Raw genomic sequence first — 115,343 nt, 5'->3', positions numbered from 1 at the left:
CGACGAGCTGCGCCAGGCCTCCGCGGGCCTGGGCGCGCGCAAGTGGCGGACCACGCTGACGGTGGTGCTGCCGACCGCGTCCTCGGGGATCACCTCGGGCGCGCTGCTCGCGGTGGCGCGCGCGGCCGGCGAGACCGCGCCGATCATCGTCACGGTGGGCCTCACCTACGTGTTCAAGCCCGACCTGTTCTACGGCGAGAACACGACGCTGGCCGCGCAGATCTACCGCAACGCCACCCAGCCGTTCGAGGCCTCGCAGGAGCGGGCCTGGGGCGCGGCGCTCACCTTGATCGCACTGGTCTTCCTGTTCACGATCCTGTCGCGGATCATCTCGTCGCGCTTCGCGATCGACAAGCGCTGACGCGCCACGCACTGGTCTCATGCGAAAGGGCCCCGCCGAGAGGCGGGGCCCTTCCTCGTTCGCGTCCTAGCCGAAGCGGCCGGTGACGTAGTTCTCCGTGCGCTCGTCGGAGGGGGTCGTGAAGATCCGCTGGGTGTCGTCGAACTCGACGAGCACGCCGGTGCGGGTGTCGCTGACCTCGTTCACCTCGGTGGAGAAGAACGCGGTCTTGTCGGACACCCGCGCGGCCTGCTGCATGTTGTGCGTGACGATCACGATCGTGAACTGCTTGGCGAGGTCGACCATGAGCTCCTCGATGCGGGCCGTGGCGATCGGGTCGAGCGCCGAGCACGGCTCGTCCATGAGCACGACCTCAGGCGAGAGCGCGATGGTCCTGGCGATGCACAGGCGCTGCTGCTGGCCGCCGGACAGGGCCAGGGCGCTCTGCTTGAGCTTGTCCTTGACCTCGTCCCAGAGGGCGGCCTTCTTGAGCGAGTCCTCGACGATGCCGTCGCGCTCGGAGCGGGCGACGCCGTGGATCTTGGGGCCGTACGCGACGTTGTCGTAGATGGACTTGGGGAAGGGGTTGGCCTTCTGGAAGACCATGCCGACGCGGCGGCGGACCTCGACCGGGTCGACGCCCTGCGCGTAGATGTTCTTGCCGCGGTAGGAGACGACGCCGTCGACGCGCGCGCCGGGGACGAGGTCGTTCATGCGGTTGAGCGAGCGCAGCAGCGTGGACTTGCCGCAGCCCGAGGGCCCGATGAGCGCGGTGATCTCGTTCCGGGCGACGGTGAAGCTCACGTCCTTGACCGCGCGGAAGTCGCCGTAGTAGACGTTGACGTCCCTGATGTCGAAGACGGCGGCGCCGTAGCCGCCGGGGGCCCTCCGGGACGCGGACCGGGGTGCCGTGCCGTTCCGTCTGGTGTCGGCCGGGCCTGGCACGATGCGGCCGATCGAGGGCGGTGCCGGGTCGCTCATGTTCTCTCCTTCTGCCGGGGGTGGGCATAGCAGCGCAGCGGGACTGCCGCGAATATAAGCCCGCCGGATGGCATCGGGTGCGAACTCGGGTGAACGCGCCGTGAATGCGAAGGCCCGGCTCAGTCTCGTCCAGGTGTGCCGAACTTGACGGAAACTGGACGGCGGGGCCCGCGGGCGGCGATACTGGCGCCATGAGAATTCTGGTGCGGCTCCTCTTGACGGCGCTGGCGCTGTGGATCGCCGCCGCCCTCGTCGGGGGCATCTGGCTGTACGGCGACTCCACGTTCGCGAAGTTCCTGTCCCTCGTCGTGGTCGCGGTGATCTTCACCGTGGTCAACACCTTCGTCAAACCGATCGTGATGATGGTCGGCTGCGCGTTGTACGTGCTCACCCTCGGCCTGTTCGGCCTGGTGGTGAACGCGCTCATGTTCTGGTTGACCGGCTGGCTCTCGGAGCAGCTCTCGCTGGGCTTCCACGTGGACGGCTTCTGGTCGGCCTTCTGGGGCGCGATCATCGTCTGGCTGGCGATGTGGATCATGGACCTGCTCTCGCCGACGAAGAAGGTCGACGACTAGCGACGGCAGGGCTGAAGGCGACGCGAAGGGGGCGGCTCGAAGGAGCCGCCCCCTTGTTCGCTCGCCCCGTTCAGAACGGGCGACCGGTGGCCGGGCCGGTCGAGATGTCGCTGACGTTGTCGTCGCGTTGGGACGCCTTGTTCGTTGCTGCGGCGTTGAACGGCATCGGGCCCTGCGGTCCCGGTGCCTTGCCGAGGCGTCGGCGCATGATGTTGAGGTTGTGCAGCCCGGCCAGCGCGTAGGTGCGGATGCGCGCGAACTGCTTGGTCTTCTTGGCGGTCTTGAGTTTCTCGACCGCGTTGTAGTGGAGCTTGCGGGCGCGGTCGAGTGCCGCGGCCGCTTCGGTGTCGCCGACGGAGACCGGTGCGATGTGGAGCTGGTTGCCGAGCAGTTCGGTCCAGGCCTCGGCATCGGTCTTGGCCCGGGCTTTTCGGCGGCGCCTGGTCTCTACCGCGGCTCGGAGACCGAGGACCGCGGCGAAGATGAGGACGATCGCGACGATTGCCACGAACGCGATGGCAGAGGTTTCAATGGCGTCTTTCATCGTCACCCCCCGTGACCAGTGTTGTTGTTGCTTGTACGAATATTATTCCATTCCGGCGCGGCAATTGTGAAAGTCCCCCGGGTCCGGGCGAATCCTAGAACTTTCCGAGAAATGCCGCGCAATGACCGCCGACGTGCGGGGCGGTTGTGAACCAGGGGTACCCAATGGGGCGCGAATCGATTCGGGCCGAGGCGATATGGGCCGCGGCGGCGCCTCCTTGAGGCGGGCGTTGCGGGGCAACATCTTCGCAACGAATCGGTGATCCGACGGTCTCGGCCCGCGACCTCGCGGGTGTTCCAGCGCACTCGAATCACATGCGAAGATGCGCATGTCGGCATCGGAATGGGGCGAAGATCGCCAGGCTCCGGCACGCGCGGGCGTCAACGCGGCGCGCTCGACACACCCGATGGGGTGAACGAGGTTCACGATCTTCGTCTGTGGACTTTGGCTTCGGGGAGCGAGGCGGCGACTGCGCGCCTCGCGCCCGAACGCGGGGCCGATGCGGCAGCGGCGCCCGACGACGCCCGGCGGACGCTGGTCGAACGCTTCGGCGGCGCGCACGCGACCGTCCAAATCGAGCCCGGGAGTCGGGGCCGTGCCTTCGGCGCGCCCGCTCGGCGGCGCCCGTCAGGGCGTTGTCCGGAACCTGATAGTGACGGATAGTCGACGTTCGCCTTGCCTTGCGCTCGTTAAGGTAAACACCGTCCTGGGGACTCGAATGCTCCTTGGAAGGAGGAGATCCATGTTGACCCACACATGGAGGAAGAGCAGCAGGTCAGGCCCCAATGGGGCCTGCGTTGAGGCCAGGCTCGCCGAGGCGGCCGTGGAGATCAGGGACACCAAGCTGACGGTGAGCCCTGTCCTGCGCGCCAGCCGAGCCGATTGGCGCTCGCTGCTGCGGACATCCGGCAGGTAAGAGGACGGGGTGAGGGGGCCGCCATGGGGAGGAACTCATGGCGGCCCCCTCGCGTCCGGAGCGGGGTCCGCGCGCTCGCGGGCGAAGGCCCGCGGCGCCGGCGGGCCCTCAGAGCGACTTGAGGTGCTGGGCCTGCTGCTCGATGAACTCGAGGCTGCGGCCGGGGTCGAGCGCGGCCGAGCGGAGGTAGCCGAAGATCTCGTGGAAGGGCTGCACGTCGTCGCCCTCCTCGTAGACGTCGCCGTTGTGGCCCTCGATGTAGACCACGTCGGGGTGGCGGTAGCCGGGGTCGACCTCGCCTTCGAGCGGGCCGAAGCCGAGGATGGTGAACGAGGAGAGCATCCCGGGGTAGGCGCCGCCCTCGAAGGGCAGGACCTGGAGGTGCACGTTCGGCAGCGAGCCGAGTTCGAGCAGGTTCTGGAGCTGGTCGATCATGACCTTCGGGCCGCCGAGGACGCGGCGGACGGCGGCCTCGTCGATGACGTTCCAGATCTTCAGGTCGCCGCGCAGGCGCTGCTGGCGCTCCATGCGCAGTTCGATCCGCTCCTCCATGAACCGCTGCGACTGCTCGGGGACCATGCTGAAGGTCGCCTTGGCGTATTCGCGGGTCTGCAAGAGGCCGTTGATGATCAGCCCGTCGTACAGGTTCAGGCTGGAGGCGTCCTGCTCCAGCCCGATGTAGGTGGCGTACGGCGGTGAGATGGTGTCGGAGTAGCGGGCCCACCAGCCGCGCTTGCGGCCGTCCCGGGCCAGGCGCACGAGCTCTTCGACGAGATCGGGGTCGTCGACGCCGTAGACCTCGACGAGGGCCTGGACGTCGCGGGGCTTGATGCCGACGCGGCCGAGCTCCATGCGGTAGATCGTGGAGCTGGTGACCTCCAGGGCGTCCGCGGCCTCTTCGGCGGACCTGCCGGAGAGGTCCCGCAGTTCGCGGAGGATCTTCCCCGCGCGGCGGCGACGGACGGTGGGGCTGCCGCTCGAAGGCATCGCCTTGCCTCCCAACTTCCTCGGCAGATCGCTGTCAGTGTTGTCGTTCGATGTTCCCATTTGACACCCTGATCTCTCCGGAATCGGTGAGGACGCTCCGCCAGGGGAGGACTTCCGGCCGCTCACCCGGTCGCGTCGACGGCGCTCACCTATCGGTTCGCGAGCGTCACCTGGGGCTGGAATCGCCACCCGATCCGGTTATACCTCTTGCATCCAAAATCTGCATGTGCAATTCTACTCTACGGAGGGGCTACCCGCCTCCTTCGACTGTACCGATTCGACACCGCGACTCGGCATCGACCAAGTCCAACCCGGACCGGAGCGCCCGTTTTCCTTGGGCGCCAAAAGGTTCGGTCCGACTCGAAGACCCGAAAGGCAGCCCGCGTTGCGCAGTCCGTACACACTCGACAATCCTCCGCCCGAAGTGCCGCCCAGCGACGTGCTGGTGCCGAGCCTCTGGCGCGTCCAGGTGCGCTGGTGGAATCGGCACACCCCCGCGCTCGACCAGCGGGGCGTCAAGCACCCGGTGTGCGGGCACTGCGGCCAGTCCTGGCCCTGCCACTCGTGGGCCTGCTGGGACGGCCAGCTCGGCCAGGCGGTCGGACCGCGCGCGCACGAGGCCGCGCCCGTCGAGGCCCCCGAGCCCGAGGCGGCGGCCGACCTGCCGACGCCCTCGCGCGCCCTGGCACTGAGCGGGGTGCTCGCCGCCAACGCCGCGAAGGCCTAGCGGCGCCGCGCCGTGTCACGCTTCACCCTTCGGGCCCAAGTTCGCCCGATCCAGCGCGTAGCCTCAGCCGCCGCCGGTCGTTAGACCTTGGAGATGATCCGACTCTAGGCGAATTTACGGCTTGCAAGCTTCGCCGCGAAGGGGAAAGCCGCGCGATGCTGAGCACTCGCAATCTCAAGGCAGGCGACGTCCTGGACGGGCGGTACCGGCTCGAACGCCGTATCGGCGGCGGCGGCATGGGCGACGTCTGGGAAGCGACCGACACGGTCCTGTGGAGGACGGTCGCCGTCAAGGTCCTCCTCGCCGACCTCGTCGACGACCGCGGGTTCCGCGAGCGGTTCCGCCGCGAGGCCCGCGCCATCGCCGCCATGCAGGGGCCCGGCGTCGTCGAGGTGTACGACTACGGCGAGACCGAGGACGAGGACGCCCAACTCGCGTACCTGATCATGGAGTACGTCGACGGCAAGCCGCTCTCGCGCCTTCTGGGCCTGTGGGGCAAGCTCGGGGCCGCCGACGCCATGCGCGTGGTCGGCGGCGTCGCCGAGGCGCTCCAGGTCGCCCACGGCGCCGGGATCGTCCACCGCGACATCAAGCCGGGGAACATCCTCGTGCGAGGCGACGGCTCGGTCGTCCTGGTCGACTTCGGGATCGCCCACGCCAGCCACAACCTCACGCTGACGACCACCGGGGTGGTCCTCGGCACCGTCACCTACATGTCCCCCGAGCAGGCCGCCGGCGAGAACCTCACGGCGGCCTCCGACCTGTACTCGCTGGGCGTGGTCGCCCACCAGTGCCTGGCGGGCTCGCCGCCGTTCCGCGCCGACACCCCGCTCGGGGTGCTCTCGGCCCACCTGCGCAACGCGCCGCCGCCGCTGCCGGCCGCCGTCCCGTTCGAGGTCGCCGAGATCGTGCGGCGCTCGCTCCAGAAGTCCCCCGCCGACCGGTGGCCCGACGCCGCCGCGCTCGCGGCCGCGTGCCGCGAGACGCGCGAGACGCTGCTGGCCCGCACGAAGGTCGCGGCGGCCCCGGGCGCGGCGACCCGCGTGTCACCGGCGCAGACCCCGCAGGGGGCCGCGTCGACGCTGTTCTCACCGGCACCGGTCTCGCCGGTGCCGCTCTCGCCGGTGCCCTCCGACCCGGATCGGGCCGATGCGGCCCCGGGCCCGCGCACCGGCGCGCACCGGCGCCAGCCCTCCAGGGCCGTCGCCCGCGTCGGACCGGTCACCGGCGGGCACACGCTGCCGCCGCTGACCGGCGCGCACGCGGCCCCGCCGCCACCGCCGGCCGCGGCCCCGGAAGCGGTCGAGGAGCGGCCGCGGCGGCGCGGCCTGTGGCTCGCGCTGGCCGGGACCCTCGCGGCGGTGGCCGTGGTCGGCGCGATCGCCATGTCGCTGCCGTGGCACGACCAGAACGCGACCGGGACGCTGCCGGAGACCGAGACCGGCGCCGACGGCGCCCAGCTCCAGGGCCAGGAGGGCGACGACAACGGCTACTGGGTCGAGGACGAGTCCGGCGGCGCGGCCTCGCCCGGCCCCAGCGCCGCGGCCTCGGCCGACGAGGCGACCTCGCCCGTCGCGGGGCAGTCGCAGTCGCCGGACGCCTCGCAGAGCCCGAGCGACTCGGGCACGCCCACCGAGAGCGCCACGCCCTCGCAGGCCGAGCAGTCGACGGTGCCGAACGTGGTGTTCCACACCGAGTCCGACGCCCGCTCGCGCATCGAGGAGTCCGGGCTGAACCCCGTGGTCGAGTACGAGGGCGAGGGCGAGCGCCGTTGCAGGGTCGTGCGCCAGCACCCCGCGGCCGGCAGCGAGGTCGACTCCGGGACCACCGTCCAGGTCATCGTCCGCCGCGCGGCCGACGCCGAGGCGTGCAGGGCCGAGTCGGACGAGACCACCGGCCCGAGCGAGGGCCCGTGAACGGGCACTGAAACGCGACGAAGCGCCCGGCGGCCATCGGCCGCCGGGCGCTCGTATTCTCGTTCCTCAGGGCCTAGCCTGCGGCCTCCCTGGCCTGTTCGAGCTGGTCCAAGGCCAGGAGCAGCGCGTCGAGCGCGGCGCCGCGCTCGGCGTTCGTGCCCGAGGCCTCGGCCTCCAGGTAGTCCGCTCGCGCCTGCTCGACCGCTTCGTACGCGGCCTCGAGCTCCGGCGGATCGGTCGGCGCGGGGGCCTCGGTCGTCGGCGCCTCGGTGGGCTCGTCGGTCGGCGTCTCGGTCGAGTCGTCCGGGGCCTCCTCCTCGCCTTCGCCCTCTTCGAGCTCGGCCTCCGGGGTCGCGCCGGCGAGGTACTTCTCCACCACCATGTCCACGGCCGCGTCGAAGGTCGGCGCGAAGCCGACGTAACCGCCGTAGCTGATCGCCACGTTGGTCAACCGCGGCAGCTCCTCGCCCTGGCCGCCGGCCTGGCGGCGCAGGTACATCGGCTCCAGGTAGAGGATGCCGTTGCCGACCGGCAGCGCGAGCAGGTTGCCCCACTCGACGGTGGTCCCGGCCTGCTGGGCGTCGCGCAGCGTCGTCACCACTTCCGGTGTGGAGGTGATGATCTGGTGGATCTGGCGCACCGACTGGTCGTCGCCGCCGACGACGTCGTAGACCTTGAGCTGCGGGTCGCCGTTCTCGTCGTAGTAGCCCGACATGAGGCTCGCGAGCGCGTTCTCCCGGTTCCTCGGGGTGAACGTCCCGGTGAGCTGGAAGTAGGCATCGTCGCCCTGGTCGGGGTAGCTGGCGTACACGTAGTACGGCGGCTGGCTCACGCTCTGCGGCTGCGAGGGGTCCTCGGGGATCGCCCAGGCCTCGCCGCCTTCGATGAACGTCCGCGACTCGCTGACGTGGTAGCGCTGGAGCAGGCTCCGCTGCACCTTGAACAGGTCCTGCGGGTAGCGGAAGTGCGAGACGAGCTCGTCGTACTCCTCGCCGGCGAGGTCGGCCTTGGGGACCACGAGGTCCCCGCCGTAGATCGCGTTCCAGGCCTTGAGGATCGGGTCCTGCTCGTCCCACTCGTAGAGGACCACCGAACCGTCGTAGGCGTTGACGACGGCCTTGACCGAGGAGCGGATGTAGTTGATCTCCTCGGCGGCCTGGTTCGCGACGCCCTGGCCGGAGTAGGTGTCGTTCGTCGCGTTGGCGATGTTGATCCGGTCGGAGTACGGGAAGGCGTTGGTCGTGGTGTAGCCGTCCACGATCCACACGATCTTGCCGTCGACCACGGCCGGGTACGGGTCGGCCTCCACGGTCAGGAACGGGGCGACGGCCTGTACGCGGTCGCGGATGTTCCGGTTGTAGAGCAGCTGCGACTCGGAGTTGATCTGGTCGGACAGCAGGAACCGCGGCTCCTGGAACTCCCAGGCGTACAGCAGCCGGTTCCCGATGGAGCCGATGTCGACGCCGCCGCCGCCCTCATAGGTGGTGTAGCGGTCGTCGCCGATCTCCTCGGCGTCCTCCTCCTCGGAGTCGTCGTCGCTCACGGCCACGTCGATCGGCCGGTCGTACTCGCGGGGCGTCTCGTCGTCGGGGATGCCGACGATCGCGTACTCGTTGTTGAGCAGCCCGTAGTAGACCTGGGGCTGGTCGACGTCGATGATGTTGTTGCCGATCCGGCAGTTGCCCGGGTCGTCGGAGAGCACCCCGGAGGTGAAGCAGGGGGCGCCGTTGTCGCTCTCGGTGGTCGAGGCGGACACGAAGCCCCAGCCGTGCGTGTACACGGTGTGCGTGACCGTCCAGTCCTGCTGCTCGGCGGTGAGCTGCGAGGGGTTGAGCTCGCGCAGGCCCACCACGAAGTCCTCGGTGACCTCGTTGCCGTTGGCGTCGGTGTAGGTGTAGCGGTCGATGTCGAGCTTCTCGTTGAAGTCGTAGAAGCTTCGCGGCTGCTGCGCCTGGGTGAACGCGTCGGAGACCACGAACGGGTCGATGAGGCGGACGTTCTCGATCGTCGCGTTGCCCTCGCCGGCCGCGCGGTCCTCGTCGGTGACCTTGATCTGCTCGGCGTCGGGCCGGGAGTCGACCGCGTAGGTCGAGATCTCCAGGTCCTCCATGCCGTAGGCGTAGCGGGTGCCGTCGATCGTGTGCTGCGCGTACGGGCCCTCGCGCTGGGGGCGGTTGGGCTCGACCTGGAAGTTGCGCACGACCGCCGGGTAGATGCCGCCGGCGGCGATCGCGGTGACCACGACGAGGCCGAGGGCCGCGGCGGGCAGCGCGAGGGAGCGGGTGAAGCCCCACGAGAACACCAGGATGACGACCGCGGCGATGACCGAGACCCAGATGAGCGCGTTCTTGGCGTTCATCAGGGCGGTCATCTCGGTGTAGCCGCCGCCGACGATGCCGGTGACCTGGTTCTCCTGGGTCGTGAAGTTGAAGCGGTCGAAGTAGTACGCGACGGCCTTGAGCCCGAGGAAGAGGGCCACGAGCACCGAGAGGTGGATGCGCGCGACGTTCGTCATGCGGTCGCCCGAGCCGGAGAAGCGCAGCGCGCCGTACAGGTAGTAGGCGCTCAGCGAGGCGAGGATGCCGACCACGACCGCGGCGAAGCCGAAGCCGATGAGGAACTCCCAGAACGGGAGGCGGAAGACGTAGAACCCGGCGTCCATGCCGAGGACCGGGTCCTCCCAGCCGAAGCTGCCGCCTTCGCGGAACAGCAGCCAGGTCTCCCAGCGGCCCTGGGCGGACATCCCGGCGAAGACGCCGACGACGGCCGCGACGCCGCCGATCCACCAGCCGGCCTTGGGCGAGATGAGTTCGCGGTAGCGCTCCAGGCCCTCCTGCTCGCTCGTCGCGGGCCAGGTGTCGGGGCGGAAACGGTAGGCGAGGAACAGGTTCAGGCCCGTCCAGGCGGCCATCGCGAGCGCGAAGACCCCGAACAGGCCGAGTCGGGTCCACATCATGGTCGCGAACACGGTCGTGAAGTCGACCGAGTCGTACCAGAGGTAGTCGGTGCGCAGGCTCACGAGCCAGCCGAGGACCGACAAGAGGACTATGGCGCCCACGAGGAGGATCAGGACATAGCGCCCTCGTCTGCTCATCCGTGGGGGGGTGGGCGTCCGGTTCGCCACTGAAGCAACTCCTTAGGGTTTCGTGGCGCAGGCGGCCACGGCCTTTCACGTGTGCGGCTCGCAAGCGTCGCCGAGGCGGCGTGCGAGCCGTGCATCGGCGGGGTCAGCAAGTCGTGACCGCTTCGCCGGCCGCCAGGGACTCAAGCGCCGAGACCGCGTCTGCGAGCGTCTCGACTCTGACAATAGTCATGTCGTCCGGCGCTACGGTGACGGCGTCCGAACAGTTCGCAGCCGGGGAGAGGAAGACCTCGGCCCCCGCTTCGGCCGATCCGGTGATCTTCTGCTGGATCCCGCCGATGCCGCCGACGTTCCCTTCAGGATCGATCTCGCCGGTGCCGGCGATGATCCTGCCGTCGGTCAGATCGCCCTCGGTGACCCGGTCGACGATGCCGAGCGCGAAGATCAGGCCCGCCGAGGGGCCGCCGATGTCGAGGGCCTCGGTGTCGATCTCGATGCCGTACGGGTCCTCGTGGGTGGAGGAGAGTTCGGCCTCGCCGAGGACGACGCCGGGCACTTCGACGCTCTCTCCGGCGCGGGTGACGGTCACCGTGGTTTCGCTGTCGGCGTAATCGGCGAGGTCTGCCAAAGCGGTGACGGCGTTCCCTTCGACGGCGGTGACGACGTCGCCGGCGGCCAGGCCGCCGGAGTCGGCCACGACCTCGACGATCGCGGGCTCGCCGAGGTAGGCCAGCGCGGCCTGCTCGGCGTTGGACTGGGACTCGACCCAGTCGGCCTCCTGCTCCTGGGCGATGTCCTCCTCGGATTCGCCGGGCGGGTAGACCAGGTCGCGCGGGATGATCGCGTACTCATTGGACAGCCAGTAGCGCATGGCCTGGGCGAGGGTGACCGACTGTTTGACGCGGACGGTGGTCAGGCGCAGCTGGCCTTCGGAGGGGTATTCGGTGTCGGCGGTGATGATCGGGTGCTCGACGCCGTCGATCTGCTCGGAGCCGAGGACGTCCTCGGTCGGTCCGGGGCTGAAGACCACGTAGGCGACGTCCATCGACAGCGACTGCCAGGTCAGCAGCGCCACCAGGACGGCGCCCAGCAGGACGGTGATTCCTCGTCGTCGCACCATTCACGATCCTTGCGAGCCGTGGTCGGCATCGTTGCCGATGCCTCCCAGCGAATGTTCGGGGGTCTCGGCGCGGCCCGCGAACGGGGGTCGCGGGCCGGGCGGGACCTGCCGGTCGCGGGCCGGCGGCCTCGGGGAGGCCCGCGGGCCGCGGACTGGCATGGCCGGAAGCCTACATGTCGTAGCCCACAGCGGTTTTCGGCCCGCAGCGAACGGGAGTACTCCAGTTCGGCGGGCCGTGGCCCGCGGCCCCCTCCCTGACGTACGGTTGGCGCATGGGCTCCGATACACCTTTCGGCTTCGGCAACTTGGGCGGCGACCTGCCCGACCCGAACGATCCGCGGGTGCAGCAGATGATGCAGCAGCTGCAGCAGATGATGGCGCAGTCGCTGTCGTCCGGTCCGGTCAACTGGCAGTTGGCCAAGCAGCTCGCCGAGTCCGAGCTGGAGGCCGAGAACACCGTCGGCCCGGCCGACCAGGCGCAGATCGCCGAGGCGCTGCGCCTGGCGGACCTGTGGCTGGATTCGGCCGTGAACTGGCCCTCGGGCGTGACGGCCACCGACGCGTGGACGCGCAAGCAGTGGATCGCGCGCACCGAGAACTCCTGGAAGCAGCTCGCGGAGCCGCTCGCGGCCCAGATGAGCGAGGCGATGCAGACGCTCGTCCCCGAGGAGATGGCCGGGATGCTCGGCCCGATGGCCGACCTCATGAAGGGCGTGGGCTCGGCGCTGTTCGGCGCGCAGATGGGCCAGGCCCTGGCGAAGCTCGCCGGGGAGGTCCTGTGCTCGACCGAGGTCGGACTGCCCTTGGGCAAGACCGGCGTCGCCGCGCTGCTGCCGGGCAACATCACCGCTTACGCCGAGGGCCTGGAGCTGCCGGTGGAGGAGGTGCGGCTGTTCGTGGCGCTGCGCGAGGCGGCGGCGCACCGGCTGTTCACGCACGCGCCGTGGCTGCACGCGCACCTGCTGGGGGCGCTGGAGGCGTACGCGCGGGAGATCCGCATCGACGAGTCCGCGATCGAGGAGGCGATGTCGGACATCGATCCGACCGATCCCGAGGTGGCCGCGACGCTCGACTTGAGCGAGGTGTTCAAGCCCGAGGACACCGAGCAGCAGAAGGCGGCGCTGGCGCGGCTGGCGACGACGCTGGCGCTCATCGCCGGCTGGATCAACGTGGTCGTGGCCGAGGCGGTCGGCGAGCGGCTGCCGACGATGGACCGGCTCATGGAGTCGGCGCGGCGGCGGCGCGCGACCGGCGGTCCGGCCGAGCAGACGTTCGAGGCCCTGGTGGGCCTGCAACTGGACCAGGCGAAGGTGCGGTCGGCGACGCTGCTGTGGCATTCGCTGGCCGAGGCGCGGGGCATCGAGGGCCGCGAGGCGGTGTGGGCGCACCCGGACCTGATGCCGAGCGCGGCCGATCTGGAGCACCCCGAGAGCTTCGCCACGGTCTCCGAGGCGCTCGAGGACCTCGACCTGTCGATGTTCGACCAGCTCGCGGTCAACGACCCGAAGGACGAGGACGAGGGCGAGGAGCCCGACGAGAAGTAGGCCGGCCCCGGCGGCGTCTCAGCGCCGTTCGGAGGCTTCGGCGTCGGCGATCCCTTCGAGGTAGCCGCGGGCCCGTTCGGCCTTGGAGTAGCGCCCGACCATCTCCCAGAACGGCCGCGAGTGGTCGTGGTGGACCAGGTGCGCCAGTTCGTGGAGCAGGACGTAGTCGATGACCCATGAGGGCATCATCATGATCCTGCGGGAGATGCGGATCGTCCCGTCCGAGGGGGTGCACGAGCCCCAGCGGCGATGCTGGTTGTCGACCCATCGGACGCTTTTGGGGGCGGCGCATTCGGGTCGTTCGGGGTAGTAGCGGGTGGCGAGCCTGACGGCTCGGTCGCGGAGGGCGGCGTCGGAGGCGCGGCCGTCTCTGGCCTCGCGCTGACGCAGCCTCGCGAGCATGTGGTCGATCCATTCGCGCTCCTCGGTCTCCGAGAAGGCGTCGGGGATCATCACGACCACGCGGCCTCGTTCTTCGTAGGCCGCCACGGTAGCCCGGCGTCTGGGGGAGCGCCGCACTTCTACGGGGGGATGCACTTTGCGCGCCATGAAGGCACACTAATCCGCAGGGGTGACAATCGCATAACGCCGATGTCGCGATTGCGGCGGGAGTGGTCTTATGCCAAGAAAATCCCCTCGCCGATCTCCCGGAATATGGGATCAGGCGAGGGGTGGGTCCGCTCGGCGACGCGCACGGGCCCGGGCCGGCCGAGCGGCCGGGATCACGAGGCCTTGCCGAGAATCCGGTTCATCTTGGTGCCGCAGGTCGGGCACGTCCCCTTCGCCATGCGACGGCCCGAGTCCGACACGACGACGTGGCCTTCGAAGTCGCGCTTCTCGCGGCATTTGACGCAGTAGCCGTTGTATGTCTCCGTAGCTTGAGCCACTGGATTCCCCCCGTTGTGTCCGGCGTTGCCGAATGGTCACGCTGTGCGACCGTCCGGCCTCAGGATGCCACAGATTTCACGCGTGTAAGTCCCGGCGCGCCACATCGCCCGACGGGTGCGAGGGGTCGCCACCCAGGCGGGTGACAGGCGTGGGGCCGGGCGGGCCCGGGGTCGGTCACAGCGGGGCGGGGCCGGGTGCGGCTCGGGAGTGCTCGGGCTCCGCGGACCGGCTCCGCCGTGAGAGCATGGTGAACGTGAGCGACAGGCATGGGCCGGCCGATTCGGGCGACGATCTTCCGCGCCGGGCGTTCTCCCGGGGCATGAAACTCGCTTCGCTCCCTCTGGGGCTGGCGGGGCGGGCGACCGTGGGCCTGGGCAAGCGGGTGACCGGGCTGGCCGACGAGATCCTCAGCGAGCAGGCGCAGCGGCGCACCGCCGAGCACGTCTTCAGCGTGCTCGGGCAGCTCAAGGGCGGGGCGATGAAGCTCGGGCAGTCCCTGTCGATCTTCGAGGCCGCGCTGCCCGAGCATCTGGCGGCACCGTACCGCCAGGCTTTGACGAAGCTTCAGAACGCCGCTCCCCCGCTGCCGGTGAGCAGCGTGCACGGGGTGCTGGAGCGGCAGATGGGCGCGGACTGGCGCGAGCGGTTCGTCGAGTTCGACGACGCGCCTTCGGCGGCGGCGAGCATCGGCCAGGTGCACCGGGCCGTGTGGGGCGACGGGCGGCAGGTGGCCGTCAAGATCCAGTATCCGGGCGCGGGCGACGCGCTCCGCTCGGACCTGCGCCACCTCTCGCGGATCGCCCCAATGTTCAAGGTGCTGCAACCGAACTTCGACGTCAAGCGGATCACGGTCGAGCTGCGTGAGCGGCTGCTGGAGGAGCTCGACTACGAGTTGGAGGCCGCGACGCAGCGGCAGTTCGCGGCGGCCTTCAGCGGGGACCCGCTGATCGTGGTGCCCGAGGTGGTGCACGCCAGCGGCGAGGTGCTCGTGACCGAGTGGGTGCCGGGGAGGCCGCTGTCGGCGGTGATCGCCGAGGGCACGCAGGAGGAGCGCGACGCGGCCGGGCTGCGGTTGACGACGCTGCACTTCTCGGCGCCGGCGCGCGCGGGGCTGCTGCACGCCGACCCGCATCCGGGGAACTTCGCGATCGGCGAGGACGGTCGGCTGGTCGTCTACGACTTCGGGGCGACCGCGCGGCTGCCCGACGGGATGCCGGTGCAGGTGGGGCGCTTGACGCGGCTGACGCTCGACGGCAGGGCCGACGACGTGGTCGCGGGGCTGCGCGGGGAGGGCTTCGTGCCGCCGAACTTGAAGATCGACGCCGGGGCGATGGAGGAGCTGCTGCGGCCGATGCTGGAGCCGATCGCCGGCGAGGAGTTCCAGTTCTCGCGGGAGTGGCTGCGCAAGGAGAGCACGCGGCTGACCGGCCAGGGCTCGGAGGCGGCGAAGCTGAACAAGCAGTTGAGCTTCCCGCCGGAGTACCTGCTCATCCACCGCGTGACGATGGGCTCGATCGGGGTGCTGTGCCAATTGGGCGCGAGCGCGAGATGGAGGGACATCCTCCAAGAATGGCTCCCCGGCTTCGCCGACCCCGACGCCGCAGATCCCGGCCGCGAGGCCTGACCGCCTTAGCGGCGAAGGCGCCGTCGCGAGCGCCGAACCCTGTCGGACCCCCGAGGCACCCTTGTTCCGGGGGACCCAACGGATGCCCGATTTGCGAAGACTCGCCATGACACGCCGAACCGCTCCCCCGGCCCGCAACCCCATGTCGGACCCGCGCGGCACCCTTGATTCCGGGGATCCCGCGAATGTCCGTTTCGCGAAGACCCGCCGTGACACGCCCGACGGCCCTCCGCGCTCGCCGACCCATGTCGGTCCGCTGCCGCATCGTTGATTCGGGGGACCCTGCGAGCGCCCGATTTGCGAAGACGCTCCCGGACTCGCCGGGACACTCCCGGGCACAACAAAAGGGGCCCTTCCCCTCTCAGGGAAGAACCCCTTCAGCCAACGCGGTTAGTGCGTCGTCAAAGTCGGCCCCGTCGGCGGTGGCTGCCCGTGTGGCGGGTCGGCCGGGCGTAACCGGCGTCCTTCCACAGGCTCCGCATCCGCAGACGCCCGATGCGTCCGTACACCGTGTTCGTGGTCGGCATCGGCCGCGCCGCTTCGATCTCCTCGTCGAGGAGGAATTCGAGTTCCTTCACGCCGACATCGCGCTTGAGATGCCTGCTCAGATGGTCGACCGTCATGACACCGCCACCCCCGCGAGCGCGAGTTCCCGCGTCCGCTCGGCGAGCTCGGCCTCGGCGGCCTGCTCGATGAGCGCGGCGTCCTTCCGGGGCCGGCCGCGAGGCCGCTTGCGGGCCACGACGTTCCCCTTCTCGAAGATCTCGCCGCCCCACACGCCCCAGGGCTCGTGGCGCTCCAGCGCGCCGGTCAGGCACTCCAGTCGCACCGGGCAGTCGCCGCACAGGGACTTGGCGAACTCCAGTTCGGTGGGCTGCTCCGAGAACCACAGGTCCGCGTCGTACTCGCGGCAGGCCAGGTCGCCGCCGGTCGCACGCGCCTGGTCGCGCAGTTCAGGGCCGATAAGGGTGTCGGTCATGCGCTCGGTCTCCTCTCTCATCTCGTCGGTCTTGTCGACGTTCGGTCGCATCAGTGCTGTCTGAGGACTCAATTGCTTCGCAATCTGTCTCGTCTGTCGTCTACTGGTGGGCCGCGACCTGGCGTTTCAGCCAAACAAAAAGGCCGCGATCCCTGGTGCGGGATTCGCGGCCTCGAGAGGTCCGAAGAGGGCTCCTGTAAGCCCTTTCGATGATCTCGAGGCGGTTTCCCGCGGGTGACGCCGTGGCGCTTCTCGGAGCCGTTGACCGGCTGCCAACCGAGGCCTGCGAAAGCACGGCCACGACCGAGAAGGACTCCGACGCCCATATCGGTGTTGTCAATCGTGTTGACGGTGCTCGGAGCCGTGGTCAGGACGGCAACGGGCAGAGTGGTGCCACGGAGCGAAGCGGAGACGGGCGCGATGTGCCGATAGACGGCGGTCGCCGACTCAGGCGTCGTCGTGAACTGGGTTTCGCTGAGCAACTTCATCATCTGTCCCCTCCCTTCGGGTTCCGTGGTCAACATTGGTCTTCATCTCCTCATCGCCAGGTCGTGAGGCGCGCAGTCGTGAGACGCACACCGCTTCCCGGCAGCAGCTACGCTACGCCCGTCACACGCGCGAGCGCAACGTCTTTTTTGGCGAGTTCTCCAGAAAGTTTTTGCCGGTCCCTCGCACCGTCAGGAGTCCTCCGTGCACATCACGATCGCCGCTTCCACTTCCCCGCCGTTGACCAGGTGCAACACGGCCGGACCGTACTTGTCGAGTTTGGATTTCCCGATGCCGTGGAGCGAGGCGAGCTCCGTGTCGGATCCCGGACAGCGCTCCGCGATGGCGATCAAGGTCACATCCGTGAAGACGGTGAAGGCGGGCTTGCCGCCCTGCTTGGCAACGCTGACGCGCCATTCGCGCAACCGCTCGAACAGTCCTTCATCCATCGTGGCGGGACAGTCGGCGCAATGCCCCAGCTTGCGGTCCCGCGCGTCCGTCAGCGGCTTGCCGCAGCCGGAGCAGTCGAGGACTTTGGCGCGCTTGGGGGCGCGCTGCTTCGAGGCGGCGGCGCCCGGCTCGGGCATCTTCGGGAAGCCGCCGAGCCCCAGCGGCGCGAGGAACCGGCACAGGCGCCGCTCGCGCCCGCCGGAGTTGCGGGCGAGGCCGAAGGAGAGCTGGAGGCGCTCGCGAGCGCGCGTGATGCCGACGTAGAGCAGGCGCCGCTCCTCTTCGAGCGCGGCCTCGGTGCGGGCGAAGGTGGTCGGCAGGGTCCCGTCGGCGAGGCCGACCAGGAACACCACGTCCCATTCGAGGCCCTTGGCCGCGTGCAGGCTCGCCAGGGTCACGCCTTCGACGGCCGGGGCGTGCTGCTCGGAGGCCCGGCGCGACAGCTCGGCGCAGAACGCGTCGAGGTCGGGCTCGGGGCCGTCGTCGTCGAGGTTCGCCCGGTGGTGCTCCAGGAACTGCTCGGCGAGGTTCGCCAGCGCCGTGACCGCCTCGTAGGCCTCGCGCTGCGCCCCGCCGGCCGGTGCGGCGTCGGGGCGCCAGCCGACCGCTTCGAGCGCGGTCGGCACGGCCTCGGCCAGGGGCATCTGCCCGATGTCGGTCTTGGCGGCCGAGCGGAGGGCGACCACGGCCTGGCGGACTTCGGGGCGTTCGAAGAACCGGGCCGCGCCGGTGACCACCGTGGGCACCCCGTAGGAGGACAGCGCCTCTTCGTAGGCCTGCGACTGGGCGTTGGTGCGGTACAGGACGGCGATCTCGGAGGCGCTGGTGCCGTCGGCGATGAGCTGGGAGCAGCGCCGGGCGATCATGTCGGCCTCTTCGGCCTCGTGGGCGAAGACCTCGGCGGTGACGGCGGGGCCGTCGGGGCGCTGGCCGATGAGTTCGAGGCGCATCTTGGCCTCGCGGCCCTTGGACTCGCCGATGATCTGGTTGGCGAGGCCGACGACCTGCGGGGTGGAGCGGTAGTCGCGGACGAGGCGGACCAGGGCGGCGGACTTGTGGCGGCGGGTGAAGTCGAGGAGGTGCTTGGAGGTGGCGCCGGTGAAGGAGTAGATGGTCTGGCTGGCGTCGCCGACGACGGTGATGTCGTCGCGGTCGCCGAGCCAAGCGTCGAGGAGGCGCTGCTGGAGCGGGGTGACGTCCTGGAACTCGTCGACGACGAAGAAGCGGTACTGGCTGCGGATCTGGTCGGCGATGGCGTCGTCGTCGGTGATCATGTCGGCGGTGTGGGCCAGCACGTCGGCGAAGTCCATGACGCCGGCGCGGCGTTTGGCCTCGATGTAGGCGGCGTAGACCTTGGCGACGTCCTCGGCGGGGGCGGGTGCGTCGCGCCCGAGCGCGGCGATGGCGCTGACGTAGTCGTCGGGGCCGATGAGGGAGGAGGCGGCCCATTCCATCTCGGTGGTGAGGTCGAAGTTCTTGGCGCGGGAGGTCTGGAGTCCGGCGCGGGCCGCGGCGATGGCGGTGAACTTGAGGGCGGAGTCGATGAGTTCGGGGATCTGGCCGCCGTAGCGGCGGGCGCCGAAGTAGCGCAGTTGGCGCAGGGCGGCGGAGTGGAAGGTGCGGGCGTTGACGCCGGCGACGCCGAGGCCGCGGAGGCGGTCGCGCATCTCGCCGGCGGCGCGGGCGGTGAAGGTGACGGCGGTGACGTGCTGGCCGCGCATGTCGCCGCGCAGGACCCGCCAGGCGATGCGGTGGGTGACGGCCCGGGTCTTGCCGGTGCCGGCGCCGGCGAGGACGCACACCGGTCCGGGGTCGGCGGTCACCGCCTCGCGCTGTTCAGGGTCGAGTCCCGAGAGGAGCTGTTCGATGGCCCGATCGCGTGCGGTCATCCGACCAGTGTCGCAGAGGCCCCCGACAAGAACTCGCGGCAGCTTCACCTGAAGGCGAGGGCTGCGGGCGCCGGCACGGATGGTGCGGTGAGCGGCGGGGGTCGACCATCCCTATCCCCCACCCTCCCTGGGGAAAGGTAGGGCCAGCTTCCCGCGCGGGTACGACAAGAACCGGCCCCCGGCGCCGCCGTTCACCCGATCGCGGGAGCGAACGGGAGCATCCGACGCGTTCACGGCGGAATGCCCCCGGGCGGTACCGCGTTACTGTCGATGACGAAGGAGGATCGATGATCACCATGTACAGCACCACCTGGTGCGGCTACTGCAAGCGCCTCAAGATGGCGTTCGACCGCGAAGGGGTCCTCTACGAAGAGGTCAACATCGAGGACGACCCCGCCTCGGCCGAGTGGGTCATGGGGGTCAACGGCGGCAACCAGACCGTGCCCACGGTCAAGTTCCCGGACGGTTCGGCCCTCACCAATCCCTCTCTCGCGCAGGTGAAAGCGAAACTCGCCGCTTGACCTGTGCCATATACCGAGACTATGGTCACGTTTAGGACACGAAGCCGGTACGATGCCCTATAGTTGACTCGTCAAGCTTGCTTAGCGACTTCGAGGGGTGGTCGCTAAGCATTCAGGCCCGGGATGGATCCGTCCCGGGCCTTTTTTCATGGCGACGTTCGCGGGCCGTGAACGCGCCCCGCTCGGCGAAGCTCGCGAGCCATCAAGGCATATGGCCTCCGTCTTCGAAACAAGGTACGGTTCGCCGCACCCCTCGATCGATCCCGCGCGTCGGCCTCGGCCTGGACCCCCTGGTCCCGGGCCGTTTCGCATGTCGGCGCGCCCACCGCCGATCGACTTGTGGAGCCCTCATGTCGTCACCGCGCGCCGCCCTCGGCGTCACCCTCGTCCTCGCCGCCTCCGTGTTCTTCGGCGTCTGCGGCCCCTTCGGCAAGGTCGTGATCCAGGCCGGTCTCTCACCGCTCCAGGTCACCTGGCTGCGCATCTGCGGGGTCGGGGTCCTCGCCATCATCGCGGCGGCCGTGCCGCTCGTCCGGGTCCTGCGCGAGGGCCGGCGCCTGCCGTGGGGCGCGATGGTGCTGTTCGGCCTCACCGCCGTCTCGGCCGTCCAGGCCTTCTACTTCATCGCCGTCGAGCGGCTGCCGGTCGGCATCGCGCTCCTGCTGGAGTTCATGGGCCCCATCGTGGTCGTCGCCTGGGTCCGGTTCGTGCGCCGCACGGTCCTGCCGCGCTCGGCGGTCATCGGCGTGCTCCTCAGCATCGTCGGCCTGTGCATCGTCGTCGAGGTCTGGATGGGCCTGCGACTCGACGCGATCGGCCTGGTCGCCGGCTCGGCCGCCGCGGCCTGCCAGGCCACCTACTTCCTCTCCGGCGAGCGGCTCACCGCGAAGGTGGACGTGCGGGTGCTGCTCGCCGTCGGCTTCACCACCGGCGCGATCAGCCTCCTGCCGCTCGCGGCGCCCTGGTTCATGGACTGGCGCCTCCTGTCCGCGTCGGTGACCCTCGGCGGGGTCGAGACGACGGCCCTCGCGAGCGTCGTCGCGCTCATCGGCTGCACCGCGCTCGCCTACGGACTCGGCCTCAGCGGGCTGCGGTTCATCACCGCGCCGGTGGCCGGCGGCATCGGCTACACCGAGGTCGTCGTGGCCTCCCTCGCGGCCTGGGCGCTGCTCGGCGAGGCGCTGACGCCGCCGCAGATCATCGGCGGGCTCGTCGTCATCGCCGGGGTCTTCACCGCGCAGCGCGCGGTCGCGGACAAGACCGGCGAGGACACCGAGGAGGCGGCCGAGGAGGCCGCGGTCACGAAGGTCTGATCAGTCCTCCCCGTCGAGCCAGCGCTCGATGAGGAAGCGCGCCACCGAGATCCGCACCGCGCTCGCGGTGGCGTCACTGGTCTCCGCCCACATCTCGCGCACTTCGTCGCGGGTGAACCAGCGGGCGTCGGCGATCTCCTCGGCCTGAAGCACGAGCGGCTGCGCGGCGTCGGCGGTCGCGCGGTAGGCGAGCATGAGCGAGCGCGGGTAGGGCCAGGGCTGGCTGGAGACGTAGGCGAGCCGGTCGAGCTTGATGCCGATCTCCTCGCCGACCTCGCGGTGCACGGCGGCCTCGGCCGATTCGCCGGGTTCGACGAAGCCGGCGACGCACGCGTAGCGGCCCTGCCGGGTGGAGTTGCGGCCGGGCGCGATCGTATTCTGCGCGACGGCGGGTTTCGGCTGGTCGCCGTAGCGCTGGTGCCGGGCGAGGAGGACGCGGTCGGCGCCGTCGTCGATGAGGACGATCACGGCCGGGTCAGTGCGCGGGAACACCGGCCTGGCCCCTTCGGCGGTGAGTTCCCAGCCGGCGTTGCGGGCCGCGAGCGGCGCACCGGTGGTCGGGTGGAACCGGTAGGTCGCGTGCCAGTGGCCGATGCCGATGGCCTCGACGGCGATCGCGAGGTCGCGCGGGTCCCAGGCGGGCCTGATCCAGCGGCCGGGCAGGCCCTCGGGCAGGTCGGCGAGGACGGCGAACACGGGCGGGTCCTCGCCGCCGAGGAAGACGCGCTCGCCTTCGGGGGCGGTGTCGGCCCGGTAGAAGTGGAGGCCGTCCTCGTCGGCGTCGATGCGCTCGCGCACCGGGTCGCAGACGACGATCTGGGCCTGCTCCCATGCGGCGCTGAGCCATTCGTCGTCGCCGCGGCGCGCGGCGAAGCGGTCGAGGACGTCGACCGCGAGCGGCGGGTGCATCATGGCGCGGCGATCTCGCCGAACTCGGCGAGCGGTTCGCGGATCTGGTCGCCGTCGCCGAGGACGACGGCTACGGCCCGGTCGGGGTCGAGCCGTTCGGCCGCGACCCGCTGGACGTCGGCGGGGGTGACCTCGCGGATCCGCTCGGAGTGCTCGGCGAGCCATGACAGCGGGAGGCCCGCTGCGGCGAGCACCGAGATGTAGTTGGCGATGCCGGCCTGCGTGGCGGTGGCGAGCTTGACCGAGCCGAGCGCGTAGCGGCGGGCGAGGTCGAGTTCGTCGGCGGCGGGCGGGCGCTCCGCCATGCCGCGCAGTTCGGCGTGGACCTCGGCGAGGGCCGGACCGGTGACCTCGGTGGCGACGTCGACGGCGGCGAGCTGGAAGGAGCCGGCGGGGGCGTGGTCGACGCGCGAGCGCGGCGAGTAGCCGTAGCCCTTGGTCTCGCGCAGGTTCATGACCAGGCGCGAGGAGAAGTAGCCGCCGAAGACGAGGTTCGCCAGGTGCTGGGCGGCGTTGTCGGCGTGGGTGCGCGCGACGGCCGGGTAGGCGACGCGGATCGCCGACTGGACCGAGCCGGGCCGGTCGACCAGGACGAGCGGGCCGGGTGCGAGGTCGGGCAGGGGCGCCATGCGGCGCGGTTCGCCCGCGCCGTTCCAGTCGCCGAGGGCCTTCTCGACGGCCGCGGCGGTCGCGTCGGGGTCGATGTCGCCGACGATGATGAGGCGGGCCCCGGTCGGGTGGAGGCGGGCGGCGTGGAGGGCGAGGACGGCCTCGCGGTCGACGGCGGCGACTTCGGCGGCGGCGGGCTGCTGGTTGCCGTACGGGTGGTCGCCCCACAGGCGGGCGTCGAGGGCGCGGCCGACCTGGAAGTCGGGCTGCTGCTCGGCGACCGAGAGGCTGTCGATGATGCGGGAGCGTTCGACCTCGAGCGGCCCGTCGGGGTAGTCGGCGGCCTTGAGGAGGTCGCCGAGGACTTCGAGGAGTTCGGGCAGGCCGGTGGCGAGGCTGTTGCCGGACACGGCGATCCGGTCGGGGTCGGCTCCGGCGCCGAGGGCGCCGCCGACGCCTTGGAGGCGCTGGGCGATCTCGGTCATGGAAGCGGTCTCGGTGCCGGAGAACAGGGCCGCGGAGAGGACGTCGGCGACGGCGAGGTCGGCGTGCGCGGCCGGGATCGACAGGCGCACCTCGGCGAGCGGGACTCCGGGGCGCCGCGTGAGCAGGACGCGCAGGCCGTTGGGGAGGGTCCGCTCGACGGGCTCGGGCAAGGTCAGCGGCACTTCCGGTGCGAGACCTGGGACGACGTTGTTCACTGGGCTGCTCACTGAGCTCCTCCGGGAATGACTTCGAGCACGGCGCGGCGGTTCGGGGTCAGGGCGGCGGCCGCCTCCGAGACGGCGGTGGCGGTGACCTCGCCGAGCAGGGACGCGAAGCGGGTGGCCATCGCGGCGTCGCCGTGGAAGATCTCGGCGGTCGCGAAGCGCCGGGAGCGTCCCATGACCGAGTCGTCGCCGCGCAGCAGCTGGGCGGCAACGCGGGCCTTGACGCGGTCGAGCTCGACCTCGTCGACGCCGGCGGCGACGCGGGCGAGTTCCTCGTCGACGGTGCCGAGCACGGTGTCGACGGGGGTGCCCGGCGGCAGGAAGGCCTGGACGAGCATGGCCGTGGGGCCGCGGGAGGCGAACGGCTCCGACATGAAGGAGGTGTGCGCGGCGACGGCGGTGGCGGTGCGGTCGGTGTGGACGAGCCGCTCGACCAGGCGCGAGGCGTCGCCGTCGGTGAGCAGTTCGCCGAGGACGACGTACGGCAGGAACGCCGCGAGCTCGGTGACCGGGTCGGGGACCCGCCAGGCGATGGCGACGGCCGGGAGCGTCGCCCGTTCATCCACATAGGATTCGCGGCGTTCGGCGTCGAGGTCGGGTTCGTCGAAGGGCGGATGGACCGGCGCGGGCCGTGCCTCCACGCCGCCGAAGTGGCGCTCGACGAGCGCGCGGGCCTGCTCGGGGTCGAAGTCGCCCGCGACCGACAAGACCGCGTTCGAGGCCGGGTAGTAGGCGTCGAAGAACGACTGCGCGTCGTCCACGGTGGCGGCGTCGAGGTCCACGAAGGACCCGTAGCCGTCGTGCGCGTTCGGGAAGGTGTCGAACATCACCGGCGGGAGCTTGATCCACGGGAAGCCGCCGTAGGGGCGGTTGAGGACGTTGACCCGGATCTCCTCTTTGACCACGCTGACCTGGTTGGCGAGGTTCTCCTCGGTGATCGCCGGGCCGCGCATCCGGTCGGCCTCCAGGAACAGCGCGAGTTCGAGGCCGTTGGAGGGCAGCAGGTTGAAGTAGTCGGTGTAGTCGATGTGGGTCGAGCCGTTGAAGGTCCCGCCCGCGGACTGGACGTGGCGCATGTGCTCGGCCTTGCCGACGTTGTGCGAGCCCTGGAACATCATGTGCTCGAAGAGGTGGGCGAAGCCGGTGCGGCCCTCGGGCTCGGAGCGCATCCCCACGTCGTACACCACCGCGACCCCGACCACGGGCGCTCCCGGGTCCGGCGCGAGGACCACCCGCAGCCCGTTGTCGAGCTTGAAACGCTCGATCGCGAACGCCGGGGCGGGAATCGTCGCAACAGTCATGGCCGAACCCTATCTCAGCTCGGTGACCGGGTCGGTGCGCGGCGTTCGTCACAGCCGCTTGGATTCGGCACGAATTCCTGCTTGACTTCTAGGCTATGAACTCGCAGCACTTCGAACGCCTCAGCGACGCCTACCGCGCCGCGGGTTCGTGCTGTCGAATGTGCGCCTGCTGAGGGCTCCTGCACCGCCGCGCCCCGAAGCGGCGATCACCCACAGCGAAAGCGATCTCTCCTCTTCATGGAACCTGGACCCAGCATCCGTCTGTCCGGCGTCACCAGGCGCTTCGGCGACCTGACCGCCCTCGACTCGGTCGACCTCGACGTCGCCCCCGGCGAGATCTTCGGCATCCTCGGACGCTCCGGCGCGGGCAAGTCGACCCTGCTGCGCACCGTCAACCTCCTCACCCGGCCCGACGAGGGCACCGTCGAGGTCGACGGCGCCGAGCTGACGGCCCTGACCGGCCGCGACCTGCGGGCCGCCCGCGCGAAGACCGCGATGATCTTCCAGCACTTCAACCTGCTGGCCAACCGCAACGCCACCTCGAACGTGGCCCTGCCGCTGCGCTTTCGCGGCACGCCCCGCGGCGCCCGCCGCGAACGGGCGCTCGAACTGCTCGACCTCGTGGGGCTCTCCGACAAGGCCAAGGCCTACCCCGGGCAGCTCTCGGGCGGCCAGCGCCAGCGCCTGGCGATCGCGCGGGCCCTCGCGGCCGATCCGGCGGTGCTGCTGTCCGACGAGGCGACGAGCGCGCTCGACACCGACACGACCGACGAGATCCTGGACCTGCTCGCGCGGCTCAACCGCGAGCTGGGCCTGACGATCCTGCTCATCACGCACGAGCTCGAGGTCATCACGAGGATCTGCCACCGCGCGGCGGTCATGGAGGCCGGCCGGTTCGCCGAGACCGGGCCGGTGGCCGAGCTGCTGGCGGATCCGGACTCACGCCTGGGCGGCCAGGCGCGGCGCCTCGCGGCGCGCCTGCTCGGTGATGAGGTGTCGCGATGACCGATCGCATGGTCAAGCTCTTGACCGAGGCGTTCTGGGAGACGCTGCACATCGTGGGGGTCGCCGGCGCGTGGACGCTGCTGGGCGGGCTGCTGCTCGGGACGGTCCTGTACATCACCTCGAAGACCGGGCCGCGGCCGATCGCGGTGGTGAACGCGCCCTTGGGCTTGATCGTCAACATCGGCCGCAGTGCGCCGTTCGTGCTGCTCATGGTCGCGGTCGTGCCGTTCACGCGGTTGATCACGGGCACGAGCATCGGCACGGAGGCGGCGATCGTGCCGTTGACGATCGCGTCGATCCCGTTCTTCGCGAGGCTCGTCGAAGGGGCCTTGCTCGAAGTCCAGCCGGGCCTCATCGAGGCGGCCCGTTCGATGGGCGCTTCGACGCCCGCCCTGGTGTGGCGGGTGGTCCTGCCCGAGGCGACGCCGGGGTTGATCCGCGGGTTCACGGTGACGCTCGTGGCCGTGGTCTCGTACTCGGCCATGGCCGGGATCGTCGGCGGCGGGGGTCTGGGCGACCTGGCCTACCGCTACGGCTACCAGCGTTTTCAGACCGAGTACATGATCTGGCCGCTGGTGATCCTCGTCGTGCTCGTGCAGTTGTTCCAGATTCTCGGCGACCGGTGCGCCCGCACCCTCGACCGCCGCTGACCACTGAAAAGTCCCTACCTTTAGGAGAAGACCATGTCCAGACGCCGTGCCCTCTTGGGCGGCTCAATCGCCGCCGTGACCGCTTTCGCCCTGGCCGCCTGCGGCGACGACTCCGACTCGTCGGAGCCGACCGAGACCGATGGCACCGTGGTCGTGGCCGCGACGCCGGTCCCGCACGCGGACATCCTGAACTACATCGCCGAGAACCTGGCCGAGGACGCCGGGATCACCGTCGAGGTGGAGGAGTTCACCGACTACGTGCAGCCGAACGTGGCGACCTCCGACAACTCGGTGGACGCGAACTTCTTCCAGACCGAGCCTTACCTGGAGGAGTACAACGCCGCGAACGGGACCGACCTGGTGACCGTGGCCGCGGTGCACATCGAGCCGCTGGGCCTGTACTCGGACTCGGTGGACTCGGTGGAGGCGATCCCGGACGGCGGCCAGGTGGCCATCCCCGGTGACGGCTCCAACGGCGGGCGCGCGCTCGCCCTCCTGGCCGACGCGGGTCTGATCACGCTGGCCGACGGCGTGGACGCGACCCTGGCGACCGAGGACGACATCGCGGAGAACCCGAAGAACCTGGAGTTCGTCCCGCTGGAGGCGGCGCAGCTCGCGCTTTCCTTGCCTGACGTGGACGCGGCCGTGATCAACGGCAACTACGCGCTGGAAGCGGACCTGAGCCCGGCTCAGGACGCGCTCCACAGCGAGTCGCCCGACGGGAACCCGTACGCGAACTACCTGGTGACCACCGCTGCGAACGCCGACAACGAGGACATCCTCACGCTGGCCGAGCTGCTCCAGTCGGACGAGGTCAAGCAGTTCATCCTCGACACCTGGGCCGACGGTTCGGTCGTCCCGGCCTCCTAGAACGCCTGGTCGGGGCCGCTCACCGGAAGGAGCGGCCCCGACCGCCGGCAGGCCTGAACCCGGTTGCACCGACCCGAATGCGACACGTAAGATGGTTGCGGCCAGGCCGGGCAACGGGCTGGCGAAGGAGTGTGGCGCAATTGGTAGCGCATCGGTCTCCAAAACCGAGGGTTGCAGGTTCGAGTCCTGTCACTCCTGCAAGACCAGCATTATCCGAACACCGGGCCGCGATTCGCGGCCCGGTGTTCGGCGTTTCGGCCCCCGAATGGCTGCGGTGTTCGCGCAGCAGCGGAGTGAACGGCGACGAGATCTGGTCGGCATTGACCTTCGGCTCACCGGTCGCTTCGTCAACGTAAACATGCAGCCGCTTGAAGAAGGACCTGTGGAAGGTCTTGTGGAAATCCTCCGGCACGGTCTTCAGTAGCCGCCGAGGATCGTCCAGCAAACTGAGCAGCATCGTGATCGCCGCACCGGCCCGTTCGACCTTCACGTCACCGACTTCGGTCAGCCGCTCGTTGATCACCGCCAGCTCATCGCGGAGCCGTCGCATCTTGACTTCGAGCCGGTCCTGCGGCCAGTCGGGATTGCCAACGAGGTCAAGCAGGTGGTCCTGCTGACCGACCAACCGATTGCGCTCAGACTCCAGGTTCCGCCTCAACGAGGCCGAGACGTTCAAGATCGCGTAGTGAGCGGCGACCGCAGCCTCCATCTTCGCAACCGGCAACCGTGGCGTCTGGCAGTGCTTGCCCGCCTTGCCGCTGCACAGGAAGTACGAGTACACGATGCCGCGCCGGTTCTTGACCGTGTCGAGGTAGAAACGCGTGCGGCAGTTCGCGCACCACAAGAGCCCCTTGAGCGGATGATCGTGAACGCGCTCGCGAGTGCCAGCGCCGCGCTGGTTGACGAGCACATCTTGGACTCGATCGAACAACTCCTGGCTGATCAGCGGCTGATGCCGGCCGTCGTACTCCCTTCCCTTGAACACGACTCGCCCCAGGTACCGCCGGTCGCGGAGCAGTCGGCCGATGGTCTCGATGGTCACCGGCCGACCGTTCGGCACGTCCTTCCTAGGGCGAGTCCGCAAACCCGCCTCAGTGACCGCCCGCTGGAGATCTTTGAAGCCGTAGCGCCCGGTCGCATAGAGCTTGAACATCGTGATGACGAACGGCGCCCGCTCGGAGTCAACCGCGACGGTCCGCACTTCCCGGCCATCGATCCTTTCCCCTACGTTCAGGTACCCCAGCGGCGCAATACCTGGGATACCGCCCCTCGACGCCTTGGCTGCCATCTTGTAAGCGACGTCAGCGCCAGATGCTCGGGATTGGTACTCGTTGACGCCGTCGAGGATCGCGGCCACCAGGTCGCCGATGTAGCTGTCCTCGGTGTAATCCATGATCGAGACCAGCTGCACGCCGAGCTTGCGAAGCTCCCGCCGAGTGATCGCCGCATCGGTCGTATCGCGGTGCATCCGCGAGCGCGCGTAGACCACGATCGCGTCCACATCTTTGCTGTTGCGGACCCGCGCCATCATCTCCTGGAACTTCGGCCGCCCATCAACCGTCATCGCCGAACGGCCTAGCTCCACGTACTCACCCACGACCTCCATCCCCAGCTCCTCGGCCTTGCGCAAACATGCTTTGCGCTGGGCGGGAATCGAATTCCCCTCGGGGTCGTAATCAGTGTCGACCTGGCCTCGGGAGGAAACCCGCAGGTACAGGATGGCGCGATTCTTCTTGGTCGTCTCGGTCATGATTCGGCAGCCTTCCGATCGTTGTCATCGGTTCGGCCAGCCGCCTGACTGGAGTTGGCTTCGTCCTCGCGGTCGGCAATAGCCAGCGCAGCATCAACGAGCGTCGCAGCGATGGATCGAACATCGATCTCGTCGCGCAGTTCACCAACTACGTGGACTCTGACGTCTCTGGTATCCACGGAAGTCACCGCCCGGCCCCGGCCAGGCGGCGGGCCATTGCCACCGTAGGCCCACTTCGCGGGGCCATCAAGCACCCTGAATTTGCCGCTGTCGGGCGGGAAGATCGACTCGGCTTTAGTTCAGGAAGAGCGCCCGAGCAGGGCAGCAGCAGAGAAAGTGTTGAGGAGCAATGTTCCAAGGTGAGTGTCCCACCGGCATCGCCAGTCCAGTCTCTGCGGCCATACAGCCTACCCTTCAACATCACTCAACGTCAAGTCATGCTCACATTTATGGCCGCCTGCGGGGGTTGAGCGACAACCGCTGACAGGCCCACTCCGTCGGCAACCGGTGGTTACTCGCCCCGAGACCGCCGAAGTAGTAACCACAGAATCGAAGATGGTTGTCGCAGTTCCGACAGGGTTCCGAAGGTAGTAGCCACCGGTAACCGGCCAGTGCACGAAACCTTCCCTCAGTAGTCGACTACTCGATGTTCTTTACCTTCAAGACACCGACGCGCCGAGGAACTTTCGCTTGATAATGGGTCCTCAAGATTGCGTCTGCCAGCGGTCTCGTTCCAGCGGCCCACGAGGAGGTTCAACTTGAACGCCCGGCGCATCCCCGGCACCAACACCGGGAACTTCAACGAGCTCACGGGCCGGCTGACCGACCGGGACTTCGAGATCATCCATACCCTGGCAAAACGCAAGATAATGACCGCCGGAATGTTGGAGGCGGTTTTCTTCTCCTCGGCTCATTCAGCCGCCGCTCGACTGCTCACCCTGCACGAGATGGGCATACTCGCCAGATGGCGCAGCCCCTCCAGCCGCGCCTACAGGTACGTCCTCGACTGGCGTGGCCAGTGCGTCCAGGCGATGCGCACCGATGAGAAACCTCCGACCAAGCAGGCCGGAACCTACAAGGCCCAGCAGATGTTCATGTCGACCCAGCGGGCGCACACCGAAGCTGTGAACGCCTTCTTTTGCAGGCTCCACCGCGGCGCCCGAAACCGACCCGACGTGCGCGTCGCCAAGTGGGATGAACCCAGGTACTTCCCGTTCGGCCCTCGTCCAGACGGCTCAGCGACGCTGGAATGGAACGACGGCAATGAACTCCATTTCATGCTCGAGCATGACCGGGGCACAGAAACGCTGCAGCGACTGGCAGACAAGGTGGAGAGCTACAAGCATGACGCTCGCGACAGCTCCGGCAAACAAGTCCTGCTCATCGAGGTGATCAGCCAGGGCCGCCTGACCAATCTGATTCCCGCTGCGACGGCTCACTGGGTCGATACCCGGCAGTACTCCTGGCCCACCAAACTCACCGTCGCGGTGAGCGCCGCAACGGCAGCGGAGCGTTCGTTCATCAGCGCCGACGGCTTCCCCGACCCCTTCGACGACAGGCGCTGGCATGTGCTCGGCTACGACGAGACCTACTGCCTCAACGAGCTACCGCACGTCGCCGACGAGATCGCAAGCCGCTCAAGGATCCTCTAAATCGCCCCTCGGAGGTAGATCCCCACAGGTCGACCCTCCGACTGGACCTCGGACAGCCCCAGCCAGTGCCGAGGGTCGCATACCTCGCATTCCTGCAGGACAATCGGGGTTACCGGGCCCATCCCCGGCTCCGACATATATACATATCCCCCAGGGGCGAAAAACCAGGTAGGGCCGTCCGGCCCGCTGACGTCCTCGTTGCGGGACTCCTTGTCCGGCACCCATCCTTCCCCCTCCACGGCTATGTATTCGTCTCGCTCCTGGTTAGGATCGGCGGGTGCAGACGAGTCTGGTCGCCAGGGCGCGGTCACTCGCGGAGCGGGAGCTGAGCGCTCCGCTGCCGCGCCGATGGAGACATGTCACGGCAGTAGCGGCGAAGGCCTCACGATTCGCCCCGCTCTTGCCCGCTGAACGCGACCGACGCGCCCTCGTAGCCGCAGCGGTACTCCATGATGTCGGGTACGCACCTTCGGTTGCGGAGACCGGCTTTCATCCGCTCGATGGTGCACGCTGGCTGAGGTCCCTTGAGTTTGACGGCCGAGTTGCGACTCTCGTCGCTCACCACACGAATGCAGTCGTTGAGGCGGAGCTGCGCGGTCTTTCCGCCGACCTCCTCACGGAGTTCGAGCGCGAAGACTCCCCGGTAACCGACCTTCTCTGGTTCTGTGACCTGACTACCGGCCCGGACGGTCAGGACTTCACGGTCGATGAGCGCATCAAGGAGATCCACGAGCGCTACGAGCCCAGTTCAGTTGTCCGCGAGTTCATCGACCGGAGTGCTGGAACCTTCCACGAAGTCGCGAAACGTGTTGAAGCCCAGTTCCCGTCAGCTCAGCCGATGTAGGGCTCAGATCGCTTCCCGAGGCCATGATCGATGCGCATTCGCATCGAGGGATTAATCGGAAGCCGGTCAAGATCGCTCGGGTTGATCCAGGCGACACGAACCGACTCGGCGCTCGTAGCGACTTGACCTCCGGTCGGCCTCGCCCGGAAGGCGATGGAGAACTGCTGACGGACCTCGCCGTCACCGTATTCGATGAGGTGGCCGGGGTCGGTGTAGAGGCCGATGACTCCGGTGACTTCGATGTCGATCCCGGTCTCCTCCTTGGTCTCGCGGACCGCAGTGTCCGCGATCCGTTCCCCGAGATCGTGGCCGCCTCCTGGAAGCGCCCAGTCACCGTTGTCCGAGCGCTGGATGAGAAGAACCCGACCTTCGTCATCAGTCACGAACGCGACGGTCGAGGGAACGACGCTGTTGGGTTCCGGGGCATCAGGGTTGTTGATGTGGTCGATGCGGCTCATGGCCTCACCTTCCCATGATCACCGGTCCAGGCGTCACGCGAAGCGGACCAGACTCGATCGAAGCTGTCAGCGTACGAGTTGAACAGGGTCCCGCCGGCGAGTCGGCGCAAGTGCAGCACTGGCGCATGTGCGGCTGGGAACCCGTAGAGATGCGTGTTGACCAGCATCTCGTCGTCATAGCGGTACACGCTGTTGTACAAGGTCGCTGAGTGAAAGCCCACGAAGACACCCTCGGTCCCCCGCAGCCTCTCGTAGAAGGTCAGCACGTTGCGAATCTTTGCGGCGAGCGTGTCTCCGATACCTTCCTCGCGCCCTCGGATCGCAACCGCATCGCAGTCGGGATCGCCCAGCAGTACCGTGATCTTGGTTCCCGCCTTCGCCTTCGCTTTCAGTGCGTCGATCAGGTCGGGGTCATGCTCGGGCAGGAAGAGGCCTGCGTAGACGAGGATGCCGATCCGTTCGGTGGCATTGTCGAACAGCCGCCGCCACAAATCGCTCGGCACCTGGAACCGACGCGGATACGTGCAGATCACCTCGGACTGCGAGACACGAGCTTGACGCTCCGCGGTGTCAATGTTCGGCCAGAGGTATTCCTCAGTCTCGTCGAGCACCGCAGCGAGGGCTGAGCGGTGCCTCGGGTACGGAGTGCGCCCGGTGCTGATCCAGCGACGCACAGTCTTGGCATCGACTTCAAGGTCATCGGCCAGACCCTCGGGTGTAACCCCGGCGGCCTGCATGGCGTCTTTCAATCTCTCGTTCGGCATGAGGACTCCGACCCAGGGACGAGTTCGGTTGCGGAGGACGTCTCTTCACGTCCCATTGTGTAGTTCTAGCGTCCCCGTCTGTCAAGCACCATCCTTTGTATACCGATTTTCGCCAGGTCGCGGCAGGACGGCGTAGACGAAACCATTCGATCGGATGAAGGGAGATCGATGATGAAGCAGCCCGCAGTACAACTCGGTACGGCCAAGTCTGAGGTGCTCGGTGAATGGTTGACGGACAATCGAAACCGGCTCACGCTGATGGCCCGACCAGGCACCGGCTACGCCTCAGTGTGGCTGTCGTACCACGGCCAGCCGGTGAAGATCGGTCGCGCACTCCACGCAGGAGGAGTGGTTCGCGAGGTTAGCTGGGAAGGCCTCTGGGCCGAGCAGACCGACACGTGGAAGTCCCAACAGCGCAGCCTTATCACGGCGCTCATCGCTGCCCGCCACGCCGGCCAGTCTCCAGCGCCCAAAGCCGAACTCCCCTCCAGCGTCCTCGGCACCTTCAACATCGACGGCTTCCGGTTCGCCGTCGAACCGACGCTCGCACCCGAGCACGCGATCCTCAGCGCCATCAACGTCGCCGGAGGGCTGACTCCAGTAGCCGATCTCCTCCACGAGAACGGCCGGATCTGCGGCATGGCACCCCGCCCCGGCGGGAAGTCAACCCCGGAAGACCGCAAGCGTCAGTGGCGACGCGAAACAGAGGCGATCCTGACCCATGCCACGACCGAAGGCCGTATCTAGCTTTCTCCCTTCTGCGGGGCACGCCGGGTGGGCGGCGTGCCCCGCCCCCAGATCAAGTTTCAGCTCAATAGGACCTTGCCCGCCGCACTCAGTCCTTCAGTCGCTCTGACTTGCTGGCGACTGGAGTAGCAAGGCATCAAGTTGGATAGACATAGTCTCGATCAGCTCCCAGTAGAGGTCCATCGCCTCCTGCTCGACACGTTCACCAGTTTCGGCGATGGCCGCAGCCAGCGGACGGAGTGCCTCATGGCAGATATCCTGCAGGGCCGCCGCCTCTGCCGCCCAGATTTCGCGCTTCTGCGCTGATTCCTTCATCTTCTTGGATCGTCGCCACGCGTCAGCGTTCATTCCTACCGGGTTGACTCTGAATCCGAGCCGCTTCGACAGGTCCTCGACAATCCCGATCCCTGGAGGATCAAGGTCGCAACATGCCGCTACCGGCAGATGGCTGTACAGCTTGACGAATTCAATCAAGTCATCACTCGCATAGCCCTGACTCCAAATGCAGAGCCAGCGCTGGCCCACCCCGGTTTCCTGGCCGATTTGCTGGAAGGTCTCCTGGTTTTCGATCAGGAGCAGACCGTCCAGGTCCCCGCTTCTCCGGCCGAGCTTGCGGATGCTTCTTCCAGGCACACTCACCCAAGGATAGGCGACGCGAGCATCGGCGGCGGGATCGTCGATCTCCCACACCAATGGGCCGCTGAGCCGAATTTCGGATTCGGCACGATCCACCAGCACGTCGTAGGAATGACCGTTCAGGTTCTGGAAGGCGATCCTGCCGGCGGCGGCCATTCGCTCTGACTTGACGTTTCCGAACGCCTCGTTTAGGAGCGTTCCCTCGGGGATCGGGCGGTCCTCCCGAAGATGCCACTTCAACCAGGCTGCGGTGGAGCGGACGGCCGCATCGTAAGGGAACCAGTACTTGGTGCCGGTCGCGGATGTGGGAGGGACTTGGTGCACGGGCCGCAGTGGCAGGTTGAGTAGGAGTTCACGTTCCTGGTCCAGATCCGAGTGCGGGAGCATCTCCGTGACCAGGTCGAGGCGGCATCTGGCCACCTCAAGCTGTTTCCGTACTTCGCGTTCGTGTTTGGACTCGGACTGCGTGACCAACGGTCCGTTCACTGCCTGATCGAGGTCCTCCAATTCAATGCCGCGGTCCTCGAGTTGCCGACGAACCTGGCGCAGGTTTACCTTGGCCGCGGTGATCATGTTGAGCCGAGTGCCGAACAGTTCACCCAGTTGAAGCTGTTCTTCTTGGGTCAGAGGGTCTTTGCCGAAGGGCAGTGTTGTCTGCGCCTTGCCGCCTCGTTCGAGGTGTTTGCGGAGGGCTGCAAGGAACTTCACCGGACCTGGCTTGGCAGCCCAGACAAGCACCGCCTCAGGAAATTCCTGCATCGAATAGCCCTTCTCCGTTTCCGAACATGCCTTCGTCATCATTGAGCATCGGATCGCGCAGTTCGCTGCTGGCGGTGCCGTCCCAGAGGAATGGTGTTGCGAGCACGCCGGGTTCGGATGGGTCGCGGAACAGGCTGTAAGTGACCAGTCCAGGTACTTCCTCGTGGAAGCCCCATTCGTCATGACTCGCCAGAACGAAGTCAAGGTCGAGATCGACCAGAAGCTTCATGCATTCACCTCGCATTTCCGCATCGATGCCCGCGAAGGCTTCGTCAAGATAGATCGGACGCGGTGCGGTTGGGGCTGCTCCCACGTAGTGCGCGGCCGCGGCGACGAAGAGTGGCAGTTGGAGCATCACGGCTTTCTCACCGCCGGAGCCCTGTCGGTGCTTCGCATCCGTCAGAGTCGTCCAATTGTCTCTCGTATTGTCGCGTATCTGGATCCGAAATCGTGACCACTGGCGGTAGTCAAGTGCTTCGCGCAGGTGCTCACGCCAGTCGCCTTCCCGGTCGGCCTCTCGGGTCTCACGGACCCGGTCGGTGAGGAAGTCGACGAGTTCGGCTCGGGCTTCGTCGGTAAGAAGATCCATAGACTGCCGGTCGAAGATGTCGAGCGCCCGCTGAACTCGTGGCCCGGCGTCTTCATCGGCTTCCCAGAGCAGCCGCATCTGCCGCCCGGACGCTGTACGGCGTTTAGAGAGGAGGTCGTTCATGACTTCGTATAGCTTCATGGCACGTGCCCTGCAGTCGCGCAGGTGCTCGCCTACACGCCCGATGAGAACCTCTGCGAAGAGCTTGCGTTCCTGCTCGTCGAGGTACGTCTTGCGAGTGGCGATCTCGTTTTCGATGATCGCGCTGATACGGGGCGCGTCCTGGTCTTCGCCGTTGTGGGTCACTTTGACGATGAAAAGCTCGCCCTCGTTGGATCCCCAGGGATTCCAGTCTGAACCTGATATCCCCAGCTGCAGTGCCCGGAACTGTTCGTCGACGTTGTTCCTGGCTTGGTCTCGCGACTCCTTGCTGATATCGACGTGCTGCAGGTGCTGCTCAGCCGCACGAGCGTCTTCTCGGCTGACGGTGATATGCCCAGGGGCCTCGTGCAGACCGGGAACCGCCGCGAGCGCGAGGAAACTGTAGGTTCGCAACCGCTCGAACTCCGCCATGGCGGTTGAACGCTCGGATTCGCGTTCTCGCCGCTGTTCTTCAACGGACTCAAGTGTGGCTCGAGCCGCTCCACGCCGCTCGGTCGCTTCCCGTATCTCGGCATCGGTGGTCACCCGCTCGGCCTGAAGCCGTTTGACCTCCTGGTGCGCCGCCGCGAGTTCGGCGAGGACGTGGTCGATGTCGGCTCCGACGAGCTGGTGACGGGTCTCGTACTGGGACCGGAGCGCAATCGCATCCTCGGTGAGGCGGTCATGCTCCTCGGTTGCCTTTTCGCGACGCGTCAGAGCCCGTTCGAATCTGGAGCGCTGAGATTCGGCGTGGGAACAGCACAAGAGGTAGCGACTCGCCTGCGTGAACGTGTCGAAGAGCCGCTCCTGGTATCGGGTCAAATTCCGATCGAGCGCGTCCATCGATTCAGCAGTGATGCCGACGTAGTTGCCGCGGGCGTAGTCGCTGAGCGCTGTCGTGAAGGACTGCAGACGTTCTGCGCAGGTAGTGCAGCGGGCTTCGGCTTGTCTGATGTCGCCGTTGAGTTCGGCAGCTCGGTCGAGCAGGTCGTCGAGGCGCATCGAGCAGGCAAGGATCGTGCTTTCGCTCGGGCAGGTGTCCCGTTCGTGCCGGAGCCGAGCGATCCTCTGTTTGAGGATGTCGTGTCGTTCGCGGGTGTCCCTGAGATGGGAATCGAGTTCATCGAGCTGTCGGTCGATGTCGCGAAGGCGCCGCAGCCGCGCAGCGGCTCGTGCGGCGGCACCGATATAGCTGGCGGGCTGCCCTTCGGTACGGCCTCGGAGTGGTCCGAGTGCCCAGCCGCCGTCCCCGCTGATCCAGTCGGCCTGGGCCGGATCAGTGCCCGGTTCCGGGCTCTGATCGTGGTATCCAATGCAGCGCAATGCCGCGGCGATCGTCTCGACCGGTACGTCATCCTGTTCGGTCGGGGCGAGTACGGAGGTGAGCGTCCGCTCATAGTGCCTGCCACGGCGGGTATCCAGCAGGGTTTCGAGGGTCTCTGGACGCAGCATGGCTCCGTCCGGGGTGATCCAGGCGTCGAGCAGACCGGCCCCGAGCATGGCGGTCTCGATGTTGGCCCGATGGTCCTCCGGAATGCTCGAATCGAATTCGACAATGCGCCAGAGCGGTGCACCAGGGACCGGCTCCGCGTCACGGTCTCGTCTGGGGGCGTTTGGAACGGGAGGGGGCGAGTCCTCATCCTGTGCGATCCGGCGGCGCAGGTCAATCAGGTCGCGATGTTCTGCACGGAGGCGTTCGAGCTGTGCATCGAGCTGCGCTGCCGCAGAAAGCAGCTCGGTCTCGGCCGTGGCAGCGAGCATCCTCGCCAGCGCTTGGGGAGACTCGATGCCGGGCTGGCCGGCCCGCTCGATCCCAGTGAGCATCCGAGCCCGGGTGTCGGCGGGAATCTGCAGTTCACGGCAGTCGTCGGCCCATGACAACAGCGCGGTGGTGACGGCCTCGATCTCAGCTGAGAGCTCTGCCTGCCGAGTGACGACCGCGCGGGCGAGGTCTTCCTTCCGCGCGAGGAGGTCGTCCAGTGAACCCTGGGCCCGATCGAACTCGGCTTGGGCTTGGTCGACTTGCTGCCGCAATTTCCTCGCATTCCGTACCGCCGCGCGGCGGGATTCCACAACGGAGACGAGTAGCCGTCTGGCCGCCTCGAGGTCAGAGAGCAGGCGCCTGGAGTGCACGGCGTGCTCGTCCTGCAGCAAACAGGATTCAGCGGTTGCCGCTGCGGCCTGCTCAGCACCGGTGAACTGATCTTCCGCGTCCTCGACCTGAGTTTCAGCCTGCTGCAGTTCGATCGCGGTGAGGTCGTGCTCGCGTTCGGCTTCCGCGAGACGGGCAGCGGCGCGGGCCGACTGGTCTTCCGCTTTTTGCGCTTGCTCGTTGAGTGCAATAAGCGCGGCTTGCTCTTCGAGCTCGGGGCGGTGTTCGAGCGCGTTGACCTTGGCGTGCTGTTCGACGACGGCCCGATTCAGCTGGCCCGTTCGTTTGTGAAGCTCTCGAATGACGGCCTCGGTGTGCGACAGTTGCTGTTCGGCTTCGCGTTTGCGGCGGGTGACGTCGTCGTAGCGGGTTACGGCCCTTCGCAGATCTGCTGCATAGTGCCGGACCATGCATTCAGCGTAGGCCTGGTAAGCCTCCAGGAACTGCTTCACTACACGCCCGACCCGCTCCAGGTCCTCGAGATCCTCACGGTCGCGCGCGAGTTCGTCGAAACCGCGGGCGAGTTCATCGATGAGGGTTGGGTCGACCGGTGGCAGTCCTTCACTGATCGTTTCCGCCAGCTTCTGGACACCGAAGTTCTCGCTGAGTTTTGGTCGTCGCATGGTGAGCAGGAGCTCCACCAGCGACTTGTAGCGGGGGGCGGTCATCCCGAAGAGCCGTTCACCAACGGCCTGCCGATACCCTTCCGCGGTGGAGAACACCTCTCCGTCAGCGAGCCATTGCGACAGCTCGTCCTTGCCAGCCACTGTCAATGAAGAGTCGTAGAGCTCTAGGTCGACCCCTACCCGCCGCGGGCTGAGGAAGTACCAGGACTCGGGTGAACCAGGACGTGAGGCCTGTGCGCGCAGCCCGGCACCGATCGTCAGGTAGTCGGGGAGCCCGGTCTCGGTGATGCGGCCGTATTCGCACCAGACATAGCCGATCTGGTGCTTGCGATCGTCGAACAGGAGGTTGTCTCGCATTGAGCGGGAGGCGTGTCCGAACGGGTCGAGCCGCCGAGCGGTGAGGTTGGCGTCGAACAGGAACGGGCTGGTGACCTCCAGGGCCTTGGTCTTGCCGCTCCCGTTGCGCCCGAGAAGGACCAACCGACCGTCATGGAAGTAGAACTCCTGCACCACGTACTGCCAGATGCCGACGAGTCCCATCCTGAGGGGCTTGAACCGCGTCGAAGTCGGCACCGGAGGCATGCCCATTTTGATCGCATCGAATGCCGACCGTAGCCGATCCTCAGTTCCCATCGCTACTGTCTCCTTCTTGCGGCCAAAGAGTCGGCTCTGGGGTGTGCGGGGCCCGCCTTGCAGGAGCCCTGAACCGGCCGAGAGCCGGCTTCGCGAACACCCCCAGAGGGGTTTCGGTGACCAGGCGCATGCCCTTGAGCGCTTTGAGCGCCGTGCCGAGGGCGGCCTCGGGAGTGAGGTCCTTGCCTTCGATCGTTTTGATGTTGCGCATTCGAATTTGGTCGCAGATATGCTCTGCGGCCGTTTCGAGGACGTGGACAGGCACGGGCTCGTCGACCGGGTGCGGTTGCTCGGCGATAGCCTCTGCCAGGAGCAGGGCCGCGAACTGCGGGGTTCGGTCGCGTGGGAACGGAATATCGGTGAGGTCGTCGTCCACCAGCGCTGCCCCTTCAATGCGGAGTTCGACACTGGATCCGAGCATATCGGTGAGTTCACTGACGAGCAGATGCCGCTGGTTCTTGAAATAGGCCCACACGTCTTCGTCGAGTTCGTCAAAGTGCATGACGGGTTCGTCGACGAGGCGTCGCATCAACTGGTGCCGGCGGTGCCTGTTCGCGCCTTCCGCAGTGTCGGAGACCGGTTCCCGGATCAGATCGCCGGGGCGCTTGGCACGGTTCGGGGGCACTGGACTGGCGAGCAGCAGGGCCGCATTGCGGTGCTCGACGTCGTATATGGCGTCGCCGTCTCCCTTGATGTACTGCTTCTCGTCCAGCTGGGTCGCCCCGTCTCCTCGGGTCGGGACGAGTACCCCGTGGTTGACGAGCAGTCTGATGGCCTCCACGAGTGACCGGCGCTCGCTGAAGGTCGTGTCGTCATACTTCCCAAGCTCCGGTCTGGCTACGCACAAGTCGGCGATCTTCTTGGCGATCTCCGTGATAACAGTCTGCTCGCCGCAATCTTCCAAGGCCGCTGCGGCCAGGCAGTAGAGGACGCAGACTCGCTGATCGGGTGCATCTTCTGGATGCGCTGCAGGCATCGCGGGGATTTTGTGCAGCCGTATGACGTCCCTGTCGACGATCAAATTCCAGCCGAGGTTCCGTTCGAACCACTGCTGGAGCAGCCTCTGATGCTGCGGTTTCCTGATGGTCGCGGCGATCCCTGCGGTTGGGCCGCCTGACCGAAGCAGCGGTCGGATAAGCAGCGTCCGAGCGGCTCTCCGCAGCTCGTCACGATCGATTTCCTCGCTCATCGGACACTCCCGGCCAGGTCGACGAGGTCGATTTCGAGGTCTTCCATGGCGATCGACCCGCGCGCCGAGGAGATCACCGCAGTCGTCGCAGATCCGGCCCCGTCTCCGCACTCGCGCAGGGTAATGGAAAGTCGGCCGTCCGAAGTGCGAACCTGCCGTACCCCGGAGGCGTCCTTCTTCACCGTGAGAACGGTGCGCAGGCACTGGAGGAACAGGTCGGTCTCGACGGCGTCGAGGACCGGCAGCTCCGAAACCAGTGTGGGAGTGCATCCGGTGAGCTTCGCAATCGCCAGCTCGCGGGTCGCCTGCTGCGCGGCGCGCTTCCCGGCGAGCCGGCGCTTGGCGTCCTTCGGGTTCGCGAGACGGCTCGGCCGCCCGGTTCCCGCGCGAGGGCCTTGCGTGCGCAGTCGTGGCTCCACCGGGGCTGCGGGTGCCTCCCACCAACTGGCGTTCGGTCGGTTTTCACGTCCGGTGGTTGCGTCGTGCGGGGCACCGAAGTGTCGAGCCGAGTACATGCCGAAGGCGCTCCGCCACAGTGAGGCACGCGTAGCGGCATCCTCCGTGCCAGCGAACCATGCGGCGAGGGTGAGAAAGTCGGAGGCGCGATCGACCCGGCGGAACCGAAGCTCGTTGATCTTGCGGACGATTGCCACTATGCGGCTGACCGCATCGGCAGCCCGGTCCTGCAGCGCGGTTGTAATCGGAAGGCGGTCGGAGGTCCCGAAAAACCAGCTCCGAAGCCCCTCCCATTGGGTGTGAAGGACGAGAGCATCGTGTTCGGCGACCTCGTCCATGGACATGCCGAGGGCTGGAGCGGCTTCGAGATGCGCGAGGTCGATCAGGTGCACGTGGAGGCCGCGCGCTTCCGCGTCGTTGATGGCGTGTGCGATCGGAGCGCTGTACCGGACGAGAGTCATGACGAAGGTGCGGAGGTACAGCACGACTTCGTCCTTGTAGGCGACGAACAGGTCCTCGGTGAGGCTGGAGCTGGTCTCCATCACCGCGTTGAGTCCCTGCACGAATCGCTTGGCGTTGTCCGCGAGTACTGTGAACCCGGCGATTATCCGCTGGAGCGCGGCGTACGAGGCGCGAAGGTCGAGTTTCTTGGCCCCAGGTCTACCCGTGTCGAGGGCATTGCAAAGCGCGTGAAGTGCGTTGAGCACCTCCGGAAGCATCGATGACTGCAGCGCACCGGTATTGCCGAGCTCCGAGTCGATCCGGCGCAGGGCCTGGTGGACTTCTGCTCCTGCCGAGGTGAGCTGGTAGAGGTAGTCGCGCTTCAGGTACTCGGCCGCGGTGTCTTTTCGATGGGTGTTGTAAATCCGATCGACGTTCCCCCAGACGAAGAGCCTCCCGAGCAGGTCATCCATTGCCGGTAGGTCGTCCTTCTGCAAGCGCCCTTTGAGCAGGGTGGTGACCCTTTCTCCGATTTGCGCGGTGGATAGATGGAGGCCGAGCATCGATTCCTCTTCCAGCAGGACGTCGAGTATCAGCCGGTAGACCGGGGCGAAAGGAGACACGAGATAGCGGACAACGGGCATGGTGCCCGGCAGCGTTCCGTCTTCGGGGGCGTGAAACTCAGCAGCGCCTTCAACATCATCCAGTGGTGCCAGACTGTTGTCATCTTGGATCTCAATGCCGTCCACTGTTACGTCATCCACATACCTTCTCCTGCAGTCGATTCGATGTGACCCGCACTCGCACGAACTAGTATAGTATCGGGATTCGCGTTGCGGTGCATCCTCACTTCCGCGACCATTGATCCCGGCCCGCAGGAGCGCTCGTGCCCGGCAAACCAAATCCGCTCGACGATCCCGAAGTGTCGCGGTGGCATCTCAACCTGAACACGGTCATCCCCGCGCTGGAGACCGGGCACATCGTCTACGACACCAACATCCTGCTGAAGCCGTTTCGCACACCTGAACTGTGGCAGCGAGAAGCTTTGTTCAAGGCGCTGTTCAGCATGCGTGAGCGCCTGCTGATCCCCCACCAGGTCTTGTGCGAATACGAACGCCACCACGATTCCGTTCGGGCAGTCCACCGTGATCACATCAGCAGCAAACTCGATGAGGCGAAAGCACATTTTGCTGACCTGTCCAAACTCGTGACAACCATTGCGCTGCACTCGCAGTCGGACGGGGAGTTGCTGCATGACACGATCCTCAGCCAAAGAAACGCCGAAACACAGACGCTCGCATTCCTGTCCAGGACTTCACTGAACCTCTCTCATCGTGAGTGAGTTCCGTTGCGCAGCAACGAAGAAGCTCCTGGTACAACAACAGTCGCCAAACTCGTTGTCTCCCAGGAGCTCCCTGATGCTGTTGTACCAGGCCGCACTGCCGCTGTCGACTCGTACCCTGAACTTCACCGCCCGCCTCATCCGCGCCCACCGCAAAGCGATCCGGTCCCGCTGGCGGGCTATCGATCCAGGTCAGCAAGCATTGCTGACCCTGGCCTACATGCATCAAGGCCACACCTATGACCAGCTCGCCCCCGGCTTCGGGATCTCGCGAGCCACGGCCGCCCGCCGGGTGCACGAGACCATCGACCTGCTTAGCGCCCAGGCACCGAAGCTCCGGGCCGGCCTGCGAAAAGCCAGACGCTTGGGGAGGAGCTTCGTGATCCTCGACGGCATCCTCATCCGCACCGACCGCCCCGACTATCAGGTCAAACACCGCTCGCGTGGGATGAACCTCCAGGCGGTCGCCGATGCCGACGGCAACCTGCTGTGGATCTCCGGAGCGATCCGCGGCTCGATCCACGACACCGCCGCCGCCCGGATCTGGCAGCTCCCGCGCCTGCTGCGCGAGCACGGCCTGTTCGCGCTCGGCGATAAGGGCTACCAGGGACTTGACCATGATCTGGTGGTCACGCCCTACAAAGGGAAGGGCAAGCCGGAGTACCAGAAGGCACACAACCGGCTCCACGCCCGGCTGCGTGGTCCCGGCGAGCGGATGTTCGCGGAACTCAAAAAGTGGCGCATCCTGCGGAAACTCCGTTGCGATCCCCACCGGGCCACCCACATCGCCCGCGCCATCGCCACCCTCAACCATCAAGAACGCCAGTCACGATGAGAGAAGCTCACTAGACCTACTTCACGGTCAAGCTGCGGCTCCGATCGCCCGATCCATCGACCAGGGGATTCGCCGACTCATCAGCGGCAGGATCGGAAATAGTCCCACCTCCGGCGAATTGGCGAAGTGGAACGAGGAGCACGGGGTACGCCACAAAGCCGGGCGACCGCCAAGCTATGCCGCGGGCCGAAACGGTGGCGGCAACGAGCTGGCCGGAGACTTCATCATCTGGATGCAGCTGATCGAATTCGCACGGGAACGGAGCGACGGCAAACCGATCGTACTGGTCACCCAGGACCGGAAGCCCGTCGGCTGGATACAGCACCAGGGTTCTATCCCAATCGGCGCGAACGAGCGACTGGTCGACGAATTGCGGGAGAAGGCCGGCGTGCGGTTTGTCGTCATCGGCCCGCACCATCTGCAGCAGTTCATGCGACTACGCGAGTCGCTACCACGGCCACGCGAATCAGCTTGGCTTGAGGAAGCGGCGGACGGGCCGTTCGGCGGAGTCACCCCTCTTCGCAGCAACCTGATCAATGACGTCGAGGACTGACGCACCTGGTCGGCCCGGCGGTATGCCCGCTGGGCCGACCGCGGCGCCTATATTGAGTTACTTAATCGGTTGACTGTCGCCTCTTGTTGGTGTGGGTGATGTTCTGGGGCGGGCATGCGCAGGCTCTCGCCGTAGCAGCAAGAGACGCTGCGGAAGCGGGTGATGGCTGCGATCAGGCAAGGGATGTGGACTGTGGCGGCGGTGCGGTGTTCGGCATCCGCACGGTTCGATCCGGAACTGGGAGGCCCGCTTCGCCGCTGGCGGCTGGATCATAAGCAAGGCTGATCGTGTGCGATCTACCCGTCTCCGGCCGCGGGTGAAGTCGTTTTCGTGGGTGTTACCGACATCAGGCGGCTATGCAGGGCCGTAACCTGGGGAAATAGGTTCGCATAGGCCTCGATGAGGCCTGCAAGAACACACAGGTCAGGCCCGGGAAGCGATTCCCGGGCTTGACCTGTTCCTACATACCAGAATGGATCCAGAACGGATGCGAACGGGTGGCAGGTCGAATCCTGTCACTCCTACTGGTTGAGCAGGGCCTGGACCGTTTGGTCCGGGCCTTTCGTCATTTGCGGCTAGGTCTGCTGTGTTACAGCGGGTCTGGGTGGTCCCACTCGAGGCTGATGTGGGCCTTGGGTGCGATGGCGCGGATCGACGTTTCGATGTCGATTTCTACCTGTTTGCTCCACAAACTGAATCTGCTGACGATGATCGCCGGATCGCTGCGCGCGATGACGGCGGGCGGTTCGTGGACGATGGTTACCTCCATCCACGACTCGATCCGGTGGTGTTCCAGGACGCGGTTCACCTCTGTCCCGATACGGTCGGCTTCGTCCGGTGACTCGAGGTCGTTCACGTTGAGATACAGATGAACGTTCACTGACATGGGCGTCATCCTAGGAGTTGCCTGCAAGAGGGGCCGGCGGTGCCAGGAGTTCATCGCGTGGCGCTCGGCTTCGATGGAACTGCGCGCGCGATTCGCGGTCGGGATCGTGGGGCGTTCCGCATCGGCGCGCCGGGATGTGCTCATTTTGGAAGCCGTCAGCATCCGGTTCCAGGTGCTCGCGCAAGTGACGTTGTTCGCGGCCCGGGAAGGTGTGAGCTTCAACTTCCAGTTTGACTGCACCGGTATCGTGCTGTCGATCCTGGTCCTCTGCTTCCTCGGCTCGGCGTGGTGGTGGGACCGATGAGCTCTCGACGTCGTCAATCGTCCCTCATCAGCGATCGCAGGGCTCGGTCGAGTTGGGCGAGTTCGCGTTCGGGGATCTTCGCGGTGAGCTCGCCGATGCGGTGGGCTACGGCCGTCGTGGCCGCGTCCGCGGCTTTCCTGCCGGACTCGGTGAGGGTGACGCGGAAGCTGCGGCGGTCGCCCGGGGCGAGGGTGCGCTCCACGAGCCCGGCGGCTTCGAGCCGGTCGAGGCGCTTGGTCATGCCCGCGCGAGACATCAGCAGTTCCGCCGACAACGCCGAGGGAGTCAGGGCGTACGGCTCGCCGCTGCGCCGCAGTGTGGTCAGGACGTCGTACTCGGGCTGCTGGAGACCGTGTTCGGCCATCGCCGCCTCGCCTGCGGGCATGATCACATGCTGGAGGACGAAGGCCAGCCGCATCATCGGTCCCATGTGATCGAGCTCGAGGTCAGGGCGCTCGCGCTTCCAAGCCGCCAGGATGTGGTCGATGCGGTCCTCGGGCGCGGTCGATTCGCTCATGCGCTCATCCTATTCGCCTCAATATAGTTATCTGGCGTACTATCAACAAGCGAATTATTCTCAATGAGTGTAAGGAGCTGCCCATGCGCACCCTGATTCAGAACGCACGAATCTTCAACGGCCGCAGTGTCTGTCCAGATGCAGAGATCCTCATCGACGGCGACCGCATCGCCGAGCCGGACGGTGGAGCCGTCGACGTGACGATCGGCGCCACCGGCAAGACTCTCCTTCCCGGGCTCATCGACGCCCACACCCACGCGGTCGGCGACGACCTCGCACTCGCCCTCGCATTCGGCGTCACCACCGAGCTCGACATGTTCAGCCTCCCCAACACGCACGCCCGGCTGCGCGCGCTGGCCGCGGAGCGCGACGACATCGCCGATCTGCGCAGCGCAGGCCACCTCGCCACCCCGCCTGGCGGGCATCCACTCCAGATCGCCACCCCGGAGGCCATGGCCTTCTATGGGGAGAGCCCCGACGCGTTCAAACCGATCGAGTCCGCCGCCGAGGCCGGCGCGTTCGTCAAGGCGCGCTTGGAAGAGCACGCCGACTACGTCAAGATCGTCATCGACGACGGCACACATTCAGGGATGAACCTGCCGGTGCTCGCCCCCGAGATCGCCTCGGCCCTCGTCAGAGAGGCCCATGCCGCGGGGCTGATTGCTATCGCGCACGTGTGGACGAGCGACGACGCACGAAGGGCGCTCGACGCCGGGGTCGACGGGCTCGCGCACGTCTTCACCGACCTCGCCGACGAGGACCCGGCCATGGCCGAGCTCACCGCGCGCATCGCCGCCAGCGGCGTGTTCGTCGTGAGCACCTTGGTCTACATCGAGGGCCTGACCGGGGGTAGTGCCAGAAGCGAGCTCGTCGCGGACGAACGTGTCGGTCCCCGGCTGCCTCAACACCTTCGGGACGCGCACACCGGCGGCGACGGTCCCGTGCGCAGTGAGGCCTCGGCGAGGGCCGCGGCCGCGATCGCGAGTCTCCACCGCGCCGGGGTCCCGATCCTCGCCGGGACCGACGCCACCCCGTTCGGCCCCGCGCACGGCGCCGCCTTGCTCCGTGAACTGGTGCTGCTGTGCGAGGCGGGCCTGAGCCCTAGCGAAGCGCTGGCGGCGGCCACCAGTGCGCCGGCTCGGCACTTCGGCCTCGACGACCGGGGCCGGATCGAACCCGGCCTGCGAGCCGACCTCGTTCTGGTCGAAGGCGATCCGACCGAGGACGTGCGGGATGCGCGTGCCATCGAACGGGTCTGGCGACGGGGCGTCGAGAAGCGCATCGCCTGAGCGACCCGTCCGGTCACGTGGGTCGGAGTCGCGTGCAGAGGTCGTTCCTTTGGTGCCCAGTTCTTTTCGGTGGCGTGCGCCCGTTCAGCGGTCGCACCATTGCTTCATCTCGTTGCCTGCCAGGATGGCGATGACGATGATCGACAGGACCAGCCCAAGGCAGCTTCCCAGGTAGGTGCCGGTGAAGTCGGCGCCCTGCGCGGAGAGGTCGGCGTACGTGCCCTGCATGACGGCGTAGCCGAGTGCGGTGAGGGCGACTCCGACGACCTCGAGGACGATCGCGCCGGTTCGGGCGGAGCTGCTGCGCTGCGGGAGCTTCACCGCGAACACGGCGTAGAAGATCACCCAGACGATCGCTTGAATGACGCTCAAGGCGACGAAGCCGGTGTACCAGCTAGGGAGCAGTTCGGCCGCTGCGGGCATCGCGTTGACGGCACTCACTGCGGCGACGAGTCCGAGCGCGGCGCAGATGCCGAGGCCGAAGCGAATCCACAGCAGGACCACGACGAACTTCCCGCCGCCGGGCATGTTCGAGAATCCGGTGGGCGACTCGAAGGGGTGGGACATGGCAAGGGCTCCAGAGGATCGAGGGGGTTGGAGTGCTCGATCGTATCGATTCCCTGCCAGCCGTGGGGTACGGCTCGCTGACGCCGCGGCCGCCCGGAACGACCGCGGCGCCGTTTCCGACTGGTCCGTCGGAAACGGCGCCTACGGGTGCGAGCGTCCCGGGGTGGGGCACGCATCCGCGCATGGCGGTGCCTCTGTTACGTCGCCGTGCAGGTCACCTCGGGCGTGACCGCCGCGTCGCTGCCGATGAAGCCGAACACCTGGAGGGTCTGGCCGGAGGCGACGGCGGCGTTCCAGCCGACGTCGGAGGCCGTCACCGTGGCCCCGGACTGAGTGAGGTCGGCGTTCCAATACGAGGTGACCGCGGTGGTTCCGGGCCAGGTCCACGTGAGAGTCCACCCGTCGACGGCGGCCGCGTCGGCCGTGATGCTGACGTTGCCCTGCCAGCCCGAGCCCCAGTCGCTCACGACCTCGATCGCGGCCGTGCAGTCGCCCTCGGGGCCGGTCGTCGGGTCGTCCGGGGTCGTGGGGTCGTCCGGAGTGGTCGGGTCGTCCGGCGTCGTCGGGTCCGGGTCGTCGCCGAAGACGCTGGCGCGCTCAGAGGTCGCACCGATCCCGTTGGCACCGTGGAAGACCCGCTCGCCCCAGGGTCGCATTTGAGCCGGGTCGAAGTCGATCACCTGGTCGTGGTCGCCGCCGGTGTTGCCCGACCACGACCACGCGATCCAGCCGAGGTCACGGGCTTCGGCCTCCGCCTCGATCGTCGTCGGCGTGTCCTCGCCGAACTCTCCCACGATCAGCGGCAGGCCCTTCGCCTCGAACGCGTCGAAGTAGTCGATCACGGTCTGCGGCTGGCTGTAGACGCTGTACATGTGGACGGAGAACACCGTGTTAGCGAGCGGGTCGGCGGCGAAGATCCGCTCGGCGGTCTCGCCGTCGCGCATCGTGTTCGTCCAGTCCTGGCCCCAGTTGGGGGCGTCGGCGATGAGCGTGTGCTCGAAGCCGGCCGCGCGCATCCGCTGGATCGCGTCCGTCATCGCCGGTTCCCAGCCCTCGACGTTCTCGTTGCCCCAGGGCTCGTTGCCGATGTTGATGATGACGTACGCCTCTTCGCCTTCCAGGACGTCCTGGATGCTCACCCAGTAGTCGACGGCCTGGTCGAGGCTGGCCGCGTCCGGCGCCGAAGCGTCGGCGTAGCCGGTGGTGTCGTGGACTTCGAGGACGCAGACGACGCGGTTCGCCTTGCAGTCGGCGATGATCGCCTCGACGCTGGCGGCCGGGCTCGGGCCCCACTGCTGGCCGGAGCCGAGGACGACGCGGACGGTGTTGGCGCCCAGCTCGCTCATGTCGCTGATGGCATCCGTCTGATGCTGATACCACTCGTAGGGGTGGGTGGAGCCGCGCATGACGAACACGTTGCCGTTGGCGTCCACCAGGTCCGAACCGACCACGTGGAAGCCGTTCGATTGCGCCTGGGCCGGGTTGAGGAAGACGAGTCCGCCCGCGGCGAGCGCCACCGCGGCGATCGCGGCGAGGATGAGTCGCAACGCCCTGCGGCGCTGACGGGTACTGGCTGCCGTTGCCATACCACTGCCTTTCGTGAGGGTCACCCGGCCGCGGAGCCCCGGAGCCGGATTGGGAGCCGAGATACCAGCTCGGCCATATTCTTAATCGAGTTAAGCATTGTTTGTTGCGACGCGCAACAATCGACGTACATCTATTTCTCGGTTCGGCCTCACGGCGAAGCGCGGCCGATCGACGCCGTTGGCGATGGCTGGACCTCGCCGGCATCTCGAGGTTCGAAGGGGAGACGCCATCGAGGAGGACCCAGCGCAGGCCCCGCAGGGCGGCGGTCCACACAGGGCTGCGAACATGCCTGCATCGTGGGCGTCTCGCACCCCTCAAGCTCGGCGCACCGTAAACGCTCGCCGATCACTGACTCGAACTCGATGAAGCGGTCCTCAGCAACCCCAACGCAAGGCTCCTCACTCCAATCCCCCCGCAACGACCTCACCATCGGTGCGCTACCGACCTTCAGCGGACTCCTCTTCTTCTTGTCGACGCAGCATCTCGCCGAACTCCCGCCGAGCAATGAGCCGCTCGATGCCGAGCTTGCCGGTGTCCCGAGGCAACTCGATTGACATGATGCCAGGAGCGGTCTCAATCAAGTGGACCAACGTCCCAGAGAGCCCGTAGCAGTAATCAGGCCCGAACACCGCAAGCAACGCACGTGCTTCCTCGTCCGTGATTGGCGGCAGAATACGAAGAAGCAGTTCCTGCACCCACGCAATTTCCTCGACAGTGCCTTCCTCCGACGGAAACGGCCCACTGCTGACCAGGTCCGCCACCTCATCCCTAATCATTCGCCACCTCTACAGTTTGTTGATCGATCGGTAGTAGGCCAACAGGCGTTGAATGCCTACGTTGAAGTACGAGGGATCTCCATGGATTCTTCTACCGGCGACTCGAAGATCCCAAATGTCCTTTACAAAGACGGTTCTATAGGCACCGGCATTATGCTCGCACACGTTCTTGTACTGGGCATTGTGGGCAAGGAGGTCGGTCGCACCGGTGGTTCGCGACCGAGTCGACGGCGGACTTCGCCTTGGACGCAAGGCCGCCGAGGAACAGGCCGGTCGGGTCCGCGTATGTCACCGGGTTGTGGTTGGCATACGCGTAACCCCGTCGCGGAATCGACCTCGATCGGCGCGTGCGGACGGGCCCCTCCGGCGCTCGGATAGCTGAAGGTGCGCTCAGCGTTCGGCTGCCCGGCGAGCTGGAGGTGGCCCGAGGTCCTGTTCCCGGCCCCGTTGTAGGCGTGGGAGTTCCAGTAGGGCGCAGGGCCGCCGACGGTTGCCGCGTCGCCGTTGGCGGCGCAGTTCGCACCTTGGCGTTCGGTCTTTCGGGCTCGCCACGGTGTGAGCCTGGGCGGGTTCGCTACCGACGCGGGGTGCATCAGACGACTCCCCGGTCCGGTTAGGGGCGGACCCCATGTGGCGCGGCGGTCGAGTCTCGCTTGACGAGGGTTGGAGGGATGACTTCGTGGCGGTCTTCGGTGCGGCCTTCCAGGCGGGATTTGAGGAGGGCCAGGGCGGTGCGGCCCAGGATCGGGCGGTGTTGGTCGATGCTGGTCAGGCGCGGCCAGGAGCGGGCGGCGAGTTCGGTGTCGTCGTAGCCGATGAGGGAGAGGCGGGCCGGGACTTGGAGGCCGAGTTCGTGGGCCCTGCCGAGGCACTCGATCGCCAGGACGTCGTTGTTCGCCATGACCGCGGTCGCGCCGCTGCTCAGGAGGGCGTCGATCGCCTCGTGACGCGACTCGTCCGGGACGCGGTGGGTGCGGGGCGTGAGGCCCGCTGAACGGAGGGCGGCTTCGTAGCCCTGGAGGCGGGCCCTGGCCGCCGGGCGACTTGAGGTGGTCGCGAAGGCGATGTCCTTGTGGCCCAGGCTGATGAGGTGTTCGGCGGCTTGTCTTGCTCCGTCGATGTCGTCGTTCGACACGGTGTCGAGGCCTTCGGGGGTCGTCTCGGGTCGGCCGACCACGACGATCGGCAGGCGCTTGGCCGCGACGGCGAGCGCATCAGGGTCCACTCTGGAGCTGACCACGATGAGGCCTTCGACGTTGTGGCCGATCATCGCTTCGACTTGGGCCGCAAGGCGGGTCGGGTCGCGGCGGCCGTTCGCGAGGAAGGTGCCGAAGCCCTCGACTTCGGCGGCCTCCTCGACGCCGAGCGCCACTTCGGCGTGGTACGGGTTGCGCAGGTCGGTGACGATGACGCCGATCTGGCCCGTGCGACCCTGAACGAGGGCGCGCGCCTGGGCGTTCGAGCGGTAGCCCAGCTCGGCCGCGGACCGGAGGATGCGGTCGCGGGTCGCCGGTCCCACGCCGTCGTCGCCGCGCAGGGCGAGCGAGACGAGGGACTTCGAGACGCCCGCGTGCGCGGCCACATCGATGATCGTGGGGCGGCGGCGGTTGGTGGTCACCGACCAATCATCACCGCACGGCGGCAGGGGTCGCAAACCGGTCCGGCCTTTCCCACCAGGAAATCTGGAACGTTCCAGTCCTGTTCGGCGTTCGTTCACCCGACGCGGGGCCTTCGGTCACCGGGCGGCCCGAAGCTGGCCATGCAACCCCGAGACGACTGGAGCGCCCGTGACCGCCACCCCCGCCCCCACCGCCGAGCCGATCGCCGCGGCCCTCGCCGTCCGCCCCGACGCGCTGCTGCTCGACTTCGGCGGGGTGGTCTTCGAGACCGAGAAGCACCCCGAGGGCCGCAGGCGCGCAGCGGAACTGGTGCGCGAGCGGCTCTCCCGGGCCGGACACGACCTGGACGCGGCCGCGGTGGAGGCCTCGATGGCGGCCGGACTCGACGCGCTCAAGCACTGGAAGCACGCCATGAGCCGCACCATCGAGCCGGTCGAGCTGACGCACCGCGCGCTGTGGGAGGACTTCCTGCTCGCCGACCAATCTGAGGCAGTACGGGCCGTCGCCGCCGGGGACGGGCGCGAGCTCATGGCCGCGATCAATCCGCTCCTCAGCGACCACCGCGTGCGGCCCGGAGCCGCCGAGCTGCTGCGGCTCGCCCGCGGTCTCGGCGTGCGGGTCGGCATCGTCTCGAACGCCCACTCAGGACTCTCGCACCGGAACCTGATGCGCCGCTTCGGACTCGACGTCCTGGTGGACGTGCAGTTGTACTCCGACGAGGTCGGCATCCGCAAGCCGCATCCCGGGATGATCCGCCGCGCGGCCGCCGCGCTCGGCACGAGTCCTGAGCGGTGCTGGTACGTCGGCGACACTCAGGACCGCGACGTGCAGGCCGGCCGCCGCGCCGGGACGGGCGCGGTGATCCTCACTCGCTCCAAGCACACCGACCGCCCGCCGTTCCCCGTGGCGGACAAGGCCGACGCCGTCTTCGACACGCCCGAAGGACTCGTTCCCGCACTCGCGCAGTCGAAGCCCGCCGCCGCCTCCCCGGTCACGCCCCCTGCACCCGAAGCCGCTTCGGTGCCTCGTGCACTGCTGCTGGATCAAGGCGGCGTGCTCGTCACCTCCATCAAGACCCCGGAGGCGCTGGCCGCCTTCACCGTTCGCACCGCCGCTCGCCTGCGCGCCGCCGGGCACCAGGTCACCGACCTGCTCATGGCCGACGCGCTCCGCTACGCCCTCGACGCCTACCGGCGGCTGAAGCGCACTCCGGAGTCCGGTTCGGACGGTGAGCCGGTCTGGCGCGAGATCACGCCCGCCGTGTTCTGGGGCGAGCACGCCGCCGCCGCGCTGCCGCCTTCGGCGCGCGAGTGGCTGCTGGCCGAGGCCACGGCACTCACCGAGGAGTACGCCCGCGCCAAGTCCCGTGCGCGCCTTCGCGAAGGCGTGGTCGACCTCCTCGAATGGTGCCGCAGCGAGGGCGTGCTGGTGGGCATCGTCTCCAACACCGTCTGCGGCAGAGAAGGCCGCCGCCGTCTCGATGACGCGGGGGTGGCGCACCTCGTAGGCGCGAACGCGTACTCCGACGAAGTGGGCCGCCGCAAGCCCGATCCGGCGCTGGTCCTCGCCGCGACCCGCGCGCTCGGGGTCGACCCCGCCGAGTGCTGGTTCGTCGGCGACAAGCCTTGGCGCGACGTCAAGGCCGCCCGCGCGGCCGGCGTCGGCACCGCCGTGATCGTCGAGGGCGGCTCGCCCTCGGCCAGCGAACTCGATGCGGCCGCCGACCGCCCCGATCTCGTCCTCGAATCCATGTCCGCCGTCCACAAAGCCCTGAAGGCCGCGCGAAGCGCCGCCTAGCAGCCGAACCTCTTTGCAACAAGCGAACCCCCCTTTGAGAAAGGCCCAGCCATGACCGAGACCGCCCCGCCCGGGGTCCGCCGGGTCCTGCCCGACCCGCAGTCCCTGACCTCCTCGCAGAAGCTCATGGTGTTCGTCCTGTCGATGACCCTCTTCGGCCTGGCGAACATCTTCACCGAAGTGCTGCCCGAGTTCAAGCTCGGCCCCGTCGAGCTGTCGGTGGCCTACCTGGCGTTCGTGCCGGTGGTCATGGTCAGCCTCTTCCACCCGCTCTACGCCGCCCTCGGCGCGCCGCTCGGCGAGATCGTGTTCGTCGACCTGCTCATGGGCGACTTCTCCGGCATCGGCGAGATCGAGGGCTTCCTCCAGCTCTCGCTGGGCCTGTACGTCGGCGGGTCGCTCGTTCGCGACCCGAGCCGAAAGTGGCAGGTCGCCACGGCCGCAATGGTGGCGGTGCTCATCGACAAGGGCGTGGGCGGGGTCATCGACATGTCGAAGGTCGTCGTCGGCGTCGAGGACGCCGAGTACGTCGAGGGCCTTCCCGAGTCCATTCTGCTCATCGAGGGCTTCGCGTTCGTCTCCGACTTCGTGATCGCCGGCATCCTCTTCGGCGCGATCCCCGCCGCGTACCTCGCGAAGCGCCTGCACGGCAAGATCGAGCCGCTCATGGGCATGGCGCCCCGCGACGCCGAGCACCCGGTGCCCGGCCGGGCCCGCCAGAACGCCGCGTTCATCGCGCTCGCCGTGTTCCTCATGCTCGGGTCGGCGGTGTTCGCCTTCCTGGAGGCCGCCGACGTCAAGTTCGGCCTGTGGGAACCGGACTTCATCGACCGGTACGGCCTGGGCTTCCTGTGGGTCAGCGTGGCCGTGTGCGTCGCGGTGTTCATCGGGATCGTGTTGTCCGCCAGGGCACTGCGCCGCCGCGACAAGGCCCGGTCGGAGGACTGACCGTGGACGACGTCATCGCCGCCGCCGGCCTGGCCTTCCGCTACCCCGGGGCCGCCGAACCCACCCTCAAGGGCGTGGACCTGCGCATCGCGCGCGGGGACTTCACGGCCGTGATCGGCGGGAACGGCTCGGGCAAGACCACCCTGTGCAAGGCGTTCAACGGGCTCATCCCCCACTTCTGGTCCGGGGAGTTCTCCGGTGAGGTCACAGTGGACGGAGTGGACACGCTGGACGCCTCGGTCGCGGCGCTGTCGCACCGCGTCGGGTACGTCTACCAGGACTTCGGGAACCAGTTGGTCAGGCCGTCGGTGCGCGAGGACGTCGCCTTCGGGCCCGTGAACTTCGGGCTCGCCGACCACCGCGAGCGCTCGGAGTCGGCCATGCGGCTGCTCGGGATCGACCACTTGGCGCGCAAGTACGTGTGGGAGCTCTCCGGTGGGCAGCAGCATCTCACCGCGCTCGCCGGGGTACTCGCGATGGACCCGGCGGTGATCGTGGTGGACGAGCCGGTGGCCGAACTCGACCCGGCCCGCGCCGAGGAGACCTACCGGATGCTCAAGCGCGTCAACAAGGAACGCGGGACCACCATTGTGGTCATCGAGCACCACGCCGAGTTCATCGCCCGGTACGCCCGCAGCGTGGTCCTCATGTCCGCCGGGACGGTCCGCTGGCACCTGCCGGTGCGCGAGGCGCTGGGCCGCGGCGAGGAACTGGCCGAGCACGGCATCCCCGCGCCGCAGATCATCGCGGCGACAGCCAGATTGATCCCGGAGACGGACGTGCCGCTCACCGTCGCCGAAGCGGCGCAGGGAATCCGGGAGGCCGGGCTCGAACCCGGCGCACCGGTCCCCGAACCGGTGACGCAACCACCGGGGCCTGTGATCGCGCGGCTTTCCGGTGTGTCCCACGGGTACCGGGACGTGCATTCGGAGGTGTCGACGGTCCTCGACGACGTCGACCTCGCGCTTTGCGAGGGCGAGCGGATCGCGCTCGTCGGCTCCAACGGCGCCGGCAAGTCGACGCTGCTGCGACTGCTCACCGGCCTGAACGTGCCCCGCAAGGGAACCGTGGAGGTCGACGGGATCGACACGCGCAGCGTGAAGCCCGCGCGGCTGGCCGACCGCGTCTGCTACCTCTACCAGCATCCCGAGCAGATGTTCCTCAACGACTCGGTGCGCCAGGAGATCGCGATGTTCCCGACCCAGCGCCGCAGGCCCGACGCCGAGTCCATCGTGGAGGACGTGCTCGATCGACTGCGGCTCACCGAGTTCGCCGACCGCGACGGGCGGACCCTCTCCGGCGGCCAGCAGCGGCGCACCACGCTCGGCATCGGTCTCGCCATGGCCCCGGCGCTGCTCCTGCTCGACGAGCCGACCGCCAGCCTCGACACCGCCACCAGGAACGACGTGATCGCCATGCTCGCCGCGCTCGCCGAACGCATCCGCTGCGTCGTGGTCGCCACCCATGACATGCAGCTCGTGGCCGAATGGGCCACGCGCGTGCTCGTGCTCGGCAAGGCCCGCGTACTCGCCGACACCACGCCCGCGGGGCTGTTCGGCGACGCGGAGCTGTGCGAACGCGTGAACCTGGTGCCGCCGCAGATCAGCGTCCTCGGCAGGGAACTGGGCATGCATCCGCCGCCGCTGAGCGTGGACGCGTTCACCGCCGCGTTCGCGCCCGCACTAGCGGGAGGCCGCTGATGGCCCGCAAGCAGCGCGACGTGCTCTCCGTCGAATGGGTCAAACTCGAACTGCTCCGCACCGCTTACGCTACTCGCGGCGGGCTGTTCACGGTGTTCGACCCGCGGGTGGTCATCGGCTGGTACCTGGTGTTCGCGGTGGTGCCGTGGCTGACGCACAACATCACCGTGCTCGCGGCGCTCTTCGCGGCGACCGCGGTGGCCGTCGGGCTGTGCCGCGTGGGCCCGCTCGTGCTGGGACTCTTCGCGTTCGGGCTCGTCACCGAGACGGTGTACCTGTTCGCGGTGGCGTGGTTCTTCGACGGGGACCTGCACACCGTGGCCGCGCTGGTGACCTTGAGCCTCAAGCTCGGGATCGTGGCGCTCGCGAGCATGGCCGCGTTCGTCTCGCTCGACCCGGAGAAGCTCTCGGACGCGCTGGTGAGCATGAAGGCGCCGCCCCTGCTGAGCTTCGGGGTGAGCTACGGGTACCGGATGCTGCCGATCATCATGGACGAGTTCCACACGATCGTGGACGGCTACCGCCTCCGTTCGGCCCCAATGGAACGCAAGGGGTTCCTCGCCTGGAGAGTGCCGGTCCACATCGGCCTGACGCTGGTGCGCAGCTTCTACCCGATGATGCTCAACACCGCCAAGCGCACCCGCACCACCGTGGAGGCCTTGGAGACCCGGGGCTTCACCTTCGCCGGGGAGAGCGCGAAGGGCCGCGACATCCGCCTGGCGTACCTGCGGATGCGCCCCCGGGACCTGGCGCTCTTGGCGGTCACCGCAATCCTCATCGCGGGGGCCTTCGCGGCAGGCGAACTCAATCCGCTCTTCGCCCGTGACTTCTGACCGAGGATCAGCACATCGCGACGCACGTTTCCACGGATCTGTCGATATGCATGAGGATTGCCGATCATCAATGGTGAGAACTGAGGTGAACGGTATTCGGCTCACCGGTCCGGGGGAACCTGCGCGGTCGCTCGGCCGTTTACGATGTAGCGATGACGAACCTCTCCCTCGCCGACGCCATCGCCTCACTCCGCACCGAGCTGAGGGCGGCCATCGACGCCTCCGACAAGGAGCTGCCACTTGAGGTGCAGGAGCTGGAACTCGAACTGACGCTGGAGGCCTCCAGCAAGACCGGCGCCGAGGCCGGGGTGAACCTGTGGAGCGTGATCACCGGCAAGGTGAGCGCCGAGGACGCCGACACGCACACGCACCGGTTGCGGATCGTGCTCAACCCCAAGACCGTAGACGAGAAGGGCAAGACCAGCAAGGCGAAGCTCTCCTCCGAGTTCTAGCGGAGGCCTCGCATGGCGCAAGACCTCTCGACCATCCGCGAACGCACCGTTCACCTGCTCGCCTACCACGACGGCGGCCGCAAGAGCCTCAGCGGCTTCGCGGTGGCGGAGGACCTGGTGCTCACCTGCGCGCACGACCTCGTCGACGCGGTCCGCATCGAAGCTCACGCCGTCGGTGCGGATCGTGTGGTGGTGGCCGAGGTTGTCTGGAAGCGCACCGACCTCGATGTCGCGATACTGCGAGCGCCAGGGCTCGGCGTGAGCATCCACGCTGGTGTCTCATGGGGCGAGTTCCAGGGGTACACCGGCTCGGTGAAGGTGATCGGCTTCGGGTACCCGGGGGCGAATCGGGTCGGGGACGAGGAAGCCGTGGACCGGGGATTCCATGTCGCCCAGCTCGACGGCGAGATCATCCCCGGAGAGGGGCGCGAGCGGGGCAGCCTGGTGTTCCGGCTCTCTCCTGGGCAGGTCGACGATGACGAGTTCTGGGGCGGGGCCTCGGGAGCGGCACTGTTCGATGCCGACCGTCAACGCCTGATCGGTGTGGTGGCGGAGCGTCTCAACCCTTGGAAGAACCGGTGGGACCTGGTCCCGGTGAGCGACTTCGCCCGCGTCGAAGACCTGCCGGAACCGGTGCGAGGCCAGCGGCTTTGGGAGGTACAGGACCCGGATCGCCTGATCGAGTCGGCCTATCGCCCACGACCGGCGCAGCTCACCGACTTCATGCGACTGACCGCCCGCTACGGCTATGTGCCATACCTGGAACGGTCCCATGAGGAGCCGCTGGAGAAGCTGCTCGACTGGTGCGCAGGCGACCTTGACAGCCGGATCTCGATCAGTGTGTTGACCGGGCAGGCAGGGGCCGGGAAGACGCGCCTCGCCGCGCACTTGTGCACCGTGCTTCAGAAGGACACGGGCTCCCATGAGACCAACTGGGAGGCGGGATTCGCGCGGACCGACCGGGTGGACGGGTGGTCGCGTTTTCTGCCGGCACGGCCCACTCTGGTGGTGTTCGACTACACCGACCGCGAGCGGGCCAGGGCGAGCCTCACCGCCTGGATCCGGTATCTGAACACTGAGGCGGATCGGTGTCCGAAGGTACGGATACTGCTGGTCAACCGCCATTCCGGAGGCTGGTTGCAGGAACTGGACGCCCCGACTGAGGGCCTGGCGAGTGAACTACAAAGGTCCGGGCATCACCTTGATCTACGCAAGAACGACGAGGCCGAAGGAGACGGCTTCGATGCGGAGATACGAAGAGAACATGCACACGAGGCATACAGGCGCTTCAGAAATGCGGGCGCCGATGATCCGACTCCGGAAGACCTCCTGGACTTCGCCGCAGACGAGCGCATCGACTCGCCACTGCTGGTTCACATAGCCGCGCTGCTCGCTGCACGCGACCAGCCGCTTCCGGATCGCGGGTCCGGTGATGGGGACGCAGGTGAGCTGCGGGACGAGTTGCTGCGGATGCTGTTCGAACGTGAGAGGAAGCGCTGGAATGAGCATCGGGCGCTGAGTTTGACGGAGGAGCCGCCCTCGAACAGCGACGAGGCCGGGCATGCCATGGCAATTGTCAATCTGATACAGCCCGACCGCTCTGAGGTCAAGGACTACCTGTCGGCTTCACCGCTGTGGATGGACGCCCGCACCGCCGAACGGCAAGCGGCGGCCAAGGCGTTGCACACGCTCTATCCAGGAGCGATGCGGCCGATCAGTGAGAATCAGGCGGTTCCGACGGTCGCCGCGATGGAACCCGACCTCATCTCCGAGTACCTGCTCGCCACCATCGATGCCGATGATCTAGCCCTGATCGTCAAACAACTGCACACCCTAGATCTGTATGGACGACACTTCGATCGCATGTTGCATCTGGCGGCACTCGCCGAGGACCACTACGAGCACATCCGTGGCGTCCTCGACGGCACGGTGGACCGTTTTCTGAGGTTGGTGGTCGGCGAAGACGAAGACGCGTCGGCCTCGGCTCCACAGATTCTGGCGACACGTTTGGATCACCTGGTCAAGACCGCCGTGTCGAAGGCTGCTGAAACGGACCCGCAATCAGTGCCGAACCAGCTCACCACCGCGTTGCAACGCTATGGAGGTCACCCAAGTGTTGCTGAGGCCGCGACGAATCTCGAAGCCAAGGTGCCTTTCCCAACCCCGAACCGACAGACCGGCGAGTTGGCGCTGAAGCTCGAATCCTTGGCTGTCCAGAACCTTGAATCAGCCGATGAAGGACCTGAGCTTGCGCTTCACCTGAATCTGCTCGGTCAACGACTGAATGAATTGGGTCGCCACGACGAGGCCCTCCTCCACTACGAACGTGCCCTCGCCCTCTACGAAGACCTGGCCGCCGACAACCCCGCACACCTCCCCCACCTCGCTCGCAACCACAACAACCTCGGATACGGCCTCGGCGAACTCGGCCGCCACGGCAAGGCCCTCCCCCACCACGAACGTGCCCTCGCCCTCTACGAAGACCTGGCCGCCGACAACCCCGCACACCTCCCCTACCTCGCTCGCAGCCACCACAACCTCGGATACGGGCTCAACGAACTCGGCCGGCACGGCAAGGCCCTCCCCCACCACGAACGCGCCCTCGCCCTCTACGAAGACCTGGCCGCCGACAACCCCGCACACCTCCCCCACCTCGCCAACAGCCACCACAACCTCGGATACGGGCTCAACGAACTCGGCCGCCACGACGAAGCCCTCCCCCACCACGAACGCGCCCTCGAACTCCGCAAGAGCCTGGCCGCCGACAACCCCGCACACCTCCCCCACCTCGCTGGCAGCCACCACAACCTCGGATACACTCTGACACTGCTCAGTCGAGTCGCTGAGGCACACTTCCATCACCTCCGTGCCGCGGAGATCTTCCAACAATTGGCGACCGATATTCCTGTGCCGTATGCCGAGCACTATCAGGCCAACAGGAAGCGGGCGAACGCTCTTGCGAGTCAGCTCGCGAAGCGGAACAAGGCCCGTGCGGCAAAAGCGAAGCGGAAAGGGAAGCGGAAGAAGTAGGAAGTGGCGCGGCGGGATCGCCTTGGGCGTCGCGTCGCGGTCCCGCCCACTTCCGCGCCTGATCCCCGTAGCCGAACGCCTGGTGCAACGGCCCCGCCACCTGCACCTTCGCTCCTCACCTCCGGCTCCTCGCACTCACCCCAAGGCGGCTCGGTCGCTCTCTGCTCGAATGGGTGAATCGATCGTGTCAATTTTGGGCTCTGGAACGCCGTGCATCTGGTCATGTGCGCACGGAGCGCTGCTAGGGCTCCTAAAACGGACTCGTCGGGGCCCGCATCACGTGGGCGTAATCGGTAACCTCTGCTTACCTCGTACCACCCCAATTCCGCGGAGCCATGCATCGATCGTGCTCCGATCCCCGGCATACAAGGAGCCATTGTGGATGCTCGAACGCTCGTCGCCGGGCGTTATCGTCTCGATCAGCCCGTCGCCGCCGGTGGCATGGGCGAGGTCTGGCGAGGATTCGACATGCTGTTGGAACGCCCGATCGCGGTGAAGATCCTTCATCGCGAGTTCCAGCACACCAAACGCTCCGGCGACCGGTTCGCCCGCGAGGCCAAGACCCTTGCCGGACTTCGCGGCCCCGGCCTGGTCGCGGTCTACGACTACGGCGAGGACACCTCCGGCCCGCGTCCCCTGCGGTACATCGTCATGGAGCTCATCGAGGGCCCGTCCCTGGCAGCCGTGCTCGCCGAGTACGGCCCGCTCACCCCTGACCAGACCCTGCGCTACATGGCCGCCGCCGCCGAAGCGCTTGCCATCGCTCACGACCAGGGCGTGATCCACCGGGACGTCAAGCCCGCGAACCTGCTCATCGAGCCCGGCGACCAGCTTCGCATGGTGGACTTCGGCATCTCGCTCGCCGACGGCGAGGACCGCCTCACCGCGCCCGGCGGGATCATGGGCACGCCTTCCTATGTCTCGCCGGAACAGCTCAGCGGCTGGGAGGTGGACGGCGCCGCCGACCTCTACTCGCTCGGCGCGGTCGCCTACGAATGCCTCACGGGGCGACCGCCTTTCAGCACCGAGGACCCGCTCGGCGTCGTCCACATGCACCTGTACGAGGAACCGCCGCCGCTGCCGGACGGCCTGCCGCCCGCCGTCGCCGCGATCGTCATGCGCTGCCTTGAGAAGAACCCGAAGAAACGCTGGCCCTCGGCGACCGCGCTCGCCGCGGCCTGCCGCACGGCGGTCGGCACCGGCGACCTCGTCGCCGCTCCACCCGGCGTCGAACCGACCGAGGAACTCGTCGCGTCCGACTGCCGCGGCAGTCGGTCGCGACGAGTCGTGTTCCTGGCCATGGTGATCCTGGTACTCATCATGGTCGGCGCGGTCTCGATGTGGAGACCGTGGGTGCGGGCGAGTGCGGACGCGCCGCCCGAGCCCGGGTCGGCCGTGGGCAGGTCCGCCGCCGAACCGTCGCGGCCCTCGTCCGGCGCGTCGCCGACGCCCGAGGACGGCTCCGAGGCCTCGTCGGAGAACGAGGTCGCGGCGGCGTCCTCCGAGGAGTCGGCGAACTCCTCGGAGGACGCCGAGACCGCTTTCGACGCAACGGAGACCGCCGCGGCCCCGCTGGCGTCGGAGGACGTGCTCCCCGACGTGCGCGGCATGGAGGCGCTTGAGGCGCGGGAGTACCTGAACAGCCTGGGCTGGACCGAGGTCGAGTTCGCCTCCACGATCCTGCTCAACGGCTCGACCGCGAAGGGCTGCGAGATCCTCCAGCAGAACCCGAAGCCGGACACGGTGCACGCCTTCGATCAGCCCGTCACGATCTCCTACTGGGGTCTCCACGACTGCCCCTGATCGGAAGCCCTTGTGGCACGTCGGGTTCGGGTCTGCCGGAGTCTCCCACGCACCTGTCCCGGTTCAGCCGTCACAGGTGCGGAAGAGGCGTTCTTTGGTCCTCCAGAGGTTGATGGCGTGGTCGAGGATCGCGCGGGTTCGGGTCGGGTCGTCTTGACCGAGCCAGGCGTGGCCAGTTGGTGCGGTGGCGAGGCGGGGCAGGGCGTCGAGGTGGGTCACATGCCCGAGGAGGTCGGGGGTGCGGTCGGTGAAGGTCACCCGCAGGACCGGTTCATGCCAGCCCCAAGCGAAGGCCAGGGACCGGCCGTCGACCTCGGCGTAGCCCAGGACCGGCAGGCCGCCGGCGAAGTGGAGGCTCATCCGTCCACCTCCGCCTCGTGACGCGCGGCGTGGTGCCAGATCGCGGTGGCCTTGTCCTTCGCCGCCCGCCGCAGTGGCGTGTCCCATTCCGCCCTGTACAAGTGGAGGCGGGCGAAGGGCGAGCCGATCCGGTTGATGTAGCCCAGGTCCACGGCAGGAGCAGGTTCGATGCGCCGCAGTCGGACTGAGGTGGCGGAGCGCCCGGCGAGTTGGTAGACCTCGATCCGGCGGTGTTCGAGATGGAAGCGGCCGAGGACGATGCGTTCCGGGTCGAGGTACGAGTCGCGCCGTGCCGGAGCGGGTTCGGCCGCGAACACGCGGCGGACCACCTCGTCCCAACCCTGGCCCGCCACGGGCTGGTCGCGGCGGCCGTCGCTGTTTGGAGTGTCGGTCATGCCGCACCGCCCCAACTGAAGCCGACCAAGGTCGTCAACACCTCGCGCAGCGGCGCGGAGTGGACCTTCGAGGCAAGGAGCTTGACCGCCGAGCGGCGCTTGGGGCACCCGTGCGCGCCCCACTTATGGTGGCACCACTCGCACCGCAGGCGGCCGAGACCGAACCAGGTCCGGTACGGGCGGTGGAGTTCGAGGTCGATTTTGACCGAGGCCGGAACCGGGTCATAGCGTAGGCTGAAGCCAACCATGGGAGGTTTCCTCTCTGGCTAGGGGCGGGCCGCCGATACTTGTTTGGCGATGAGAGCGGCGGCCCGCCGCGTTTCTATTCACTTCGTTTTCTGAGCCGCGTGATACACGCGTGTGAAGAATGTGGCATACCGAATCCCTTTCGGCAAGTCGCGACACGCCGTCATGCGCAAAAGCGTCCAGAAACCACCGTCACTTCACCCCAGCGGATTCAAGCACGCCTCGGGCCCCTCCCATGTGAACACGGAAAGGGCCCGAGGCCTCATTCGCAGGCGTTCGCGGCTCTAACACTCACCGCCCCAGTACATGTAGCGGATCTCGACGCGGCCCTTGTCGAGCATGTAGCCGCCTCCCGGCAGGTAGTGCAGGCACGCGTTGGTCCAGCCGCCGCCGCTGCCGGCGGGCCGGTACTGGAGGTAGACGTGGTCGGTCTGACCGTCGGCGTGGCCGTTGTTCACGACGTACAGGGCCGTTCGCCCATCGGGAACGATTCCCGGCGTCTGGTAGGCGGGGAAGCCCTGCGAAGGCGGGCCGTTGTAGAGGCAGACGTTGCCGGGCAGGCAGTCGTTCCACGGCCCGGAGGTGGCGGCTTGGACCGGGGCGGCCGCGGTCAGGCCGAGCAGGGACATGCTCGCCGCGGCGATCAGCGCGATGAGCGTTCGACGGAATCGTCTGGACATTTCGTGCTCCTTTCGTTCGGTGAGCTCAGCCTGGACGTTGCGGGCACGAATGCTGCACGGTTTCTGCACGGTCCGGGTCGCCGCGCTGGTCAGAACCGGTTTCGTGGCGAAGCGGCGGGCTTCCCGATCGCGGCGGTCTACGATCTTCGAGTTCTCTGTGAATGCGGCCCCCGGTGGGCGGGAATCCTGAGGTGTCCAGGGGCGGCTCACAGGGTTCTCTCAGAAGTGCTCAGAGGTCGGCCAGCCTGCGGCGTCATGCTCCTCGACATGATCGAGATACGAGGGCTGACCAAGCGGTACGGCCACCAGACCGTGGTAGACGACCTGTCGTTCACCGTCGAACCCGGGCACGTCACCGGGTTCCTCGGGCCGAACGGGGCCGGGAAGTCCACCACCATGAAGATGATCCTCGGCCTGGCCGCTCCCACGAGCGGCTCGGTCACCGTCGGCGGCCGCCGCTACAGCGGGCTTCCCGTGCCGCTCACCGAGGTCGGCGCGCTGCTCGACGCCGGCGCCGTCCACGGCAGCCGCAAGGCGTACGACCACCTGCTGGCGCTCGCCGTCAGCAACGGGCTCCCGAAGCGGCGCGTCGGCGAAGTGCTCGCCCGCACCGGCCTCGAAGGCGTCGCGGGCAAGCGGACGTGCGGGTTCTCCCTGGGGATGCGCCAGCGCCTCGGCATCGCCGCGACGCTGCTGGGCGATCCGCGGGTGCTCATCTTCGACGAGCCGGTGAACGGCCTCGACCCCGAGGGCATCAGGTGGATCCGCGACTTCATGCGCTCGCTCGCCCGCGAGGGCCGCGCGGTGCTCGTCTCCAGCCATCTCATGAGCGAGATGGCGCTCACCGCCGATCACCTGGTCGTCATCGGCAAGGGCCGCCTCATCGCCGACACCGGCATGACCGCGTTCATGCGGTCGAGGGGCGAGGGGACCGTGCTCGTGCGCGCCGCGGAGCCCGCGGTGTTCTCGCGGCATCTGACCGCGGCCGGGGCGACGGTGCGCGACGGTCTCGAAGCGTCGATCGTCGTCTCCGGCATGGCGAGCGCGGAGATCGGCAAGCTCGCCGCCTACCACGGCGTCGCGCTCGCCGAGCTCACCCCGCAGCAGCCTTCGTTGGAGGACGCCTTCATGGACCTGACCGAGGACAGCGTCGAGTTCCAGGGGGCCGGGGCATGACGACGATCGCCGACACGCCCAAAGCGGCCTTCCACCGGACGCACCGCGCCGAGTGGATCAAGCTCCGCAGCCTGCGCTCGACCTGGTACACGCTGGCCGGGCTCTTCGTGGCCGGGCTGGCGGTCTCGGCCCTGTCCATGACCTCGTCCGCGAACGGATACGCGGGCCTCTCCGCCGCGGAGCGGCTGGCCTGGGACCCGGCCGGGCTCAGCCTGGTGCCGTACATCATCGCCCAGTTGATCATCGGGGTGCTGGGGACGCTGGTCGTCACCTCCGAGTACGCGACCGGTCTGATCCAGACGTCGCTGGCGGCCACGCCCCGCAGGCACCGGCTGCTGGCGGCCAAGGCCGTGCTGGTCGCCGGCGTCGCCGTGATCGCCGGTGAGGCCCTGATGTTCGCCTCCTTCTTCTTCGGCCAGGCCGTCCTCGCCGCCCATGACGTGCCGAGCGCGGGCCTCGGCGATCCCGGCGTGTTCGCGGCCGTGGCCGGCGGCGGCCTCTATCTCGCGGCCATCGCGCTGCTCGCGACCGGCCTCAGCGTGGTCCTGCGGTCCACGGCCGGGGCGCTGACGACGCTGGTGGCGGTCATCTTCCTCGCGCCCGCCCTGTCCGCCACCTTCCCGTCGTGGACGCGGGGCCTGTTCGACTACTGGCCGACCCAGGGCGGGGCGGCGGTCATGGCGACCGTCCCGGACCCCGATTTCCCGCATCCGTGGCTCAATTTCGGCGGGATGTGCCTCGGGGTGGCGGCCCTGCTGGCGGTCGCCTTCGTCCTCTTCCGGCGTCGCGACGTATGAGTGGACGGCCCCGCAGTTCCGTACGCTGGTCGTCGTGGACGGTGCGGACGAGGCGATGACGGGCGCGAGCCATCTGCTGGTGGTGGACGACGAGGCGACCGTGCGCGAGCTGCTCGCGGCGACGCTGCGGTTCGCGGGGTTCCGGGTGTCCGCGGCGGCGACCGCCGCCGAGGCGGTCGCCCTCGCCGGGGCCGAGCCGCCCGACCTGGTGCTGCTCGACGTGATGCTGCCCGACACGGACGGCTTCGAGGTGGTCAGGCGGCTGCGCGAGCTGGAGGGCCCCGGCGGTCCGGTCGCGGTGCTGTTCCTGACCGCCCGGGGCCGCCAGGCCGACAAGGTCACCGGGCTGTCCCTCGGCGCCGACGACTATGTGACCAAGCCGTTCGACCTGGAGGAGCTCATCGCCCGCATCCGCGCGATCCTGCGGCGCACCGCCGGACGCCATGCCGGGGTGCTGCGGGTGGGCGCGCTCGAACTCGACGCCGAGGGCCACCAGGTGACGCGGGAGGGCGAGCCGGTCCGCCTCTCCCCCACCGAGTTCCGGCTCCTGCGCTACCTGATGGAGAACGCCGGGAGGGTGGTGTCGAAGGCCCAGATCCTCGACCGGGTGTGGCACTACGATTTCGGCGGGGATGCGAGCATTGTGGACACTTACATCTCCTATCTGCGCCGCAAGGTGGACGGCGGGGAGCCGAAGCTCATCCACACCGTGCACGGCACGGGCTATGTGATGCGGGAGCCGCGGCGGTGAGGTCCCTGTTGAACCGGTTCTCGCTGCGCGCCAGGCTGCTCGTGCTCACGTCCGCGCTGCTGTTGACCGGCATGTCGCTCATCGGCGTGTTCGTGTCGGTCAGCCTGGACCGGTACCAGCTCGACCGGATCGACGGCCAGCTCCGGTCGTTCACCGAGATCGTCTCCCGGATGCCGGTCGCCGAGCCGGTCGACGTCGAGCCGCCCGCCGATCGGCCGGAGCTCCTCGATCCCGCGCTCGACCTGGTCGGCACGCCGTACCTGGTCTACCTGGACGCCGACGGCGCGGTGGTGCGGGAGCTCCATTCGTCCGGCCTGGACGATGCCGCGCTGCCGGCGCCGGCCGAGCTGCGGGCGGTCCCCGCCGACGGGACGGCGGTCGAGGTGGTGGCCGCGGACGGCGGCGAGCGCTGGCGGGCCGTGGCCCTTCCCGCCCGGGCGTGGGACGGGACGGTGGTGGCCGCCGCGCCGCTCGCCGAGGCCGACGCCACGGTGGCCGCGCTGCGCAACAGCAGCGTCATGAGCGAGGCGGTGCTGCTCGTGGTGCTGACCGGGGTGGGCTGGTTCGCCCTGGGCCGGGGGATGCGGCCGCTGCGCCGGATCGAGCACACGGCGGCCGCGATCGCGGGCGGCGACCTGAGCCGCCGCGTGCCGGACCTGGCCGCGCCGAACACGGAGATCGGGCACCTCGCGGACTCGCTGAACACGATGCTGGGCCAGCTCGAGAAGGCGTTCGCGGACCGGACGGCCTCGGAGGCGCGGATGCGCGACTTCGTCTGGGATGTCAGCCATGAGCTGCGCACGCCGCTGTTCGGCATCAAGGGCTCGACCGAGCTGTACCGCATGGGCGGGATGCCGGAGCGATCTGATGTGGACGAGGCGATGCGCCGCATCGACCGCGAGTCGACCCGACTCGCGGCCCTCACCGAGGACCTGCTGCTGCTGGCGATGCTCGACGAGGCGCCGGAGGGGCAGCTCGAACCGACGCCGATGGACCTGCGGACGCTCGCCGGGGACGCCCGGCACGACGACGTGCGGGCGCTCGATCCTTCACGGCCGGTCGAGTTGACCGGGCCGGACGGGATCGGCCCGCCCGGTCCTGCGCCGGCCCTCGGGGATGAAGCCCGGTTGCGGCAGGTGGTCGCGAATCTCGCCGGCAACGCCGTCGCCCACACGCCGCCGGGAACGGCCGTCCGCATCGGCGTCGGGACGGTGAACGGCAGCGCCGTAATGGAAGTGGCCGACGAGGGTCCGGGTATGACGGCGGAGCAGGCGGGCCGCGTGTTCGACCGCTTCTATCGGGCCGACCGCTCCCGCCAACGCGACAGCGGCGGCGGCGCGGGGCTGGGCCTGTCCATCGCGAAGTCCATCGCCGCGGCCCACGGCGGCGACGTCGAACTGGAGACAGCCGTGGGAGAAGGAGCGTGCTTCCGCCTGGTCCTGCCGCGACTGGACCAGGACTGAGCGGTCCAGCGGGCGGGTTGCGGGAGCGGGATATTGACATTTATTTATAGGAAGGTTTACTGTTAGATTTGAGGTCGCTTCGGTCTCCTTTGTCTTGATTTACGCTTCCCCTCGGGAGAACCCCATGAGAAGACTCCGCTCGATCGCCCTCATGGTCGCCGCCGCGGCGGCGCTGGTGGTCGGATTCCTCGTCGCCACCCCTGCCCAGGCCGCGAACCTGCTCGCCGATCCCGGATTCGAGTCCGGGACCACCGCGCCGTGGACCTGCGAGTCGGCCCAGGTCGTCGGCTCCCCCGTGCGTTCCGGGTCCGGCGCGCTCCAGTCGGCGGGCGGCGACTCCTCAACCGGGCGTTGCGCTCTCACGGTCGCGGTACAGCCGTCGAGCGCGTATACGTTGAGCGCGTGGGTGCAGGGCTCGCACGTCTACATCGGAGCGACGGGGCATGAGCAGACCTGGACCGCCTCGCCGGGCGCCTTCACGCAGTTGAGCACCTCGTTCACCACCGGCGCGAGTCAGACCTCCGTGGAGGTCTACTTCCACAGCTGGTACGGCCAGGGCGAGTACTGGATCGACGACGTCGTACTCGACGGCCCCGCCGGGGACGGCGGCGGCGAGGCCGGGGTCCCGGGCGCTCCGGGCGCGGTTCGCGTCGACCAGGCCACCGAGAACGGCGTCACGCTCTCCTGGAGCGTCGCATCGGGCGAAGTGGACGGTTACCTCGTCCGCCGTGCCGGCGCGGAGGAGGTCGAGACGACCGGTACTTCGGCGGTCATCGACGGGCTCACCGCCTGTACTTCGTACGCTTTCACCGTGAGCGCCTTCAACAGTGAGGGCGAAGGGCCCGGCGGGACGGTCAACGCCCGGACCTCCGGGTGCGCCTCCAGCGGGCTCGCCGACCGCGCGCTCATCGGGTACCTGCACACGAGCTTCGCCAACGGCTCCGGCTACATCCGCATGGCCGACGTGCCGTCCGAATGGGACGTCGTGAACCTCGCGTTCGGGGAGCCGACCTCGCCGACCTCCGGCGACATCCGGTTCTCGCTGTGCCCGGTCGCGGAGTGCCCCAACGTGGAGAGCGAAGCGGAATTCAAGGCCGCGATCGCGGCGAAGCAGGCCGAGGGCGCCAAGGTCCTGCTGTCCATCGGCGGGCAGAACGGCCAGGTGCAGCTGACCACCGCCGGAGCGCGCGACGCCTTCGTCTCCTCGGTGAGCGCCATCATCGACGAGTACGGGCTCGACGGCCTCGACGTGGACCTCGAAGGCCACTCGCTGTACCTCGACGCGGGGGACACCGACTTCCGCAACCCGACGACCCCGGTCATCGTGAACCTCATCGACGCGCTCCAGACGCTCACCGCGAACTACGGCGACGAGTTCGTGCTCTCGATGGCGCCCGAGACGTTCTTCGTGCAGGTCGGGCACCAGTTCTACGGCGGCACGAGCGCCGGCGACAACCGCACGGGCTCCTACCTTCCGGTGATCCACGCGCTGCGCGACGACCTGGACGTGCTCCACGTGCAGGACTACAACTCCGGACCCGTTATGGGCCTCGACGGCCAGTACCACAACATGGGCGGCGCCGAGTTCCACATCGCCATGACCGACATGCTCAAGGCGGGCTTCACCGTGGCGGACACCGGCCACTTCTTCCCGGGCCTGCGCGAGGACCAGATCGCCTTCGGCCTGCCCGCCGCGGTCAGCGCCGGGAACGGCCACACCCCGCCCGCGCAGGTCCACCAGGCCCTCGACTGCCTGACCTCCGGCGCGAACTGCGGCGGCTACACGCTGCACGGCGGGCCTTCTCCGGACCTGCGCGGCCTCATGACCTGGTCGATCAACTGGGACAAGTACTACGGCTGGGAGTTCATGAACAGCCACCGCCCCTATCTCGACGCGCTGTAAGAGGAGTGGAGAGCCCGGGCCGCGAGGCCCGGGCCGTCCGCAAGGCCAGCGGAGTCGGTCCGAAACGGGGAGTCCCCGGGCGACCCCGCGTTGTTAGCGTCTGGTCATGGACCCCTCTGCATCGACTGCCTCCCTTGGGCTGCCGCTGAGCCTTGCGGTGACCGAGGCGGTCGCGGCGTTCGTCGACGACGACCCCGCGCCCCTGTCGGATCACCTCCGGGGCCTGGGCGTCGACGTCGAGCGGCTCTGGCGGCTGCCGCGGTGGAACGTCGACCCCGACCATGAGGCCGAGCAGGAGGACGACCCGAGTCCCGACAAGGCCCTTGAATTCGCAATCCGCCGCGTGCTCGGCGAACTCGGCGGCGGCGCGCTGCTCGCCCTGCACGTGTGGCAGCTCTGCGCCGAGGAATGGGAGCACACCTACCGGTTCGACCGGCTGCTCGCCACCCTCGAGAGCATTGCGGCCGTGTGGGATCGCCTGCGCGGCCAGGACGCCGACCCCGATTCGCGCGCCGCCGGGGACGGCGCGGCCGCGTTCGCGCGGCTCCAGATCCTGGAGGTCGAATCCGAAGCGGCGATGTGCCGCGGCGACCTCGACCGGTTCGCCGAGGCGGCCGCCGCCACCTGGCACTTCGCCGAGGCGATGACGGCGCTGCTCGACGCGATCGGCGACCGGCTCGCGATCGTGCGGGACTTCCTGCGCGAATCGGTCGAAGCCCGCCTGGTCTACTACCGGGCGCTCCATTGGGCCGTGGCCTCGGCCGCCGCATTCCTCGAGGACGGGGCCGACACCCTCGGCGCGGGGCTGCACGCCCTCAACGAGGCCGAGCACGACCCACGTCTGTCCTCTATAGAGCGCAGCGAGCTGCGCGCGCACCGGTTCAGCCTCGAACGGCTCGCGGCCGCCGCCGAAGAGGAGTGGCTCACCGTCGACGCCGCCGACATCGCTTACGTGTTCCCCTTCGGCCTCAACGGCATCGGTCCCATGGACGCGGTGGGGCAGTTGCGCGCCGCGCCGCTGCCGCCGTCGATCGCCGGCATCGCCGCGCGGACCGTGCGCCGGACCTTCCGGATCGACGACGTCTGGGCCGGGGCCTCCTACCTCGAACGCCGCTTCGACGGGGCCGCGCTCGAACTGCCCGAGGTGCGCCTGCTCCACGCCGACGGCACCCCGATCATCGAGTTCGCCGCCGAGATCCGCCTCTCGCTCCTGGGGAACCACTACCTCCGCCTGACCGGGTCGGTGTCCGAGGCCGACCCGCACGAGATCCAGTCGACCCTGTTCCGGGCCCAGCGCGGGCACGGCGCCATCGTCGTGGCCTGCGGCGAGGGCGAACGGCGCTGGGAGCGGCTCGGAGACTTCGTCGCCGACCTCCAGGACGGCATCGCCGACCTCCTCGACTCCCCGGAGGAGGTGTGCGCGCGCCCCGGCCGCTACCACGTGCTCGTCGCCGTCCACGAGCTCAGCGCGGGCACCGGCCCCGGCGCCCGGCAGCGCAGGCCCGTGACCGGCGGCGACGACCTCCTGTCGCTGTTCGGCGCACAGGCGCTCCTGCACCCGATCCCCAACGGCATCGGCGCGATCTGCGACTGGAGCCGGTTCGCGATCGACCGCTCGCGGCTGCTGCGCGACGTGCGCAAGGACGGCGACCTGGTCGCGGCCAGCGAGAACACCACCGTGATCGCCCTGTTCGGCAGTCCGGAGTTCATGACCGGGACCTACCGGACCCTCGCGGAGTTCGTCGGCTCGCTCGACGGGCTCTTCAGCGCCTGGCACGACCGCCTCGCCTCGCACCACCCGCGCGTCCTGCACCTGATCGGCGAGTCCACCGACGAGCGCAGCGCCGAGGCGCTCGCGCGCTACGGCGACCGGCTGCACCGAGAGCAGTTGCTGCTCCACGACTTCGCCACCGAGACGCGGTCGGTCCTCTCGCTCATCCACTCCCCCAACCTGGTCAGCTCGCCGACGGACGCGGCCGCACTCGCGCGGCTCCTGCGCGCGGCCGAGATCGAGCAGCAGGAGCTGGAATTCGCCACGAAACTGCGCGAACTGCTGAGCGACCGCCTCGAAGTGCGCATCGACGCGATGGCGGCGAAACTCCAGCAGCGCATGGAAGCCGACCGCGCCAGGCAGGAGCGGTTCAATCGAGGCATTGTGGACGCTCTGCTCGCGGCGATCGCGGTGTTCGGCGCCTCCGGGATCGTGCAGATCCTCCAGGGCGCCGGGATCTCGGGCAAGGGGTTCGCCGGCTGGGCCGTGGCGGCGATCGTGGTGATGGCGGCGGTGTGCAGCGTCGCGGTGTTCCGGTGGTCGCGCGCGGCAGGGGCCTCCAAGCGCCGCCGGGCCGTCCGCGATCGACCGCGCCGAAGCCGCTTCGCCCTGCGCGGGCCGCGGCGGGCCGATCCGCGGCCCGCCGCCGCGACGCGGCGCCCCGCATGGCCGCGCTCACCGCGATCTGCCGGAGAGACGCAAGCCTGAAGTGCGAGAATGCATCCGTGAACGCCTTGGACCTCGTCGCGATCGATCGCACCGACGACCGTTTCGCCACGGTCTACCACCGCCTGCTTGAGCCGTCCTTCCCTCCCGACCAGCTCGACTCCCTCGCCGACCTGAGCGCGTCGGCCGCCAAGGGCCGCGCGGACTTCCTGGTCGCCGTCGAGGCCGACGGGACGCCGATCGGGGTCGCGGTCGGCGAGTGGTACGCCGACAGCCGCGTGCAGCTCCTCGCGTACCTCGCGGTCGACCCGGACCACCGGTCGGCGGGCGTCGGCGGCAGGCTCCTCGACGCCGCGGTCGAGCGCTGGGCGCTGAAGCACGGCCCCTGCGTGGTCGTCACCGAGATCGAGCACCCCGAACTCCCGGCCGAGCACCCCGAGTGGGGCGACCCGAAGCGGCGCTTCGCGTTCTACGCGCGGCACGGCGCCCGCGTGCTCGACCTGCCGTTCTTCCAACCCGCGCTTCGCGACAGCAGCGAACGGGAGCAGGGGATGCTCCTCGTTTCACTCCACATCGATCAGTCCTTTCAGGTCGATGACGGGCGGATCGCGTCCGCTCCTATCCACGAGTTCCTCACCGGGTACTTCACCGCGACCGAAGGGCGCGTCCCCGACGACCGCGACGGCGCCGCCCTGCTGCGCGCGGCCCGGAACCCGGACGGGATCGCGCTGACAGACCTGCCGCAAGCGGACATTGGGGAGCTTCCTCGCATAGCCTGACCAGTGGTTCAACTGCCGCGGCGGCCGGTTCGAAGCCTCGGCGGCGAGCATCCCGTTGCTATTCTTGGCGCCGGGATCGCACGAAGAGGCGTTAGGTGCGGGTCGCCCGCGTGCACCCGATCCGACGCCTCCTCCTGCGCCCGGCCCCCTGACACCCACTGCGAACGGAACCCTGATGAAGAGAATGCTCGCCGCCCTCGCGATGTGCGGGGCCGTGCTGGCCGCCACCGCCTGCACGGCCGACGAGGAGCCCGAGGAGAGCACCGACAAGACCTCCTCGGAGGTCGAGGAGGCCGTCGACGCGGCCGAGGACGCCGCGGACGACTCCGCGGGCGCCTCGGACCTCGGCAACTGCGACGACGTCGCCGTCAGCGGCGCGCTGGCCGACCTCATCGAAGCCGCGGGCGTCGAGTTCTCCCTCGACGACTCCTACGGGGACACCGTGTCCTGCACCTGGGACACCGGCTCCGAGGTCGGCCCCATCGTGATCGTCACCGCCTCCCCCACCGTCCAGGGCTCGGCGATGTCCGCCGAGCTGCTGGAGTCGATGGGCCAGCAGGTGATCGACGACTCCAGGTTCGACCAGGCCGGGGCGATCCCGACGGTCGTGCTCGGCTGCGAGGACGGCAGCGCCTCGGGGCTCATGGGCTGCGCGGTCGCCGTCTACGGCACCGCCGGCGGCGCCGACATCACCGTCCAGGCGCTGCTCAGCGACGTCACCCAGGAGCAGATCGTCGACGCGGCCTGGACCCTCACCGAGTCCTTCAACCGCTGACGACAGGCCCGCGCCGCGCCGGTGAACCGGTCGGCGGACGCCCGCAGAGACGACCGAGCGCCCCGTCCGGATCTACTCCGGGCGGGGCGCTGATCCGTTCCTCCTCAGCGGGACCGCCGTCTCAGGAGGCGATGTCGATGACCACCTTCACGTCGTCTCCCGAAGTGGGGCCGAAGGTCTCGGTGTAGTCGGCCAGGGGGATGCGCCGGGTTATGAGGCCCTGGAGCCAGTCGTGGTCGGCGTCGGCGAGGATCGCCGCCGCCTCGGTGAAGTGGGAGAGGTTGGCGTTGACCGAGCCCACCACGGCGTCGTTCTCCAGCACCAGCTCCCGGTTCAGACTCCCCGCGTCGACGCTCGCCTTGCGGCCGGCGGTGGTGACGCCGGTGAGGCAGGTGACCCCGTACGGCCCGGTGGCCGTCATGGAGTCGAGCACGAGCGACACGGCGCCGGTGGCCTCGATGACGATGTCGGGCTCGGTCCCCGCGATCGCGTCGGCGATGCCGTCGGTGTGGTAGACCCCACCGAGCGCTTCGACGAGTTTCGGTTTGGGCCCTTCGGTGTTGCGGTCGAGGACGTGGACCTCCAGGCCGCGACGGGCCCCGACGAGCGCGGCGAGGAGCCCGATCGGGCCCGCGCCGGTGACGAGCACCGACTTCGGCTCGAACCACGACCGGCCGCCGACCTTGTCGATCTGCTCCCAGGCCTTGGCGATGACGCTCATCGGCTCCATGAGCACGCCGATCTCGGCGAGCGCGGGATCGAGCTTGACGGCGTAGTCGGCCTCGATCGTCCAGGCCTCGCTGCCGAAGCCGTCGAGTTCCTTGATGCCGCGCTCGGTGTAGTCGCCGTTGCGGCAGTTGTCGAACAGGCCGCGCTCGCAGGCGCCGCACGGCTCGGGGTCGGGGCGGCGCACGACGCCGACGACGAGGTCGCCGGGGGCGAAGCCGCTGCCCTCGGGCGCTTCGCGGACCCGGCCGAGCGACTCGTGGCCGATGACGAGCCGGTCCGAACCGGCGGGGGCCCAACCGTAGTCGCCGTCGGCCAGCTCCCTGTCGGTGCCGCACACCCCGAGTGCGATGGCGTCGACCAGCAGTTCGCCCTCGCCGGGCACCGGCTCGTCGATCTCTTCGAGCGACAGGGACCCTTTTCGGCCCGGCTCCACGGTCAATGCGCGCACGGCGCTCACCCCTTCTCCTGTGTGGTCGCCTTCCGCGCGACCGCGCGGGGCTCGGTGGCCGCGTGCACACCGCTGAGGTGGCGCGCGGAGTTCACCAGGCCCACATGGCTGTAGGCCTGCGGGGTGTTGCCGAGGTGGCGGGCGGTGGCGGGGTCGAACTCCTCGCTGAGGAGCCCGAGGTCGTTGCAGGTCTTGAGGAGTCGTTCGAACAGTTCCCTCGCCTCGGCGGTGCGGCCGATGCCGTGGAGGGCGTCCACGAGCCAGAACGTGCAGGCGAGGAAGGTCCCCTCGGTGCCGGGGAGGCCGTCGACCCCGCTGTCGGCCAAGGGGTCGTAGCGCAGGACGTAGCCGCCGCGGGTGAGTTCGCGCTGGACCGCTTCGACGGTGCCGACGATGCGGGGGTCGTCCCACGGCAGGAAGCCGACCACGGGCAGGAGCAGCAGCGCCGCGTCCAGGCCCTTGGAGCCGTAGAACTGGGTGAAGGTGCCGCGCACGGGATCGTAGCCCCGGTCGCACACCTCGGCGTGGACGCGGTCGCGCAGCTCCCGCCACCGCTCCACCGGCCCGTCGAGGCCGAAGTGCTCGGCGGCCTGGACGGCGCGGTCGAAACCGACCCAGGCCATCACCTTGGAGTGCACGAAATGCCGCTGCTCGCCGCGGATCTCCCACAGGCCGTCGTCGGGGCGGCCCCAGTGCTCGGCGAGGAATTCGAGCAGTCCCTTCTGGAGGTCCCACGCGTCCTCGTCGGTGCCGTCCTCGGCCTCGCGCGCCAGGTGCAGCGCGTCGAGGGTCTCGCCCCAGACGTCGAGCTGGAACTGCCCGGTCGCGGCGTTGCCGACGCGCACCGGCCGCGAGCCCTCGTAGCCGGGCAGCCAGTCGAGTTCGTTCTCCGGCAGCCAATGCCGCCCGTCGAGCCCGTACATGATCTGGAGGTCGGCCGGGTCGCCGGCGGCCGCGCGCAGCAGCCAGCGCCGCCAGGCCGCGGCCTCGGCGACGAAGCCGGTGCCGAGGAGCGCCTGGAGGACGAAGGAGGCGTCGCGGAGCCAGCAGAAGCGGTAGTCCCAGTTGCGGACGCCGCCGAGTTCTTCGGGGAGCGAGGTCGTGGCGGCGGCGAGGATGCCGCCGGTCGGGGCGTAGGTGAGGGCCTTGAGGGTGATGAGGGAGCGGCGGACGGCCTCGTCCCATTCGCCTTCGTAGCGCAGGTCGCCGATCCAGTCGGTCCAGAACTCCTCGGTGTCGGCGAGGGCCGCGTCGGCGTCGACGGCGGTGGGCCGGTCGTGGTGGGACGGCTGGTGGGTGAGCACGAACGCGACCCGTTCGCCTTCGGAGACGGTGAATTCGGCGTGGGCGGCGCCGTCCTCGGCCTGGAGCTCAACGTCCGATTCGAGCCATGCGGCGTCGGGTCCGGCGACGGCGGAGAAGTGGCCGTCGTGGCAGCGGATCCACGGGACGACCTTGCCGTAGCCGAACCGCAGGCGCATCGCGGTGCTCATGCGGACCTCGCCGCCGAGTCCTTCGACGACGCGGACGACGTCGGCGGCCCGGCCGCGCGGGGGCATGGCGTCGGTGACGCGGACGCTCCCTTCAGGAGTGTCCCATTCGGTTTCGAGGATGAGGGTGTCGCCTCGGTAGCTACGGCGGGTGCACCGGTCGGCGCCTAGGGGTGCGAGTCTCCAGGAGCCGTGGTCCTCGTCGCCGAGGAGCGCCGCGAAGCACGCCGGGGAGTCGAAGCGCGGCAGGCACAGCCAGTCGATGGAGCCGTCGGTGCCGACGAGCGCGGCGGTGTGGAGGTCGCCGATCATGCCGTACTCCTCGATGCGCATTGCCACGCCTGCACCTGCTTTCACTCGGATTGCCTCCCGGGTACCCCTCGCGCTCCCCTCTCACGCTCGCCGGGGCCCGGTCTCCTTCGACGGGCACGGACCCGGCTCATTCTCGCATTGGAACCGGCGCCGGAGCCGGGATTCGGCCGGACGCGGCGAAGGCGCCGGACCGCCCGTCGCCTCGGGTGGTCCGGCGCCTTCCTCGCTGTCAGCCGCGAATCTGCGGGTTCTCGGTGGCCGGGAGGTCGGGGAGGCTCATGGCCCGGGCGCCCTCGTCGATGTCGAGGCCGCACAGGCCGGCCACGACGAGTCCGGCGAACGCCCGGCCGAGCTGGTCGGGGTCGCTGCGTTCGTGCCGGTCGTCGAGGTTCCAGGTGAGGGTGATCTGGCGCTCGCCGTCGGGCGAGTGGAGCGAGTAGGTGCTGTGGCCGAGCCCGCCGCCGTCGTGTCCGAAGTAGATCGCCTCCGGGTCGTCGGGGCAGCCGAGCGCCTGCCCGAAGAACCCGAGTCCGTATCCGAAGCCCAGGCCGGTGTCGACGTAAGTGGTTGCTTCAGCGAGCTGCTCGGCGGACAGGAGCGTCCCGTCGGCGGCGGCCCGGTAGAAGTCGTTGACGTCGTGCACGTCGGCGATGACGGCGCCGGCGGCCCACAGGTGCGTGTACGACAGTCCGGTGCTGTCGAGGAACGGCTCGTCCTCGATGCCGGTGGTGATGTAGGGGACGAGGTGGTCGCCGCGGAAGCCGGAGCTGTTGTGGTGCGGCAGATAGGTGTCGTCCATGCCGACGGGCTCGAATACGCGCTGCTCCAGCTCGTGGCCGAGGCTGTTGCCGGTCAGCTCCTCGATGAGGAGCCCGAGGGCGAAGTACCCGGTGTTGGAGTAGCTCCAGCCCTCGCCCGGCGCCCACCACTGCGGGTCCTGGGTGCCGATCGCCACGATCTCCTCGGGCTCGTAGTGGGTGCGGTGGTTCGCCTCGAACTCGGTGAGGTCGCTCTCGGCCAGCGACGGGTAGAGGTAGAGGAAGTAGTCGCGCAGGCCGCCGGTGTGGTGGAGGACCTGCCGGATGCTCGGTTCGTCCTCATAGGGCAGCAGGTCCGGGAGGTGCTCGCCGAGCGTGTCGTCGAGGTCGAGGGCGCCTTCGGCTTCGAGCTGGAGGAGGATCACCGCGATCATGGACTTGGTGAGGCTGGCGATGCGGACGCGGTCGTCCGGTTCGGCCTCGGCGGGGTCGTCGAAGCCGCGGGGGCCGGACGCGGCCGACCAGGTCTGGTCGCCGTCGCGGACTTCGACGAGCACCGAGTAGTCGCCGGCGGCGGCGAATTCGGCGAGTTTGGCGTCGAGCAGGTCGGTGTCGAGCGCCGGATCGGCGCCCGGGCCGGCGGCAGCGGCGGGGGCCGCGGCGAGCACGATCGCGAGGAATGCTGCGACAGGGAGGTGTTTTCGCATGGTTTCGAGGCTAGGGCCTCCACCGGGTCGATATCACCGCGAAGAGGAGGATTTGCGACTGGAACGGAAGGAGGAGGACGGGCCGTCCGCCATCCTCCGATGGTCGGAGACGGCGCCGGCTCGGGCCTCACTTCTCGAAGAGCCGCGCGCCGAACCAGTCCACGCGCGGTCGCCAGCCGTGGCCGCGCAGGACTGTGAACACCGGGGCCTTCGCGTCGGACGGCGTGATCGAGGCGACGCCCTCCCACGAGGTCCGCGGTCCGCCCGAGTCGACCACCTGGACCTTGCCGTCGGCGCCCTCGACGAACATGGCCTGCCTCTTGCCGCCGGTCTTGCCGCGCCGCCACGTCCACGCGCCGTATACCGCCGCGCCGCCGGGGCCGGCGCCGGAGCGCACGGTCGCCGAGCCCGAATGCTCGATGAACTTGTAAGCGCCCCTTGTCGGGTCGAGGTCGACCTCCATGCGCCAGGCGTAGGCGCGCGAGCCGTTGACGAACAGGGACTGCCAGCGCAGCTCCTCCTGTTTCCAGCGCACTTCGACGCGCACGCCGCCGGGGCCCGGCTTCGCGTCGATGCGGTAGGGCAGCCCGTCAGCGTTCATGCCGACCAGGGCCGCGACCACGGTCGCGACCGGGGCAGGGCTGTCAAGACCGTAGCCGGTCACGGTCGGGACCTCGGCGCGCTGTCGGGCGGCGAGGGCCCGCCTGCCGCGTGCGAGGGTCATCATGCCGCGCGCGAGCACCGCGAGGAAGACGATGACGACGAGGACGATGCCGAGGGCGGTCCGCTCGGTGAGGAACGCGAGCACGGCGAGGGCGCCGAGGACCAGGCCGCCGAAGTAGACGGCGCGTCGGCTGACGACCGCGAACCGGTCGGCCCGCCCGCCGCTCATCGGGCGGCCGCTTCGGTCTCGGCCGTGACGGGGTGCTCCATGTGGTCCGGTTCCTCTCTGGTCGGCGCGGCCTCGCGTGCCGCCGGTGCCTGCAACGGTAACCGCGGCCCGCTCGTGCGGTCTCGGGGCGGCCAGTCCGTTCCCGGACGGTCCGCCCGAGCGGCTACTCACATGTCCAGGTGCCCGCGTTGTAGAGGAACCGGTCGTCGCCGCCGCGACTGCGGCGGTGCGCGCCCTCGGCGCGGGCGGTGCCTTCAGGTGCCGCCGCATTGGTCATTTTGCCCGTGATCGGCGTGGTGTTCGAGGCGCTGCACCGGCGGGAGGGCGGCAGCTCGCGACCGCGAGTGCGCCGTAGCGGCCTCGGTGTCCGCCTTGAAGGTCCGGCTTCGTTCACGACGCGCATCGGGCCGGGGGTCGGAGTTGAAGGCCCGGTCTCGTTCGCGGCACACATTGGGCCGGGGGTCGGAGTTGAAGGCCTGGCCTCGTTCACGACGCGCATCGCGCCGGGAGTCGGAGTAGAAAATCCGGCCTCGTTCGCGACGCGCATTATGCCAGGGGTCGAGGTTGAAGGCCCGGCCTCGATCGCGGCACGTATCGGGCCGGGATCGGGGTTGAAGGCCCGGTCTCGTTCGCGGCACGCATCACGCCGGGGAGCCCGGGTCGAAGGCCCAGTCTCGTTCGCGGCACGCATTGCGCCGGGAGTGGGGGTTGTGGGCCCGGCCTCGTTCGCGGCACGCATTGCGCCGGAAGCCCGGGTCGCGGACCGCCGGTGGGCGGTGTGCTTCCCTGCCACGCGTGTCGGCGTCGGCAGGTCCCGGGCGTCGGCCGGGAAGCGCCGCTTCAGCTTCTCGGGTCGGACACCGCATCCGCTTCCCAGGCGGGTGCTACCTCCGGTGCACCGGTCAGCGTCGGTCTAGCCGTTCGGCTATCTCGGCTGCCTCGGGGACCTCGCAGGACTCGTAGCCTTTTGCCGCGCAGAGCAAGTGGTGCTCCTCGGCGTCGGCGTCGCCGCGCCGGCGGTGGACTTCGGCGAGGCCGTGGTGCGCCCGCGCCAGCTCGTAGGCGTCCTCATGGGACTCGGACAGCCCCGCGGCCAGTTCGAGCTGGCCGATCGCCTCGTCGGTGGCGCCCGAGGCGGTGAGCGCCCGGCCGAGGCCGTTTCGGGCGGCGCGTTCGAGCGAGGGGTCCGCGAGCCGCACCGCGTACTCGACGGCCCGGTCCAGATGCGCGGCCGCCTCGGTGACGCGGTCGAGGCGCAGCAGGTCCTCGCCGAGGTCGATGAGCGTCGCGGCCACGTCGGCCGTGACGCCCTCATTCCGCAAGGCGCGCAGGCAGGCGGTGTGGATCGCCGCTGCCGCGGCCGGCTCGCCGCGCTCGCGGGCCAGGACCCCGCGGAAGCCCTCGATGCGGATGCGGTTGTGGTGGTCGCCGGCGTCCAGCTTCGCCTCGGCGGCGTCGAGGCGGCACTCGGTCTCGGCGAAGCGCCCGAGCCGCAGCAGCGGGACGACCATGTTCGTGCGGATGAGCGCCGCCGCCGAGGCGTCCGCGGCCGCTTCGGCCTGGGCCAGCGCGGCCTCGTGGACGTCGAGGGCCTCGGCGAAGCGCCCCGAGCGCCGGTACAGGATGCCGATGTTGGCGAGGGTCAGGGCCGCGTCGGCGAATTCGCCGAGGTCGCGTTTGAGCGCGACGGACTTCTTGAGCAGGTCGATCGCCTCGCGGTGCCTGCCGGCGGTGACGAGTTGGCGGCCCGCGTCGCCGAGGGTGAAGGCCTCTTTGCGGCCGTCGCCGGTGCGGCGGGCGATGCCGAGCGCGATCCGGTTGACCGCGGCGTGCGAGCCGGTGTCGTGGTCGTGCACGAAGAACGCGTTGAAGCCCGTGGCCAGGTGCCAGGCCTGTTCGAGGTTCCCGGCGTGCTCGGCGGCCGCGACGGCCGCTTCGAGGTTGCCGCGCTCGGCCTGGAACCAGGCGAGGGCGTCGGCCTGGCCGGTGAAGCCGGGGAGCCCGGTGTCGTGGGCGGTCGCGCCTTCGGTGAAGCGGCGCTTGTTCGGGTGGATGCGCGCGGCGGCCCGGTAGGTGAAGTGCAGGTAGGCGTCGATGAGGCGCCCGAAGGCCGCGTCGCGCTCCGCCGGGGTCTCTTCGAGGTCCATGAGGCGGGCGGCGAAGAGCCGCACCAGGTCGTGGAGCCGGTAGCGGCCCGGCGAGCGGGTCTCGGCGAGGTGCACGTCCACGAGGGATTCGAGCATGGAGGCGGTGCGGGCCTCTTCGGCGTCGCACAGCGCGGCGGCGGCGTGGACGTCCACGTCGTCGCCGGGGGCGAGGCCGAGGCGGCGCAGCAGGCGCCGGTGGGCGGGGTCGAGTTCGAGGTAGGAGGCACGGAGGGCGGCGGTGACGCCGTGGTGGCCCATGTCGAGTTCGTCGAGCAGGCGGTCCTCGTCGGCGAGGAGGTCGAGGAGGTCGGCGGCCCGCCACAGGGGGCGGCTGCGCAGGCGGGCGGCGGCGAGGCCCATCGCGAGCGGCAGTCGCCCGCAGCGTTCGGCGACGACGGCGGCCTCGTCGTCGCTGATGCGGCCTGCGACGGCGGCGCCGAGCATCGCCACGGCCTCACGCATCGGCGGGGGTTCGAGCGGTACCGAGTGCGCGCCGGTGAGCGAGGAGAGGTCGCGGCGGCTCGTGGCCAGGACGAGGCTGCCGGGGGCGCCCGGCAGCAGCGCTTCGACCTGGTCGGCGTCGGCGGCGTTGTCGAGCACGATGAGGAGGCGGCGGCCGGCGACGGCGCTGCGGTAGCGGGCGGTGCGCTCGTCGAGGTCGGCCGGGGGCGCGGGGTCGGTCGCGCCGAGGCCGCGCAGGAGGCGCGCGAGGACCGATTCGAGGCCGGGGCGGGGCCCGACCGAGTGGGTGAAGGCGTGGAGGTCGACGAACAGCTGCCCATCGGGGTAGCGGTCGGCGAGGGCGTGGGCGGCCCGCACGGCCAGGGAGGTCTTGCCGACGCCGGCCATGCCGTGCACGGCGACGACGGCCGCGCCCGCTTCGACCGCGGCGAGGAGCGCTTCGAGGTCGCGTTCGCGCCCGGCGAAGCCGGTGAGGGCCCGCGGCAGTTCGCGCGGGACGGTCGCGATCGGCCCCGAGGCGCCGGTGAGCAGGGCCCGGTCGGCCGGTTCGAGGCCGAGGGCTTCGACGAGGAGGCGCAGCGTCCTCGGTTGCGGCCGGACCCTTCCGGACTCGATGTCGCGGATGGTGCGGGTGCCGACCCCTGATCGGAGGGCGAGTTCTTCCTGCGTCATCATCGCCCGGACCCGCAGCGGCCGGAGGTTGACGCGGGCGTCGGACCCTCGATCAGGCATGCCGCCATGATAGGCCGCCCCGGCGAACGGGAGGCGAAGGCGAGGGGTTCGGGGGCCGGGCCCCCGAACCCCGGTCGCTCAGGTGAGGGTGATGCTGTCGAGCTCGGCGTAGCCGGTGCCGCCGTCGAAGAACGGGGAGCCCTTCGCCAGGCGGATCATGTTGTAGCCGGCGTTGAGGTTGACCGTGACGGTGGTCGTGGAGAACTGCCCCCAGCCGCTCGTCGGCGGGTAGGTGACCGTCGACCATGCGCTGCCGTTGTAGGCGAGGCCGTGCGTCGAGTTCGCTCCCGTGCCGTTGGCGTACCTGATCGTCATCGTGTAGCTGCGGGAGGTGGGCACGTTGACGGTGAAGTCGACGAACGAATCCGAGCGCATGTCGGCGTCGCCGTCGATGTTGCCGACGTAGTAGCCGTTCGAGGCCCCGCCCGCGGCATGGGTGACGGCGTTGACGACGGTGGCGTTCTCGGCCTCGTACACCTGCTGCCAGGAGGTGGTCGGGCCGCCCGCCGGGGTGACCAGGAGCTGGTAAGCGCCCTCGGCGTTCATGTCGGGAACCGGGACCGAGATGGAGCCGCCGCTGGTCTGCATCGTGGTGGTGCTCAACGTCGTCGGCGCGCTCACGGCGGTGTGCCTGCCCGAGCCGGGTGTGTAGCGCAGTTCCACGTTCACGCTGGTCCCGAGGTCGCCGAGGCCGTTGACGGTGACGGTGTTGTCGCCCCAGTCGCCGCCGAAGACGACGTTCACGATCTTGCGGGAGGAGTCGTAGGCGGCGACGCCGTCGAGCCAGCTGTCGGGGTTGGTCTGGACGATGTTGCCGGTCATGTCGCCGTACCAGCGGTAGAGCCAGTACGAGGCGGTCGGCTGGTTCTGGAGGGTGAACAGGCCGTCGAAGGTCCCGGCCTCGAACCAGTACGCGCGGTGGGCCTCGCGGGCGCCGTGGCGCTCGAACACGGCCATCCAGTGGAGGGCGACGCTGGGGATGTCCATCTGGTTGAAGCTGTTGTACTCGTTGATGGCGATCGGGCGCGGCGAGATGCCGAGCTGGTTCTCGATCGCGCGGTAGTCGGCCACGTGACCTGCGAAGGCGTCCCAGTTCATGTCGTCGAGCTCGTGCCAGACGATGACGTCGGGGAGCGTCCCGGTGTCGCGGGCGTGGGTCATGAACGACAGCATCCGGTTGTGGTTGTACTGCGCGTCGCTGGGGCCGACGATCGGGGTCACGGGGTCGAGGGACCGCACCAGGTCGTAGGTCCGCTCCCAGCCGGCGTTCCAGGAGCCGGCCTGCGCGGTGTTCCAGGTCCAGTCGGGCTCGTTCCACAGCTCCCAGCCGTGGATGTTGGTCAGGTCGGTGCGCGCGAGGCGGTCCTCGACCTGCTTCTCGACCTTCGCCTCCCAGTCGTCCCAGCCCTGCCAGACGTAGGGGAAGGACGGGTAGATGTCGGGCATCCGGATGAACTGCTGGGCGCCGGCGCGGACGAGGTTGGCGCCGACGTCGAGGGAGTCGCAGCACGGCTCGGTCGCGCCGTTGCCGAGGTGGGTGGTGCCGGGGGCGGGCTGGGTGAAGCTGGTCGGGTTGAGCGGCAGCAGCATCGCGGTGGTCGGCTGGGAGTCGGACCCGACGCCGTAGAGGCCGCCGGAGGCGACCTGCGTGGCCGGGCGCACGACCTGGTTCACGTTCACGGTCAGGTTGAGGCCGGCGGCGTTCGCGGGGACGGCCGCCCCCGCGACGGCGGCGCCGACCAAGAGGACGAGCGCGGCGACGCGCGCGACCGTCCGTTTCAGGGGATATCGCATGTTCTCTCCTAAGGTGAGGGCGCGAACCGGTTCGACGGATCGCTCACTCCGGAGGCTAGTTTCGAACTTCGTTCGATGCAAGTACTTCTATATATGCAGTTCCCGGGCGAATCGATCTTGGATGGGGCGGGTTTGCATTCGTGGGATCCGGTGGTTATGCTTCGAACCGGTTCGCATGATCGGCGACACAGCGCCGACGCGGTGCGGACGCAGCTTGAGGAGGACGCCGTGGTCAACATCGGAGACGTGGCCCGCGCCGCGGGCGTGGCGCGGTCGACCGCCTCGTACGCCTTGAGCGGCAAGCGGGCCGTGTCCGACGAGGTGCGCCTGCGCGTCCAGCGGGTCGCCCTCGAACTGGGCTACACCCCGAACGCGGGCGCCCGCGCCCTCGCCACCTCCCGCGCCATGGTCATCGGCCTGCTCGCCCAGTTCCTGCCCGACGAGTTCGCCCCCGCGATGCTCCAGTACATCCAGGGCGTCACGAACACCGCCCGCGACCTGGGCTACGACATCCTCCTCAGCTCCGACGCCGACGGCACCGCCGCGCTCAAGCGCCTCACCGACTCGCGCATGGTCGACGGCGTCGTGCTGCTCAACGTCGCCGAGCACGACGACCGCCTGCCGGTGCTGCGCGCCGCCGCCCAGCCCGGCGCGCTCGTCGGACTCCCCGGCGACTGCACCGGCGTCGACGTGTTCGACCTCGACTTCGAGGAGGCCGGCCGCGCCATGGCCGAGCACCTGACCGCGCTCGGCCACCGCGAACTGCTCCTGGTCTCCCAGCCCGAGCACGTGGTCGAACGCGGCGGCGCCTACGTGTGGCGGCTCCAGAACGCCGCGATGGAGACCGCCGCCGCGCGCGGCGCGCGCCTGCTGCCGGTCCACGCCCCGTCCTCGCAGCCCGAGATCGGGCGCGCCCTGCACGCCCTGCTCGACGCCCACCCCGAGGCCACCGGCCTGCTCGTCAACAACGAGGCCGCCGCCGCGGCCCTGCCCACGGTCCTGCACGAGCGGCGGCTGTCGGTGCCCGGCGACCTCTCGGTCGTCGGCCGCTACTCCGACGAGTTCGCCCGGACCTTCTCCCTGCCCTTCTCCTCCATCGAGTCCGCGCCCGACCGGCTCGGGCGCATGGCGGTGCGCCAGCTCGTGCGCCGCATCGAGAAGGAGATCGCCGACGACGCCCCCCACGTCGTCAGATTCGTCGCCCCCGAACTCGTCGACCGGGGCAGCACCGCCCCGCCGCCGAGCCGGTGACGGTGCCGCGCCACGGCACAGCCCCTCACCCCGGACGGCAAAGCCGCCGAACGGGTTCCGTTCTAGGAGGAACAACCATGAAGTACCGAAGCCCACGACCCCTCGCCCGGTCCGCCGCGGCGGGGGTGGCAGCGGTCTCGCTCGTCCTGGCGGGCGCCTGCTCGTCCGGCGATGACACCGACGCCGACACCTTCACCTGGTGGGACCCCTACCCGCAGCACGCCGCCGACTCCGCGTGGGCCGAGCGCGTGAACGCCTGCGGCGAGGCGGCCGGCGTGACCATCGATCGCACCGCCTCCGACACCACGGACCTGACCAACCGGGCCCTGCTCGCCGCCCAGGAGGGCACGAGCCCCGACGTCATCCTGCTCGACAACCCGGCGGTGTCCACACTGGCCGACACCGAGATGCTCACGACCATGGACGAACTCGGCCTCGACGTCTCCGGCGTCGACGAGAACCTCCTGGCCGCGGGCGTCGTGGACGACCAGGCCTACGGCATCCCCATCGGCGCCAACACGCTCGCGATCTACTACAACGCCGACGTGCTCGACGCCGCGGGAGTGGACCCGGCCTCCATCGTGGACTGGGACTCGCTGACCGCCGCGCTCGCGCAGGTCACCGCCAGCGGCGACAAGGGAATCACCTTCGCCGCCATCGGCACCGAAGAGGGCTCCTTCCAGTTCCTGCCCTGGTTCTGGGGCGCCGGAGCGGACCTGCGCGAGCTCGACTCGCCGCAGGCCCAGGCCGCGCTGGAGCTGTGGACCGGCTGGCTCGACGCCGGCTACGCCCCCAACTCGGTGCTCACCAACTCCCAGAACACCACCTGGGAGGAGTTCCTGACCGGCGAGTTCGCCTTCGCCGTCAACGGCACCTGGCAGGTCAACAGCGCCGCCGAGGCCGACTTCGCGACCGGGCTCGTCCAGATCCCCGGCCAGGACGGCGGCATCGCGCCCGCGCCCACCGGCGGCGAGTTCATCATCGCCCCGGCGCAGGCCGACACCGACCGCTACGACGTCACCCGCCAGATCGTGGAGTGCATGACCACGCCCGAGGGCTTCGTCGAGACCGCCACCACCTTCGCCTACTACGTCCCGCCGACCGCCGAGGGCCAGGACGCCCTCCTGGCGGCCGAGCCCGACCTCGAACCGTGGGTCGCGGCCGTGCGGGAAGCCAAGGGCCGCACCAGCGACAACCTCGGCACCGACTACCCGAAGATCTCCGAGGCGCTGTGGACGGCCGTCCAGAACGCCCTGTCGGGATCGGCCAGCCCGGCCGACGCCCTGGCACAGGCCCAGGCCGACGCCGAAGCCGCGCTCGGCTGACGAGGAGCATGCCGCCCATGACCACGACCTCGGTCACCCAGACCGGACGTGCGTCCGACGGTGCGGCGGGCCGCGTGCCCGCCGCACCGGCCCGCCGCCGCCCACCGGGCGCCGCGAGCACCTGGACCGCCGTCGGCTTCGCCGCACCGCTGCTCGCCTACCTCGCGGTGTTCTACGCCTATCCGCTGTGGCGCAACATCGACCTGAGCGTGCACGACTACACCGTGCGGGCCTTCGTCCTCGGCAACCCCGACTTCGTGGGCATCGAGAAGTACCTCGAGGTGTTCTCCTCGAACGCCTTCCCGACCGCGCTCGCCAACACCGCGCTGTTCACGATCGTCTCGATCGCGTTCCAGTACGCGATCGGCCTGGGCCTGGCCGTGTTCTTCCACGCGAACTTCCGGCTCTCGAACCTCCTGCGCGCCCTGTTCCTGGTGCCCTGGCTCCTGCCGCTCATCGTCTCGGCCTCCACCTGGGCGTGGATGCTCAACTCCGACCACGGGATCGTCAACTCGGTCGTCCAGGCCTTCGGCGGCGAGCAGATCAACTGGCTCACCTCCCCCGACACCGCCCTGACCTCGGTGATCATCGCGAACATCTGGCTGGGCATCCCGTTCAACCTGGTGATCCTCCACGCCGGACTCCAGCAGATCCCCGCCGAGGTCTACGAGGCGGCCTCCCTGGACGGCGCCTCCGCCTGGCAGCAGTTCTGGCGCATCACCTTCCCGCTGCTGCGCCCCGTCTCCGGCATCACGCTGCTGCTCGGGTTCATCTACACGCTCAAGGTCGTCGACGTCATCTGGATCATGACCACCGGCGGCCCCGGCAACGCCTCGCTGACGCTCGCCGTGTGGTCCTACCGGGAGGCCTTCGGCACCGGCCAGCCGGACTTCTCGCCGGCCGCCGCGATCGGCAACCTGCTCATCGTCATCGCGCTCGTCTTCGGATTCGTCCACGTGCGGATGCAGCGATCCTGGGAGAAGTCATGACCGCGCGCCCCTCCACCAGGCCGTGGTGGAAGACCGTCCTCGGCGTCGTGTTCACCGCGCTGATGCTCTTCCCGGTGTACTGGATGGTGAACGTCTCGCTCACCGACGCGAGCGACCTGCGCCGCAGCAGCCCCAACTGGTTCCCGACCAGCCCGACCTTCGACGGGTACGCCGCGGCGCTCTCGCAGCAGCTCCCCTCGCTGGGGACGAGCCTCGTCGTGGGCCTCGGGAGCGTGGTGCTGACGGTGGTCATCGCCGCGCCCGCCGGGTACGCGCTGGCGATCCTGAACCTGCGCGGCGGCCGGACGCTGAACTTCCTGCTCCTGGTCGCGCAGATGATCCCCGCGGTCGTGATGGCGATGGGCTTCTACGCGATCTACGTGCGCCTGGGCCTGCTGAACTCGGTGTGGGGCCTGATCGTGGCCGACTCCACGATCTCCGTCCCGTTCGGGGTGCTCCTGTACTCGACGTTCATGGCGGGCATCCCGCGCGAACTCGTGCACGCCGCGCGCATCGACGGCGCGGGCCCCTGGGGCACCTTCACCAAGGTGGTGCTCCCGGTGAGCCGCAACTCGACCCTGACGGTGGCGCTGTTCGCGTTCCTGTGGGCGTGGTCGGACTTCATCTTCGCGTCCACGCTGAGCCGCTCGGGCCAGTTCGTGCCGATCACCCTCGGCATCTACCAGTACATCGGCAACAACACCACCCAGTGGAACGCCATCATGGCGACCGCGGTGATCGCCTCGCTCCCCGCGGCGATCCTCCTGGTCGTCGCCCAACGCTATGTCGCCGCGGGCGTGACCGCCGGCGCCGTAAAGGACTGATCCTTGAAACGCACCTCCCGTCAGCGCGTGCCGGTCGAACCCCGCACCGGCGCGCGCCGTGGCCTCGGACTCGACGAGCTGGCCCTCACCGGCGGCTTCTGGCACGACCGGCAGCGGACGAACGCGGACGCCACCCTCGCCCACTGCCTGGAGTGGATGGAGCGCCTGGGCTGGGTCGCGAACTTCGACCGGGTGGCCGCCGGCGACACCGCCGGGCCCCGGCCGGGGTGGCAGTTCTCCGACTCGGAGGTCTACAAGCTCATCGAGGCCCTCGCGTGGGAGTCCGGACGCTCGGGCGACCCCCGAGCCAAGGAAGCTCTAGAGTCCCTTGTGGACCGCATCGGCGCGGCCCAGGACGACGACGGCTACCTCAACACCTGCTACGGCCACACCGGCCAGGCGGGCCGGTACACCGACCTGTCCTCGGGGCACGAGCTGTACTGCACCGGGCACCTGCTCCAGGCGGCGGTCGCGCGCGTGCGCACCGTCGGCGAGGACAAGCTGGTCGAGATCGCCCGCCGCGCGGCCGATCACGTCTGCCGCGAGTTCGGCCCCGGCGCGAGCGACGGCATCTGCGGGCACCCGGAGATCGAGGTGGGCCTGGCCGAACTCGGCCGCGCCCTCGGCGAGCCGCGCTACCTCGAACAGGCCCGGGTCTTCATCGAGCGCCGCGGCCGCGGCACCCTCGAACCCATCGCGCTGCTCGACGCCTCGTACTTCCAGGACGACGTGCCGGTGCGCGAGGCCGAGGTCTGGCGCGGCCACGCGGTGCGCGCGCTGTACCTGGCTGCGGGGGCGGCGGACGTCGCGGTGGACACCGGTGACGCGGGCCTGCTCGACGCCGTTGCGCGGCAGTGGGACCGGAGCGTGGAGCGCCGCACCTACCTGACCGGCGGCATGGGCTCACGCCATCAGGACGAGGGCTTCGGCGAGGACTGGGAGCTGCCGCCCGACCGGGCCTACTGCGAGACCTGCGCGGGGATCGCCTCGGTGATGGTCTCCTGGCGGCTGCACCTGGCCACCGGCGACGTGCGCTACGCCGACCTCATCGAGCGGACCTTCTACAACGTCATCGCCGCCTCTCCGGCCGAGGACGGGCGCTCCTTCTTCTACGCCAACCCGCTCCACCAGCGCAGCGCGGCGGCGGACGTGCGTCCGGGCGAGGTGAACCCGCGCGCCGAGGGCGGCGTGCGCGCCCCTTGGTTCGACGTGTCGTGCTGCCCGACGAACCTGGCGAGGACCCTGGCGAGCTGGCAGGCCTACGCCGCCACAGTGGACGGTGACACGCTCTCGCTCCTGCAATACGCCTCCGGCCGTTTGAAGGTGCACCTCGACGCGGGCGAACTGCACCTCGACGTCACCACGGCGTATCCGCACGAGGGCACGGTGCGCATCGCGGTGGTCGAGGCGCCGGAGGCACCAGTCGAGTTGCGGCTCAGGGTCCCGTCCTGGGCCGAGGGCGCTACCTTGAGCGACGGCGACGCGGCCCGGGAGGTCGCACCCGGTTGGGCCGCAACCGCAGTCCGAAAAGGCGATGAGTTGACGCTCGAACTGCCGGTGCGGCCCCGTCTGACCTGGCCCGACGAGCGCATCGACGCGGTCCGCGGCTGCGTGGCGGTCGAGAAGGGCCCGCTGGTGCTGTGCGCCGAATCGGTGGACCTGCCCTGGCCGATCGAGTCGGTCCGCATCGACGCGACCGAAGCGCCGCGGGCCGAAGGCGACGGCGCCGTGGTCCGAGTCTTCGAGCGGGCCGACCCGCTTCCGAGCCCGGGGGCCGTGCCGTACCGGTCGGTCGCGCCCGACGACGAGGGTCTTTCGGCCGCAAGCGAAGTCCGCCTGATCCCCTACCACCGGTGGGCGCAGCGCGGCAGCTCCACGATGCGGGTCTTCCTTCCCGTCGCCAGGTGAGGTCAGGCCCAGACGGCCTCGGCGGCCGTCAGGCCGAGCATCAGCGCGCCGAGTCCCGCGGTGACCGAGACGATCACGTTGGCGCAGGCGAAGAACCGCGCGCCGGTCTCGGCCAGTCTGAGGGTCTCGTAACCGAAGGTCGAGTAGGTCGTCAGCGCGCCGCACAGGCCGACGCCGACCAGGAGGCGGACCGGCTCCGGGGCCGCGCCGGCGGCGGTGGCCCCGGCGAGGAACCCGAGGACGAGGCACCCGATGAGGTTGGCGCCGAACGTGCCCCAGGGGAAGTCGGTGCCGTGCCGGGCCTGGACGGCGCGGTCGGTCAGGTACCGCAGGACCGCCCCGGCCATGCCGCCGAGGAACACGAGGATCCAGGTCATCGCCGCCTCCAGGCGATCAGGCGGCGGGTCGCCCCGGCCGCGGCCCACACCGCGGCCAATGCCGCGGCGAGGGTGACGAGCAGGTAGACCAAGGCGGCGCGGGCCTGGCCGTGCTCGACCAGGGTCTGGAGTTCGAGCGCCCAGGTGGAGAAGGTGGTGAAGCCGCCCAGGACGCCGGTGCCGAGGAACGGGCGGGCGAGCCGGTGGGCGCTGCGGGCCTCGGCGAGCACCGCCATGAGCACGCCGATCAGGGCGCAGCCGAGGACGTTGACCAGCAGCGTCGTGAACGGGAAGCCGTCGGGCGCGGTGGGCCAGGCGACCGAGGCGCCGTACCGGGCCGTCGCGCCGATGCCGCCGCCGAGGGCGACGGCCGCGAGGACGGCGAGGTGCGGGCGTTCGGCCTCGCGGCGCCGGGCGGGGACGGCGAGGTCCGGGTCGATCGGTTCGCGGCGCCGGTAGCGCGGGTTGAACACGGGGCCTCCTACTCGTGCGGCGCCCAGCATACGGGCGCGACCGTTCACGAGCGAGGACCGTCGGCGGCCGAGCCGCGATTCGAGGGCGGTGAGGCCCGCCACCGACCGCCGAGAGGTCGCCACGGGACCGGTGGGCCGTGCCCTCAAATGCGCGGTCGGTCGGCCCGAGGGCCGACCGACCGCGTACTCCTAGCCTCGCCAGATGTCGTCGAGAGCGGCGCAGCCTTGGCCGCCGGACGCCGGGGCGGTGAAGGTGCGGTTGCCTCCGGACTCCCATTCGAGTGCGCCGTCCGGGGCGACCTTCACGTACTTGTACTCGAACGCGGTCCCGGCGGGCAGTTCGACCGTGCCGCGCCAGACCGGGTAGTCGTCCGCGCTGAGCTTCGGCGCGTTCGCGGCGTTCCAGGAGCCGAGTTCGCCGATCGAACCGATGAGGTGCACCTCCTGGCCCAGCCAGGTGGTGGCGTTGACGCTCACCTCCACGCAGGCCTCGCCGCCGGGCTGCGACGGGCCGCCGGTGCCCTCGCAGTCGCCGCCCGCGGGCGCTCCGATGTGGATCGCCAGCGCCCGCTTCGCGCCGACGGTGGCGGTGAAGGCGCCGCCGGAGTCGACGGTCACGGCGCCGCCGCCGATGACGTCGCAGTACTCGCCGGCGGGCAGCGAGGTGGTGAAGGTGTCGCTGACCGAAGAGTTCTCGGCGTTGATGACGATGTATCCGGCGCTGCCGCGCCCGAAGCCGAAGGCGTTCTCGTCGTTGTGCCACGGGTTGTTCACGGCGGTGCCGGCGACGGCTGCGCGGAAGCCGGCCATGCCCGCGAAGTAGGGACCGCGGTGCTGGCAGGCCCAGCGGCCGGTGATCGCGTCGCAGTCGACGTCGGCCACATTGGAGTTCGCGTCGCCGACGAGGTTCGGCCCCTGGTCCTTGTTACCGTACGAGTAGTCCGACATCTGGGCGGGGACGCCGTAGTCGTGGGCCATCATGTAGGCGTTGGCGAGCAGGTAGTCGTCGCCGCCGGTGAAGTAGTCGAGGTACTGGTTCGCGTCGCCGCCGCGCGGGGTGTCGTGGTTCTGCACGAAGACCTGGGCGAGCTCGTCCGGGGACAGGCCCCAGCTCTCGCCGAGGTCGAGCAGGTAGGAGGCCTTGGAGTCGCCGGCGAAGTGGTTGCGCATCCAGCGCGAGTAGTCGAACTGCTGGACCGTTCCCGAGCCGTAGTACTCGCTGGGGAGGATCGGTTCGTTGGAACCTTGGATGTAGATGACCTCGTGGGTCACATAGGGGTTGCCGTCGACGCGGCTGAAGATGTTCTCCAGGTCGGCGGCGGGCATGTGCTTGGAGGCGTCGACGCGGAAGCCGACCACGCCGATGTCGACGAGGTCCTGGAGGTAGGCGGCGATGGTGGCGCGCACGTGGTCCTGCTCGGTCGCGAGGTCGTTGAGCCCCACGAGGTGGCAGTTCTGGACCTGCCAGCGGTCGGAGTAGTCCGCGATCTCGCAGTAGGAGGAGCCGGTGTTGTGGAAGTTGGAGGCGTCGTATCCGGCCGCGGGGTAGTCGAACTGGCGGTACTCGCTGCCGGCCTGGCCGTAGCGGGTGGCGGTGGAGCCGGCGGCCATGTGGTTGATGACGACGTCGGCGACGATCCCGACGCCCTGGGCCGCGCAGGTGTCGACCATGTTGGTGAATTCGGCGCGGGTGCCGAGGCGGGAGTCGAGCTTGTAGCTCACCGGCTGGTACTGGATCCACCAGTTGTCGGGCGTGTCGGTGTCGGTGGCGAGGATGTGCTCTTGGGGCGGGGAGATCTTGATGTGGGTGTAGCCGGAGGCGCCGAGGAAGTCGTCGCACTCCTCGGCGATCGAGTTCCAGTTCCATTCGAACAGTTCGATGATCGACGAGTCGTCGTCGACGGCCGGGGCCGCGGCGGCCTCGGCGTCCTGGGCGGTCGCGATGGCGGTGGAGGCCACGAGCGCGCCTGCGGTCACGGCGAGCGTTCCGATCAGCGCCACAGCGCGCCGTCCTCTGCTCATTGACATGAGGGTTCTCCGTTCAGTCCGTTCCGCAAGTTCTTGCAGACAATTGTCGTTGATCAAGCATCTACATATCGAAACTTGCGGATGGAGCTGAGGATAACCACGGCCCGATCGGCATGTCAAGGATCGCAACGGCAGTTGACGGGCCCGTTCGCCTTCGACATGCGCCTGCGCGGTTGAGAAAGTTCTTGCAGCCGTTGCCCTGGCGTAGGCTTGCGTTCGTCCCGTCAGTCCGATTCGCGCCCGGAGTCAGCCCATGGACGTAGCGATCCGCCCCGCCCGATCCGAGGAGTTCGAGGCCGTCGCCGGCTTGCGGTGGCGGTGGGAGGTGGAGGAGGGCGAGCCGCCCCAGGTCGACGAGGAGCGGTTCACGGCCCACTTCGCCGACTGGGCGCGGCGGCACGCCGATTCGCACCGCTGCACGGTCGCGGTCCGCGGCGACGATGCCGCCGGGAAGAAGGTGATCGGCATGGCCTGGATGGCGGTCCTGCCGCGGGTGCCCACGCCGCTGTCGCTGGACCGCTTCGGCGGCGACTTGCAGTCGGTCTATTTGGTGCCCGAGGAGCGCGCGGGCGGGATCGGCGGCCGGATGGTCGCGGCCGCGCTCGCGGACGCGCGGGAGCTGGGCCTGTCGAAGGTGACCGTCCAGGCCGGAACCAGGTCGATACCCTTTTACGCGCGCAACGGGTTCGCGGCCTCGCCGAAGCTGCTCGAAGTGGAGCTCGGGTAGCGCACGGTCCTTACTCTCGTCCCCATGCGGACTCCGACCACGTTGCGTTGCAGGGCCGCCGTCGCGCGGCGGGTCGTGGCCGTGGTGCTCCTCGGGTACATGTCAGCGGCCGTGCCGGTCTATCTGGTGGTCGAAGGCGGGGCCGGAGCGGTCGAGCTCCTGTTCGGCGGCTGCCTCTACCTGCTCATCGTCGCCGCGGCGATCGCGCACGCGTTCGGCCTGCGGTGCCGGATGATCCTGGACGAGGAGGGCGTCACCTTCGTGGAGCCGCTCTCGGAGGTCCGGTTCCGGTGGGACGAGATCACCGCGATCGCGATCGGCGGCGACTCGCACACCTGGGAGGTCGAGGTGCGCACGCTGACCGGCGGACACCGTCCGGGATCGCTGAAGTGCCTCAAGTGGTTCGGTCGGCCCAGGTCACTGCGGCGCACGGTCGAGACCCTTGAGCGGTACCGGGCGAGGGCCGGAGCGGCGGCCGCGGATTCCTAGCGGCGCACGCGTGGTCCGCGAACCGGGGACGCCCGGCGCACCGGGCCGATAGGCTGGCGGACAACGGGCCTCAGCCCTTCCGGCGGACTGCGGCCCTCCGGCGACGAAAGGGTGTGCCGACCATGCGGATCAATCTGGACCGTTCGAGTACCGCGGGGGCCGACGACCTCCGGTCCCATGCCGAGACGATCGACCTGTCCGAGGGCACGAGCCTCGGCGAGGTCGTCGCGTTCCTGCGCCAGCGCGGCTACCTTCCGAAAGTCGACGGCGGCAAGGCGACATGGGTCCTCGAAGCCGGCGACGAGGCCGTCGCGGTCATCGCGCAGCAGTGGCCCGAACCGAAGTTCGTGGTGAACCAGAAGAAGAAGATCGGCTCCTACGGCGAGGGCGTCTCGCTCGAGTTCAAGTACCGGGCCCAGATCGATCCCGACGACCTCTTCGACACCCTCGTCGAGGGCCGCAAGCGCTCCTAGGTCAGTCTTCCCGCCCGCGTCTGGTGAAGATGTCGGCGAGGACCCGCAGCGCCATCACCGAGGCGATGAGCAGCAGCGCGAGCCCGAAGAACTGGTAGAGCGCCAGGTCCTCGGTCAGCGCCGGGCCGCTCTCGTTGCCCAGCAGCATGACCGCCATGAGGCCGGCCGCTGCCGCGAGCACCGTCAGCAGGATCTGGTGGAGCCAGGCGGTGACCACGCGGCGGTCGTCGGCCCGGGCGAGCAGGCGCACGTTCGCGGTCAGCTGCCCCGACTCGGCCGCGGCGACGAGCCGGTCGAAGCGGCGGGGCAGCTTGCGCAGCACCGGCATCAGGTCCGCGACCTCCTCCATCACCATGTCCTGCACGGCGGCCGGGCGCATCCGCCGCTCGGCGTAGCGCTGCCCGATGTCGCGGGCGACCCCGATGAGGTCGAAGCCCGGGTCGATCGCGGTCAGGCAGCCTTCAAGGGTCGCAAGGGATCGGAAGACCGCCGCGAGTTCGGGCGGGATGACGATGCGGTATTTCGCGATGATGCGGAACAGCTCGGTGAACATCCGGATGCCCGGGGCCGCGCCGGGGACCAGGTGGCGGGCGAGGAACGAGCCGAGCGCCCGTTCGAGCCCGACCTGGTCGAGTTCCTCGGGGCGCGTCGAGACGCCCACGAGGGCGTCGGCCAGCGCTGGCCCGTCCTGGCGGTCGACGGCCTGGAGGATCGCCTCGAAGGAGACGCGCAGTTCGCGGTCGAGGCGGCCGACCGAGCCGTAGTCGATGAGGCCGATGCGCCCGTCGTCGAGGAGCATCAGGTTGCCCGGGTGGGGGTCGGCGTGGAAGATGCCGTCAACCATGATCTCGTCGAACATCTCGCGCAGGAGCGCGGTGGCGACCTCGCGGCCGTCGAGGCCCCGTTCGCCGAGTCCGGCGGTGGCGAGGGGGACGCCGGGGAGGCGTTCCATGACGAGGACGCGCTCGTCGGAGAGGTCGGTGTGGGGCCGGGGCACGCGCACTTCGGCGCTGCGGCGCTCGTGGGCGGCGGCGACCTGCGCGAGGTTGCGGGCCTCGACGGTGAAGTCGACCTCCTCGCGGAGGGCTTCGGCGAAGCCGTCGGCGAGTCCGCGCACGTCCATGGTGCGGCCCCAGGTGGTGAGGCGGTCGAGGGTGCGGGCGAGGCGGCGGATGATGTCGAGGTCGCGTTCGACGGTCGCGGCGGCGCCGGGGCGGCGGACTTTGACGACGACGGCCTCGCCGCTGTGGAGGACGGCGGTGTGGACCTGCGCGATGGAGGCGGCGGCGACCGGTTCGGGGTCGAAGCGCGCGAAGACCTCGTCGATGGGGGCGCCGATGGCGGTCTCGACCTGGCGCGCGGCGTCGTGGCCGTCGACCGGGGCGGCCTGGTCCTGGAGCCCGGCGAGTTCGGCGATGTAGACGGCCGGGAGCAGGTCCCTTCTGGTGGAGAGGATCTGGCCGAGTTTGACGAAGGTGACGCCGGCGTCGTCGAGGGCGCGGCGCAGGGACCGGGCGAGTTCGGCGTCCTGCGCGGCCTGGCGGCGTCCTCTGAGGAGGCCGATGAGGCCGTGGCGGCCGGCGATGGCGAGGATCTGGAGGTAGCGGCGGGTGCGGCGCGCTCGGGTGCGCAGGCCTTTGAACCAGGTGCGGGCCGGGGGCACGGCGCCGGTGGGGATGACCGCCTCCCAGATCACGAGGAGGACCATGGCGATCACGGGCGCGCAGACGAGGATGAGGCCCCAGAGGGCGAGGATCGCGGGGATCTCGTCGGGGCCCGGTTCCCTGTCGCGGAACGGTTCGAGGAGGCTCGGGAGGAGCCCGTACTGGATGGACGCGTAGCCGCAGACGCTGACGACGATGAGACGCCATGCGGTGTACCGGATGTCGAGCAGCCGGGTGGCGACGTAGGCGACGGCCGCGGTGTTCACGGCGATGCCGAACGCCGAGAGGAGCAACTCGGTCATGGGGCCGGCCTTTCAGCGCGCGGGGACGGTCGACTGCACAGGCTACGCGGGGCGGTCCACGGGTCGCGGCGCCGCGCCGTCCCCGGGCGCGGCGGGGTCGGCGCGGCGCGGGTCAGCTCAGGTCGGGGACGGCGTAGACGCGGGCCTGGCCGATCTCGGTCACGTACACCATGAGTTCGGCGGTGACGACCGCGTACTCGATCCTGGATTCGACTTCCAGGAGCGCGGTGCCGGCGCCGGTCGCCACGCTCACGACGGTGAGTCCGCTGTCGGTGCCGAAGCTCTCGGTGACGACGAGGTCGTCTTGGACGGCGATCACGTTCGTGCCCAGGCGGGAGCCGGAGCGGGACTCGCCGTCGAAGTCGAGGAGGGCGGCCTCGGAGACGTCGTCGAAGACCTGCTCGCCGAAGACCATGCCGCTGGGCGTGGAGTACCAGTTCTCGTCGAAGGCCCAGTCGGTGCCGATCTGCCAGACGATCTGGCCGGTCTCGATGTCGACGGTGATGCTCTTGTACTGGTCGTTCGCGTTCTGGTGGTTCAACGCCGCGCACACCAGGCCCGGTCCGCAGGCCTTGACGTTCTGGATGCTGAACCCGGCCTCGAATTCGAGGGTCCACTCCTTGGCGAAGCCGTCGATGCCGTACGCGGCGAGCACCGCGCGCCCCGGGGACTCGTCGTCGGAGAGCTCGCCGATCGCGAGGCCCTCGAACACCGTCCACATCGATGAGTCGAAGGGCAGCTTGCCGCTGCCGCTTGAGGAGCCGTTCCCGGACTTGCGGAGCACGGCGGTGCCCGCGTCGGGGTCGAGGTCCACGAACCGCTCGGTGACGGCGAGGTTGTCGAAGAGGGTGTAGGAGTTCGGCGGGAGCGTCCCGGCCGCGCCTTCGCCCACGTCCCAGACGGTCTCGGCCTTGATGCGGTAGTCGTCGATGATGAACAGGTCGTCAGGACCGGACTCGGCCCAGACCTCGTCGCCGGTGGTCAGGTCGATGCGGATCGCGGCGTTGTCATAGATGCCGTCGCGCTGCTCGATGAGCACGTCGGTGCCGTAGAAGGCGACGTCGTTGCGGTCGTGGAAGTCCCAGGCCCGCTTCCACAGCAGTGCGCCGTCGGCGGTGTCGATCGCGGCGCGCATGTCCTCGCCCGCGTCGGTGGCCGAGGCGCTGGCGTCGACGATGAGCAGGTCTTCGACGACCAGGAGCCCCAGGCCGGTCGGTTCGAGGTCGTAGGAGGCGGTCCACAGCTCGGCGCCGTCGGCGTCGACGGCGAAGACGGTGGTCTCGCCTCCGGCGACGTGCGCGAGGTAGGCGACGCCGCCGGCGGTGGTCACGGCGGTCGCGCCGCTGGGGCTCAGCTCGCGCTCGGCGACGAGTTCGAGCGCGGCGACGCTCGCGCCGCCTTCGGTGCCATCAAGGCCTTCGAGGCCGCCCCCGCCGTCGCCGGTCGCGCCGGTGAGGCCGCCTTCGACGCCGTCGTTCAGGCCGTTGAACAGCTTGTCCCAGTCGGTCTGGGAGAGTGCGACGACGAGCGCGATGACGATGACCAGGACGATCGAGGAGAACACCGAGACGGCGGCCCAGCTGCGCGGCGGCGGTCCGCCCACCGGCAAAGGTCCTGTATGGACGTTCGGCGGGAACTGCGAGGGCGGCGAAGTCGGCGGGAGGGGATTCCCGGCGGGCGGGGTGAACGGCGGCGGAGAGGGCGCGGCGGCCGGGGACGGCTGCGCCGGCGACGGCGCCGACTGCGACACCGGCGACGGCTCGGGGTCGGGGCCGGGCGTCGCGGCCGGGCTCGCGGCGGCAGGCGACATCGGCGCGGGCGGAATCTGGACCGGCGCGGCGGCCCGCAGGTCCGGAACCGGGAAGGGCGCGTAGGACACCGGGCCCGCCGAAGCGGGCGGCGTCACCGGCGGCGAAGAGCCGGCCGGGACCTCGGGCTCGGCGACGGCGTGCTGGAACGCGCCGAACGCGACCGGCAGCTCCGGCTGCTCGGGCACCGAGGGCGCGACGCCGAGCCGCGCGTGCAGCCGCGTGGCCACCAGCGGCATCCGGCTGGAGCCGCCGACGAGCAGCAGCGCCGCGAGCGAGGAGGGGGCGACCCCGGCGCGCTCGATGGTCCGGCGGGTCTCGTCCACGGCCCGGGCGACCAGCGGGTCGGCCAGGCTCGTCAGCTCGTCCCGCGTGAGGTGCAGGCCCATCGGGTTGTGGCCGGGCAGGGCCACCGGCGCGGTCGAGGTGCGCGAGAGCATCTCCTTGGCCGCGCGCACCTCGCCCCAGAACGCGAGGCGGTCGCGCAGGTCGGCGGTGGTCTCGGGGTTGCTGATCCGCTCCCACAGCTCGGCGTCGCGTTCGGCGACGATGCGGCCCAGGTGCGCGGCCAGCGCCATGTCCACGTCGAGGCCGCCGAGGTCGTCGAGCCCGCCGAACGCGAGGGTCCGCAGGCGGCCCTGCTCGTCGTCCTCGCGGCGCACCACGGCGACGTCGAAGGTCCCGCCGCCGAAGTCGAAGATGGCGACGGTGCCCCCGCGCGGGATCTCCTGGCCGAGGACGCTCGCGCAGTAGGTGGCGGCGGCGATCGGCTCGGGCACGAGGCGCAGGTTGTCGATCCCGGCGAGGGCGGCGGCCCGCTCCAGGGTGGCGCGGCGCACCGGGCCCCAGTCGGCGGGGTGGGTGAGCACGACTTCAGTGGCGCGCTGGCCGGTCGCGGCGGCCTCTTCGGTGACGCGTCGCAGTCCGGTGGCGAGCAGTTCCTCGACGGGGACCTCGCGCTCGCCCAGGAGCACGGTGCCTTCGCCGATGCGCCGCTTGGGGTGCGGCTCGAACCGCTCGGGTTCGGAGGCGGCCAGGCGCTGGGCGTCGCGGCCGGTGTGGAGGGTGCCGTCGTTGTCGAGGAACACCCCGGAGGCGAGCAGGGGCGATCCGTCGAAGAGCAGCGTCCGGGGGTCTTGGCCGTCGCGGCCGACGACGGCGACGGTGTGGGTGGTGCCGAGGTCGACGGCAAGTCGAACGGGGGTCTGCACGGTGTCCTACTCACTCGATGCTGCTGCGGGCCTAGGCAGGTCCGGGCAGTGGACGGGCTCGGGCGGGGCTCGGGCGCGCCGCTTCGGGTCGCGGCGCGGGTCGGCCTGTCGCGAGGATACAGCGCCGGGCCCCCGGCGCCGATCCTGCGCGGCGGCCCGGCCGGTCGCCGAGCCGCCGGGCCGGCGGCGGTGCGTTCAGGGGTTGAGGGCGGTGAGGACGACGATCTCGGACTCGTCGTGCGGGAGGTATCGGACGCGGACGACCATGCCGGGCTGGATCTGGGCGACGGCGCTGGCGTCGACGGGCTTCTGCTGGTCGAGGTCGAAGGTCGTCTGGTCGGGCCGGGTGACGCGGAAGGTGAGGTTCATGACGGCGCGGTCGCCGCGGATCTCGCCGGTGGGGCTCATGGCGAGGACCACGGCCTTGGCCTCGGTGCCCTGCTCGGCGATCTGGAGCTGGCGGGGCGTCACGAGGCCCTTGGCGACGCGGACGCGGTCGAGGGCGGCCTGCATCTCGGCCTGCGGGGCGTCGGCGGCGATGACGACCTGGCCGTCGGTGCTGCCGGGGCGGTAGCGGACGGGCAGGATCGCGCCGGGGACGACGGCGGCGAGTTCGGTGAGGTCGATGATGCTGCGGGCGACGCCGCGGAAGGACTGGCCGTCCTGGGTGTCGACGTCGAAGAGGATTTCGAGCTGGGGCTGGTCGTTGATGCTCAGGCCGGTGCGGGAGGCGGAGACGACGGTGCCCATGGCGATGGGGGCGCCTTCGAAGCCCTTGGCGCCGAGGCCGCGCATCTCGCGCAGGGGGCCGTCGGCGAGGCGGCCGATGGAGGCGGTGGTGGGGAGGACGAAGAGCAGGAGGATCGGGCCGACCATCCAGCCGTTGGCCCAGGCGAAGGCGTCGTCGCCGCCGAGGCCGGTGAGGACGAACATGACGGTGCAGACGGCGCCGGCGACGAAGATGAGCCAGCTGATTGCCTTGAACATGAGGTGTTCCTTTCGGTGCTCGCTGTGGTAGCGGTGTGGTTCTCAGTGTCGGTGCGGCTGGGCCGCTACCGGTCACAGGTTTCAGAGGGACGGGTTGCCGAGGAAGTCGGTCTCGCCGATCTCGACGCGGTCGATCGAGCCGTCGGGGGCGACGATCACGAGGTCGCTGAGCCAGGGGCCGTCGGGGGCGGCGGCGAGGACGACGACGTGCCCGCCGGGGGCGGTGGCGGCGCGGCCGAGGTGGTTGCCGGTGGTGAGGGAGGCGGTGACCTGGCCGGTGTCGAGGTCGATCACGTGGAGCGCGTAGCCGTCGCCGTTGGGTTCGGGCCGGTGCTCGATGAGCGCGAGGCCGCTGTGGGCGCCCGCGGCGGTGGCGTCGAGGCTCGGGAACAGGCTCATGCCCGCGCTCTCGGCGTCCTCCATGAACTCCTCGATGAGCCGGTCGACGTCGATTTCGACGCTGGTGGTGGAGACGAGCGCGGTCTGGTCGAGGACGATCCCGGCCTCGTAGTAGATGCGGGTGCCGAGGGCGTGGCGCCCGTCGGGGCCGACGATGACCGGGGTGCCGCCGAGCGCGCCGTCGGCGACCGGCTCGATGCGGAGGGTCCGGTCCTCGTCGAGGGGCGCGTCGGTGCAGGTGAGGCCGCCGATGTCGGGCACCCGGCCTTCGGCGAGGAGCAGGCCGCTCCAGGTGGCGGCGGTGGACTCGTCGGCGGGGACGGCTTCGAGCGCGTCGAGGGCGATGGTGTGGATCGCGCCGTTGACGTCGAGGGCGACGACCGCGCCGATGGTGGGGTCGAAGGCGTAGGCGGCGCCGGAGACCGATTGGGTCCCTTGGAGTCCGGGGAGGGCGCCGGGCTCGACGGCGATGGTGCCGTCGTCGAGTTCGAGGACGGTGAGGCCGTCGTCGGTGGCGAGGTAGGCGTAGGTCTCGCCGGCGGCGACGACCGCGGCGTCCCAGATGAGCTCGTCGCTGAGCTGCACGTCCCATCGGAGGTCGCCGGTGTCGAGTTCGACGGCGGCGATCCGCACCTGGAACATGTCGCCGGCGATCGAGTCGATGAGGCCCGCGTTGCCGTGGCGGTCGTAGGGCACCAGGACGAGGTCGGTGCCGTCGTGGGTGGCGAAGCCGATGCCGGACTGGAGGGTGATGTCCGGGTCGGGGGCGATGACGTGCTCGCCGAGGACGGCCGCGACGCCGATCCCGAGGGTGGGGACGAGGATCATCGGGAGCAGGCCGATGCGGCGGGCGCGGCGGCGGGGCGTCAGGGGATGGCTCGGGGTGCCGTACGGGGACCGCACCGCCTGCGCGGCGGGGAACTGGCGCGGGTCGTAGTAGCTCATGGTGGGCCTCCTTCGGTAGCGGGCGACGCCTACAGCGTCGCGAGGGAAGCGCGCCTACCGATCACAGGTTTGCGGCGGGACCGGTGGTCCGGCCGGGCGGCCGTTTCCTGCGAGCGAGAGGCGGGCCGGTCCGGCGGGCGCCGCAGCGCCGCTCCTTTCGGCGGTCGGGGTGCGGTCGAACATCTGCACGGTTCGAGACCGGCGCGGGTCGATTACACTTCGCGACATGGTGCAAGGCATCGCGGCCGCGGCGGCCGTCCCTCGGGGGATGCTCATCGCCGACGCGTGGGCGCAGCTCGGCGATGCCGTCGCGCCGCTGAGCAATGCTTCGGGGCGGCCGCTCGCACGGACGGTGAAGCTCATCCTGGACCCGCTGGTGCTGCGCCCGACGATGCAGCCGCGGTTCGCGGGCGGGGTGATCGAGGTCGAGCACGTGGACGCGCTGCGCGAGGCGATCCTGGAGGCGGGACCGGCGCTCGCGGCCACGGCGGCGTGGTTCCAGCTCGTGAAGAAGGCGAGGCGGCGCGCGGGGGTCACCGAGGGCCACCCGCAGGACCTGTACTTCCAGCGCTGCTTCGAACTCGCGCACTTGCACGGTGACCCGAGGCGCGAGCCGGAGGCCGCGCGGATCGCGGCCGAGACGGTGGCCGAGGTGCACGCCGAGCGCGGCGAGGTGACGGTGGACCGGTTGCGGCGCTTCGTGACCGACCCGGCCCGCGCGGCGGAGCTCACGGGACTGCTGCACGCCGCGTGGGAGCACAGAGGCCAAGAGGTACCGCCCACGCCTCCCGGCCGCGAGGCGCCGACGAACGAACTCCACGGCAGGGAGACCGGCGCGCGGGCGGGGCTTGCCGAGTTCCTCGAACGGTGCGCGACCGATCCTGACGCGAAGCTGTGGAAGGCGTTGGTGGAGGGAGGAGTCGGGACCGCGGAGGCGGCGGGGCTCGACCGGCCGGGGGTGGCGTGCGGGTACGGGTTGACCGACCGGGAGCGGCCCGCACCGCCGGAGATCGGCGACAGGGCTTCGAAGCGGGCGTTGCCGAGACCGTTCGACAGGTCTATTATGGAGCGTCTGTTCGCGGCGTTCACGGCGGTGTTCCAGCGGGAGTCCATGGCTGACATACCGTCGCTGGTGGTCGGGGAGATCCACCGGTCGGCGGGCGCGTGGCAACTGGCGAACGAGAGCGGCCGGGTAGCAATGGCGCTGGGAAGAGACGCCAGCGCCGGGCTTGGAAGCGGCCCGGCCACCGAAGAAGGAACCGCCGCCGACCTGGCAGCCGTCGCGAGCGCAACCAACGCCGACGCAACGCAATCTGCCGCCGCCCACGGGGTCGCTGCCCCCATTCCGGCCTCCACCGACACCGCCGCCCCCACCGACACCGAACCCGGAAACGGCGGGGCCGCAGGCCGCACCCACCTCCCGGCAACCGCAAACGCCGCAACCGCTCACAGCGCCGGGTTTGAGGACACCGCCGTGCGCAACGCCGAACTCGCAGGCACCGATGCCCAAAGCGCGCCCGGGGCCACCTCCGCAGCGACTGCCGCCGTTAGCGCGGCCGCGGCCAGCCCGGCAACCGCTCCTACCGCAGCCGTCGATGCGACCCCCATCTCGACGATCCATTCGGCCACCAGTGCGCCCGCATCCGCCAACGCCGAGCCCGGGAGCGGCCCTGCTACCGCAGATGGAACCTCGACCGGCGCGACTGAGGTCGCCGCCGGCGCAGCCACCATCTCCGCAACTCACTTCTCCGCCTCCAACACGTTTGCCGCCCGCATCCCCGCTCCCACCCTCACCGACACCGAGCCCGGAAACGGCGGGGCCGCAGGCCGCACCCACCTCCCGGCAACCGCGCACGCCGCCACCTCGGACGCGAACGCGCGCTTGCTGCGCCGCTGGCAGCGGGAGTCCTATGTGCACCGGGTGCTCCGACTCCCGCAAGCCGACGCCGCCCCGCCCGACCTGCGCGAGGACATCCGAACCGTGCGGCGGGCGTACCTGCGTCGCCTGTGGGCGCGGCTGCACGGACGCGAACTGCGCGGCGAGGCGACTGAAGCGGGCGAGGTCTGGGATCTGCTCGACGGCGTGCTGCGCTCGGTGGTCATGGACCAGCGCGACCGGCTCAAGCGGTCTCTCGAACGCAACGGACACCGAACATGACCCGCTTCGCGGTCGAACGGACCGCCATGACCATCGCCATAGGCGGCCGACCGCTATGCCCGGCAGCGCCGCAGCTCACCGCCGACCACAGCGGTGCTGCGACGAACCGTGTCGGCCCCCGGCCGCCGCACCCGCACCCGCACCCGCACCCGCACCCGCACCCGGAAGGATCGCGGCGCACCGCCGATGACGGCGAAGCCACCACCTCCCTTGGCGATGTCCGACCCACCCACCGCACCCGGTGCGCACCCGGCCCACGGATGGCTCTGGGAACTGCGATGACTCGCATCGTGGTCCAGAAGACTGCCACCACGAATGCCTTCGGCACCCCGCTGTCACGCCCGGCAGCGCCACAACTTCCCGCCGACCACAGCGGTGCTGCGACGAACCAAGTTGACCTCCGACCACCAAGCCGCGAAGCAGAGCAACTCACCGCCGATGACCGCAGGGCCGTCACCTCCCGCGGAACTCGCCGACCTCGGCCCGCCGCACCCGGCACACGCCCAGCGCCCGGAAACTCCCGGGGAACTCCGTTGACTCGCTTCGAGTTCGCGGAGTCCGCCACCACAATCGCTGTCGGCTCCCGACCGCCACGCCTCGCAGCATTCCGGCCAGGGCGGCCCAGTGTCGAACAGTGTCGGCCCCGGCCGTCGCGCTCGGACCGATCCCGACACACCGCAAATTACAACAGCGCCGCGACTTTTCCCTGCAATCTCCGACGCACCCACCGCACCCGGTGCGAACCCAGCTCTCGGACACCCCATGGAACTCCGATGACTAGCTTCGCGGTCCAGCGGACCGCCACGAACGACATCGGTACCCCGCCTTACCCGGCAGCGCCGCAGCTTCCCGCCGACCACAGCGGTGCTGCGACGAAACGTGCCGGACTCCGGCCGCCGCACTCGCAAGGATCGCGACTCACCGCCGCGCCCAGTCCCCGGATACCTCCGGGAACTCCAATGACCCGCATCGCGATCGCGAAGGCCGCCTTGACCATCGCCATCGACACTCCGCCCCCACACCCGGCAGCGCCGCAGCGCACCGCCGGCCAGGGCGGTCCTGCGCCAATCTGCGTCGACCTGCGGCCCCTGCGGCCCCTGCGCCAGGAAGCACGGCAACTCACCCTCGAAGGCGGCGACACCGCGACTTCCCTCTGCGGCCTCCGACCGCCACCTGCCGCGCCCGGCACAAGCCGAGCCCTCGCACACCCCCGGACACACCGATGACCCGAATCGCGGTCCAACGGGCCGCCATCACGAACGCCGTCGGCACTCCGCCGCCTTACCTGGCAATGACGCACCTTTCCGCCAACCACGCCGGTGCTACGACGGACCATGTCAACCGTCGGCCGCCACACCAGGAAGCACCGCACCTCACCGCCGCACCCGGTCCTCGATCTCCGGGAACACCGACCCGCATCGCGATCGCGAAGGCCGCCATGACCATCGCCGTAGGCCCTCGGCCGCCACGCCCGGCAGCGCCGCAGCTCACCGCCGATCACGCCGGTGCTACGACGAGCCGTGTCGACCCCCGGCCCCCGTACCCGGAAGGATCGCGGATCACCGCCGCTGACGGCGAAGCTGCCGCCTCACTCGGTGCTCTCGGTCCCCGGCCCACCGCACCCTGCACACGCCCAGCCCTCGTTCACCACCGGGAACGCCGATGACCCGCTTCGCGGTCGAGCGGGCCGCCTCCACCATCCTTGTTGGCTCCCAACCACCCCACCCCGAGCGCACCGCGCTCGTCGAGGCGCGCGGCGCGTTTCTGTTGTGGGACGTCCTCGCCCCGAGCCCGCATCCCGCCGCCGTGATCCATAACCACGCCCAAGCCGCCGAATGGCTCTGGGAGATATACGGGCTCGAAGCGTCCAGCGCGATCCTCACCAGCGCCGACACCGTCGAGACCCGTTCCGACACCGCCGAACCCGCGTCGCCCACGCTCACCGCAACCCGGCAACTCGCGCACCTCCGCTGGGCCGAGGCCTGGTGGCCCGCCTCCCATGCCGCGGCCGTGCCCGCGCTCCCCTCCGGCCTGCTCAATGCCGAAATCGCTTGGCGCACCGCCGCAGTCGAGCACCTGCTCGATGACGAAAGCGCGGTCGAGCGCGCCCTCGAAAGCATCGATCTCGGAGCCGCGCCAGCAAGTCCGGACCTCACCGTCGAAACGCAGGCCCTCACCGAAGCGCTGGAAGTACTCGCCGAGGACTACGGCGTCGTCCTTCGCCGGACCGCGCGCCACCGGCCCGAGGACTGGGCGCTCGCCGCGGGTGGCATCGCCCCCGGCACCCTCGCGGTCGCCAGCGGCGGCGGGCCCGTCGACTGGACGCTGGTGCCGCAAGGCCTGGTCGACGCCGCAGCCGAGGCGACCTGGAGCCTCGGACTGCGCTCGGGCGCACCGGTTCTGACCGTCACCGTTCCCGCCGCCCCCGGAGCGACAGACCTCGACCTCACCGCCCGCGTCGGCGGCGTCCAGGTCGACCTGCGCCTGGACCCCGCGACCGGAGCCTTCACCGGCGAAAGCGAAGCGCCGCGATCGTTCCTGACCACCTCCGCCGCAGAGAGGACCACGACAGTGCTTGCCCCCGGATTCGCATCGACCACACAGGACACCGACCCCGAAGCCGAGGACCGCCGAGCGGCCATCGTCGCGTTCGCGCTCGAACGCCTCGCCGCACCCGATGCGACCCTCACCGAACGCGCCGCCGCCAGGGGCGAGGCATGAGCGAGGACACCGACGACCTCGTCGGCCTCCGAGGCGCCGAGACCACCGGGCCCCGCTGGGCCGAGTTCCGCGCCTTGAACAACGCCGCCGCCCGCCTCATCAACGAGGGCCGGAACACCGAAGCCGTCGCGAAACTCCAAGAGGCGTACGAGAAGACCCTCGTCGAGGACGTCGACGCCGCTGGGCTCGACGGGCGGGCCCGCGCGCTCGCGAACCTCGCCGGACTCGCCGAGAACCGCGGCGACCCCGACGAGGCGCTGCGACTCACCGCGGAGGCTCTCAACGCCTGCGAGGCCGCGGAAGCCGACGCGGGCGACCGGTACGGCACCCGGGCCGTGCGCGCGTCCCTGCTGATCAACCGCGCCCAGACCCTCCAGCTCGTCGGCCGCCTCGACGAGGCCCTCGCCGACCTCGACACGGCGCTGGCCTCCATCGAGAGCTCGACCGCCGAGAAGGACAACGGCGTCCTCAACGTCATGCTCCACAACACCAAGACCGTGCTCCTCATCGGACTCGAACGCTGGGACGAGGCCGAGGCCACCGCCAAGCGCACCCTCGAACTCGCGACCCTCCACGAACCGCGCCTCGCCGGGCACCCGTACTCGAACCTCGCCGTGATCGCCCAGTCCCTCAACGACCACGCCGCCGCGATCGAATATCTGCGCCTGGCCGAGCAGCTCCACCAAGGCGACCCGGTCTCGGAGGCCCTGGCCGTCGCGAACCAGGGCCGCGCGGCCCTGCGCATCGGCGACCTTGCCACGGGAGACCGCCTCCTCGCCCAGGCCGAGCAGACGTTCAGCGAGGTCGAGCAGCCGCTGCGGGCCGCCGAGATCCGCTACGGCCGCGCCTACGCCGCCCTCTACAGCGGCGACCCCGCCCGCGCCCGCGAACTGCTCGTCCCCGCGATCGCGATCCTGCGCGACGCCGGACACGCGTCCATCCTCGCCGAAGCCCAAGCGCTCCTTGGGGACCTGTACGCCTCCGAGGCGAAGTTCGACGAGGCCGAAGCGGCGTACCTCGAATCGCGGGCCACCCACGAGGCGTCCGGGGCGCGGTACCACCTGGCGCGCATCGACATGCGGCGCGGCTACGCCATCACGGCCCGCCGCGGGCTCACCGTCATCGCCGAAGACCAGTACCGGCTGCTGCGCCAGGCCTTCGACCTCGCGCTGCCCGCCGCCCTCGCGACCGACGCGATCCGCCACCAGTTCGCCTCGGGCAGGGCCCGCGAACAGTGGGCGTCCACAGTGGCCATTCCGGCGATGGCGCACGCGCTCCACCTCGCCACCGCCCTGCACGACGCCCCGCTGATCTCCGAACTCCTCGAGCACATGTGCGCCACCGTGTCGCTCCACGCGCCGGACGGGACCCAGCCGTTCAACCCGCCGCTGGACGAGCCGACCGACGCCGACGCGCCGACCCTCTCGACCCCGGACGACCTGCGGCCCTTGCCGTTCACCGCCTCCGCGCTCGTCACCGGCATCTCCACCGACTTCCCAGCCGACCGCTTCGCGCTGCCGCCGCGACTGCGCGTCAACCCCTGGCGGCCCTCCCCGCTGGAGCCGTGGATCCAAGAGACCGAGCGGCGCTACGGGTTCGCGATCCGATCCGACGAAATGGTGCACACATGGTGAACTTCCGGCCGACCGTGCAGGTCAAGATCGTCGACGCCGACGCGCTCTACTACTCGTGGCGGTGGGAGCACGAACTCGGCGCGATCGAGAACATCCTCGCCCCCGCCGACGCGATCCAGCCGGCACTGGACGCGCTGGCCCTCGCGCTCCCGACGCCGCTGCCGGGCGAGAGCGTGGACGAGGCCCTGAAGCGCTCGCTCACCGACGGGCCGTTCACCGACCGCGCGCGCGAGACCGAGCTGATGTCGGCCCTGGCTCGGGCGCTCATCCCCTACAAGCTGGCGATGGAGCTCAACGCGTACTTGGAGAAGGGCCTGCGGCCGCACGTGCGCATCCAGCCTTCGCTCTCGACCAGTCAAGTGCCTTGGGAGGCACTGCATGTCGATGAGGGCGAGCGGTTCGTGACGAACGCGGACGTCTCGGTGCTGCCGCCCGCGACGGTGCGCAACGCGCCGGAACGCCTTGTCTCCGAATGGAACCCGAGCGGCAACGTGGTCGCGGTGCTCGACCCGAGGGTCCCGGGAGCGGGAGCCGATCTCGGATCGGTGCTCGGCCCGATCGCAGAGGGCTCCCAGATGGCGGGCCTCGTAGATCGTCTAGGCGGGCGCCGCGTCCCTGACGGCCAGGCGTTCCGCCGCAACGACACGACCCGGGACATGATCGAGCCGATGCTGGCGGACGCCGCGCGTTTCCTCTACGTGGGCCACGTGACGACCTCGCAGAACGGCCTCGACGCCCGCCTCCACCTGAGCTGCGGGCCCGCGACAACGGGCCGCGCGGCGGTGGTCCGGGGCCACCGGCCGCTGACGGCCGCCGACCTCGTCCTGGGCCACCGGCCCGGCGTGACCGCCGAATGGCGGATGCCGAACCGGGTCGCGCTGATCGCGTGCGAAAGCGGCGGCGAGGCCCGCTTCGCCGAGCCGGTCGGCCTGGTGGCGGCGGCGATCCACGGCGGCGCGCAATATGTCACGGCGACCCGCTGGACCCTCCCGACGGACGCGGGAATCCGCCGCTTCCTCACGGGGGCAACGGAAGAGATGAGCCTGATCCCGGAGGCGATTGTCGCCGTGGACGAGGCCCACGACGCTGAGGATCCGGTTGCGGCCCTGAACGACTGGCAGCGCAGAAAGGCCGCACGCTGGGAAGCCGAAGGCCGCCTGGAGGACTCCCCGATCATCTGGTCGGCCTTCGCCACCACCTACGGCTGAAGACCGAACTCCGAGTCAGCGCCGACGCCAACGCCAAGGCGCCAGAACCAAGGTCAGCCCGATCAACACCGTCACCACACCGGCGACCAGCCACCCGGTCGAACCGCCGGTGATCGGCTCGCACTCGGCGGCGCACAGGACCGGCTCGATTCGCAGGAGGTCGGCGCCTTGGAGCGCCCAGAGCAGCCCCAGAGCGGTCAAGACGACGCCCGCGATCACTCGTAGAATCGTTCGCCAGCTCATGTCGGCTCTCTCCTTCTGCCAGTGGCGAGTAGAGGCCCTCCGAGTATCCCGATCGACACCGCGAGCCCGGCCGGTCGCGCCCTGACGGATCACACCTGCCCTCGCCGGATGATTCCAGTCTCCAGGGCGGCGCTCGAACGCGTGAAGCGGGGCCGCGGCCGGCACTCGAATGCATGAAGTGGGGCCGCGGCCGGCACATCACCGCTTCGGCCGCGGCCCCACTATTAGTCCCGAACGCCGCCCGGGGGTGCGGCGGGACCAAGCCGAGCCCTCCACCCTGAACTCGGCTATTGCGGTCCCCGGCGCGAACCGAAAACACCGGGGACACTCATCGGGCAGGAACGCGGTCCTGGGAAGACACGCCCCGCCCAAGCCTCAAACGTCACCGCGAAGACGCGCACACACCTCGTCGGCCTTCACCGCGATCGCCTTGCGCAACAACGGATCGTCCTTGCCGTACCCGGCAGTCCAGAACAACTCAGCGGCCTCATCGATCTTGCGCGTCATCACCGTGAACCCCGACGCGAGATCCCTGACCGCGAACTGCCGACCGGTCAAGGTGTTCACGAACGTCTCCGCAACAAACGCCCGCCCCTCCGCATTGAACCCACACACCGGACGATTCGTCATCAACGCTCATCCACCCGCGCCCAACGACGCCCCGTCCGCACCTGCCGCACCGCAATGGCAAACCAATCGCGATCAGTGAGACGACCACCCCGCGGCGCACCAGTCACCTCAGCCGAGCTGGCAACCTCCCGCTCGGACTCCGGAGCCCTGTCCCGCTCATCCATTGCAGACCCTTACCGATCGCGGGTTCTCGGGCTCGCCGTTGTAGAAGACGTTGAAGGAGGCTTCTCGGGCCCAATGGCGCCAGGCGGCTGAGCGGTTGCGCCACTCGTCGCCCCAGGTCGAGAAGAGGTTGTCGGTGGCCAGGCCGGAGACGATGAGAACCAGGTCCGCGCGGTTCCCGTTGGCGTACACCTGGAATGAGTTGGGCTTGGTCGGAGCCGAGGCGCAGACGGTGAAACGGTGCGCTCCGTCGGTGAAGTCGCCGCGCACCAGAGGGTCCGCAGGCTCGGCATTGAGTTTGGATCGTGCGTTCAGGTACGACATCACTACCTCCACTAGAGAGTGGGTCGGAAATCCGACAGTTGCTATGCCGGAGGGCCGCGAACGATTGCTGGGAGGCGCGACCCTCCGGCTTTCCACCGCACGCGGACCGGGTATCGAACCCGCGATGAATCCAAGATAAGGCATGTTTTGCCAGGTCAGTAGCTATGTCACCCTGGACGTTTCGTCTAGCAGTGCCGGATGTTCATCCTTGATGAGCAATTACGGGGACCCGAAACGGGAGCCCATAGTTGACCGCCGAAACTGCGCCGCGTGGTGGTGGTTGCCTTTGTGGCGGTTCGTGCGATCATCGCTTCACACGGTTATTCGCGCAGCGCAGGGAGGTCGCGATGACAGGAACGGTCCCGTATCGGAAGTTCGCTGAGTCCTATTTGACAGCCGAGGTCAACTCGATCTCGGAGGACGCTGGCTGGAATCGAAGCCAGTTCGCCACGGTGACCGGCAAGAGCGTCAACACGATCAAGGCATGGCTGGAGGGCACCCGAATACCCGACAAGGGAAACCTGTCATTCATCTGCGACCAAACCGGAGTTGAAGAGGTTCGGCGCGACTTCATCCTGCATGTGAGGGATAACCTGCACAGCAGCGCTGAACTGGTCTCCGACCTCAACAAACGCAACCTCTACATCGTTGAGAGCGGGGAGCGGACGTATCCTGTGATCATTAAGTGGGAACCGCTCCTGCTGACCGGACTCCTCCAAACCGAGGCCTATCACATGCGATTGCTCGCAGGTCCCCTGGGCAATCCCGCCGAAAAGGTCAGAACTTGGAAGCGGAAGGAACGTCGAGGACGATCCTTCTTCGCGCGGTTCAAGGACAAAACACACCCGGAAGCCGAGCTCTACGTGTCAGCTCGGGCCATTGGCGACCTCGACCTGCTCACCGCTGCGGAGCGGGACCAGCAGATTGAACGGCTGCTCTGGGCAAACTCACTTCCTGGCTGTAAAGTGTGCGTGCCCCAACCTCCGCATCTCGGCAACTTCGCCTTCGATGCGTTCAAGTCCGATGGTCGGCCGGGGGTGGGACCAAACTTCGTGTACGTTGAGCAGCTTGACCAGACCCGCCACGTCGTCGATGAAGACAAGCTCGCTTTGTATGATCAGGCGCACGCCCTTCTCCGGTCGAACGCGCTAGAGATTGGAAGGTTCCTCGATGGCGGAGTACACCAGTTGGCGGAAGAGCAGCCGGAGTAACAGTAGTGGTCAAGAAGGATGCGTAGAGTGCCGTCAGTCCTGGAGGAAGAGCCTTCGGAGCGGCAGCACCGCACAAGAGGACTGTGTTGAGGCGCGGAACGTCTGCTCCGGCTTCCAGGTCCGAGACTCCAAACTCGGTCACGGCTCCCCGGTCTTCGACCTCGCAGCCTCCGACTACGCCAGCCTCCTGCGCTCCGCCCAGCAGCACTAACCCGAACCAATCCTCGCCCGAGCCCCTTGCCCCGCAAAGGGATCGCGCCATGTTCGCGCGCAGTCGAGTCGTTGCGGCAAGAACACAAACCTCGTAATCCAGGCCTCCTCGGCGGGAGACTGTCATGCCCAGTGCCGAAAAAGCCGCGGGCGCGGCCGGTGGCAATGCCGCAGCCGCCCGCGAGCCAGCAGCTGCCATCACCGCTTCGAGGGACGCCATAGACTCGCTCACTGCCGCCCTGACCAGCCTCGGCATTGAAATACGGGCTAAGAGCGTGTCTCGGTTGGCGAGTTTCTTGTAGCAGATGATCGATGCGGTGAGGGCGAGGAATGCGGTAAAGAGATGGCCGTGGCGCTCGTATCGCAAGGTCAAGCGCCGGTAGCCGCCGAGCCAGGCGATGGTGCGCTCGATGGCCCACCGGTGTCGGCCGAGACGGGCCGAGGATTCGATGCCGCGGCGGGCGATGCGGTCGCCGATGTGCCGTTCGCGCAGGGCGCGGTGGCAGTCGGGGATGTCGTAGTCCTTGTCGGCGTGGAGCTTCGCGGGCTTGCGGCGGCGCGGGCCGCGCCGGGACCGGATCTTCGGGATGCCTTGGATGAGCGGTTCGAGGGCTTGGGAGTCGTGCAGGTTCGCGGCCGAGACACCGAGCGCGAGCGGCAGTCCCGCACTGTCGGACAGGACGTGGATCTTCGAGCCAGACTTGCCGCGATCGACCGGGTTTGGCCCGGTCAGCGATCCCCCTTTCTAGCGCGCAAGCTCGCCGCGTCCACGATCGCGCGGGACCAGTCGATCTCGCCGGCCGCGCCGAGCCGGTCGAGCACGGCCCGGTGGAGCTTCACCCACAGCCCCGCATCGGACCATTCGGTGAATCGCCGGTGCGCGGTTTGGTAGGAGACTCCGAAGGTCGGCGGCAGGTGCCGCCAGGCGCAACCCGTGGTCAGGACGAATACGATCGCCGCGAACACCTGCCGGTTATCGGCCCTTGGAATGCCACCACCCTGCGCACGCTTCGGTGAGACCGGGATGAGCGGCTCGGTGATCTCCCACAGCCCATCGAGCACAAAACGTTCAGCGTACGGCTTCATTGGCCACTCGTACCACGTACCCGCCAAGCGCCTCACGGAACACGACCTATGCTCATGCCGTGAACCCACGGATTCAGCAGATCGTAGCAGGGTTGCCCCGCTTGAAGGACCTTAGGAAGCTCGACAAGGAGGCTGAACAGCGCCTCGCTGACGGCGACGCCGTGTTCGTAGCCGACCTCGCGATAGCGGTAAACGCCGAAGCCGTCGGGACGACCACCCCAGAGACCTGGCAGTACGATGCTGCCTACAGATTCCTGCTGCGGCTTCTCGCCACGACACCAGGACGTCACCACGTCGAGCAGACGCTACGAGCGCTGGTCGCCCCCGCGCAATCGGATCAGAAGCGCGTCCGATTCTTCGCTTCGGTGCTGGCCGCATCCCAAACCCCCGAAGACCTGTCACCAGTCTTCACCGGCGGCGGTTCCGGCGCTTCCGAGGAGCTGCGGGCTTGTCTCGTTCATGAGCTTGCGCTCAGGCAGACGCCGATCGATGCGATCCCGGCCATCCGCCGGTGGGCCGGGTCCACGCACTGGCGCCATCACCCGCTAGGTCTGCTGCCGCCGAAACTGGCTGCCTTTGAAAAAGACCCCGCATTGCCCCAATACTCCGCGCGCCGATCTGTCGTCGCTACGCCCTTTCTGTCTGACAGCAAAGCCGAGACGGTCGGCGGTGCTTCACACGTGCCCGCAGCGACCGAGGTGACAGTTGAGGCGTTCAGTGCCAATGTTGCTACCGCGGTGCAGAATTGGGTCGAGGACTCCAACGGCCGCGTTGAGGCTCGCGCCTTCGACCTCGCCGCGCCTGTGGAGCCCGACGCTCTTCCCGAACTGCTGCGAACGCTGGGCCTGGAAAGCCTCCGAGACACCGGTGGCCAACCTGCTTTTCCCTTGGCGCGCATAACGGCCGTCCAGGCCTGGCGGCTCCTGTTCGCAGCGGCATCCTCTGGTGGAGCGTACAACAGCGGACACTTCGGAGCCTATGGACGGCTGCACGCATGGAGATCCATCGCGGCTCTGGTCGGCACGGTCGCCGAGACTTCCCTGGAGCAGTTGGAGCAGCAGGTCCAGGCCTGGAGTTGGTTCGATTTCAGCGGTGCCACACCGTGGTTCGAAAAGGTTGCATGGGACCTCGGATTGGTGGCGGTCTCCCCCGATTCACAACATCTCACTGTCCTGGCCGCCACCGACACGGACTGAACCCGGTACACGTCCCGCAATCCGCCCAGACCTCAAGATCCCACCACCCACACGAACTCACCAACTGAGACACGCTCTTAGAGCGTGTCTCAGTTGGTGGTTTGTCAGGTTGGGGGCTGACGATGTCGCTTGGAGCAACGCGGCCTCGTCAGCCCGAACCCTTAGACGTGCGTTGATCTACCAGGGCAGTGGGCCTTCGGCGCTGTGGAACGCCCCGGTGGGTCCGTCGGCGTCGAGCACGGCCAGGCCCGCGATCGTCTCGGCGGCCTGCGCGGGTGTGAGGACCCCGGTGTTCCCGTTGATCTCGGTGTCGACGTAACCGGGTGCGACGGCGTTGACGAGGATGCCTTCGCCGCGCAGCTCGTTGGCGTACTGGATCGTGATCGCGTTCAGGGCGGTCTTCGACGGCGAGTACGCCGCCGACGGCAGGTTCGCCAGGGGCCCTTCGGGATCGGCGTAGAGCGCGAGCGAGGCGGCGTGGCTGGAGAGGTTGACGATGCGGGCCGCTTCGGACCGCCGCAGCAGCGGGAGCATCG

General features: G+C 69.2%; 96 protein-coding genes, 1 tRNA gene and 3 pseudogenes (2 of these 100 running past the window's edge). 51 read left to right on the top strand and 49 right to left on the bottom strand.

All coding sequences use genetic code 11. The features are described 5' to 3' along the window. Positions 1-361: the final stretch of a phosphate ABC transporter permease PstA gene (gene pstA, locus IF12_RS0113280; protein ID WP_030158947.1), read on the top strand. Its footprint begins 536 nt before the window's first position; the window shows 361 of its 897 coding nt (coding positions 537-897); its start codon lies beyond the left edge, outside the window; its stop codon occupies positions 359-361. Positions 362-427: 66 nt separating this feature from the next. Here the strand turns inward: pstA and pstB are convergent, their stop codons facing one another. Then, entirely contained in the window at positions 428-1,321 is an 894-nt protein-coding gene (pstB, locus tag IF12_RS0113275) for a phosphate ABC transporter ATP-binding protein PstB (RefSeq protein WP_081913570.1), read from the bottom strand. A 191-nt stretch (positions 1,322-1,512) separates the two neighbouring features. On the opposite strand from pstB, the gene IF12_RS0113270 reads away from it, so the two are divergent. Further along, positions 1,513-1,896 (top strand): phage holin family protein, encoded by a 384-nt coding sequence (locus IF12_RS0113270; protein WP_030158943.1) that lies wholly within the window; start codon positions 1,513-1,515, stop codon positions 1,894-1,896. 70 nt (positions 1,897-1,966) lie between these two features. Here the strand turns inward: IF12_RS0113270 and IF12_RS0113265 are convergent, their stop codons facing one another. Then, on the bottom strand, positions 1,967-2,404 hold the full coding sequence (locus IF12_RS0113265) for a hypothetical protein (protein WP_030158941.1): 438 nt from the start codon (positions 2,402-2,404) through the stop codon (positions 1,967-1,969). 535 nt (positions 2,405-2,939) lie between these two features. On the opposite strand from IF12_RS0113265, the gene IF12_RS27235 reads away from it, so the two are divergent. Beyond that, positions 2,940-3,356, top strand: coding sequence for a DUF397 domain-containing protein (locus IF12_RS27235; protein WP_369807700.1), 417 nt, complete (start codon positions 2,940-2,942; stop codon positions 3,354-3,356). A 108-nt stretch (positions 3,357-3,464) separates the two neighbouring features. Here the strand turns inward: IF12_RS27235 and IF12_RS0113255 are convergent, their stop codons facing one another. Continuing rightward, positions 3,465-4,343, bottom strand: coding sequence for a helix-turn-helix transcriptional regulator (locus IF12_RS0113255; protein ID WP_030158938.1), 879 nt, complete (start codon positions 4,341-4,343; stop codon positions 3,465-3,467). A 385-nt stretch (positions 4,344-4,728) separates the two neighbouring features. On the opposite strand from IF12_RS0113255, the gene IF12_RS0113250 reads away from it, so the two are divergent. Both IF12_RS0113250 and IF12_RS0113245 read left to right on the top strand, forming a co-directional pair. Beyond that, positions 4,729-5,070, top strand: coding sequence for a hypothetical protein (locus IF12_RS0113250; protein ID WP_133884184.1), 342 nt, complete (start codon positions 4,729-4,731; stop codon positions 5,068-5,070). A 155-nt stretch (positions 5,071-5,225) separates the two neighbouring features. Continuing rightward, positions 5,226-6,986 carry a serine/threonine-protein kinase gene (locus IF12_RS0113245; protein ID WP_051704350.1) on the top strand — a complete coding sequence of 587 codons (1,761 nt, stop codon included), beginning with the start codon at positions 5,226-5,228 and terminating at the stop codon, positions 6,984-6,986. A 73-nt stretch (positions 6,987-7,059) separates the two neighbouring features. Here IF12_RS0113245 and IF12_RS0113240 read toward each other — a convergent pair whose 3' ends face one another. Continuing rightward, positions 7,060-10,080 (bottom strand): UPF0182 family protein, encoded by a 3,021-nt coding sequence (locus IF12_RS0113240; RefSeq protein WP_081913567.1) that lies wholly within the window; start codon positions 10,078-10,080, stop codon positions 7,060-7,062. Positions 10,081-10,213: 133 nt separating this feature from the next. Next, positions 10,214-11,185: a S16 family serine protease gene (locus IF12_RS0113235; RefSeq protein ID WP_030158930.1), complete on the bottom strand. Its 972-nt coding sequence runs from the start codon at positions 11,183-11,185 to the stop codon at positions 10,214-10,216. A 275-nt stretch (positions 11,186-11,460) separates the two neighbouring features. On the opposite strand from IF12_RS0113235, the gene IF12_RS0113230 reads away from it, so the two are divergent. Beyond that, on the top strand, positions 11,461-12,732 hold the full coding sequence (locus IF12_RS0113230; RefSeq protein WP_081913566.1) for a zinc-dependent metalloprotease: 1,272 nt from the start codon (positions 11,461-11,463) through the stop codon (positions 12,730-12,732). Positions 12,733-12,750: 18 nt separating this feature from the next. On the opposite strand, the gene IF12_RS0113225 is transcribed toward IF12_RS0113230, so the two are convergent. Both IF12_RS0113225 and IF12_RS26210 read right to left on the bottom strand, forming a co-directional pair. Then, positions 12,751-13,281, bottom strand: coding sequence for a M48 family metallopeptidase (locus IF12_RS0113225; protein ID WP_030158926.1), 531 nt, complete (start codon positions 13,279-13,281; stop codon positions 12,751-12,753). 173 nt (positions 13,282-13,454) lie between these two features. Further along, positions 13,455-13,619 carry a DUF5679 domain-containing protein gene (locus IF12_RS26210; protein ID WP_166659568.1) on the bottom strand — a complete coding sequence of 55 codons (165 nt, stop codon included), beginning with the start codon at positions 13,617-13,619 and terminating at the stop codon, positions 13,455-13,457. A 320-nt stretch (positions 13,620-13,939) separates the two neighbouring features. Between IF12_RS26210 and IF12_RS0113215 the strand changes: the two genes are divergently transcribed. Next, a complete protein-coding gene (locus tag IF12_RS0113215; RefSeq protein ID WP_369807706.1) occupies positions 13,940-15,244 on the top strand; it encodes an ABC1 kinase family protein in 1,305 nt (434 codons plus the stop codon). Positions 15,245-15,645: 401 nt separating this feature from the next. Here the strand turns inward: IF12_RS0113215 and IF12_RS0113210 are convergent, their stop codons facing one another. The 3 genes from IF12_RS0113210 to IF12_RS0113200 all read right to left on the bottom strand — a co-directional run bounded on the left by IF12_RS0113210 (position 15,646) and on the right by IF12_RS0113200 (position 19,048). Further along, on the bottom strand, positions 15,646-15,867 hold the full coding sequence (locus IF12_RS0113210) for a hypothetical protein (protein WP_030158921.1): 222 nt from the start codon (positions 15,865-15,867) through the stop codon (positions 15,646-15,648). Beyond that, complete coding sequence (locus IF12_RS0113205) at positions 15,864-16,223, bottom strand: WhiB family transcriptional regulator (protein WP_030158919.1); 360 nt, start codon at positions 16,221-16,223, stop codon at positions 15,864-15,866. Before IF12_RS0113205 ends, IF12_RS0113210 begins: the two co-directional genes overlap by 4 nt. Positions 16,224-16,900: 677 nt before the next feature. Next, the gene (locus IF12_RS0113200) at positions 16,901-19,048 is read right to left on the bottom strand and encodes an ATP-dependent DNA helicase UvrD2 (protein ID WP_030158917.1); all 2,148 of its coding nucleotides are present in this window, start codon (positions 19,046-19,048) and stop codon (positions 16,901-16,903) included. A gap of 287 nt (positions 19,049-19,335) precedes the next feature. Between IF12_RS0113200 and IF12_RS0113195 the strand changes: the two genes are divergently transcribed. After that, complete coding sequence (locus IF12_RS0113195) at positions 19,336-19,569, top strand: mycoredoxin (protein WP_030158915.1); 234 nt, start codon at positions 19,336-19,338, stop codon at positions 19,567-19,569. A gap of 350 nt (positions 19,570-19,919) precedes the next feature. Beyond that, the gene (locus IF12_RS0113190) at positions 19,920-20,882 is read left to right on the top strand and encodes a DMT family transporter (RefSeq protein ID WP_030158912.1); all 963 of its coding nucleotides are present in this window, start codon (positions 19,920-19,922) and stop codon (positions 20,880-20,882) included. On the opposite strand, the gene nudC is transcribed toward IF12_RS0113190, so the two are convergent. Genes nudC through IF12_RS0113175 form a run of 3 tightly spaced genes read right to left on the bottom strand, consistent with a single transcriptional unit; the run spans position 20,883 to position 24,411 of the window. Further along, on the bottom strand, positions 20,883-21,794 hold the full coding sequence (nudC, locus tag IF12_RS0113185; protein WP_035749006.1) for an NAD(+) diphosphatase: 912 nt from the start codon (positions 21,792-21,794) through the stop codon (positions 20,883-20,885). After that, positions 21,791-23,113 carry a pitrilysin family protein gene (locus tag IF12_RS0113180; protein WP_030158901.1) on the bottom strand — a complete coding sequence of 441 codons (1,323 nt, stop codon included), beginning with the start codon at positions 23,111-23,113 and terminating at the stop codon, positions 21,791-21,793. Before IF12_RS0113180 ends, nudC begins: the two co-directional genes overlap by 4 nt. Further along, positions 23,110-24,411 carry a pitrilysin family protein gene (locus tag IF12_RS0113175; RefSeq protein WP_030158898.1) on the bottom strand — a complete coding sequence of 434 codons (1,302 nt, stop codon included), beginning with the start codon at positions 24,409-24,411 and terminating at the stop codon, positions 23,110-23,112. The genes IF12_RS0113180 and IF12_RS0113175 overlap by 4 nt, the downstream gene beginning before the upstream one ends. A 237-nt stretch (positions 24,412-24,648) precedes the next feature. Here IF12_RS0113175 and IF12_RS0113170 point away from each other — a divergent pair. The 4 genes and pseudogenes from IF12_RS0113170 to IF12_RS0113155 form a co-directional block, all read left to right on the top strand. Beyond that, positions 24,649-25,368 (top strand): annotated as a pseudogene (locus IF12_RS0113170) (methionine ABC transporter ATP-binding protein); the annotation flags it as partial. A 44-nt stretch (positions 25,369-25,412) separates the two neighbouring features. Next, complete coding sequence (locus tag IF12_RS0113165) at positions 25,413-26,066, top strand: methionine ABC transporter permease (protein WP_030158892.1); 654 nt, start codon at positions 25,413-25,415, stop codon at positions 26,064-26,066. Positions 26,067-26,099: 33 nt separating this feature from the next. Then, positions 26,100-26,936 carry a MetQ/NlpA family ABC transporter substrate-binding protein gene (locus IF12_RS0113160; protein WP_030158889.1) on the top strand — a complete coding sequence of 279 codons (837 nt, stop codon included), beginning with the start codon at positions 26,100-26,102 and terminating at the stop codon, positions 26,934-26,936. Positions 26,937-27,061: 125 nt separating this feature from the next. Further along, positions 27,062-27,134, top strand: a tRNA-Trp gene (locus tag IF12_RS0113155). A 547-nt stretch (positions 27,135-27,681) separates the two neighbouring features. Here the strand turns inward: IF12_RS0113155 and IF12_RS27230 are convergent. Both IF12_RS27230 and IF12_RS25650 read right to left on the bottom strand, forming a co-directional pair. Next, positions 27,682-28,686 (bottom strand): annotated as a pseudogene (locus IF12_RS27230) (recombinase family protein); the annotation flags it as partial. Continuing rightward, complete coding sequence (locus IF12_RS25650; RefSeq protein WP_133884183.1) at positions 28,683-28,865, bottom strand: hypothetical protein; 183 nt, start codon at positions 28,863-28,865, stop codon at positions 28,683-28,685. The pseudogene IF12_RS27230 and the gene IF12_RS25650, both read right to left, overlap by 4 nt. Positions 28,866-29,444: 579 nt before the next feature. Here IF12_RS25650 and IF12_RS0113150 point away from each other — a divergent pair. Further along, positions 29,445-30,338: a replication-relaxation family protein gene (locus IF12_RS0113150; RefSeq protein ID WP_133884182.1), complete on the top strand. Its 894-nt coding sequence runs from the start codon at positions 29,445-29,447 to the stop codon at positions 30,336-30,338. A gap of 277 nt (positions 30,339-30,615) precedes the next feature. Continuing rightward, positions 30,616-31,182: an HD domain-containing protein gene (locus tag IF12_RS24975; RefSeq protein WP_081913565.1), complete on the top strand. Its 567-nt coding sequence runs from the start codon at positions 30,616-30,618 to the stop codon at positions 31,180-31,182. Here the strand turns inward: IF12_RS24975 and IF12_RS0113135 are convergent. Further along, positions 31,170-31,640, bottom strand: a complete 471-nt coding sequence (locus tag IF12_RS0113135; protein WP_030158880.1) for an NUDIX domain-containing protein — start codon at positions 31,638-31,640, stop codon at positions 31,170-31,172. The genes IF12_RS24975 and IF12_RS0113135 overlap by 13 nt on opposite strands. Then, positions 31,637-32,404 (bottom strand): helix-turn-helix transcriptional regulator, encoded by a 768-nt coding sequence (locus tag IF12_RS0113130; RefSeq protein ID WP_030158877.1) that lies wholly within the window; start codon positions 32,402-32,404, stop codon positions 31,637-31,639. Before IF12_RS0113130 ends, IF12_RS0113135 begins: the two co-directional genes overlap by 4 nt. Positions 32,405-32,575: 171 nt before the next feature. Between IF12_RS0113130 and IF12_RS0113125 the strand changes: the two genes are divergently transcribed. Further along, the gene (locus IF12_RS0113125; protein ID WP_133884181.1) at positions 32,576-33,151 is read left to right on the top strand and encodes a hypothetical protein; all 576 of its coding nucleotides are present in this window, start codon (positions 32,576-32,578) and stop codon (positions 33,149-33,151) included. Positions 33,152-33,247: 96 nt separating this feature from the next. Here IF12_RS0113125 and IF12_RS0113120 read toward each other — a convergent pair whose 3' ends face one another. From IF12_RS0113120 to IF12_RS0113105, 4 genes are read right to left on the bottom strand one after another with little or no spacing between them, the layout of a single operon-like run. Beyond that, the gene (locus tag IF12_RS0113120; protein ID WP_197034708.1) at positions 33,248-34,585 is read right to left on the bottom strand and encodes a Wadjet anti-phage system protein JetD domain-containing protein; all 1,338 of its coding nucleotides are present in this window, start codon (positions 34,583-34,585) and stop codon (positions 33,248-33,250) included. Further along, positions 34,530-38,687, bottom strand: a complete 4,158-nt coding sequence (locus IF12_RS0113115; RefSeq protein ID WP_081913563.1) for a TIGR02680 family protein — start codon at positions 38,685-38,687, stop codon at positions 34,530-34,532. The genes IF12_RS0113120 and IF12_RS0113115 overlap by 56 nt, the downstream gene beginning before the upstream one ends. Continuing rightward, positions 38,677-39,876 (bottom strand): TIGR02678 family protein, encoded by a 1,200-nt coding sequence (locus IF12_RS0113110; RefSeq protein ID WP_051704344.1) that lies wholly within the window; start codon positions 39,874-39,876, stop codon positions 38,677-38,679. The genes IF12_RS0113115 and IF12_RS0113110 overlap by 11 nt, the downstream gene beginning before the upstream one ends. Further along, the gene (locus IF12_RS0113105; RefSeq protein WP_133884180.1) at positions 39,873-41,537 is read right to left on the bottom strand and encodes a TIGR02677 family protein; all 1,665 of its coding nucleotides are present in this window, start codon (positions 41,535-41,537) and stop codon (positions 39,873-39,875) included. The genes IF12_RS0113110 and IF12_RS0113105 overlap by 4 nt, the downstream gene beginning before the upstream one ends. A 122-nt stretch (positions 41,538-41,659) precedes the next feature. Here IF12_RS0113105 and IF12_RS0113095 point away from each other — a divergent pair, with 122 nt between their 5' ends. From IF12_RS0113095 to IF12_RS0113085, 3 genes are all read left to right on the top strand, one after another. Next, a complete protein-coding gene (locus tag IF12_RS0113095) occupies positions 41,660-42,115 on the top strand; it encodes a PIN-like domain-containing protein (RefSeq protein WP_133884179.1) in 456 nt (151 codons plus the stop codon). Between the two features lie 76 nt (positions 42,116-42,191). After that, positions 42,192-42,950 (top strand): IS5/IS1182 family transposase, encoded by a 759-nt coding sequence (locus tag IF12_RS0113090; protein ID WP_030158856.1) that lies wholly within the window; start codon positions 42,192-42,194, stop codon positions 42,948-42,950. After that, entirely contained in the window at positions 42,880-43,503 is a 624-nt protein-coding gene (locus tag IF12_RS0113085; protein ID WP_231492598.1) for a PIN-like domain-containing protein, read from the top strand. Before IF12_RS0113090 ends, IF12_RS0113085 begins: the two co-directional genes overlap by 71 nt. 589 nt (positions 43,504-44,092) lie before the next feature. Here the strand turns inward: IF12_RS0113085 and IF12_RS0113080 are convergent. After that, complete coding sequence (locus tag IF12_RS0113080) at positions 44,093-44,389, bottom strand: hypothetical protein (protein ID WP_030158852.1); 297 nt, start codon at positions 44,387-44,389, stop codon at positions 44,093-44,095. On the opposite strand from IF12_RS0113080, the gene IF12_RS0113075 reads away from it, so the two are divergent. Then, a complete protein-coding gene (locus IF12_RS0113075; RefSeq protein ID WP_030158850.1) occupies positions 44,388-44,693 on the top strand; it encodes a hypothetical protein in 306 nt (101 codons plus the stop codon). The two genes, IF12_RS0113080 and IF12_RS0113075, sit on opposite strands and share 2 nt — an antisense overlap. Before the next feature lie 13 nt (positions 44,694-44,706). On the opposite strand, the gene IF12_RS0113070 is transcribed toward IF12_RS0113075, so the two are convergent. Continuing rightward, on the bottom strand, positions 44,707-45,210 hold the full coding sequence (locus tag IF12_RS0113070) for a MarR family winged helix-turn-helix transcriptional regulator (RefSeq protein ID WP_030158848.1): 504 nt from the start codon (positions 45,208-45,210) through the stop codon (positions 44,707-44,709). Between the two features lie 83 nt (positions 45,211-45,293). Between IF12_RS0113070 and IF12_RS0113065 the strand changes: the two genes are divergently transcribed. Continuing rightward, positions 45,294-46,499 carry an amidohydrolase family protein gene (locus IF12_RS0113065; RefSeq protein WP_030158845.1) on the top strand — a complete coding sequence of 402 codons (1,206 nt, stop codon included), beginning with the start codon at positions 45,294-45,296 and terminating at the stop codon, positions 46,497-46,499. An 84-nt stretch (positions 46,500-46,583) separates the two neighbouring features. Here the strand turns inward: IF12_RS0113065 and IF12_RS0113060 are convergent, their stop codons facing one another. The 4 genes from IF12_RS0113060 to IF12_RS0113045 form a co-directional block, all read right to left on the bottom strand. Further along, complete coding sequence (locus tag IF12_RS0113060; RefSeq protein ID WP_030158843.1) at positions 46,584-47,066, bottom strand: hypothetical protein; 483 nt, start codon at positions 47,064-47,066, stop codon at positions 46,584-46,586. 197 nt (positions 47,067-47,263) lie between these two features. Beyond that, a complete protein-coding gene (locus IF12_RS0113055; RefSeq protein ID WP_051704343.1) occupies positions 47,264-48,652 on the bottom strand; it encodes a cellulase family glycosylhydrolase in 1,389 nt (462 codons plus the stop codon). Between the two features lie 438 nt (positions 48,653-49,090). Continuing rightward, complete coding sequence (locus IF12_RS24170; protein ID WP_133884177.1) at positions 49,091-49,414, bottom strand: hypothetical protein; 324 nt, start codon at positions 49,412-49,414, stop codon at positions 49,091-49,093. A gap of 628 nt (positions 49,415-50,042) precedes the next feature. Beyond that, on the bottom strand, positions 50,043-51,047 hold the full coding sequence (locus IF12_RS0113045) for a LacI family DNA-binding transcriptional regulator (protein WP_030158837.1): 1,005 nt from the start codon (positions 51,045-51,047) through the stop codon (positions 50,043-50,045). Between the two features lie 169 nt (positions 51,048-51,216). Between IF12_RS0113045 and IF12_RS0113040 the strand changes: the two genes are divergently transcribed. The 7 genes from IF12_RS0113040 (at position 51,217) to IF12_RS24165 (ending at position 61,611) form a co-directional block, all read left to right on the top strand. Next, the gene (locus IF12_RS0113040) at positions 51,217-52,845 is read left to right on the top strand and encodes an HAD family hydrolase (protein ID WP_051704341.1); all 1,629 of its coding nucleotides are present in this window, start codon (positions 51,217-51,219) and stop codon (positions 52,843-52,845) included. A gap of 51 nt (positions 52,846-52,896) precedes the next feature. After that, on the top strand, positions 52,897-53,793 hold the full coding sequence (locus tag IF12_RS0113035) for a hypothetical protein (RefSeq protein ID WP_030158833.1): 897 nt from the start codon (positions 52,897-52,899) through the stop codon (positions 53,791-53,793). Then, on the top strand, positions 53,790-55,493 hold the full coding sequence (locus tag IF12_RS0113030; RefSeq protein ID WP_051704355.1) for an ATP-binding cassette domain-containing protein: 1,704 nt from the start codon (positions 53,790-53,792) through the stop codon (positions 55,491-55,493). Before IF12_RS0113035 ends, IF12_RS0113030 begins: the two co-directional genes overlap by 4 nt. Further along, positions 55,493-56,326, top strand: a complete 834-nt coding sequence (locus IF12_RS0113025) for an energy-coupling factor transporter transmembrane protein EcfT (RefSeq protein WP_030158829.1) — start codon at positions 55,493-55,495, stop codon at positions 56,324-56,326. Before IF12_RS0113030 ends, IF12_RS0113025 begins: the two co-directional genes overlap by 1 nt. Positions 56,327-56,478: 152 nt before the next feature. Beyond that, positions 56,479-56,778 carry a trypco2 family protein gene (locus IF12_RS0113020; RefSeq protein WP_030158827.1) on the top strand — a complete coding sequence of 100 codons (300 nt, stop codon included), beginning with the start codon at positions 56,479-56,481 and terminating at the stop codon, positions 56,776-56,778. A 12-nt stretch (positions 56,779-56,790) separates the two neighbouring features. Beyond that, entirely contained in the window at positions 56,791-59,808 is a 3,018-nt protein-coding gene (locus tag IF12_RS0113015; protein WP_030158824.1) for a tetratricopeptide repeat protein, read from the top strand. 378 nt (positions 59,809-60,186) lie between these two features. Then, positions 60,187-61,611 (top strand): serine/threonine protein kinase, encoded by a 1,425-nt coding sequence (locus IF12_RS24165; protein WP_133884175.1) that lies wholly within the window; start codon positions 60,187-60,189, stop codon positions 61,609-61,611. 63 nt (positions 61,612-61,674) lie between these two features. Here IF12_RS24165 and IF12_RS0113005 read toward each other — a convergent pair whose 3' ends face one another. The 4 genes from IF12_RS0113005 to IF12_RS0112990 all read right to left on the bottom strand — a co-directional run bounded on the left by IF12_RS0113005 (position 61,675) and on the right by IF12_RS0112990 (position 63,292). Next, the gene (locus tag IF12_RS0113005) at positions 61,675-61,971 is read right to left on the bottom strand and encodes a hypothetical protein (RefSeq protein WP_030158820.1); all 297 of its coding nucleotides are present in this window, start codon (positions 61,969-61,971) and stop codon (positions 61,675-61,677) included. Further along, positions 61,968-62,366, bottom strand: coding sequence for a hypothetical protein (locus IF12_RS0113000; protein ID WP_030158818.1), 399 nt, complete (start codon positions 62,364-62,366; stop codon positions 61,968-61,970). Before IF12_RS0113000 ends, IF12_RS0113005 begins: the two co-directional genes overlap by 4 nt. Then, complete coding sequence (locus IF12_RS0112995) at positions 62,363-62,614, bottom strand: hypothetical protein (protein WP_030158811.1); 252 nt, start codon at positions 62,612-62,614, stop codon at positions 62,363-62,365. Before IF12_RS0112995 ends, IF12_RS0113000 begins: the two co-directional genes overlap by 4 nt. 282 nt (positions 62,615-62,896) lie before the next feature. Further along, complete coding sequence (locus IF12_RS0112990; protein WP_030158809.1) at positions 62,897-63,292, bottom strand: hypothetical protein; 396 nt, start codon at positions 63,290-63,292, stop codon at positions 62,897-62,899. Between the two features lie 267 nt (positions 63,293-63,559). Between IF12_RS0112990 and IF12_RS0112985 the strand changes: the two genes are divergently transcribed. The 8 genes from IF12_RS0112985 (at position 63,560) to IF12_RS0112950 (ending at position 73,373) form a co-directional block, all read left to right on the top strand. Beyond that, positions 63,560-64,468 carry an ATP-binding cassette domain-containing protein gene (locus IF12_RS0112985; protein ID WP_030158807.1) on the top strand — a complete coding sequence of 303 codons (909 nt, stop codon included), beginning with the start codon at positions 63,560-63,562 and terminating at the stop codon, positions 64,466-64,468. Next, the gene (locus tag IF12_RS0112980) at positions 64,465-65,265 is read left to right on the top strand and encodes an ABC transporter permease (RefSeq protein ID WP_030158805.1); all 801 of its coding nucleotides are present in this window, start codon (positions 64,465-64,467) and stop codon (positions 65,263-65,265) included. Before IF12_RS0112985 ends, IF12_RS0112980 begins: the two co-directional genes overlap by 4 nt. Positions 65,266-65,320: 55 nt before the next feature. Further along, positions 65,321-66,016: a response regulator transcription factor gene (locus IF12_RS0112975; RefSeq protein ID WP_030158802.1), complete on the top strand. Its 696-nt coding sequence runs from the start codon at positions 65,321-65,323 to the stop codon at positions 66,014-66,016. An 8-nt stretch (positions 66,017-66,024) separates the two neighbouring features. Continuing rightward, positions 66,025-67,479: a HAMP domain-containing sensor histidine kinase gene (locus IF12_RS0112970; protein ID WP_030158800.1), complete on the top strand. Its 1,455-nt coding sequence runs from the start codon at positions 66,025-66,027 to the stop codon at positions 67,477-67,479. A 124-nt stretch (positions 67,480-67,603) separates the two neighbouring features. Continuing rightward, the gene (locus IF12_RS0112965) at positions 67,604-69,382 is read left to right on the top strand and encodes a chitinase (protein WP_030158798.1); all 1,779 of its coding nucleotides are present in this window, start codon (positions 67,604-67,606) and stop codon (positions 69,380-69,382) included. 106 nt (positions 69,383-69,488) lie between these two features. After that, positions 69,489-71,861, top strand: coding sequence for a hypothetical protein (locus tag IF12_RS0112960; protein ID WP_133884174.1), 2,373 nt, complete (start codon positions 69,489-69,491; stop codon positions 71,859-71,861). A 17-nt stretch (positions 71,862-71,878) separates the two neighbouring features. After that, entirely contained in the window at positions 71,879-72,598 is a 720-nt protein-coding gene (locus IF12_RS0112955) for a GNAT family N-acetyltransferase (RefSeq protein WP_166659565.1), read from the top strand. A 175-nt stretch (positions 72,599-72,773) separates the two neighbouring features. Further along, positions 72,774-73,373, top strand: a complete 600-nt coding sequence (locus IF12_RS0112950; protein ID WP_133884173.1) for a hypothetical protein — start codon at positions 72,774-72,776, stop codon at positions 73,371-73,373. 121 nt (positions 73,374-73,494) lie between these two features. On the opposite strand, the gene IF12_RS0112945 is transcribed toward IF12_RS0112950, so the two are convergent. The 6 genes from IF12_RS0112945 to IF12_RS23040 all read right to left on the bottom strand — a co-directional run bounded on the left by IF12_RS0112945 (position 73,495) and on the right by IF12_RS23040 (position 83,844). Then, positions 73,495-74,550: a glucose 1-dehydrogenase gene (locus tag IF12_RS0112945; protein ID WP_030158790.1), complete on the bottom strand. Its 1,056-nt coding sequence runs from the start codon at positions 74,548-74,550 to the stop codon at positions 73,495-73,497. 5 nt (positions 74,551-74,555) lie between these two features. Beyond that, positions 74,556-76,373 (bottom strand): glycoside hydrolase family 15 protein, encoded by a 1,818-nt coding sequence (locus IF12_RS0112940; protein WP_051704338.1) that lies wholly within the window; start codon positions 76,371-76,373, stop codon positions 74,556-74,558. A 208-nt stretch (positions 76,374-76,581) separates the two neighbouring features. Then, complete coding sequence (locus IF12_RS0112935) at positions 76,582-77,817, bottom strand: serine hydrolase (protein ID WP_081913560.1); 1,236 nt, start codon at positions 77,815-77,817, stop codon at positions 76,582-76,584. Positions 77,818-77,944: 127 nt separating this feature from the next. Next, positions 77,945-78,709: a hypothetical protein gene (locus IF12_RS0112930; RefSeq protein ID WP_030158783.1), complete on the bottom strand. Its 765-nt coding sequence runs from the start codon at positions 78,707-78,709 to the stop codon at positions 77,945-77,947. Positions 78,710-79,611: 902 nt separating this feature from the next. After that, a complete protein-coding gene (locus tag IF12_RS23045; protein ID WP_051704337.1) occupies positions 79,612-82,050 on the bottom strand; it encodes a helix-turn-helix domain-containing protein in 2,439 nt (812 codons plus the stop codon). A 78-nt stretch (positions 82,051-82,128) separates the two neighbouring features. Next, complete coding sequence (locus tag IF12_RS23040; RefSeq protein ID WP_133884172.1) at positions 82,129-83,844, bottom strand: CBM35 domain-containing protein; 1,716 nt, start codon at positions 83,842-83,844, stop codon at positions 82,129-82,131. 228 nt (positions 83,845-84,072) lie between these two features. Between IF12_RS23040 and IF12_RS0112915 the strand changes: the two genes are divergently transcribed. From IF12_RS0112915 to IF12_RS0112895, 5 genes are all read left to right on the top strand, one after another. Continuing rightward, a complete protein-coding gene (locus tag IF12_RS0112915; RefSeq protein ID WP_030158777.1) occupies positions 84,073-85,095 on the top strand; it encodes a LacI family DNA-binding transcriptional regulator in 1,023 nt (340 codons plus the stop codon). Positions 85,096-85,172: 77 nt separating this feature from the next. Beyond that, the gene (locus IF12_RS0112910; protein ID WP_030158775.1) at positions 85,173-86,420 is read left to right on the top strand and encodes an extracellular solute-binding protein; all 1,248 of its coding nucleotides are present in this window, start codon (positions 85,173-85,175) and stop codon (positions 86,418-86,420) included. Positions 86,421-86,437: 17 nt separating this feature from the next. Then, positions 86,438-87,409 carry a carbohydrate ABC transporter permease gene (locus tag IF12_RS0112905; RefSeq protein ID WP_030158773.1) on the top strand — a complete coding sequence of 324 codons (972 nt, stop codon included), beginning with the start codon at positions 86,438-86,440 and terminating at the stop codon, positions 87,407-87,409. Continuing rightward, complete coding sequence (locus IF12_RS0112900) at positions 87,406-88,233, top strand: carbohydrate ABC transporter permease (RefSeq protein ID WP_030158771.1); 828 nt, start codon at positions 87,406-87,408, stop codon at positions 88,231-88,233. Before IF12_RS0112905 ends, IF12_RS0112900 begins: the two co-directional genes overlap by 4 nt. Positions 88,234-88,236: 3 nt before the next feature. After that, entirely contained in the window at positions 88,237-90,141 is a 1,905-nt protein-coding gene (locus IF12_RS0112895; protein ID WP_030158769.1) for a glycoside hydrolase family 127 protein, read from the top strand. Positions 90,142-90,143: 2 nt separating this feature from the next. On the opposite strand, the gene crcB (IF12_RS0112890) is transcribed toward IF12_RS0112895, so the two are convergent. From crcB (IF12_RS0112890) to IF12_RS0112880, 3 genes are all read right to left on the bottom strand, one after another. Next, positions 90,144-90,518: a fluoride efflux transporter CrcB gene (crcB, locus tag IF12_RS0112890; protein ID WP_030158767.1), complete on the bottom strand. Its 375-nt coding sequence runs from the start codon at positions 90,516-90,518 to the stop codon at positions 90,144-90,146. Next, positions 90,515-90,991, bottom strand: a complete 477-nt coding sequence (gene crcB, locus IF12_RS0112885) for a fluoride efflux transporter CrcB (protein WP_030158765.1) — start codon at positions 90,989-90,991, stop codon at positions 90,515-90,517. Before crcB (IF12_RS0112885) ends, crcB (IF12_RS0112890) begins: the two co-directional genes overlap by 4 nt. A 189-nt stretch (positions 90,992-91,180) precedes the next feature. Beyond that, entirely contained in the window at positions 91,181-92,992 is a 1,812-nt protein-coding gene (locus tag IF12_RS0112880; protein ID WP_051704335.1) for a carbohydrate-binding module family 20 domain-containing protein, read from the bottom strand. Between the two features lie 280 nt (positions 92,993-93,272). On the opposite strand from IF12_RS0112880, the gene IF12_RS0112875 reads away from it, so the two are divergent. The 3 genes from IF12_RS0112875 (at position 93,273) to IF12_RS0112865 (ending at position 94,708) form a co-directional block, all read left to right on the top strand. After that, positions 93,273-93,746 (top strand): GNAT family N-acetyltransferase, encoded by a 474-nt coding sequence (locus tag IF12_RS0112875; RefSeq protein WP_030158761.1) that lies wholly within the window; start codon positions 93,273-93,275, stop codon positions 93,744-93,746. 24 nt (positions 93,747-93,770) lie between these two features. After that, positions 93,771-94,235: a PH domain-containing protein gene (locus IF12_RS0112870; RefSeq protein WP_030158759.1), complete on the top strand. Its 465-nt coding sequence runs from the start codon at positions 93,771-93,773 to the stop codon at positions 94,233-94,235. 122 nt (positions 94,236-94,357) lie between these two features. Next, positions 94,358-94,708 (top strand): hypothetical protein, encoded by a 351-nt coding sequence (locus tag IF12_RS0112865; protein ID WP_133884171.1) that lies wholly within the window; start codon positions 94,358-94,360, stop codon positions 94,706-94,708. A gap of 1 nt (position 94,709) precedes the next feature. Here IF12_RS0112865 and IF12_RS0112860 read toward each other — a convergent pair whose 3' ends face one another. The 4 genes from IF12_RS0112860 to IF12_RS0112845 all read right to left on the bottom strand — a co-directional run bounded on the left by IF12_RS0112860 (position 94,710) and on the right by IF12_RS0112845 (position 102,024). Next, a complete protein-coding gene (locus IF12_RS0112860; RefSeq protein WP_030158755.1) occupies positions 94,710-96,674 on the bottom strand; it encodes an AarF/ABC1/UbiB kinase family protein in 1,965 nt (654 codons plus the stop codon). Positions 96,675-96,786: 112 nt separating this feature from the next. Beyond that, complete coding sequence (locus IF12_RS24160) at positions 96,787-99,693, bottom strand: Hsp70 family protein (protein WP_051704333.1); 2,907 nt, start codon at positions 99,691-99,693, stop codon at positions 96,787-96,789. Between the two features lie 195 nt (positions 99,694-99,888). After that, positions 99,889-100,680, bottom strand: a complete 792-nt coding sequence (locus IF12_RS0112850) for a hypothetical protein (RefSeq protein WP_030158751.1) — start codon at positions 100,678-100,680, stop codon at positions 99,889-99,891. Positions 100,681-100,761: 81 nt separating this feature from the next. Further along, positions 100,762-102,024 (bottom strand): PA2928 family protein, encoded by a 1,263-nt coding sequence (locus tag IF12_RS0112845; RefSeq protein WP_030158749.1) that lies wholly within the window; start codon positions 102,022-102,024, stop codon positions 100,762-100,764. 268 nt (positions 102,025-102,292) lie between these two features. Here IF12_RS0112845 and IF12_RS24155 point away from each other — a divergent pair, with 268 nt between their 5' ends. From IF12_RS24155 to IF12_RS0112825, 4 genes are all read left to right on the top strand, one after another. Continuing rightward, positions 102,293-104,182 (top strand): hypothetical protein, encoded by a 1,890-nt coding sequence (locus IF12_RS24155; protein WP_133884170.1) that lies wholly within the window; start codon positions 102,293-102,295, stop codon positions 104,180-104,182. 1,662 nt (positions 104,183-105,844) lie between these two features. Next, positions 105,845-106,903 (top strand): hypothetical protein, encoded by a 1,059-nt coding sequence (locus tag IF12_RS0112835; protein WP_030158745.1) that lies wholly within the window; start codon positions 105,845-105,847, stop codon positions 106,901-106,903. Beyond that, positions 106,900-108,537 carry a lipopolysaccharide assembly protein LapB gene (locus IF12_RS0112830; protein ID WP_030158743.1) on the top strand — a complete coding sequence of 546 codons (1,638 nt, stop codon included), beginning with the start codon at positions 106,900-106,902 and terminating at the stop codon, positions 108,535-108,537. Before IF12_RS0112835 ends, IF12_RS0112830 begins: the two co-directional genes overlap by 4 nt. Beyond that, the gene (locus IF12_RS0112825; protein ID WP_030158741.1) at positions 108,531-109,745 is read left to right on the top strand and encodes a CHAT domain-containing protein; all 1,215 of its coding nucleotides are present in this window, start codon (positions 108,531-108,533) and stop codon (positions 109,743-109,745) included. Before IF12_RS0112830 ends, IF12_RS0112825 begins: the two co-directional genes overlap by 7 nt. Positions 109,746-109,760: 15 nt before the next feature. Here IF12_RS0112825 and IF12_RS0112820 read toward each other — a convergent pair whose 3' ends face one another. The 3 genes from IF12_RS0112820 to IF12_RS0112810 form a co-directional block, all read right to left on the bottom strand. Next, positions 109,761-109,988, bottom strand: coding sequence for a hypothetical protein (locus IF12_RS0112820; protein ID WP_030158740.1), 228 nt, complete (start codon positions 109,986-109,988; stop codon positions 109,761-109,763). A 375-nt stretch (positions 109,989-110,363) separates the two neighbouring features. Beyond that, positions 110,364-110,618: a hypothetical protein gene (locus IF12_RS0112815; RefSeq protein WP_133884169.1), complete on the bottom strand. Its 255-nt coding sequence runs from the start codon at positions 110,616-110,618 to the stop codon at positions 110,364-110,366. A gap of 156 nt (positions 110,619-110,774) precedes the next feature. After that, positions 110,775-111,104 carry a hypothetical protein gene (locus tag IF12_RS0112810; protein ID WP_030158735.1) on the bottom strand — a complete coding sequence of 110 codons (330 nt, stop codon included), beginning with the start codon at positions 111,102-111,104 and terminating at the stop codon, positions 110,775-110,777. A 347-nt stretch (positions 111,105-111,451) separates the two neighbouring features. Between IF12_RS0112810 and IF12_RS0112805 the strand changes: the two genes are divergently transcribed. Further along, the gene (locus IF12_RS0112805) at positions 111,452-112,315 is read left to right on the top strand and encodes a Scr1 family TA system antitoxin-like transcriptional regulator (protein WP_030158733.1); all 864 of its coding nucleotides are present in this window, start codon (positions 111,452-111,454) and stop codon (positions 112,313-112,315) included. After that, entirely contained in the window at positions 112,275-112,526 is a 252-nt protein-coding gene (locus IF12_RS24965) for a DUF397 domain-containing protein (protein WP_081913556.1), read from the top strand. Before IF12_RS0112805 ends, IF12_RS24965 begins: the two co-directional genes overlap by 41 nt. A 288-nt stretch (positions 112,527-112,814) precedes the next feature. Here the strand turns inward: IF12_RS24965 and IF12_RS24960 are convergent. Continuing rightward, positions 112,815-113,611, bottom strand: a pseudogene (locus IF12_RS24960) (IS5 family transposase); the annotation flags it as partial. Between the two features lie 59 nt (positions 113,612-113,670). Between IF12_RS24960 and IF12_RS0112795 the strand changes: the two are divergent. Next, positions 113,671-114,807, top strand: a complete 1,137-nt coding sequence (locus IF12_RS0112795) for a DUF6183 family protein (protein ID WP_030158729.1) — start codon at positions 113,671-113,673, stop codon at positions 114,805-114,807. Positions 114,808-114,984: 177 nt separating this feature from the next. Here IF12_RS0112795 and IF12_RS0112790 read toward each other — a convergent pair whose 3' ends face one another. Then, positions 114,985-115,343, bottom strand: the final stretch of a protein-coding gene (locus IF12_RS0112790; protein ID WP_030158727.1) for an SDR family NAD(P)-dependent oxidoreductase. It continues 406 nt past the right edge of the window; the window shows 359 of its 765 coding nt (coding positions 407-765); its start codon lies off the right edge, out of view; the stop codon is at positions 114,985-114,987.

Origin of the sequence: Glycomyces sp. NRRL B-16210, assembly GCF_000719515.1 — a bacterium.
Lineage (GTDB): Bacteria > Actinomycetota > Actinomycetes > Mycobacteriales > Micromonosporaceae > Glycomyces.
Note: the sequence above shows the minus strand (reverse complement) of the source record. Positions and strands in the feature narration are given on the sequence as shown.

Coding starts and splice junctions, on each gene's coding strand:
- pstB (WP_081913570.1), bottom strand. CDS start 1,321: ATGAGCGACCCGGCACCGCCCTCGATCGGCCGCATCGTGCCAGGCCCG.
- IF12_RS0113270 (WP_030158943.1), top strand. CDS start 1,513: ATGAGAATTCTGGTGCGGCTCCTCTTGACGGCGCTGGCGCTGTGGATC.
- IF12_RS27235 (WP_369807700.1), top strand. CDS start 2,940: ATGCGGCAGCGGCGCCCGACGACGCCCGGCGGACGCTGGTCGAACGCT.
- IF12_RS0113255 (WP_030158938.1), bottom strand. CDS start 4,343: ATGCCTTCGAGCGGCAGCCCCACCGTCCGTCGCCGCCGCGCGGGGAAG.
- IF12_RS0113245 (WP_051704350.1), top strand. CDS start 5,226: ATGCTGAGCACTCGCAATCTCAAGGCAGGCGACGTCCTGGACGGGCGG.
- IF12_RS0113240 (WP_081913567.1), bottom strand. CDS start 10,080: ATGAGCAGACGAGGGCGCTATGTCCTGATCCTCCTCGTGGGCGCCATA.
- IF12_RS0113230 (WP_081913566.1), top strand. CDS start 11,461: ATGGGCTCCGATACACCTTTCGGCTTCGGCAACTTGGGCGGCGACCTG.
- IF12_RS0113225 (WP_030158926.1), bottom strand. CDS start 13,281: ATGGCGCGCAAAGTGCATCCCCCCGTAGAAGTGCGGCGCTCCCCCAGA.
- IF12_RS0113215 (WP_369807706.1), top strand. CDS start 13,940: ATGAAACTCGCTTCGCTCCCTCTGGGGCTGGCGGGGCGGGCGACCGTG.
- IF12_RS0113210 (WP_030158921.1), bottom strand. CDS start 15,867: ATGACGGTCGACCATCTGAGCAGGCATCTCAAGCGCGATGTCGGCGTG.
- IF12_RS0113205 (WP_030158919.1), bottom strand. CDS start 16,223: ATGACCGACACCCTTATCGGCCCTGAACTGCGCGACCAGGCGCGTGCG.
- IF12_RS0113200 (WP_030158917.1), bottom strand. CDS start 19,048: ATGACCGCACGCGATCGGGCCATCGAACAGCTCCTCTCGGGACTCGAC.
- IF12_RS0113195 (WP_030158915.1), top strand. CDS start 19,336: ATGATCACCATGTACAGCACCACCTGGTGCGGCTACTGCAAGCGCCTC.
- IF12_RS0113190 (WP_030158912.1), top strand. CDS start 19,920: ATGTCGTCACCGCGCGCCGCCCTCGGCGTCACCCTCGTCCTCGCCGCC.
- nudC (WP_035749006.1), bottom strand. CDS start 21,794: ATGATGCACCCGCCGCTCGCGGTCGACGTCCTCGACCGCTTCGCCGCG.
- IF12_RS0113175 (WP_030158898.1), bottom strand. CDS start 24,411: ATGACTGTTGCGACGATTCCCGCCCCGGCGTTCGCGATCGAGCGTTTC.
- IF12_RS0113165 (WP_030158892.1), top strand. CDS start 25,413: ATGACCGATCGCATGGTCAAGCTCTTGACCGAGGCGTTCTGGGAGACG.
- IF12_RS0113160 (WP_030158889.1), top strand. CDS start 26,100: ATGTCCAGACGCCGTGCCCTCTTGGGCGGCTCAATCGCCGCCGTGACC.
- IF12_RS0113135 (WP_030158880.1), bottom strand. CDS start 31,640: ATGAGCCGCATCGACCACATCAACAACCCTGATGCCCCGGAACCCAAC.
- IF12_RS0113130 (WP_030158877.1), bottom strand. CDS start 32,404: ATGCCGAACGAGAGATTGAAAGACGCCATGCAGGCCGCCGGGGTTACA.
- IF12_RS0113125 (WP_133884181.1), top strand. CDS start 32,576: ATGAAGCAGCCCGCAGTACAACTCGGTACGGCCAAGTCTGAGGTGCTC.
- IF12_RS0113120 (WP_197034708.1), bottom strand. CDS start 34,585: ATGACGAAGGCATGTTCGGAAACGGAGAAGGGCTATTCGATGCAGGAA.
- IF12_RS0113115 (WP_081913563.1), bottom strand. CDS start 38,687: ATGGGAACTGAGGATCGGCTACGGTCGGCATTCGATGCGATCAAAATG.
- IF12_RS0113110 (WP_051704344.1), bottom strand. CDS start 39,876: ATGAGCGAGGAAATCGATCGTGACGAGCTGCGGAGAGCCGCTCGGACG.
- IF12_RS0113090 (WP_030158856.1), top strand. CDS start 42,192: ATGCTGTTGTACCAGGCCGCACTGCCGCTGTCGACTCGTACCCTGAAC.
- IF12_RS0113075 (WP_030158850.1), top strand. CDS start 44,388: ATGGGCGTCATCCTAGGAGTTGCCTGCAAGAGGGGCCGGCGGTGCCAG.
- IF12_RS0113080 (WP_030158852.1), bottom strand. CDS start 44,389: ATGTCAGTGAACGTTCATCTGTATCTCAACGTGAACGACCTCGAGTCA.
- IF12_RS0113070 (WP_030158848.1), bottom strand. CDS start 45,210: ATGAGCGAATCGACCGCGCCCGAGGACCGCATCGACCACATCCTGGCG.
- IF12_RS0113065 (WP_030158845.1), top strand. CDS start 45,294: ATGCGCACCCTGATTCAGAACGCACGAATCTTCAACGGCCGCAGTGTC.
- IF12_RS0113060 (WP_030158843.1), bottom strand. CDS start 47,066: ATGTCCCACCCCTTCGAGTCGCCCACCGGATTCTCGAACATGCCCGGC.
- IF12_RS0113055 (WP_051704343.1), bottom strand. CDS start 48,652: ATGGCAACGGCAGCCAGTACCCGTCAGCGCCGCAGGGCGTTGCGACTC.
- IF12_RS0113035 (WP_030158833.1), top strand. CDS start 52,897: ATGACCGAGACCGCCCCGCCCGGGGTCCGCCGGGTCCTGCCCGACCCG.
- IF12_RS0113025 (WP_030158829.1), top strand. CDS start 55,493: ATGGCCCGCAAGCAGCGCGACGTGCTCTCCGTCGAATGGGTCAAACTC.
- IF12_RS0113020 (WP_030158827.1), top strand. CDS start 56,479: ATGACGAACCTCTCCCTCGCCGACGCCATCGCCTCACTCCGCACCGAG.
- IF12_RS0113015 (WP_030158824.1), top strand. CDS start 56,791: ATGGCGCAAGACCTCTCGACCATCCGCGAACGCACCGTTCACCTGCTC.
- IF12_RS0113005 (WP_030158820.1), bottom strand. CDS start 61,971: ATGAGCCTCCACTTCGCCGGCGGCCTGCCGGTCCTGGGCTACGCCGAG.
- IF12_RS0113000 (WP_030158818.1), bottom strand. CDS start 62,366: ATGACCGACACTCCAAACAGCGACGGCCGCCGCGACCAGCCCGTGGCG.
- IF12_RS0112995 (WP_030158811.1), bottom strand. CDS start 62,614: ATGGTTGGCTTCAGCCTACGCTATGACCCGGTTCCGGCCTCGGTCAAA.
- IF12_RS0112990 (WP_030158809.1), bottom strand. CDS start 63,292: ATGTCCAGACGATTCCGTCGAACGCTCATCGCGCTGATCGCCGCGGCG.
- IF12_RS0112985 (WP_030158807.1), top strand. CDS start 63,560: ATGATCGAGATACGAGGGCTGACCAAGCGGTACGGCCACCAGACCGTG.
- IF12_RS0112980 (WP_030158805.1), top strand. CDS start 64,465: ATGACGACGATCGCCGACACGCCCAAAGCGGCCTTCCACCGGACGCAC.
- IF12_RS0112975 (WP_030158802.1), top strand. CDS start 65,321: ATGACGGGCGCGAGCCATCTGCTGGTGGTGGACGACGAGGCGACCGTG.
- IF12_RS0112965 (WP_030158798.1), top strand. CDS start 67,604: ATGAGAAGACTCCGCTCGATCGCCCTCATGGTCGCCGCCGCGGCGGCG.
- IF12_RS0112960 (WP_133884174.1), top strand. CDS start 69,489: ATGGACCCCTCTGCATCGACTGCCTCCCTTGGGCTGCCGCTGAGCCTT.
- IF12_RS0112950 (WP_133884173.1), top strand. CDS start 72,774: ATGAAGAGAATGCTCGCCGCCCTCGCGATGTGCGGGGCCGTGCTGGCC.
- IF12_RS0112940 (WP_051704338.1), bottom strand. CDS start 76,373: ATGCGCATCGAGGAGTACGGCATGATCGGCGACCTCCACACCGCCGCG.
- IF12_RS0112935 (WP_081913560.1), bottom strand. CDS start 77,817: ATGCGAAAACACCTCCCTGTCGCAGCATTCCTCGCGATCGTGCTCGCC.
- IF12_RS0112930 (WP_030158783.1), bottom strand. CDS start 78,709: ATGAGCGGCGGGCGGGCCGACCGGTTCGCGGTCGTCAGCCGACGCGCC.
- IF12_RS23045 (WP_051704337.1), bottom strand. CDS start 82,050: ATGCCTGATCGAGGGTCCGACGCCCGCGTCAACCTCCGGCCGCTGCGG.
- IF12_RS23040 (WP_133884172.1), bottom strand. CDS start 83,844: ATGCGATATCCCCTGAAACGGACGGTCGCGCGCGTCGCCGCGCTCGTC.
- IF12_RS0112910 (WP_030158775.1), top strand. CDS start 85,173: ATGAAGTACCGAAGCCCACGACCCCTCGCCCGGTCCGCCGCGGCGGGG.
- IF12_RS0112905 (WP_030158773.1), top strand. CDS start 86,438: ATGACCACGACCTCGGTCACCCAGACCGGACGTGCGTCCGACGGTGCG.
- IF12_RS0112900 (WP_030158771.1), top strand. CDS start 87,406: ATGACCGCGCGCCCCTCCACCAGGCCGTGGTGGAAGACCGTCCTCGGC.
- crcB (WP_030158767.1), bottom strand. CDS start 90,518: ATGACCTGGATCCTCGTGTTCCTCGGCGGCATGGCCGGGGCGGTCCTG.
- IF12_RS0112875 (WP_030158761.1), top strand. CDS start 93,273: ATGGACGTAGCGATCCGCCCCGCCCGATCCGAGGAGTTCGAGGCCGTC.
- IF12_RS0112870 (WP_030158759.1), top strand. CDS start 93,771: ATGCGGACTCCGACCACGTTGCGTTGCAGGGCCGCCGTCGCGCGGCGG.
- IF12_RS0112865 (WP_133884171.1), top strand. CDS start 94,358: ATGCGGATCAATCTGGACCGTTCGAGTACCGCGGGGGCCGACGACCTC.
- IF12_RS0112860 (WP_030158755.1), bottom strand. CDS start 96,674: ATGACCGAGTTGCTCCTCTCGGCGTTCGGCATCGCCGTGAACACCGCG.
- IF12_RS0112850 (WP_030158751.1), bottom strand. CDS start 100,680: ATGTTCAAGGCAATCAGCTGGCTCATCTTCGTCGCCGGCGCCGTCTGC.
- IF12_RS0112845 (WP_030158749.1), bottom strand. CDS start 102,024: ATGAGCTACTACGACCCGCGCCAGTTCCCCGCCGCGCAGGCGGTGCGG.
- IF12_RS24155 (WP_133884170.1), top strand. CDS start 102,293: ATGCTCATCGCCGACGCGTGGGCGCAGCTCGGCGATGCCGTCGCGCCG.
- IF12_RS0112835 (WP_030158745.1), top strand. CDS start 105,845: ATGACCCGCTTCGCGGTCGAGCGGGCCGCCTCCACCATCCTTGTTGGC.
- IF12_RS0112830 (WP_030158743.1), top strand. CDS start 106,900: ATGAGCGAGGACACCGACGACCTCGTCGGCCTCCGAGGCGCCGAGACC.
- IF12_RS0112825 (WP_030158741.1), top strand. CDS start 108,531: ATGGTGAACTTCCGGCCGACCGTGCAGGTCAAGATCGTCGACGCCGAC.
- IF12_RS0112820 (WP_030158740.1), bottom strand. CDS start 109,988: ATGAGCTGGCGAACGATTCTACGAGTGATCGCGGGCGTCGTCTTGACC.
- IF12_RS0112815 (WP_133884169.1), bottom strand. CDS start 110,618: ATGACGAATCGTCCGGTGTGTGGGTTCAATGCGGAGGGGCGGGCGTTT.
- IF12_RS0112810 (WP_030158735.1), bottom strand. CDS start 111,104: ATGTCGTACCTGAACGCACGATCCAAACTCAATGCCGAGCCTGCGGAC.
- IF12_RS0112805 (WP_030158733.1), top strand. CDS start 111,452: ATGACAGGAACGGTCCCGTATCGGAAGTTCGCTGAGTCCTATTTGACA.
- IF12_RS24965 (WP_081913556.1), top strand. CDS start 112,275: ATGGCGGAGTACACCAGTTGGCGGAAGAGCAGCCGGAGTAACAGTAGT.